The organism is Acinetobacter amyesii (assembly GCF_002018365.1).
GTDB classification, from domain to species: domain Bacteria; phylum Pseudomonadota; class Gammaproteobacteria; order Pseudomonadales; family Moraxellaceae; genus Acinetobacter; species Acinetobacter amyesii.
The window spans coordinates 115,343-230,685 of sequence record NZ_MVKX01000004.1 but is presented as its reverse complement, the minus strand read 5'-3'; the positions used below and the strand labels follow the sequence as shown (position 1 = coordinate 230,685).

At 41.4% G+C, this 115,343-nt stretch carries 93 protein-coding genes, 1 tRNA gene, 1 other RNA gene and 1 pseudogene (2 of these 96 running past the window's edge); 55 read left to right on the top strand and 41 right to left on the bottom strand.

Annotated elements, in window-relative coordinates:
* A protein-coding gene (locus tag B1202_RS07920) for a YggS family pyridoxal phosphate-dependent enzyme (protein ID WP_078190025.1) crosses the window boundary here: on the top strand, positions 1-217 show its end. Its footprint begins 473 nt before the window's first position; 217 of the gene's 690 nt are visible here — the last part of the coding sequence; its start codon lies off the left edge, out of view; the stop codon is at positions 215-217.
* 57 nt (positions 218-274) lie between these two features.
* Here B1202_RS07920 and B1202_RS07915 read toward each other — a convergent pair whose 3' ends face one another.
* The 3 genes from B1202_RS07915 to B1202_RS07905 form a co-directional block, all read right to left on the bottom strand.
* On the bottom strand, positions 275-3,871 hold the full coding sequence (locus B1202_RS07915; protein WP_078190024.1) for an AAA family ATPase: 3,597 nt from the start codon (positions 3,869-3,871) through the stop codon (positions 275-277).
* 9 nt (positions 3,872-3,880) lie between these two features.
* Positions 3,881-5,134: an exonuclease SbcCD subunit D C-terminal domain-containing protein gene (locus B1202_RS07910; protein ID WP_078190023.1), complete on the bottom strand. Its 1,254-nt coding sequence runs from the start codon at positions 5,132-5,134 to the stop codon at positions 3,881-3,883.
* A 137-nt stretch (positions 5,135-5,271) separates the two neighbouring features.
* Positions 5,272-5,649: a VOC family protein gene (locus B1202_RS07905; protein ID WP_078190022.1), complete on the bottom strand. Its 378-nt coding sequence runs from the start codon at positions 5,647-5,649 to the stop codon at positions 5,272-5,274.
* Between the two features lie 169 nt (positions 5,650-5,818).
* On the opposite strand from B1202_RS07905, the gene B1202_RS07900 reads away from it, so the two are divergent.
* The 3 genes from B1202_RS07900 (at position 5,819) to B1202_RS07890 (ending at position 8,617) form a co-directional block, all read left to right on the top strand.
* Entirely contained in the window at positions 5,819-6,763 is a 945-nt protein-coding gene (locus B1202_RS07900; protein WP_078190021.1) for a diguanylate cyclase, read from the top strand.
* Positions 6,764-7,164: 401 nt separating this feature from the next.
* Positions 7,165-7,614 (top strand): ABZJ_00895 family protein, encoded by a 450-nt coding sequence (locus B1202_RS07895; protein ID WP_078190020.1) that lies wholly within the window; start codon positions 7,165-7,167, stop codon positions 7,612-7,614.
* A gap of 67 nt (positions 7,615-7,681) precedes the next feature.
* Positions 7,682-8,617, top strand: coding sequence for a TIGR01777 family oxidoreductase (locus B1202_RS07890; protein WP_078190019.1), 936 nt, complete (start codon positions 7,682-7,684; stop codon positions 8,615-8,617).
* A gap of 21 nt (positions 8,618-8,638) precedes the next feature.
* On the opposite strand, the gene thiO is transcribed toward B1202_RS07890, so the two are convergent.
* Together thiO and hemB are read right to left on the bottom strand one after the other, a co-directional pair.
* Complete coding sequence (thiO, locus tag B1202_RS07885; protein WP_078190018.1) at positions 8,639-9,763, bottom strand: glycine oxidase ThiO; 1,125 nt, start codon at positions 9,761-9,763, stop codon at positions 8,639-8,641.
* Between the two features lie 137 nt (positions 9,764-9,900).
* Positions 9,901-10,914: a porphobilinogen synthase gene (hemB, locus tag B1202_RS07880; protein ID WP_078190017.1), complete on the bottom strand. Its 1,014-nt coding sequence runs from the start codon at positions 10,912-10,914 to the stop codon at positions 9,901-9,903.
* Between the two features lie 107 nt (positions 10,915-11,021).
* Here hemB and B1202_RS07875 point away from each other — a divergent pair, with 107 nt between their 5' ends.
* From B1202_RS07875 to B1202_RS07865, 3 genes are all read left to right on the top strand, one after another.
* Entirely contained in the window at positions 11,022-11,519 is a 498-nt protein-coding gene (locus tag B1202_RS07875; protein WP_078190016.1) for a thioesterase family protein, read from the top strand.
* 262 nt (positions 11,520-11,781) lie between these two features.
* The gene (locus B1202_RS07870; protein ID WP_078190015.1) at positions 11,782-12,933 is read left to right on the top strand and encodes an efflux RND transporter periplasmic adaptor subunit; all 1,152 of its coding nucleotides are present in this window, start codon (positions 11,782-11,784) and stop codon (positions 12,931-12,933) included.
* Positions 12,934-12,939: 6 nt separating this feature from the next.
* Positions 12,940-14,466 (top strand): DHA2 family efflux MFS transporter permease subunit, encoded by a 1,527-nt coding sequence (locus tag B1202_RS07865; protein WP_078190014.1) that lies wholly within the window; start codon positions 12,940-12,942, stop codon positions 14,464-14,466.
* A 68-nt stretch (positions 14,467-14,534) separates the two neighbouring features.
* Here B1202_RS07865 and glpK read toward each other — a convergent pair whose 3' ends face one another.
* Positions 14,535-16,019 (bottom strand): glycerol kinase GlpK, encoded by a 1,485-nt coding sequence (gene glpK / locus B1202_RS07860; protein ID WP_078190013.1) that lies wholly within the window; start codon positions 16,017-16,019, stop codon positions 14,535-14,537.
* A 128-nt stretch (positions 16,020-16,147) separates the two neighbouring features.
* Here glpK and ssrA point away from each other — a divergent pair.
* The 8 genes from ssrA (at position 16,148) to B1202_RS07820 (ending at position 23,765) form a co-directional block, all read left to right on the top strand.
* Positions 16,148-16,507, top strand: a transfer-messenger RNA (tmRNA) gene (gene ssrA, locus B1202_RS07855).
* 299 nt (positions 16,508-16,806) lie between these two features.
* On the top strand, positions 16,807-17,220 hold the full coding sequence (locus B1202_RS07850) for a RidA family protein (RefSeq protein ID WP_078190012.1): 414 nt from the start codon (positions 16,807-16,809) through the stop codon (positions 17,218-17,220).
* A 21-nt stretch (positions 17,221-17,241) separates the two neighbouring features.
* Positions 17,242-17,913, top strand: a complete 672-nt coding sequence (locus B1202_RS07845; RefSeq protein ID WP_078190011.1) for a DUF1028 domain-containing protein — start codon at positions 17,242-17,244, stop codon at positions 17,911-17,913.
* Between the two features lie 30 nt (positions 17,914-17,943).
* Positions 17,944-18,924 carry a LysR family transcriptional regulator gene (locus B1202_RS07840; RefSeq protein WP_078190010.1) on the top strand — a complete coding sequence of 327 codons (981 nt, stop codon included), beginning with the start codon at positions 17,944-17,946 and terminating at the stop codon, positions 18,922-18,924.
* Between the two features lie 3 nt (positions 18,925-18,927).
* Positions 18,928-20,064: an acetylornithine deacetylase gene (argE, locus tag B1202_RS07835; protein ID WP_078190009.1), complete on the top strand. Its 1,137-nt coding sequence runs from the start codon at positions 18,928-18,930 to the stop codon at positions 20,062-20,064.
* 257 nt (positions 20,065-20,321) lie between these two features.
* Positions 20,322-21,830: an amino acid ABC transporter permease/ATP-binding protein gene (locus B1202_RS16740; RefSeq protein WP_078190008.1), complete on the top strand. Its 1,509-nt coding sequence runs from the start codon at positions 20,322-20,324 to the stop codon at positions 21,828-21,830.
* Between the two features lie 200 nt (positions 21,831-22,030).
* Positions 22,031-22,876, top strand: a complete 846-nt coding sequence (locus B1202_RS07825; RefSeq protein ID WP_078190135.1) for a transporter substrate-binding domain-containing protein — start codon at positions 22,031-22,033, stop codon at positions 22,874-22,876.
* Positions 22,877-22,895: 19 nt separating this feature from the next.
* Complete coding sequence (locus B1202_RS07820) at positions 22,896-23,765, top strand: phytanoyl-CoA dioxygenase family protein (protein WP_078190007.1); 870 nt, start codon at positions 22,896-22,898, stop codon at positions 23,763-23,765.
* A gap of 64 nt (positions 23,766-23,829) precedes the next feature.
* Here the strand turns inward: B1202_RS07820 and B1202_RS07815 are convergent, their stop codons facing one another.
* Entirely contained in the window at positions 23,830-24,558 is a 729-nt protein-coding gene (locus tag B1202_RS07815; RefSeq protein ID WP_249668825.1) for a class II aldolase and adducin N-terminal domain-containing protein, read from the bottom strand.
* 168 nt (positions 24,559-24,726) lie between these two features.
* Between B1202_RS07815 and B1202_RS07810 the strand changes: the two genes are divergently transcribed.
* Complete coding sequence (locus B1202_RS07810; protein WP_078190006.1) at positions 24,727-25,578, top strand: ABC transporter substrate-binding protein; 852 nt, start codon at positions 24,727-24,729, stop codon at positions 25,576-25,578.
* Positions 25,579-25,707: 129 nt separating this feature from the next.
* Positions 25,708-26,880 carry a hypothetical protein gene (locus B1202_RS07805; protein WP_078190005.1) on the top strand — a complete coding sequence of 391 codons (1,173 nt, stop codon included), beginning with the start codon at positions 25,708-25,710 and terminating at the stop codon, positions 26,878-26,880.
* 363 nt (positions 26,881-27,243) lie between these two features.
* Here the strand turns inward: B1202_RS07805 and B1202_RS07800 are convergent, their stop codons facing one another.
* Positions 27,244-28,236, bottom strand: a complete 993-nt coding sequence (locus B1202_RS07800; protein ID WP_078190004.1) for a TauD/TfdA family dioxygenase — start codon at positions 28,234-28,236, stop codon at positions 27,244-27,246.
* A 102-nt stretch (positions 28,237-28,338) separates the two neighbouring features.
* Positions 28,339-29,613, bottom strand: coding sequence for a flavin-containing monooxygenase (locus B1202_RS07795; protein WP_078190003.1), 1,275 nt, complete (start codon positions 29,611-29,613; stop codon positions 28,339-28,341).
* A 300-nt stretch (positions 29,614-29,913) separates the two neighbouring features.
* Here B1202_RS07795 and B1202_RS07790 point away from each other — a divergent pair, with 300 nt between their 5' ends.
* Positions 29,914-31,029, top strand: coding sequence for an S-(hydroxymethyl)glutathione dehydrogenase/class III alcohol dehydrogenase (locus B1202_RS07790; protein WP_078190002.1), 1,116 nt, complete (start codon positions 29,914-29,916; stop codon positions 31,027-31,029).
* Between the two features lie 62 nt (positions 31,030-31,091).
* Here B1202_RS07790 and B1202_RS07785 read toward each other — a convergent pair whose 3' ends face one another.
* Both B1202_RS07785 and B1202_RS07780 read right to left on the bottom strand, forming a co-directional pair.
* A complete protein-coding gene (locus tag B1202_RS07785; protein ID WP_078190001.1) occupies positions 31,092-31,517 on the bottom strand; it encodes a GFA family protein in 426 nt (141 codons plus the stop codon).
* A 138-nt stretch (positions 31,518-31,655) separates the two neighbouring features.
* Positions 31,656-32,447, bottom strand: a complete 792-nt coding sequence (locus B1202_RS07780) for a phytanoyl-CoA dioxygenase family protein (protein WP_078190000.1) — start codon at positions 32,445-32,447, stop codon at positions 31,656-31,658.
* Positions 32,448-32,880: 433 nt separating this feature from the next.
* Between B1202_RS07780 and B1202_RS07775 the strand changes: the two genes are divergently transcribed.
* The 7 genes from B1202_RS07775 (at position 32,881) to B1202_RS07745 (ending at position 40,665) form a co-directional block, all read left to right on the top strand.
* Positions 32,881-33,813: a LysR family transcriptional regulator gene (locus B1202_RS07775; RefSeq protein ID WP_078189999.1), complete on the top strand. Its 933-nt coding sequence runs from the start codon at positions 32,881-32,883 to the stop codon at positions 33,811-33,813.
* A gap of 98 nt (positions 33,814-33,911) precedes the next feature.
* Positions 33,912-35,306, top strand: a complete 1,395-nt coding sequence (gene tcuA / locus B1202_RS07770) for an FAD-dependent tricarballylate dehydrogenase TcuA (RefSeq protein ID WP_078189998.1) — start codon at positions 33,912-33,914, stop codon at positions 35,304-35,306.
* A 3-nt stretch (positions 35,307-35,309) separates the two neighbouring features.
* Positions 35,310-36,461, top strand: coding sequence for a tricarballylate utilization 4Fe-4S protein TcuB (tcuB, locus tag B1202_RS07765; RefSeq protein ID WP_078189997.1), 1,152 nt, complete (start codon positions 35,310-35,312; stop codon positions 36,459-36,461).
* A 35-nt stretch (positions 36,462-36,496) separates the two neighbouring features.
* Positions 36,497-37,552: a Bug family tripartite tricarboxylate transporter substrate binding protein gene (locus tag B1202_RS07760; RefSeq protein WP_078189996.1), complete on the top strand. Its 1,056-nt coding sequence runs from the start codon at positions 36,497-36,499 to the stop codon at positions 37,550-37,552.
* A gap of 54 nt (positions 37,553-37,606) precedes the next feature.
* Positions 37,607-38,053 carry a tripartite tricarboxylate transporter TctB family protein gene (locus tag B1202_RS07755; protein ID WP_143221590.1) on the top strand — a complete coding sequence of 149 codons (447 nt, stop codon included), beginning with the start codon at positions 37,607-37,609 and terminating at the stop codon, positions 38,051-38,053.
* Between the two features lie 13 nt (positions 38,054-38,066).
* Entirely contained in the window at positions 38,067-39,566 is a 1,500-nt protein-coding gene (locus B1202_RS07750; protein WP_078189994.1) for a tripartite tricarboxylate transporter permease, read from the top strand.
* Positions 39,567-39,612: 46 nt separating this feature from the next.
* The gene (locus tag B1202_RS07745; protein WP_078189993.1) at positions 39,613-40,665 is read left to right on the top strand and encodes an AbrB family transcriptional regulator; all 1,053 of its coding nucleotides are present in this window, start codon (positions 39,613-39,615) and stop codon (positions 40,663-40,665) included.
* A gap of 285 nt (positions 40,666-40,950) precedes the next feature.
* Here B1202_RS07745 and B1202_RS07740 read toward each other — a convergent pair whose 3' ends face one another.
* The gene (locus B1202_RS07740; protein ID WP_078189992.1) at positions 40,951-41,145 is read right to left on the bottom strand and encodes a hypothetical protein; all 195 of its coding nucleotides are present in this window, start codon (positions 41,143-41,145) and stop codon (positions 40,951-40,953) included.
* 459 nt (positions 41,146-41,604) lie between these two features.
* Between B1202_RS07740 and sbmA the strand changes: the two genes are divergently transcribed.
* The 5 genes from sbmA (at position 41,605) to B1202_RS07715 (ending at position 50,849) form a co-directional block, all read left to right on the top strand.
* Positions 41,605-42,801: a peptide antibiotic transporter SbmA gene (sbmA, locus tag B1202_RS07735; RefSeq protein WP_078189991.1), complete on the top strand. Its 1,197-nt coding sequence runs from the start codon at positions 41,605-41,607 to the stop codon at positions 42,799-42,801.
* 501 nt (positions 42,802-43,302) lie between these two features.
* Positions 43,303-48,093, top strand: a complete 4,791-nt coding sequence (locus tag B1202_RS07730; protein WP_078189990.1) for a BapA/Bap/LapF family large adhesin — start codon at positions 43,303-43,305, stop codon at positions 48,091-48,093.
* 252 nt (positions 48,094-48,345) lie between these two features.
* Positions 48,346-49,317, top strand: coding sequence for a hypothetical protein (locus B1202_RS07725; RefSeq protein ID WP_078190133.1), 972 nt, complete (start codon positions 48,346-48,348; stop codon positions 49,315-49,317).
* Between the two features lie 92 nt (positions 49,318-49,409).
* Positions 49,410-50,255, top strand: a complete 846-nt coding sequence (locus tag B1202_RS07720) for a hypothetical protein (RefSeq protein ID WP_078189989.1) — start codon at positions 49,410-49,412, stop codon at positions 50,253-50,255.
* Positions 50,256-50,402: 147 nt separating this feature from the next.
* Positions 50,403-50,849 carry a hypothetical protein gene (locus B1202_RS07715; RefSeq protein WP_228145147.1) on the top strand — a complete coding sequence of 149 codons (447 nt, stop codon included), beginning with the start codon at positions 50,403-50,405 and terminating at the stop codon, positions 50,847-50,849.
* 92 nt (positions 50,850-50,941) lie between these two features.
* Here B1202_RS07715 and B1202_RS07710 read toward each other — a convergent pair whose 3' ends face one another.
* A complete protein-coding gene (locus B1202_RS07710) occupies positions 50,942-51,844 on the bottom strand; it encodes an NADP-dependent oxidoreductase (RefSeq protein WP_078189988.1) in 903 nt (300 codons plus the stop codon).
* Positions 51,845-52,416: 572 nt separating this feature from the next.
* Here B1202_RS07710 and B1202_RS07705 point away from each other — a divergent pair.
* A complete protein-coding gene (locus tag B1202_RS07705; protein ID WP_171262615.1) occupies positions 52,417-53,082 on the top strand; it encodes a hypothetical protein in 666 nt (221 codons plus the stop codon).
* Positions 53,083-53,112: 30 nt separating this feature from the next.
* On the opposite strand, the gene gatB is transcribed toward B1202_RS07705, so the two are convergent.
* The 3 genes from gatB to gatC are packed head-to-tail and all read right to left on the bottom strand — an operon-like array spanning position 53,113 to position 56,432.
* Complete coding sequence (gene gatB / locus B1202_RS07700) at positions 53,113-54,588, bottom strand: Asp-tRNA(Asn)/Glu-tRNA(Gln) amidotransferase subunit GatB (RefSeq protein ID WP_078189987.1); 1,476 nt, start codon at positions 54,586-54,588, stop codon at positions 53,113-53,115.
* A complete protein-coding gene (gene gatA, locus B1202_RS07695) occupies positions 54,588-56,066 on the bottom strand; it encodes an Asp-tRNA(Asn)/Glu-tRNA(Gln) amidotransferase subunit GatA (protein ID WP_078189986.1) in 1,479 nt (492 codons plus the stop codon). Before gatA ends, gatB begins: the two co-directional genes overlap by 1 nt.
* A 51-nt stretch (positions 56,067-56,117) precedes the next feature.
* Positions 56,118-56,432 (bottom strand): Asp-tRNA(Asn)/Glu-tRNA(Gln) amidotransferase subunit GatC, encoded by a 315-nt coding sequence (gatC, locus tag B1202_RS07690; RefSeq protein WP_078189985.1) that lies wholly within the window; start codon positions 56,430-56,432, stop codon positions 56,118-56,120.
* A gap of 133 nt (positions 56,433-56,565) precedes the next feature.
* On the opposite strand from gatC, the gene B1202_RS07685 reads away from it, so the two are divergent.
* The 6 genes from B1202_RS07685 (at position 56,566) to B1202_RS16445 (ending at position 61,331) form a co-directional block, all read left to right on the top strand.
* Positions 56,566-57,612 (top strand): rod shape-determining protein, encoded by a 1,047-nt coding sequence (locus tag B1202_RS07685; RefSeq protein ID WP_078190130.1) that lies wholly within the window; start codon positions 56,566-56,568, stop codon positions 57,610-57,612.
* A gap of 16 nt (positions 57,613-57,628) precedes the next feature.
* Entirely contained in the window at positions 57,629-58,486 is an 858-nt protein-coding gene (gene mreC / locus B1202_RS07680; protein WP_078189984.1) for a rod shape-determining protein MreC, read from the top strand.
* Positions 58,473-58,964: a rod shape-determining protein MreD gene (gene mreD / locus B1202_RS07675; RefSeq protein WP_078189983.1), complete on the top strand. Its 492-nt coding sequence runs from the start codon at positions 58,473-58,475 to the stop codon at positions 58,962-58,964. The genes mreC and mreD overlap by 14 nt, the downstream gene beginning before the upstream one ends.
* A complete protein-coding gene (locus B1202_RS07670) occupies positions 58,952-59,518 on the top strand; it encodes a Maf family nucleotide pyrophosphatase (RefSeq protein WP_078189982.1) in 567 nt (188 codons plus the stop codon). The genes mreD and B1202_RS07670 overlap by 13 nt, the downstream gene beginning before the upstream one ends.
* A 42-nt stretch (positions 59,519-59,560) precedes the next feature.
* Entirely contained in the window at positions 59,561-61,015 is a 1,455-nt protein-coding gene (gene rng, locus B1202_RS07665) for a ribonuclease G (protein ID WP_078189981.1), read from the top strand.
* Between the two features lie 142 nt (positions 61,016-61,157).
* On the top strand, positions 61,158-61,331 hold the full coding sequence (locus B1202_RS16445; RefSeq protein WP_168379036.1) for a PA1571 family protein: 174 nt from the start codon (positions 61,158-61,160) through the stop codon (positions 61,329-61,331).
* A 312-nt stretch (positions 61,332-61,643) separates the two neighbouring features.
* On the opposite strand, the gene B1202_RS07660 is transcribed toward B1202_RS16445, so the two are convergent.
* Together B1202_RS07660 and B1202_RS07655 are read right to left on the bottom strand one after the other, a co-directional pair.
* Positions 61,644-63,023 (bottom strand): WS/DGAT/MGAT family O-acyltransferase, encoded by a 1,380-nt coding sequence (locus B1202_RS07660; protein ID WP_078189980.1) that lies wholly within the window; start codon positions 63,021-63,023, stop codon positions 61,644-61,646.
* A 167-nt stretch (positions 63,024-63,190) separates the two neighbouring features.
* Positions 63,191-63,925: a phosphoadenylyl-sulfate reductase gene (locus tag B1202_RS07655; RefSeq protein ID WP_078189979.1), complete on the bottom strand. Its 735-nt coding sequence runs from the start codon at positions 63,923-63,925 to the stop codon at positions 63,191-63,193.
* A gap of 200 nt (positions 63,926-64,125) precedes the next feature.
* Here B1202_RS07655 and thrH point away from each other — a divergent pair, with 200 nt between their 5' ends.
* Positions 64,126-64,743, top strand: coding sequence for a bifunctional phosphoserine phosphatase/homoserine phosphotransferase ThrH (gene thrH / locus B1202_RS07650; protein ID WP_078189978.1), 618 nt, complete (start codon positions 64,126-64,128; stop codon positions 64,741-64,743).
* Positions 64,744-64,816: 73 nt separating this feature from the next.
* Here thrH and B1202_RS07645 read toward each other — a convergent pair whose 3' ends face one another.
* From B1202_RS07645 to B1202_RS07625, 5 genes are all read right to left on the bottom strand, one after another.
* Entirely contained in the window at positions 64,817-66,208 is a 1,392-nt protein-coding gene (locus B1202_RS07645) for an OmpP1/FadL family transporter (RefSeq protein WP_078189977.1), read from the bottom strand.
* 362 nt (positions 66,209-66,570) lie between these two features.
* Positions 66,571-67,743 (bottom strand): OmpP1/FadL family transporter, encoded by a 1,173-nt coding sequence (locus B1202_RS07640; protein WP_078189976.1) that lies wholly within the window; start codon positions 67,741-67,743, stop codon positions 66,571-66,573.
* A 305-nt stretch (positions 67,744-68,048) separates the two neighbouring features.
* Entirely contained in the window at positions 68,049-69,590 is a 1,542-nt protein-coding gene (locus B1202_RS07635; protein WP_078189975.1) for an outer membrane protein transport protein, read from the bottom strand.
* A 555-nt stretch (positions 69,591-70,145) separates the two neighbouring features.
* Positions 70,146-70,218: transfer RNA gene (locus B1202_RS07630), tRNA-Arg, on the bottom strand.
* A 73-nt stretch (positions 70,219-70,291) separates the two neighbouring features.
* Positions 70,292-71,680 (bottom strand): amino acid permease, encoded by a 1,389-nt coding sequence (locus tag B1202_RS07625; protein WP_078189974.1) that lies wholly within the window; start codon positions 71,678-71,680, stop codon positions 70,292-70,294.
* 330 nt (positions 71,681-72,010) lie between these two features.
* On the opposite strand from B1202_RS07625, the gene prpF reads away from it, so the two are divergent.
* The 3 genes from prpF to B1202_RS07610 all read left to right on the top strand — a co-directional run bounded on the left by prpF (position 72,011) and on the right by B1202_RS07610 (position 75,425).
* On the top strand, positions 72,011-73,201 hold the full coding sequence (gene prpF / locus B1202_RS07620) for a 2-methylaconitate cis-trans isomerase PrpF (protein WP_078189973.1): 1,191 nt from the start codon (positions 72,011-72,013) through the stop codon (positions 73,199-73,201).
* A gap of 207 nt (positions 73,202-73,408) precedes the next feature.
* The gene (locus tag B1202_RS07615) at positions 73,409-74,386 is read left to right on the top strand and encodes a GGDEF domain-containing protein (RefSeq protein WP_078189972.1); all 978 of its coding nucleotides are present in this window, start codon (positions 73,409-73,411) and stop codon (positions 74,384-74,386) included.
* A 130-nt stretch (positions 74,387-74,516) separates the two neighbouring features.
* Positions 74,517-75,425 (top strand): polyprenyl synthetase family protein, encoded by a 909-nt coding sequence (locus tag B1202_RS07610; RefSeq protein ID WP_078189971.1) that lies wholly within the window; start codon positions 74,517-74,519, stop codon positions 75,423-75,425.
* A gap of 195 nt (positions 75,426-75,620) precedes the next feature.
* On the opposite strand, the gene putP is transcribed toward B1202_RS07610, so the two are convergent.
* The 5 genes from putP to B1202_RS07585 all read right to left on the bottom strand — a co-directional run bounded on the left by putP (position 75,621) and on the right by B1202_RS07585 (position 80,393).
* A complete protein-coding gene (gene putP, locus B1202_RS07605; protein ID WP_078189970.1) occupies positions 75,621-77,111 on the bottom strand; it encodes a sodium/proline symporter PutP in 1,491 nt (496 codons plus the stop codon).
* Between the two features lie 211 nt (positions 77,112-77,322).
* Positions 77,323-78,177: an SPFH domain-containing protein gene (locus B1202_RS07600; RefSeq protein ID WP_078189969.1), complete on the bottom strand. Its 855-nt coding sequence runs from the start codon at positions 78,175-78,177 to the stop codon at positions 77,323-77,325.
* Positions 78,178-78,193: 16 nt separating this feature from the next.
* A complete protein-coding gene (locus B1202_RS07595; RefSeq protein WP_078189968.1) occupies positions 78,194-78,673 on the bottom strand; it encodes an NfeD family protein in 480 nt (159 codons plus the stop codon).
* 99 nt (positions 78,674-78,772) lie between these two features.
* Positions 78,773-79,696: a patatin-like phospholipase family protein gene (locus tag B1202_RS07590; protein ID WP_078189967.1), complete on the bottom strand. Its 924-nt coding sequence runs from the start codon at positions 79,694-79,696 to the stop codon at positions 78,773-78,775.
* Positions 79,697-79,757: 61 nt separating this feature from the next.
* Positions 79,758-80,393 carry a 1-acyl-sn-glycerol-3-phosphate acyltransferase gene (locus tag B1202_RS07585; RefSeq protein WP_078189966.1) on the bottom strand — a complete coding sequence of 212 codons (636 nt, stop codon included), beginning with the start codon at positions 80,391-80,393 and terminating at the stop codon, positions 79,758-79,760.
* Positions 80,394-80,561: 168 nt separating this feature from the next.
* Between B1202_RS07585 and B1202_RS07580 the strand changes: the two genes are divergently transcribed.
* From B1202_RS07580 to B1202_RS07560, 5 genes are all read left to right on the top strand, one after another.
* Complete coding sequence (locus B1202_RS07580; protein WP_078189965.1) at positions 80,562-81,848, top strand: MFS transporter; 1,287 nt, start codon at positions 80,562-80,564, stop codon at positions 81,846-81,848.
* 127 nt (positions 81,849-81,975) lie between these two features.
* Entirely contained in the window at positions 81,976-83,082 is a 1,107-nt protein-coding gene (locus B1202_RS07575; protein WP_078189964.1) for a porin, read from the top strand.
* 140 nt (positions 83,083-83,222) lie between these two features.
* Positions 83,223-84,893 carry a phosphoethanolamine transferase gene (locus B1202_RS07570; RefSeq protein ID WP_078189963.1) on the top strand — a complete coding sequence of 557 codons (1,671 nt, stop codon included), beginning with the start codon at positions 83,223-83,225 and terminating at the stop codon, positions 84,891-84,893.
* Between the two features lie 3 nt (positions 84,894-84,896).
* Positions 84,897-85,565, top strand: a complete 669-nt coding sequence (locus B1202_RS07565; RefSeq protein WP_078189962.1) for a response regulator transcription factor — start codon at positions 84,897-84,899, stop codon at positions 85,563-85,565.
* 19 nt (positions 85,566-85,584) lie between these two features.
* Entirely contained in the window at positions 85,585-86,904 is a 1,320-nt protein-coding gene (locus B1202_RS07560; RefSeq protein ID WP_078189961.1) for an ATP-binding protein, read from the top strand.
* Positions 86,905-86,950: 46 nt separating this feature from the next.
* On the opposite strand, the gene B1202_RS07555 is transcribed toward B1202_RS07560, so the two are convergent.
* Positions 86,951-87,658, bottom strand: a complete 708-nt coding sequence (locus tag B1202_RS07555; RefSeq protein ID WP_078189960.1) for a phosphatase PAP2 family protein — start codon at positions 87,656-87,658, stop codon at positions 86,951-86,953.
* Positions 87,659-87,830: 172 nt separating this feature from the next.
* Here B1202_RS07555 and B1202_RS07550 point away from each other — a divergent pair, with 172 nt between their 5' ends.
* Positions 87,831-88,529, top strand: coding sequence for an HAD family hydrolase (locus tag B1202_RS07550; RefSeq protein ID WP_078189959.1), 699 nt, complete (start codon positions 87,831-87,833; stop codon positions 88,527-88,529).
* Between the two features lie 76 nt (positions 88,530-88,605).
* Here B1202_RS07550 and B1202_RS07545 read toward each other — a convergent pair whose 3' ends face one another.
* The 3 genes from B1202_RS07545 to dhaK form a co-directional block, all read right to left on the bottom strand.
* Positions 88,606-89,793, bottom strand: coding sequence for an ammonium transporter (locus tag B1202_RS07545; protein WP_078189958.1), 1,188 nt, complete (start codon positions 89,791-89,793; stop codon positions 88,606-88,608).
* A 599-nt stretch (positions 89,794-90,392) separates the two neighbouring features.
* Positions 90,393-91,070, bottom strand: a complete 678-nt coding sequence (locus B1202_RS07540) for a DUF421 domain-containing protein (protein WP_078189957.1) — start codon at positions 91,068-91,070, stop codon at positions 90,393-90,395.
* Positions 91,071-91,292: 222 nt separating this feature from the next.
* Entirely contained in the window at positions 91,293-93,023 is a 1,731-nt protein-coding gene (gene dhaK / locus B1202_RS07535) for a dihydroxyacetone kinase subunit DhaK (protein ID WP_078189956.1), read from the bottom strand.
* A gap of 380 nt (positions 93,024-93,403) precedes the next feature.
* On the opposite strand from dhaK, the gene B1202_RS07530 reads away from it, so the two are divergent.
* Both B1202_RS07530 and B1202_RS07525 read left to right on the top strand, forming a co-directional pair.
* Positions 93,404-94,540, top strand: coding sequence for a GGDEF domain-containing protein (locus tag B1202_RS07530; protein WP_171262614.1), 1,137 nt, complete (start codon positions 93,404-93,406; stop codon positions 94,538-94,540).
* A gap of 158 nt (positions 94,541-94,698) precedes the next feature.
* Positions 94,699-94,887 (top strand): annotated as a pseudogene (locus B1202_RS07525) (endonuclease domain-containing protein); the annotation flags it as partial.
* 435 nt (positions 94,888-95,322) lie between these two features.
* Here the strand turns inward: B1202_RS07525 and B1202_RS07520 are convergent.
* The 3 genes from B1202_RS07520 to metH form a co-directional block, all read right to left on the bottom strand.
* Positions 95,323-95,646 carry a hypothetical protein gene (locus B1202_RS07520; RefSeq protein WP_143221588.1) on the bottom strand — a complete coding sequence of 108 codons (324 nt, stop codon included), beginning with the start codon at positions 95,644-95,646 and terminating at the stop codon, positions 95,323-95,325.
* Between the two features lie 211 nt (positions 95,647-95,857).
* A complete protein-coding gene (locus B1202_RS07515) occupies positions 95,858-96,214 on the bottom strand; it encodes a lysozyme inhibitor LprI family protein (RefSeq protein ID WP_078189953.1) in 357 nt (118 codons plus the stop codon).
* Positions 96,215-96,297: 83 nt separating this feature from the next.
* Complete coding sequence (gene metH, locus B1202_RS07510) at positions 96,298-99,990, bottom strand: methionine synthase (protein ID WP_078189952.1); 3,693 nt, start codon at positions 99,988-99,990, stop codon at positions 96,298-96,300.
* Positions 99,991-100,469: 479 nt separating this feature from the next.
* On the opposite strand from metH, the gene B1202_RS07505 reads away from it, so the two are divergent.
* Positions 100,470-102,089 carry an inorganic phosphate transporter gene (locus tag B1202_RS07505; protein WP_078189951.1) on the top strand — a complete coding sequence of 540 codons (1,620 nt, stop codon included), beginning with the start codon at positions 100,470-100,472 and terminating at the stop codon, positions 102,087-102,089.
* A gap of 164 nt (positions 102,090-102,253) precedes the next feature.
* Here the strand turns inward: B1202_RS07505 and B1202_RS07500 are convergent, their stop codons facing one another.
* From B1202_RS07500 to B1202_RS07490, 3 genes are all read right to left on the bottom strand, one after another.
* Positions 102,254-103,804 carry a hypothetical protein gene (locus B1202_RS07500; RefSeq protein ID WP_078189950.1) on the bottom strand — a complete coding sequence of 517 codons (1,551 nt, stop codon included), beginning with the start codon at positions 103,802-103,804 and terminating at the stop codon, positions 102,254-102,256.
* A 219-nt stretch (positions 103,805-104,023) separates the two neighbouring features.
* The gene (locus tag B1202_RS07495) at positions 104,024-104,203 is read right to left on the bottom strand and encodes a hypothetical protein (protein ID WP_078189949.1); all 180 of its coding nucleotides are present in this window, start codon (positions 104,201-104,203) and stop codon (positions 104,024-104,026) included.
* Positions 104,204-104,448: 245 nt separating this feature from the next.
* Positions 104,449-105,066 (bottom strand): rhomboid family intramembrane serine protease, encoded by a 618-nt coding sequence (locus B1202_RS07490; protein WP_078189948.1) that lies wholly within the window; start codon positions 105,064-105,066, stop codon positions 104,449-104,451.
* Positions 105,067-105,224: 158 nt separating this feature from the next.
* On the opposite strand from B1202_RS07490, the gene nfuA reads away from it, so the two are divergent.
* The 4 genes from nfuA (at position 105,225) to B1202_RS07470 (ending at position 111,863) form a co-directional block, all read left to right on the top strand.
* Positions 105,225-105,863: a Fe-S biogenesis protein NfuA gene (gene nfuA, locus B1202_RS07485; protein ID WP_078189947.1), complete on the top strand. Its 639-nt coding sequence runs from the start codon at positions 105,225-105,227 to the stop codon at positions 105,861-105,863.
* A 231-nt stretch (positions 105,864-106,094) separates the two neighbouring features.
* Positions 106,095-108,128, top strand: a complete 2,034-nt coding sequence (locus B1202_RS07480) for a TonB-dependent receptor plug domain-containing protein (protein WP_078189946.1) — start codon at positions 106,095-106,097, stop codon at positions 108,126-108,128.
* 79 nt (positions 108,129-108,207) lie between these two features.
* Entirely contained in the window at positions 108,208-109,491 is a 1,284-nt protein-coding gene (locus B1202_RS07475; RefSeq protein WP_078189945.1) for a class I SAM-dependent methyltransferase, read from the top strand.
* Positions 109,492-109,667: 176 nt separating this feature from the next.
* Positions 109,668-111,863: a TonB-dependent siderophore receptor gene (locus tag B1202_RS07470; protein WP_078189944.1), complete on the top strand. Its 2,196-nt coding sequence runs from the start codon at positions 109,668-109,670 to the stop codon at positions 111,861-111,863.
* 38 nt (positions 111,864-111,901) lie between these two features.
* Here B1202_RS07470 and B1202_RS07465 read toward each other — a convergent pair whose 3' ends face one another.
* Together B1202_RS07465 and B1202_RS07460 are read right to left on the bottom strand one after the other, a co-directional pair.
* On the bottom strand, positions 111,902-112,909 hold the full coding sequence (locus B1202_RS07465) for a hypothetical protein (protein WP_078189943.1): 1,008 nt from the start codon (positions 112,907-112,909) through the stop codon (positions 111,902-111,904).
* A 46-nt stretch (positions 112,910-112,955) separates the two neighbouring features.
* Positions 112,956-113,996 (bottom strand): alpha/beta fold hydrolase, encoded by a 1,041-nt coding sequence (locus B1202_RS07460; RefSeq protein ID WP_078189942.1) that lies wholly within the window; start codon positions 113,994-113,996, stop codon positions 112,956-112,958.
* A 334-nt stretch (positions 113,997-114,330) separates the two neighbouring features.
* Between B1202_RS07460 and B1202_RS07455 the strand changes: the two genes are divergently transcribed.
* The gene (locus tag B1202_RS07455) at positions 114,331-114,945 is read left to right on the top strand and encodes a carbonic anhydrase (protein WP_078189941.1); all 615 of its coding nucleotides are present in this window, start codon (positions 114,331-114,333) and stop codon (positions 114,943-114,945) included.
* An 83-nt stretch (positions 114,946-115,028) separates the two neighbouring features.
* On the opposite strand, the gene B1202_RS07450 is transcribed toward B1202_RS07455, so the two are convergent.
* Positions 115,029-115,343, bottom strand: the 3' portion of a protein-coding gene (locus B1202_RS07450) for an arylesterase (protein WP_078189940.1). Its footprint extends 315 nt past the window's final position; 315 of the gene's 630 nt are visible here — the last part of the coding sequence; its start codon lies beyond the right edge, outside the window — the gene reads right to left on this strand; its stop codon occupies positions 115,029-115,031.

Here is a 115,343-nt window from a genome sequence, read left to right as displayed (position 1 = left end):
AGGACTGATGGTGATTCCTGCTCCAAACAATCCGCAAGCGTTTGCTGATGCCAAAGCGCTCTTTGAACACGTCAAAGCACAGCATGCGAAACCTGAAGATTGGGATACCTTAAGCATGGGTATGTCGGGTGATATGGTGGATGCAATTGCTGCAGGTTCAACCATGGTTCGTGTGGGTACGGCGTTGTTTGGCGCACGCGATTATTCGCAGCAATAATAAATTTAATCCTCTCTAACCCTCCTTTTTCTAAGGAGGGAATTTTCAATGCTAGGTTTATCCCACCACTTGAATGGTACTTGCACCTGCACCGATAGGATTCACCTGAATCTGCACAGGGATTCGTTCGTGCATTTCTTGTATATGCGAAATCAATACCACTTTACGGCCTTGGTTTTGCAGCTGATCTAGTGCATTCATCACCATGTGCAGGCTTGACGCATCGAGCGTGCCAAAACCCTCATCAATGAACAGGCTTTCGATTTTTGTTGTACCTGAGGCCATGCTGGCAATGGCTAAGGATAAAGCGAGCGCAGTTAAGAAGGATTCACCGCCAGAAAGTGAAGAAACTGAGCGGGTTTCACCATCCATATCATGATCGACAATGGCAAGGCTTAAGGAGTTTTCAAGGCGCTTTAAGGTATAGCGCTGAGAAAGCATCGCCAATTGTTGGTTAGCATACTCGATTAAAATATCGAGGTTGTATTGCTGTGCTAAATCACGGAATTTCTTGCCCGTTGCATCGCCCATTAAGCTCGAAATTTTATTCCAACGGTGCTCATCAGATTGGATCTGTTGAATCTGATCGGCAAATTGCTGCTGTTTTGCGACGTTGTGCTGATGTACTTCGAGTTTGAGTTTCACCTCATCACGCTGTTCCATCACTTGGGTCATTTGTTCAACCAAGCTTTGTAAGTGTGAAAGTAGGGCTTCAAATTCGATTTCAGGCTGCAGTATTAAGTGCTGCTGTAATTGCTCATCCAATGTTTTCTTAGCCGACTGTGCATCGCTAAACGCACGTTCAGCCGTGATAATTTGCTGTTTAAGCTGAAGCTCTTGTTCATGCGAAATTTCGCTCAGTTGCTGCAACAATGTTTCATTAAAATCTATATGCAGCGCTAACCATTGTTGAATACTTTGCGCAGCTGCTTCCTGTTGATTTTGCAGCTGTAGTTGCTGTGTCTGATATTTTTGCAGCGCTACTTGTGCCGTATCAAAGGCTTGGCGTAGCTGCTCAAATTGTTGACGTACCGCATTAAACTGAGTTTGCAGCTGTTGTCGGCTTTGCTCAAACTGCAATAACCATTCATGCGGTTTTTCAACAGTCATTTGGGTCATGGCAAAAATAGCTTGAATCGCAAGATCGCTATTTTGTTTACCTTCTTCTAACAGTTTCGCAATTCGTTTTTCAGCTGCCGCAATATTCTCTTGACTGAATTTTGTATGCTGTTTCGCCTGTTCCAGCTGCTGTGTTTTTTGATTCAGTTGTGTAACTAGTTCATTGCGTTGTTTTAAGGTGTGAAGGCGCTGTTGCAATTGCTCATAAATCTGTTCAGCAGCGGTGCGAGTCGATTGCTGCCATGCGTATTTTTCAGTGTCATTCAATAAAGACAAAATAGGCTGAATATTTTGTTCAGCATGCTGTACATCGGTCAGTTGCTTTGTCGTGTGCTGAATGTAGTGAGACAAAGTCTGGCTGTTTTGCTGTGCCTGTTCATGGGTTTTTAAATCAGCTTCTGTTTGCTGTAAAGACTGTTGTGTATTTTCAAGATGATGCGTTATAGCAGTTTCAATCAAGCTCAAATCTGCACTTAAATCATAAGGGATGCTCAGTGCATGAAGTGATTGCTCAAGCTGACTTTGGACATTGCTCTGTTGCGTGTTGATTGCGGTGAGTTGCTGTGCATTGGCTTCAAAAGCAGTGGACTGCTGTGTGCATTTTTTTTGTAGTTGTTGCCAAAGATCAAAGGCTACTTTTTCCTGCGCTAGCGCTTGCTGATCCTGCTGTTCTTGCAGTTTCAACAGCTCATGGGAAAGCATATCTTGGTTATGTGTATAAGGGTGCTCGGTGCTGCCACAGACCAAACAGGCTTCACCATCAATTAGATTAGCTCTAAGCTGTTCAATATTTTCTGCATGCAGTAATCGCTGCTGCTGCAACACTGTTTGCAAACTTTCTCGAGCCGATTTTTGTGTATGAAACTCAGTTTCAGCTGTGCTGCAATGCTGCTGACTCTGTGCGAGATCAGTTTGCAGTATTTGTTGTTCTTGCGATTTTTTCTGATGTTCAAGATGAATTGCGTGGTAACGTAGCCAATGACTCTTTGTCATATCCAACTGATTGAGACGATGTAATAAGTCTTCACGCGCTGCACGCAAGCCCGTAATTTTAGAGTTAAGCGCTTGGTCTTGCCCAAATTGCTGAATGAGTTGATCAAGCAGCAGCTGTTTTTGAGCTACTTGCTGCGTAGCTTGCGCAACATCACCATATTGCTGCTCAAATTGCACATAACTTTGAATAAAGCGCTGTAACGGGCTGAGATGTGCAGACAATGCTTCATCTAAAACTTGAAAGTGTGCTGTTTGCGACAGTAGGGTATTTTGCTGCGCTAACTGTTGTTCTAACTGCTGCTGTATTTGTTGCAATTGCTGTTCGGATTGAAGCAGCGGGGCATGCTGGTCTTGAAGTTTTTTGAGTTCATCTTTGACGGCAATGAGCTGATCGCCTAGCACTCGGCGGTCGGCAATCCGCGCACGCACAGATTCAATTTGATTTTGATGATCCACTTCAAATTGGTGCTGCTGTTTTTGCTGCAGATCAATCTGTTCAAATTGCGCTTTCTCATGATTAAACTGAATTTCAATAGCGTTGAATTGCTTTTGTGCCTGAGCCAATTGTGGCTGCAGCACAGTCATTTCAGTATTTAAATTATTTCGTTGAATGATGCTCGGACGGATTGACGCGAATTTTTCCAGTTGCTCCAATTGCAGCTTCTGCGGCTTCAGTGCATCAAGTTGCTGCTGTTGAACAGCCAAATATTGCTCACGCTGCTGAATATCGGTAATCAGTTTATCTTTGTGTTGAAACCATTGTTGCTGTTTGAGCAGTTGTTGTTTTTCACTATCAAGTTTTTGGTAAGACTCAGCATGACTTTGAAATTGCGCCGTGTATGAGGCAAGATCTTCATCTGATAAAATTTCAATATGTCCTAAAACATTTTCCAGCTCTTTACGCTGATTGGCAATTTGCTTGGTTTTTTCAAAGGCCAATTGACCAATTTTCCCGAAAATACTGGAATTGGTCAGATATTCCAACAGCTCGCCACGTTCATTATCACGCGCTTTTAAAAAAGCGGTCACTTCTGACTGAGCCAGTAAAACGGCACGGGTGAACTGTTCAAAACTGAGTTGAGTAATCCGTAAAATATGGCTTTCGACGGCTTTAGTTTTATCCGCAACGACACTGCCATCCGTTAAGCATTTTAATGAGCGCTGTACGCTTTGCAATTTGCCATTGGGGTTTTCACGGGCACGTTTAATTTCCCAACGTGCAGAATAGACTTTTTGGTCTTGTGCAACAAAGCTGAGCTCGGCAAAGCCTTGGCCTGTACCACGGCGTAATACGGTTTGCGGTGAGTTGGTCGGCAGCTCTGAACCATCTACATCGATGAGTTTGCCATCACTGTCTTTTAAACGCGGCACACGGTTAAACAGCGCCAAACACATGGCATCTAAAATGGTCGATTTACCTGCACCTGTTTTACCAATAATTGCCACTAAACCTGCACTGGCTAAAGGTTCAGATTCAAAATCAATAAAATGCTCACCTGCTAAAGATGCCAAGTTTTTAATACGTATAGATAAAATTTTCATGGCAATTCCTTAAGCTTTCGCATCATCTTCAAGTGATTTTTGAGCTTCATCGACCAAACTTAAAAAATCTTTCATTACGGTGTCATCAGCACCGTAACCTTGTTTTTCCCAAAGGTTTTGGAATAATTTTTCAGGCGTAGGCGGATCAAGGTTGATTGCGGCTTGCTGCTGATTATTTTGATCTGAATTTAAATAACGGCGGCTGATACGCACCAAACGATAACGGTTCGGTGCTAAAGCCTCTTCAAATTGCTGTCGTAAATTCGGTGCAGGCGGAGTGTCAGTATGATATTCAATTTCGACATATTCACGCTGATCAATATCTTCAATTTCACCGCTTGCCAAAGCGGATAACTGAGTTAAAACCTCCGCAATGCTGCCTTTGATGCGATGCAAATGTACGCTGCGCGGAATCGCTAAGGACTCCATTTGTAAGCGTGATTCATCGCTTTGAGTCGGGTCAATGCTGATCTCAAGCACTTGATGCTTATAATTGATTTCACTAAAGGACAGGGGAATCGGTGAGCCGCTATAACGGATATGAGCCTGTCCGACTTTTTGCGGTTTATGCAAATGCCCGAGCGCAACATAGTCAATCACATCATCAAACAGTGCAGTTGAAAGCGCTTCTTCATTGCCAATAATAATCGGGCGCTCTGAATCCGACGTTTCACCGCCTTGCATGTGGGCATGTGACATTAAAATTAAGGCTTGATCTGAGGTTTTACGAGATTTGGCTTCAGCAATTAATTGTTGATGTACATAGGCAATGGCATTTTGACTATTGGTGGTTTGATCATTGAAACCGGTGATCTCGGCAGCACGTAAAAAAGGTAAAGTCAGACACCATGCCACGATATTTTTTTGTTCATCATAAATTGGTAGCAGCAGTCGGTCTAAATCGAGCTGACCTTCGCTATTTTTATGGACCACGCCAACTGCTTTGGCATGGTATTTTTCTAATAATGGTTCAACTTGCTCAATACGGTAACCTGAGTCATGGTTGCCTGCGATCATCAGGGTTTGCATGTGTGGGGCACGTTCATGCGCATCCGCTAGAAACTGATACAACTGTTTTTGCGCTCTGGAAGCGGGATTGATGACATCAAAAACATCGCCTGCAATGAGCAGGGCATGTGGCTGTTTTTGTGCTATTTGTTCAAGCAGCCAATTGAGAAACTGTTCATGTTCGTAGTCACGCGAATGGTTATAGAAAAATTGTCCTAAATGCCAATCAGAAGTATGAAAAAAACGAACAGTCATGCAAGCCCCAAAAATCAAAATATTGATTGGGCTCTAAAGTATCACAGATGGTCATGTTTTCGAGGGCGATTAATCATTCATACGTCAAACTAAGTCGTTCTCGACAGGTAGAAGCTCCCCAATCAAAAACCAAGTGTTTACTGTGCATTTGGATCGACTTGCACAAGGCCAAAGGTATTGTGGTCTGGGTCTAAGAAATAGCCTTGCCAACATTGACCGGGGATCGCAAATTTTTCCATGGCAATTTGACCACTTTGCGCCAAAATTTTCTCAGAGATTTGGTCGAAATTTTCAACTTCAAAACTACAGGTAAATGCATTGGTGCCGCAGTGCGTCGGTGGAATCTGAGCAGGGCGTTCTAACAGGCCACCATGAATGCCTTGGGTTTCAATACGGAAGTACTGAATTGGCAGCCCTTCGACTGGGGTAAATGTCCAACCGAAAACTGCAGAATAAAAGGCTACTTCACGCTTTGGATCGGAACTTTGAATTTCAAAATAGCAGAGCTGGTTCATTGTTATTACTCTTTCTTTGATGGATTGCACATTTCAAATAGCAGAGATTTGAAATTAGGCTAAAAAATACCAAGAACTAGGAATATAAAATGTCGCTCTGATCTTGTATATAGATCAATTGTTGTACAGCAGGTGTATTACCTGCATTTGGGGTAGCAGGAGATGCAACATGCCAAATAATCCTTTTGATGAAGAAAAACTTGCAAATAGTATGGTGTATAAGACTTTATTAGAGTCTACATTAGCCATTCCTTGGTGTATTGATTGGGACAGTAAAACATTCAGTTATATTGGACCGCAAATTGAAAAGTTACTCGGTTGGAAGCAAAATACTTGGCGTACAGTGCAAGACTGGGCCGAGCGTATGCATGAGGAAGATCGAGATCGTGTCGTGAATACTTGTGTCGCGCAGTCGATGGCAGGTATAGATCATGAAGCAGATTATCGTGCACTTAAAGAAGATGGTTCATTTCTTTGGATACGAGATGTTGTACATGTCGTGCGTAAACCAAACGGTGATGTAGATTGTCTTGTTGGCTTTATGTTTGATATTTCCGAACGCAAAAAACAAGAAGAACAGCTACAAAAATTGCAGCGTCAGCTCGAAGAATACTCATATAAAGATGGCTTAACCGGTATTGCCAATCGCCGTTTGTTTGATGACTTTTACCTACGGGAATGGTTGAACGCCATACGCACGCAAAAGCCGCTGAGTTTAATTCTGATCGATTTGGATTATTTTAAGCAATACAATGACTTGAATGGTCATGTGATTGGGGATACCTGTCTGCGTCAAATTGCCAAAAGTTTGGAATCTTGTTGTACACGACCTCGTGATTTAGTCGCGCGTTTTGGTGGCGAGGAATTTGCTTGGATTTTACCAGAGACCAATGAGGCAGCAGCAGCAATGATGGCCGATAGAATTATGGATGCCGTGCGTGCTGCACGATTACCGCATAAAGCCTCTGCGGTGTCAGAACTCGTCACACTTAGCATGGGGGTAAAAACCATTATTCCATCAGATCTAGATAATCGAATGGAATTTTTGGATCAGGTCGATAAAAACCTCTATGTAGCGAAAAGACAGGGGCGTAATCGCTACTGTGCTGCATAACATGGATTTGCTCTTGTGACTTATTTTAAAGTCACATCAAGTTTTCAATCAGTCGATATTTTTATCGGCTGATTTTTTTTGGGTGTAGAATATAAAAATAAAATTCGTTGCTTAATGCATGAGGCACAAAATAAAAGACCGACGATTCGAGTGATGATGAAATCGTCGGTCAAAAAATCGATTTCAAATTTAAGTGATGGCTGCTGTTCATACTTAAATTCAAAATGAAGCTTATTGCTTTTAAAAAGGTCACCGAAACATTGTGGATGCCGTCCAAATCATCGGTTGCTACAGACCTTGTACCCTATATAACGTAGCCGTTTACAGATTGGTTGACATGAAAATGAAAAAAAATGCATTTTTTTTTATACTAGGTGTCAACTTCTTCTTGGGTTAGGGTTATGGTGTCTTTAACACGTTATTTTTTCTTATTTTTTTTCATTTGTTTAATCATGACCTGTATTTGCGGTGTGATCGCTGCATTATTGCCACAGGGTGTAGGCGGTATTTTAACGGTCGTACCCTACCTGATTGCCATGATCGTGGTTTTATTTCGGTTTTTAAATAAAAATCAGAGAGCACCGACACAGGCAGAGCGTAAAAAATTTACCTTAGGTTTTAGCCTGATTTTTTGGTTATATAATTTTGCTTTTGTACTTTTGGGTATCGCAATTTTTTCAAGGAAAGATCCTGAAATTTGGCAAAATTTAATGCTCTATGTTCAACATCCTCAGTTTATGAGTTTAATGGTGATCATGTTATTGCTGATGGCTATCCCTTTGTATTTAATCACCTATTGGTTTTATGGTCCGCAAGCACAGCGGATGGCTGCTCAAAAGTTTGGCGCATAAAGCTTGATCATCTGGTGATCTTGTTCTATAGATAACAGTATTATTTCATATAGATAAGAAAAAAATGATGCATCAGCCCACAGTACTGCTGACGGGTGGCAGCGGTTTTATTGGCACACATCTCATCAAGACACTTTTAGCTGCGGATTATAAAGTGATTGGGCTCAGTCGTAAGGCTGGGCGTATTTCTAAATCGCCAAATTTAACTTGGGTACAGCAGCTCGATCAAATTCCTCATGACCGAATTGATTATGTGATTAATCTTGCAGGTGAAAGTATCGGGAAAGGGCGCTGGACAGAAACACGTAAACAGCAATTATTAGAAAGTCGGGTCAAAACCACGGAAGTACTGTATCAATACTTACGTAAACGTAAAATTTTTCCGAAATGCATTATTTCAGGTTCAGCTGTTGGCTACTATGGCATTGATATTGAAGAACAATGGACAAAGGTGTGCGATGAAAATGCTGCACCACAAGCCATTTTTATGTCAGAGCTATGCCAACGTTGGGAGCAAGTCACACGCCAATTTCCTGAACAAAATACCATCATCACACGACTAGGTGTGGTCTTGGCTGAAGGTGGTGGGATCTTACCGCAAATGTTGCGACCTATTCAGTTCAATTTGGTCAACAAAATAGGTTCCGGTCGGCAGCCATTTGTGTGGATACACATACAAGATGTGATCCGAAGTATGCTGTTTTTAATGAAACAAGCAGAGAAAAAACATGCATTGCTTGAACCCACGCCAATCGATCCGCATATTTATAATTTAGTTGCACCGGAAAAATCGACGCAGGCTCAGTTTGCGCAGATTGCAGCACGTCAATTAGCCAAAAAGCCATGGCTCAATGTGCCTGCAATTGTTTTTAAAATTTTATTGGGTGAGCAATCGCAATTAATTTTAAATGGTCAACTGGTTCAGCCGGCCGCATTATTACAGCAAGGCTTTGAGTTTAAATTTCCGACGTTAAAAGAAGCCTTACAGGATTTATTGGCTTAGTTGAATTTGACGTATTGACCATTATTCGACGCTTAACAATGCATCTTGAAATAGGCGAGTTGGACTATAGTTGTCTGCATTGAATGAAGGTGTTTCCCCAGTCATTAGTTCAGCCAATAACTGAGCTGAAGCTGGTCCCATGCATAAACCATTTCTAAAATGCCCAAAGTTTGCCCAAAGATTGTCGAAATTTGGCATCTGCCCAATATACGGAATCCCTTCAGGGGAAGATGGACGCAAGCCAGCCCAAGACTTCACAATTGGAAAGTTGGCAAGCTCTGGCACCATGTCAAAGCAAGATTCTTGAATATGCCGCAAGGTTGCATCTGTGGTCTGAGTATCAAAGCCACATTGGCGCATACTTGAGCCGCAAACAACATGACCATCTTGGCGTGGAATTAAGTACATGACTTTATTCATGCACATGGTCGGTAACCAATTCTGCGGGGTTTTAAAGAGAAGCATTTGTCCTTGTACGGGTTGTACTGGTATCTCAATGTCTAGTTGTTCACTCCATGCGGCTGACCAAGCGCCCGTGGCAATAACGAATTGATCAGCTGTATGTTGTTTGCCATCTGCGGTGGTGATGGACTGGATACGATTGTCCGAACGGTTTAATTGGCGGATCGGGCAATGTTCATAAATCTGAACTTTGGGATGCTGCTGTAAATAAGCCGTTAATGACTGCAAAAGTCGCGGATTACGGATGTTGGCTAATTGCGAAAAATAAATGCCATGTGCAAAGCGTGCTGAAATGTGAGGATTAATCTGCTCAATTTGCTCGGATTGTAAATAATCCGCCTGTTGCATAGGGTCTTGATGCAAACGGGCATAATCCAAGCCGATTTCAAAATCATCTTCATCAAAAATCAGCATGCCAGTTTCATGAATTTCAAAATCAATCCCAGTCATAGGTTTTAATTTTTCATTCCATTTTTGGTAGCTCTGCTTGCCATAACGTGCAAGCGCATTGACTTCATTGGGATAGCGCCAAGGATACATCGGGGAGAGGATGCCACCGCCAGCCCATGATGCGGCGGAACCTGTGCGTTGTTGGTCGAAAATTGTCACCGTACAACCACGTTCAACCAATTCCAATGCGGTGAGTAAACCACTAACACCCGCCCCAATAATGGCAATATTCATGTTCTTTTAACCAATGAATGTATGAGTTTGATCTAAACTTCAGCAACGCCGAAGTTTTTCGTCCATGACTGTTTTTAAAATTTTACAGATATAAAAAAGCCTTCCTGAATGTCACCATTACAGGAAGGCTTTGCGAATTATTTCATGTCTTTCAGCATGAGTGCTGCATCTTCAGCAAAGTAAGTCCAGATGCCATCTGCACCTGCGCGGCGGCAACTCATCAGCGATTCGATAATCACGCTATCAGACAACCAACCATTTTGAATGGCACCTGCCAACATGGCGTATTCGCCACTCACTTGATAGACAAAAGTTGGAACACCGAAGTTATCTTTGACCTCACGGACGATATCTAAATATGGCATACCTGGTTTTACAATCACCATGTCGGCGCCTTCTTGAATATCGAGTGCGATTTCATGTAGCGCTTCTGCACGGTTACCGATGTCCATTTGGTAATTGTATTTATTGCCACCTTTGAGGTTGCTTGAAGAACCTACCGCATCACGGAATGGACCATAGAAGCTAGACGCATATTTTGCAGAATAGGCCATGATGTTGGTATAGATATGGCCATTGGCTTCAAGCGCTTGGCGGATTGCACCGATACGACCATCCATCATGTCACTTGGTGCAACCACATCTACACCTGCTTCAGCATGGCTGAGTGCTTGCTTAATTAAGCATTCCACAGTTTCATCATTTAACACATAGCCTGTGTCATCGATAATGCCGTCTTGACCATGCGTGGTATATGGGTCGAGTGCACCATCACTGATTAAGACCATTTCAGGCAGTTCTTTTTTCAGTAATCGGATGGTGCTTTGGACTAAGCCATCTTCACGCCAAGCTGCTTCAGCCGTTAGGCTTTTATCTTCCTGTGGGGTAACGGGGAACAAAGCTAATTTTGAAACACCCAATTCGAGTAAACGTTCTGCCTTTTTTAGTAACAAGTCAGCAGATAAACGTTGTACGTTTGGCATGCTTGGAATGTCTTGAGTTTGTTGCTGGCCTGGCAACACAAATACTGGATAAATGAGATGATCAGTCGTCAGTTGAGTTTCACGCACCATGGCACGAAGCTGGTCATTTTTACGAATGCGACGCATGCGGGTGGCAGGAAAAGCTGGACGATTGAACGTATAGGTCATAACAATCTCATTGATCAGTATTAAACTTTGACTATTGTAGACGCATAATGAGGGTTTGGCGCACCCCGTATTATTTTTTTATTCAATGACAGCGATTCGAGTAGGCTATGACAGATGTAAATAAGAGTTGGACCGGTAATATTGACCTAAACTCGAAGATTGAAATCGATACTTTATTAAATAACATTGCTCAAGCATTTAACAGCTCCCCATTTTTTGTACACAATGCCATGAAAATGACGGTGATTGATGGTCAGATCGAAGCACGTGTGGATATGGCCAGTAATTTAATTGGAAATGTCGCATTCCAAATTTTACATGGTGGTGTCGCGGCAACCTTACTCGACAGTATCGGTGGTATCTCTGCAATGGCAGAGCTATATAAAAAAGCGTCTGTAGAAGATATGGCTGAAACCAGCAAAAAGGTGTCTCGCTTAGCCACTGTCGATATGCGTGTGGATTATTTGGCGCCGGGACGTGGGCAGTATTTTGTTGCACGAGCTGAAACCTTACGTTTAGGTCGTAAGGGCTGCACCATGCGTATGACCATGATCAATGATGAAGGTAAAGCGATTGCAACAGCGATTGCATCGTATGCCTATTAAGCCATTTTTAAGTTAACACATTCAAAATGATGAAAAAATAAAGTCCAGTATTGGCAGCAGGGCATGATTTTATCCTGTTGCCGACGAAAAAAAGACTGACGAGTTACATTTTCTATTCTCAGAATATGATTTTTTAGCTTTAAAATGCCGGAAAATTGAAGAAGATAGACTTTCTCACGACACCATTATCTGACAGCAAAGTCGACATGCTTTGCAAAGCTCATGATGCCATGACCAAGTCTGCTAGATTTAGGACAAATCTATGACAGATACCGTTAGTAACCTGCCAGAAACTCCATCTACAGAGCAGCCCACCGATCAGGAACTAAAAGCACGCAGAAAAAAAAGCCTTGGTATAGTGGCTATATTGATCGTGATTGCTTTGGTGATGTATTTGATTTGGTCAATATTTCTAAATCATTCCGTCAGTACCGATAATGCCTATGTCGGTGCAGAAACAGCGTCGATTACCTCAATGGTTACGGGGCAAGTGGCAGATGTTTTGGTGAGTGATACGCAGCAAGTGAAAAAAGGCGATGTGCTTGTTCGCATTGATGCTCGTGATGCTGAAATTGCCTTAGCTCAGGCACAGGCTGAATTGCTCAAGGCGAAACGCCAATACAAACAAACTGCGGCGAATAGTAGTTCTTTAAACTCGCAAATCTTTGTCAGTGATGATGCAATTCATAGTGCAAGCGCACAAGTGGCGAAGGCACAAGCCGATCTGAATAAAGCACAAGATGAATTACAACGTCGTCAACAATTGGCAGCTTCTGGTGCGATTTCTAAAGAAGAATTAAGCACAGCGCAAAGTGCTGTGAATACCGCTAAAGCCAGTTTTGATGTGGCCCAAGCAGGACTTGCTCAAGCCAAATCCAGTCAAAAAGCGGCACAAAGTAATAAAGCCGCAAATGATGCATTAATTCAAGACAGCAATGAAAACTCAACCCCAGATGTTTTAGTTGCGCAAGCACGTCTACAACAAGCTCAGTTGGACTTAGAACGTACACAAATCAAAGCACCCTTTGATGGTGTGGTGACACGTCGCAATATTCAAGTTGGGCAACGCATTGCACCGGGAACGTCATTAATGATGGTAGTTCCAGTCTCTCAGTTATATGTCGATGCTAACTTTAAAGAAAGTCAATTGGCAGGGGTGCAAGCGGGTCAAAAAGTTGAACTGACGTCTGATCTGTATGGCGATAAAGTTAAATTTAATGGCACAGTGACCGGTTTTTCTGGTGGCACAGGTTCAGCATTTGCTTTGATTCCTGCACAAAATGCCACAGGAAACTGGATTAAAGTGGTTCAGCGTTTACCTGTGAGGATACGTTTAGATCCAAAAGAGTTGGCAGAACACCCACTCCGTGTGGGGCTGTCTATGGAAGCGACGATTGACCTGAAATCGAAGTAATTGCCTATGAATCAGCAAATGCAAATGACTGACCTGAAAGGTGGTCGTCTGATTCTCGCTGCCTTGGTCTTGGCATTGGCAAACTTTATGGTTGTGCTCGACATGACCATTGCCAATGTATCAGTGCCGCATATTACCGGTAGCCTTGCAGTATCGGCATCCCAAGGGACATGGGTCATTACTTCCTATGCCGTGGCAGAAGCGATTTGTGTGCCATTAACCGGTTGGCTCGCTGGGCGCTTTGGTTCTGTACGAGTTTTTGTGATCAGCTTGTTTGGCTTTACGGTATTTTCAATACTGTGTGGTTTATCGACCAGTTTGGAAATGTTAGTGTTTTGCCGAATTGGGCAAGGCTTGTTTGGTGGCCCGATTATGCCACTGAGCCAAACGTTGTTAATGCGCATTTTTCCTCCTGAAAAGCAATCGCAAGCCATGGGGATGTGGGCAATGACCACTGTGGTTGGCCCCATTTTAGGTCCAATTTTGGGTGGTACGATCAGTGATAATTTATCTTGGCATTGGATTTTCTTTATCAATATTCCTGTCGGGATCGGTTGTGCTATCGCAGCGATGCGCTTACTAAAAACGGCTGAAACTCCAACACAGAAATTGAAAATTGACCGCGGTGGTTTGCTGCTGTTGGTGTTGTGGATCGGTGCCTTGCAATTGATGTTGGACTTAGGCCATGAACGAGATTGGTTTAATAATCCATTTATTGTAGTACTGGCACTGACGGCATTTGTTGGGCTGATTATTTTCACGATTTGGGAGCTGACTGAGCGGCATCCTGTGGTAAATATACTGCTGTTTAAGTACCGAAGTTTTACCATTTCTGTCTTGGCTTTGGCCTTTGGTTTTGGTGCCTTCTTTGGCAGTATTGTCCTGATTCCGCAGTGGTTACAAATCAACTTGGGCTATACCGCAACGTGGGCAGGTTATCTCACTGCAACGATGGGCGTCGGTAGTTTGACCATGTCGCCAATTGTTGCGAAGCTTGCAACCAAATACGATCAACGTGCTTTGGCGAGTTTTGGTTTAAGTATCTTGGGTGGTGTAACCCTTATGCGCGCCTTTTGGACAACGGATGCAGACTTTATGGCTTTGGCTTTGCCGCAAATATTACAAGGTTTTGCCGTGCCATTTTTCTTTATTCCTTTGTCCAATATGGCCTTGGCATCGGTATTGCCACAAGATATGGCATCTGCGGCAGGTCTGATGAACTTCTTAAGAACCATGGCTGGGGCGATTGGAGCGTCGATTGCAGTAACCATTTGGGATGATCACACCAAAGTCGCACGCAGTGAAATGGTCAGTAATTTACATGTTACTGAGGTACAAAACACCTTGGTGAATAATGGAATGAGTTCAGAAGCTGCTTTGGGATATATCTCCAGTTTGGTGGATAAAGAAGCCTTAACGCTTTCAGCCAATCATGTGTTTTTAGTCTTGGCGGGTGTCTTTATATTCGCTGCACTGATCATTTGGCTCTGTCCGCGACCTAAAGCAGGTGTGGGTGGCAGTCATGTACACTAAATAACATCAAGTATAAAAAACCGCTCATTCGAGCGGTTTTTTATTGCATACTGCGTGGATTAGAAAAATTAAAGGTCCGAGCGCGCCCGTTTGAGTGCAGATTGCCACTGAGCCAAATGAAATTCACGTTGATCAGCATTCATTTTTGGTTCAAAAGCACGTTCTAATTGCCATGATGCAGCAATTTCATCGAGATTTGAAAACACACCCGCTTTGAGTCCAGCCATCGCGGCAGCACCCCATGCAGTTGATTCTAAAAGTTTAGGACGCAGTACAGGCACATTTAAAATATCGGCCTGAAATTGCATCAGCATATCATTGCTACTGGCACCGCCATCGACCCGGAGTTCTTTAAGTGGACTAGACAGGTCGGACTGCATGGCGGTTAATACATCAGACACTTGAAAGGCAATGGCCTCTAGGGCGGCACGAGCTATGTGGGATTTATTGGTACCTCGTGACATTCCACAGAGGAGGGCGCGGGCATCACTGTCCCAATGCGGAGCACCTAGTCCAGTAAAGGCTGGAACCAAAACCACGCCATCGGTATGTTCCACTTGGCATGCGAGTTTTTCAACATCACTGCTTTTTTGAATAATCCCTAAACCATCTCTTAGCCATTGCACGATTGCGCCAGCCATAAACACACTGCCTTCTAGTGCATAATGGGTTTGACCTTGAGCTTGCCATGCAAGGGTTGATAGTAATTTATTGTGGCTATATTGAACTTCAGTGCCGGTGTTGAAGAGCATGAAACAGCCTGTACCATAGGTATTTTTTGCTGTTCCTGCGTCAAAGCATGATTGTCCAAATAACGCAGATTGCTGATCACCTAAAATGCCGGTAATGGGAATGTTTGCGCCAAGTAAACCTGTCGCGGTATCTGCAATATATTCATCTGAACTAATGATTTTAGGAAGGACCGACAGAGGAATATCGAATAATTCTAAGAGTTCTTCATCCCAAGCTTGTTGCTGTAAGTTCATCAGCATGGTTCGTGAGGCATTGCTAGCTTCAATCACGTGCTCTGCACCTTGTGTTAGATTCCACACCAACCAACTATCAATTGTGCCGAAAGCCAAATGACCTTGCTCAGCGAGTTCACGTAGACCTTGAATGTGTTCTAATAACCAGACCAATTTTCCAGCACTAAAATAGGGGTCGATACGTAAACCGGTCTTTTTGTGAATGAGGTCATTGAGGTTTTGTTGAGTTAGTTGCCCACACCACTCGGTTGCACGACGGTCTTGCCAAACAATTGCAGGAGCAAGTGGTTGACCTGTGCGTTTATCCCAAACCACAGTGGTCTCACGTTGATTGGTCAGTCCAATGGCTTTGATATCTTTGGCAAGGATACGAGCAGAAGCGAGCGCTTGTTGCACGACAGCAATTTGGGTACTCCAAATTTCTTGAGCATCTTGCTCCACCCAGCCCGAATGTGGGGTTTGAATATGGGTTTCACGTTGAGCTGTAGCTTGAACTTGTCCATGTTCGTTAAAAATGATCGCACGACTGGAAGTCGTTCCTTGATCGAGTGCCAATAAATAGCTCATATCTTTTTCTTTTGCGGTCTTGAAAAATAAAATATTAACGCAATTATGTAATTAAGCGCAGATCTATGTGTAATTGTTTTGAAATTGCATCGCAATTTTTTGCAGTTATGCTATGATGACGCTACTTTGGGGATGTTTCTGGCTTCGACGCTGGTGATGAAACTCATAGATGCATGTCGAGAGCGCATTTTCTCTCGTAAATCAAATTTGCATATTTTAGTCGCAAACGACGAAACTTACGCTCTAGCTGCCTAAGGGCAGCTTGTCCGCATCCCTGAATACTTGTGGTTAGGGGTCCCGACTGAAGCGAACGCACACAAGTCCGTATAAGATCAAGCCTTGGGGTCTTATACTAAATCTTAAAGGATCGCGATTTGTACCCTGTTCGTCGGGTCACAAAGAGCTAAATCAATAGACGATATCTAAGCATGTAGTATTCTCGAGCGTAGTGCTGGCGGACGCGGGTTCAACTCCCGCCATCTCCACCAAAATTCAAAAAGCCTTAAATCTTATTGATTTAAGGCTTTTTTATTGCCAGTTTATAAATTCTTTACGAGTTAAAAGACTACATCTTATATCACTGCATGTATCACATAAAAAAATAAAAATTTCATGCAGTGGTCAATTTTATAAAATAAAAATATTCAAGATTAAAAATACATCTTATATGGCTAATTAATAAAATATATCTAGTAAGGAAAACTTGAAGCACTAACACGGAAAAGGGAAATTGCCTTCACAAGTGATTGATTCATACTGAAACTGTAGTAAACAGAGGACACTTCAGATGAAACATACACGCATTAGAACTTTTAATACAAAAGCAACTTACCCAGAACAAAATTTAGATAATGACTTATGCCAAGCGGTTGTTGCACGCGGCAGCACAGTGTTCTTACGCGGTCAAATTGGACAAAACCTAGATACATCTGAAAGCGTATGCATTGGCGATGCAGCGGGCCAAGCAGAACAAGCCATGTATAACATTAAGATGCTGCTCGAAGAAGCCGGCGGTGAACTTGAAGATATTTGCAAAATCACAATCTATATTATTGATCCGCGCTACCGTGAAGATGTTTACCGTGTCGTTGGTAAATGGCTGAAAGGTGTGTTCCCAGTTTCAACAGGCATTGTCGTTTCGGCGCTTGCCCGCCCTGAATGGCTGGTTGAAATTGATGCAACTGCAGTTATTCCTGACTAAGTAAAAGGAGGAACGCAGCCTATGACATTTTCAATTATTGCCCGCTGTCATAAAACGGGGCAATTTGGAGGAGCGATCAGCTCTTCTTCTCCAGCTGTTGCATCGCGGTGCATTCAAGCCAAGGCCGGTGTGGGTGTTGCAACATCTCAGAACATTACAGATCCATACTTGGCAAATATTTTGCTAGATATGACCAAATATGATCTGGCGCCAGACGATGCGATTGCTGAATTGGTCAAAAATACCGACTTTATTGAGTATCGACAGCTGACGGTTTTAAATTTTGATGAAAAGCCTGCTGCATTTAGCGGCAAATATACATTAGGTGTTCATTCTCAGTGCGTAGGAGAGCATGCTGTTGGTGCGGGAAATCTGCTTGCAAATGAAGATGTTCCTCAGGCCATGGTTGACGCTTTTCATCAGGCATCCGGTAGTTTGGCAGAGCGTTTGCTTATAGCACTGCAAGCTGGTTTAGATGCAGGCGGCGAAGCTGGCCCAGTTCATTCAGCAGGTATTCTAGTGGTCGATAAACTGGAATGGCCTGTGATTAATCTTCGGGTTGATTGGTCTGAAACTCCAATTGAGGACTTGTATCAGCTTTGGAAAGTGTATGAACCGCAAGTTGAGGATTATGTTGCACGGGCTTTAGATCCATCCAGCTCTCCAAGCTATGGTGTACCGGGCGATGAATAATGCTTAGCCTGCGCTGAAAAGGACGCGGCATTGTTAAATCGAATTTCTTTACGTCAAATGCAATATTTTGTTGCGACAGCTGAAAGCGGCAGCATTATTATTGCATCTGAAAAAATTCACGTTTCTTCACCTTCTATTTCAGCGGCGATTGCCCACATAGAATCTGAATTGCAAGTACAGCTGTTTATTCGCCAACATGCAAAAGGCTTAATGCTGACTAGCATTGGCGAAAAAGTCATGCAGGAATGCAAATTCATTTTAAGTCAGGCGAGCAGCTTATATGCTTTGGCTGCTGACTTTTCAGGTTCTATCCGTGGGCCCTTAAAGCTCGGCTGCTTTACTGCATTTTCACCCATGATCTATGCAGAAATCATTCATGGTTTTGCCAATTTATATAAAAATGTCACTTTAGAGCTGAGTGAGGATGACCAGCAGATTTTGTTGAGCCAGCTGGCACGAAATGAGCTGGATGTCGCACTGACTTATGATTTAAATATTGATCATGACCTGATTAATTTCGAACCTTTGGCCGTGCTGCCACCGCATGTTTTGGTCAGTGAAGCACATCCTTTAGCAAAAAATGTGGCGGTGACTTTAGAAGAACTAGCAGAACTGCCGATGGTGCTTTTAGATATGCCTTTCAGTAATGATTACTTTATTTCATTGTTCCGTAAGCATAAGTTAAGCCCGTTGGTGGCGCATACTTCGCGCCATGTGGATGTTGTGCGCTCGATGGTAGCCAATAATCTGGGCTATACCATTTTAAATGTGCGCCCGAAAAATAATTATTCATTAGACGGCAAGCGACTCGTCCGCTTACGTATTGCAGGTGACAACCGTCCGATGAAAATTGGTTTGGCGACTGCAAAAAATGCAAATCTGAATACGGTGTCGCAGGCATTCATCAGCCGCTGCCGTGCATTCCTTTCTAATCAATACATACCCGGTATGGGCGATGCGCATTTCTTTGATCCGCATGTTAAGACAAAGCCTGTACTGGAAGAGGCATAAACAGTGACTGAAATAAACAGCATACAGCTGTTAGACAAATTGATTTCTTTTGATACGACATCTTATAAAAGCAATTTAGCGTTTATTTTTTATGTTCAAAAATTATTTGAGCAAAACGGTATTGTTACAGAACTGAATTTTAATGCAGAACAGAGCAAGGCTAATTTATTGGCCAGTGTTGGACCGCGTGATCAGGCAGGCATTCTTTTGTCTGGCCACTCAGATGTTGTACCGGTAGAAGGGCAGCAGTGGGATTCGCCAGCCTTTGAAGCGACACATAAAGACGGCAAAATTATTGGCCGCGGTACAGCGGATATGAAGGGCTTTTTAGCATGTGCCATTATTGCTATGTTGAAAGCATCAAAATTAGAGCTCCGTCGTCCGCTGCATTTGTGTATTTCTTATGATGAGGAAATAGGCTGTATTGGTGTACGCGGAATTTTAGATCAACTGGCTTCCACGATTATTTCCCCCATCTTATGTGTGATTGGTGAGCCGACCATGATGCAGTTGGCATTGGCGCATAAAGGCAAAACGGTATTCCGCGCCCGCTGCTGCGGTGAAGAGGGGCATTCGGCTTTAGCGCCTAATTATGTCAATGCGATCCATGTGGCTAGCCAACTGGTGACCTCTTTGCAAACCATTCAGCAGAACCTCCGTCAACAAGGGCATCAGGACGCGGGCTATGACATTCCTTACAGCACAGTGCATGTGGGTAAGATTAATGGCGGGACTGCGCTGAATATTGTGCCAAACAGCTGTGTGTTGGATTATGAAATCCGCCATTTGGCAGAGGACAGCAGCAGTCTTATTCAAGAGCAGATATTAAGTCAAATACAGGATGACTTCCGCAGTCACATTGAGGTTGAAGAAGTTAACCAATATCCAGGGCTGAAAACCTCCAAAACCATTGAGGCGGTTCAGTTTATTCAAAGTCTGCTGCCAGATGAAACTGCTATAGGCAATATTTCATTTGGTACTGAGGGCGGATTGTTCCAAGGGGCGCTGTATTGCCCTGTGGTGGTTTGTGGTCCGGGGGATATCGCGGTAGCGCATAAACCGAATGAATATGTAGATATAGATCAGCTGCAGCAGTGTGATATTTTCTTAGAAAAGCTTTATATGAGTTTAAGGGTATAATCAGCTTTGATTTATAATGCCTAAGTTATTTAAAATAAAATTTGTATTTATATTTGTTTTTAGATCATTATATAAAGGTAACTACAGTGTTTATTATAAATGCTGTACAGGTGCACATTTTAAAAAGGTCAGTTATCTGGCCTTTTTTATTGCTTAATTATTTCTGTATTAAGACCTCAATTTTTCAAAATTACTTATTCATTCAAAGTTCGCTATAACAAAGGAAATAGAACAGAATCATGCGAGTGGGGTATTGAATGGATTTTAATTGGTCTTATACATTCAGTTTGTTTTCACATAAAAACTTTTGGGCCGCAACTTGGACCGTCATTGAACTCAGCGTATTGGTTTGGGTGGTCGGCATTGTATTGGGCTTTGTACTGGCGTTGGGTAAACAATCTAGATTCAAGCCTTTGGCATGGTCGAGTGATCTTTATATTTGGTTCTTTAGAAGTTTACCGCTGTTGGTTCTGCTGGTATTTGTTTATAACCTGCCGCAAATTTTCCCAGCTTCCAGTGTACTTTTGGCGTCGCCATTTATTGCAGGCCTGATTGCTATGACTTTAAGTGAAGCGGCTTATATTGCAGAGATTCACCGTGGCGGTCTAACTGCGGTGCATAAGGGGCAAATTGAAGCAGGCAAAGCACTGGGCATGAAATACTCAGGCATTCAGCGTTTAGTGGTGATTCCACAAGCCTTTCGTGTTGCGCTTCCAGCATTGGGAAATGAATATGTTTCCATTGTAAAACTGACGTCTTTGGTTTCGGTCATTTCACTTACTGAAATTTTATTGGTCGGTCAGCGCTTATATACCCAAAACTTTTTGGTGATGGAAACTATGCTGGCTGTGGCTTTCTACTATGTGCTGATCGTGACCGTCTTTGGCTGGCTGCTCGGCTGGTTTGAACGCCGTATTGATATTACGAACCGTAAACCAGAGATGCTGGCAGATAATGATCCGCTGCTGCAGCTGCCGCAAGCGTCGGTGCGTGCGCGTAAAGAGATCAATACTGAACGCAATGGCGAATATGCACTGGAAGCGATTGATATTCATAAAGCCTATGGCGAGCATGAAGTCCTGAAAGGGATTGATTTAAAAGTTAAATGGGGGGAGGTTATTTCCGTTATTGGGCCATCGGGTTCAGGTAAGACGACATTTATTCGTACTTTAAATGGCTTAGAAAGCTTGAATAAAGGTACAGTCAATTTATTGGGTCAGCCTTTCTTAAAAGATCAGGAATTAACTGAGGAATCGCCTGCATATAAACAGCAAATTGTAAATGTCGGAATGGTGTTCCAAAGCTTCAACCTGTTTCCGCATAAAACGATTTTGGAAAATGTCATGCTTGCACCGCTGTATCACAAGCGCGGTACGGTGCTGGATAACAAAATTACGGCTTTAGCGATGCTGGAAAAAGTCGGTATGAAAATGCATGCCAATAAGTTTCCGCACCAGCTTTCAGGCGGTCAGCAGCAGCGTGTGGCGATTGCCCGTGCGCTAGCCATGCAGCCATCGATTATTCTGTTTGATGAACCGACTTCAGCATTAGATCCTGAATTGGTCAATGAAGTGCTGAAAGTGATTGAAGAATTGGCGCAAGAAGGCTTAACCATGATTATTGTGACCCATGAAATGCGCTTTGCTTTTAAAGTATCTGACCGTGTAATGTTTATGGAAAATGGTCATGTGGTATTAAATGATACACCAGAAGCATTAATGCAGTCTGATAATGAGCGGTTCCAAAAATTTATTGCCAAGGATTAACTTTTTATAAAACCTCTAAATAGTATTTCTATTTAAATTAAAGAAAGCAGTCATTATTGGCTGCTTTTTTTATATTTTAATCGCTAAATTTTAAATTCTATTTTTATAAAGCTTTGCATAAAAAAATCCAAATCGGATTCTGTATATGTTTGTTCTATATTCAAATGACAGATAAACATAAAGAGTTGGGTGGATGGGGTATGAAAAATAAATCAATGTTCATTGGGGCTATTGTTGGCGGTTTACTATTGGCTGGCTGCTCGAAACAGTCAGAACCAACTGCAGATTCGGCAGCGCCGGCAGCAGAAAAACGTTTGGTAACTGTAGGTTCAGACCTGACTTTCCCTCCATACGAGTATTTGAAAGATGGCGTGCCAAGCGGTGTCAGCGTTGAAATTATGGAAAAGATTGCTGAAGTTGACGGTAGCTATAAGGCAGACTGGGTGGATACACGCTGGGCGAATCTGATCCCTGGTTTGAAAGGCGAAAAGTACGATATTTTATTTTCATCTATGTACATCACGCCTGAGCGTCTTGAACAGATTGATATGATCCCTTACTACAAAACAGATATTTCCTTGCTGGTGCGTCATGATTCCAAGCTTGCACCTAAAGGGCCAAATGATTTGTGTGGCGCTGTAGTGGGGGTAATGAAAGGTACTGCATTCTCAACTCAGGCACATGAAATTTCAGCGAAAAACTGTGTAGCAAATGGTAAGAAAGCGCTGATGATCCGTGAGTTTGAAACATCGCCGCAAACCACGCAGGCGCTATTAGCGCATGCTGTAGAAATCCAATATGACGATGCCGCAGTCATGAAAGCGGCTGAAACCAACTTAGCTGGCAAAGTGAAGATTACATCGACAGAACAATTCTTCCCGACAGTAGGTGGTATTGGCATCCGTAAAGGCGATACCGAAACGTATAAGCTCGTTGAGGAAGGTTTGAACCGGATTAAAGCCTCAGGCGAATATGAAGAAATTTTGACTGCATATGGCTTAAAAGCACCGACTGAAGAAGACATTGCAGCAGTAATGAATAAATAAAAGTGAATAGGATGAGCAAATGTTAAATCAAAACCAAATTGAACAATTTCACCGTGACGGTTTTTTAGTTGTCGAAAATGTCGTAAATGCTGCTGAATTACAGGGTTTACGTCAGCAGTTGGAAGCATGGATTGACGAAAGCCGAGGCTTTGCTGAAGCTTATGGAGAAACCATTGATGGACGCTCGCGCTTTGATGTCGATCCTGCGGATCACAGCTCAGAACATCCTGCACTGCGCCGTGTCAGTTCACCGACCGAAATTTCAGATGCATATTTTGAAACAGCCATTCATTCTAATATGGCGCAAATGGCTGGAGAGCTCATTGGAGGCAGCGGCACTCGTTTTCATCACAGTAAAGTAAATGCCAAACTGCCGCATACAGCGACCACTGTGAAATGGCATCAAGACTTTCCATTCACGCCGCATACCAATGATGACATGATCACAGCGTTATTGATGGTGGGTGAGGTGACAGAAGATAATGGCCCGCTGCAGGTGATTCCAGGCAGCCATAAGGGCGAGTTGTATAACCACTGGCAAGATGGCCGCTTTACCGGCAAAGTGGAAGATGAAGTCGAGACGGAGCAGTGCCAAAAATTTGTGTCTTGCACAGGCCCTGCAGGCTCAGTCTGTTTCATGCATACCCGTTTGCTGCATGCATCTGGTGCAAACAATACTGAGTTGCCGCGCTATTTATTCATTACGGTATATGCAGCAGAAGATGCGGTGGCTTTGTCAGATAACCCGCTGCCAAGCGTGCACCAAGGGCAATTGGTTTATGGACAAGAAAGCGGGCAAGTACGTATGACAGCGAATCAGTTGAAAATGCCGCAAAAACCTAAAGGGGCCTCTTTCTTTGTACAGCAAGCTGGTTTAGAAATGGCTTAACAAATTTAAAACCAAAGTAAAAAAAGAGCTTCAATTGAAGCTCTTTTTTTTTGCTTTAGTTTTGTTAATCCATAAAGCTTGGATCTTCAGCTGCCAAAATTTCTTTCATTTCTTCGAAATGTGCGATGCTGAAATCTTCAATTTTTTCCCAATCCTGCGCTGTTTTTTCTGCCACAGCATCATCCAAAATATTTAAGGTTTGACTAGTGGAATAGGCATGAATCAGGATTTGACTTGAGCGCTCAAAGGTATACATATCATCAAAAGCCAGACCAATATCATGTGAGCCGATCAGTACTCCGTGGTTGCCCATCAGCAGTCGGGTATTGGTTTGCAGCAGCTGAGCAAGACGCTGACCTTCTGCAGTTTGATCTGCCATGCCTGAATAATGTGAATCATAAGAAACACGGTTAAAGTAGCGTGCGCTGTTTTGCTCAATCGGCAGCAAGGTCGGATTTTTTAGGCAGGAAAGCGCAGTTGCATAAATCGGGTGTAAATGCATGATGACCTTAATATCAGGGCGCAGCTTATGAATTTGGCCATGAATGGCCCATGCTGTTGAGTCTATTTTACCCTTCTCAAAACTGCCTGCATCATCGGCATGGACCAAGATTAAATCACTGGCCTTTACCTTAGAAAAATGTACCCATTTCGGATTAAGTAAAAAAGATTTTCCGTCCTCTGAAACAGCGGCGCTGAAGTGGTTGGCGACTGCCTCATGCATGCCTAATTTTGCACTCAAACGCAGTGCTGCTGCGAGGTCTATACGAATTTGCTGTTCTGTTTTCATCATATTGCTCTGCTTAGAATATGAGAAAAGTCTATTACTGTTTAATCAAAAGCTTGCATCGCTTTTTTTGGAGTATTGCGTAGGAATTTCAAAATTACAATCTCGAAAAATCTCACGTATAACAGTTCTAAAACGTACATAAAGTACTCAAGGAGTGTTGCAGTGAGTGTAATGTTAAAAGTGAAACCATTAGTAGCAGCGGCATGTTTGATTTGGGGTTTAACTGCCTGCAGTAAAAGTGCGGATACAGCATCATCAGCGGCATCGGCTTCCGATGCGGCAGCTGCAGGCCAGACCTATCAAATAGGCAGTGATATGACATTCCCGCCATTTGAATATATGGAAAATGACAAACCTGCTGGTTTTGACATTGATGTAGCCAATCAAATCTTTGCACATTCAAATGCTCAAGCAAATTTTATCGACAGCCGTTTTTCTAACTTGATTACGGGTTTGGAAGCGAAAAAATTTGATTTAGTGATGTCAGGTTTATACATCACCAAAGAGCGTTTAGAAAAAGTGGATATGGTTCCGTATTACATGACGACAGAGGCTTTGCTCGCATTGGCAGATTCTGAATATCAGCCGAAAACCCGTGATGATTTATGCGGTAAAACGATTTCTGCGCAAAAAGGCTCAATGTTCCCAGAGCAGCTACGCCAAATGTCTGCAGAAAGCTGTGTAGCGAAGGGTAAAGCGGCTATCACCATACGTGAATTTGATACCTCGCCTGAGTCTGTGCAGGCGCTGCTGTCTAAAGCAGTAGATGCGCATTATGACGATACCAGTGTAGCGATGAGCACTGTAGAAAAGCTGAAAGGCCGTGTTCAAATCAGTTCGACAGAGCAATTTTTCCCAGTTTTAGGCGGTATTGCGATCCGTAAGGGAGATACCGCCATGCTAGAAAAAGTCACTCAAGGTTTGGATGCCATGAAACAGTCTGGTGAATTTGACAAGCTGCTGGTTATGTACAACTTGCAAGCGCCTAGCGCTGAAGAAATTGCGAAATACATGCCGAAATAGGCATAGATCGATCCTCTAATTTCATTCTCCTATTTTCCTAACTTCGTTTAAAGCGAAGCGCTGCAGGGGCTTTTGCAAAAAAGCCCGCAGTACACACTTGACTTAACAACAGGTATAGAGATTTAAATAATGCAAAAGAAAGCTTTAAATTATTGTGTTTCATTGTTGCTGTTGGGGTGCGCGGCTACACCTGCTATGGCTGCAGATTTATCCATTGGGGATCCAAAAACTGACTTAGGGGAATTAAAACTCTCAGGGTTTTTAAGAGCGAAATACCAAGACAAAAGCTGGACGGGAAATGATCATAAGTTGACCTTCGATGCAGCGCGTATCAACTTGGACTATACCTCACCGAAAATTTTTGGCCATTTAGAGTATCGCTGCTATCAGTACAATAAGCTGTGCGATTTTTCCACATTGGTCGATGCTTATGTGGGTTATAACATTAACGACAGTCATTTGCTTCAAGCAGGTTTGCAGCCTGTGCCGTTTGGGCCGGGGCGCTTTTGGGAAAGCAACTATTATGGCGGTGTCATTACACAGATTGGCTTAGAAGACGTACATAATGTCGGGCTGAAATACCAAGGCAAGTTTGATACAGGTACGCAAGTGGAATTGGCTTACTTTACTGGAGATGGTGGCAGCTACAGCGGCCCTTATTCTGAAGATGCCAGCCGTTACACCACTAACTTCGTTAAACCCGAAGATTCTAGCCTGACCCATTTAGATGAACAGAATATGTTTATTGGCCGTGTAAAGCAGGAAATCCGAAGCCTGCCGGAACCGATGAAAGGGAACATTGGCGCATCATATTGGCAGTCGGATATTGAAAACAAAACCAATGGCCAAACGGGTGACCGTCAAGCATGGGCGGTATTTGGCGATGTCAGCTATAACAATCTGGGTTTTGGCTTAACGCTGGGTAAAAATGAAGTGGATAACAAAGATCCGCTGACGCCGAAAGCATCTTTAATGGGGTCATTTGATGATAATTTTATGGTGGCAAATGAGGGGATGTTCTATACAGCAGATGTCAGCTACAAGTTTAAGAATGTAGGCAAGCTGGATGCTGTTATGCCATATGCGATGTACAGCAGCTATGTGAAGTCTGAAGATGGCTATGATGATTCATCGCGTCATTTGGTGGGAGTTGCAACTTACTATAAAAATATGAGCTTCGTAGCTGAATATATTATGGGCAAAAATGACTTCCTGATTGGCGGCCCGAGCAGTTCGTATGCGCAAGGCGGAGATGATGAAACGCATGAACTGTTGAATCTGCAGTTCTACTATAAGTTCTAAGTTATATTCATTCGTTAAACTCACACCGTATAAAGCAATTTATACGGTGTTTTTATCTGCCTGAAATTTAGTTTTTGCAGTGCTGTTCAGGATACATGTGGAATTTACGTATCAAGTTTGGTGAATTTTGTTTCAATCGCTGAATATTGAGTTCGATGATGAATTACGAACAAGCAGAAATGAGGCAGGAGGTATTTGAAAAGCTTCATATCACGAAGTACGGGATAAGGCTGTATCTGAAAATTTGCATTAGATTTTGTTGTGCAAATTAAAAGGAGATTGGGGAGAGTATAGGTGAAGCTGTTATCACTAAAAATATGTGAAAAAAAAGAGGCGACCAACGCCTCTTTTCAGTTTTATGAATTAAGCTGCTTCGCCTAAGCCTTTCGGTATGCCGTTACGACCTGGGAAGTCTTTCGCAAGCTTGCGCGCATTTGGCATTTGCAGCCAAAGGCGTAAAAGTTTGCGGCGCTTATCAGCTTCATCATAATCTTCAAATGAAGTGCGCGAATGCATGACACAGTAGTTATTACAGAACTGAATATCGCCCGGTTCTAACATCATATCCAGCCTTAAACTTGGATCATGGCTAATTTCATCAAAAATATTCAGGGCATCCACTTGTACTTGGGACAGTGGAACGCTTCTGCGGTCATGGCCTAATTCAATATAATAGCGTAAGTAGCGGCAGGCCAATTTACCGTCAAAATAACTGAAAATCGGACTCAGTGAAGGTTCGGTTTCTCCCAAATGGTCATACCAAGCTGGGTGATAGTAATAGCCTAAGTATTCGGGATATTGTTCTAAAATACGGTTATAAACTGTAGATGAGCTGACAATGCTGCTGAGGCCGCCAGTTTTAGCTTTACGAATTGAGAGCAGGCCAACGACGTCACTTAAGTCTGCATGGTAGGGCAAATAGCTGTTGGTCTCATAAACACGAGTCATTTTTTGGTTTTTATCGCCTATGTTTTCAACATAGCCAATCAGGTCGCCGCGTGCATTTTGTGTCACGCTGTTTCCCATGTATAAACCCATCAAATAGTAAATATTGCTCATTTCAAGTTCATTGTATTTCTCTGGTTCTAAACCGCGAATCACAATGAAACCGTAGCCATTTTCCAATTCATTAGAAATATAGGCAATTTCTTTTAAAAAGACTTCATCTTCAATAATCACGTCCGATTTTACAAAATTTGGCGCAGTTAAGTTTTTTACCGCCAATACTTGCAGGCTGTGGTCAAAAATGCTTAAAACCTGAGGTGATAAGTGGTAGATCCAATCGGTTTTTTCGGCAATCTCTGCCCCGATCCATGCACACTTATCTGTAATTTTTGATTTTAAAATGGTGGTCATCATATCCTCAATTTTGAAATGGTCAGAGCAAAGCTGAACAGAGATTGAATGAAAAACGCACACATAAATGGAGAGAGATTCATGTGTGCATAAAGGTAGAAATTAGGCGGTGTTTTTGAGTAGATTTTTTTCGGTTTGGTATTCTTGGTATTTACGTTGAATATCAATATGTTCAGCGATGTATTTAGCATCATGCCAAACGCCCCAAATAAAGCTTGAACCACGCCCAGTCAAATAGGGCAAACCAAGGAAGTAGATACCGCGCTCATCTGAAATGCCTTGTTTATGTTTCGGTTTTTTTTGCTCATCAAAGGCATTGACTTGCAGCCAGTCAAAGTCATAGCTGAAGCCTGAAGCCCAAATGACGCTCGTAATGTTGGCAGCTTGCATATCCAGCTCTAAAATCGGCTGCGTTACGCATTCAGGGTTGGGCAGCAGCTGACGCGCTTGCGGTTCAGCAGGCAGGTTTAGACCATTGGCACGGACATATTCATCCGCTTGGTCATAAAAGGCATGCAGCGCTGCATCACCAGATTCAAGGTTTTGCTTTAAATCTGCCTTGAATTGAATCTTTTGGCCGTCAAACGAGTCGGTCATACCCAGTAGGGTGATGCCTTGTTTTGCTAAAGCACGGAAATCAATATTAATACCGCCATGTGCGCCGCTCACTGCTAAACCTTTAAGCGGCCCTTTATCTGTACGCATAAAGTCCCAGCCGCCAAGTACGCCTAGCCACCATACATTGTCACGGTTACGGTAGGTGCGTGGCGGACGTTCATGCTGACCGATAGATAGATAGACTTTTTTACCTGAACGGTTGATTTCGTCCGCAATCTGCACACCAGAAGAACCAGAACCAATCACTAAAACAGCACCCTCAGGCAGTTGCTGCGGGTTTTTGTATTGATCCGAATGGATTTGGTAAAACTCAGGTTTTTGCGGAGCAACGGGAGGAATCACTGCTTTTTGAAATGCGCCTGTTGCTGATACTAAGCGCTGCGTATAAATCGTGCCTTCGGAGGTTTCTACCGTAAAGCCAAGGCGCTGATCGGTTTTATAAACTTTGAATACTTCAACACCAGTATGAATCGGCAAGTCAAACTTTTCTGCATAGTTTTGGAAATAGTCTGCGACTTGGTCATGATGAATAAAGCTGTCAGGGTCTGCGTCAAATTCCATATTTGGAAAGCGGTCATGCCAGCAAGGGCCATTTGCAACTAACGAATCCCAGCGGCGTGTACGCCAAGCTTCAGCAATACGGTTTTTTTCCAAAACGACGTGAGAAATGCCTAGCGCATTTAAATGCTCACTCATCGCAACTCCTGCTTGGCCTGCACCGACTACAACCGTATCCACAGTTAAATTATTTAATTTCATATTATTCATCCTTCCTACATGCAAGCTGCTGTAAGTACGCTGTATTTAGCCCAGTGCTGAAACTTTTTTTGTTTCATACCTAGACATCTGTTTCGATGAATTGACTATAGATAGTGGAAAAGAAAAGCGAAAATCATATAAGCAAAACAAGTGCATCAAAAAAACCGAATTGCTTGCACAGCATGATTTTCATATAAAAGTCACAAGAAATTTAAGTTTGTAATTTTGATTTATTGTTCAAAAAAAGCAGTTTTAAAACATTGGTTGGGCAGTAAATCATTCAGTAAAGAAGGGTACAAAATGAAATCACGCGCAGCTGTCGCATTTGGTCCAGGCCAGCCACTGAAAATTGTAGAACTGGATGTTGCTCCGCCGCAGGCAGGAGAAGTCTTGGTTAAAATTACCCATACTGGTGTTTGCCATACGGATGCTTTTACGCTATCAGGTTCAGATCCTGAAGGTATTTTCCCTGCGGTGCTGGGGCATGAGGGTGCGGGCATTGTGGTTGAAGTCGGTGAGGGCGTGACAAGTGTAAAACCCGGTGATCACGTCATTCCATTGTATACAGCAGAATGTGGCGAGTGCTTGTTCTGTAAATCAGGTAAAACCAACTTGTGCGTGTCGGTACGTGCAACGCAGGGCAAAGGCGTAATGCCGGACGGTACAACGCGTTTTTCATATAATGGCGAACCTATTTATCATTACATGGGCTGTTCAACCTTTTCTGAATATACGGTTGTGGCCGAAGTTTCACTGGCAAAAATCAATCCTGAAGCGAATCCTGAACACGTTTGTCTGCTGGGCTGCGGGGTAACAACAGGGATTGGCGCAGTGCATAACACAGCGAAAGTGCAAGAAGGCGACACGGTTGCGGTATTCGGTTTAGGCGGTATCGGTCTGGCAGTGGTGCAAGGTGCGCGCCAAGCCAAAGCAGGCCGTATTATTGTGGTGGATACCAACCCTGAAAAGTTCAAGCTTGCAGAAGAGTTTGGCGCAACAGACTTTTTAAACCCTAAAGATTATGAACAGCCGATTCAGCAAGTGATTGTGGAAATGACAGGCTGGGGAGTTGATCATTCCTTTGAATGTATCGGTAATACCCATGTCATGCGTTCGGCGCTTGAGTCTGCACATCGTGGTTGGGGACAGTCCGTGATTATTGGTGTCGCAGGTGCAGGGCAGGAAATTTCAACACGCCCATTCCAGCTGGTGACGGGACGCACGTGGAAAGGTACAGCCTTTGGCGGGGTAAAAGGCCGCAGTCAGCTGCCGGGCATGGTAGAAGATGCGATGAAAGGAGAGATTCGGCTCGAACCATTTGTGACGCACACCATGGGCTTGGAACAAATTAACGAAGCTTTTGATTTGATGCACGAAGGAAAATCGATTCGTACCGTAATTCATTTTAGTGAATAAAGTTTCAGTCTTACCTAAAAGCCCTGAATGATTCAGGGCTTGTTTGATTGTGGATTCAACTGTCATTTAAAAAATGCATTGAGTTCACTCATTTTCGGCAAGTGATCAAAGCTTTGATCTGCTTCAGAGGGTATTTGCCATGCAGTTTTAGAACTGAGGCAAAAGTTTAAGCTGGTTGATATGGCAGGGCTTTGATCTAATAGGCCGAGTGGAATCCAGATCCAATCGGTATTGCGTAAAGTATTTGGAAGTGGAGAGCCGCAATGAGAACAAAAGCAGGAAGTAAAACCTGAAGCTTTATAAAAGCTTTGAATCTGTTCTTGGCCTTGGAGCCATTGAAAAGCGCTGCAGTGGATAAGTGATGCGGCATTTGCACCCGTACCGCTTTGTTTACGGCATAAACTGCAATGGCAATGATAAATGGTCTGGATGTCTTGCAGTACCTGAAATTGGACATCGCCGCATAAGCAGCTGCCGTTATAGCTCATGTTTTTGCTGATCTTGTTATATATGAGATTTATTTTTAAGTTTTTTACACATTTTTCGCAAGTTCATAAGTGCATAAAAAAACCAATGCTGAAAATGGGTCAGCATTGGTATCAGGAGGGACCTTTAAAAATTAATGTTCAGGCAATGAACGGAAATTCATCCTCAGGCAGGGCATCGCCTGTTTGTAATTTGCCGATCAAATGCGGATATTGTGGAGAGGTTTTTCCGCCTCGATCGACATAAACGGCATCATCGCCTAACCAGCGGAAAGAGACCGCACGGCGTGCATGCTGTTTCGAGCTATTGCCCGGTGCGCCGTGTATAGTCCGAAAGTCAAAGGCAATCGCATCACCGGGTTCAAGTTCCCAGCCGAGAATGCTGTAGTCCTCACGGTGAGCGTCAATATCTGGCAGCATCTCTTCTTTAGCGCCTTCATGTTCATAATATTCGCCATTAAAGCCCTGAGCTTTAAAGTGTTTGCCCCAGAGGTGTGAACCCGCCACAAACTCAATACTAGACTCGCGTGAAATCGGATCAAGCGGAATCCATAAGCTTAAGGTTTGCTTTGCATTTACAGGGTAATAAGGCGCGTCATGATGCCAAGGTGTCACTTTTGCTGAGCCAGTACCTTTTACCAAAACATGCTCATGAAACATACGTACCGCTTGCGCATTCATAATGTTTTTGACTATATCGGCCGCAGGGCTTTCACGAATAAATTGGTCAAAAGCCTCAATTCTCTGCCAGTTGCAGTAGTCCGCCCAAAAGCGGCCCTCTGTTTGCCCCAGCGTATAGTCACGAAACCATTGACCTGGGTGTTGTTCATTGACGGCAACGCCTTGTTCCAAGACATCAATCCACTCTTTAAAAAGACCGCGCAGAATCACTACGCCATCTCGTGCAAATATTTGCTGCTCTTCTTTGAACATGAACGGCTCCTGAGAAGTAAATACCTATATGCCTATCATCAAAACTTGGGGGAATGATGATGGAAAAAATATAAGCTTTTGCCTGAGCAGACGAAATTCATCTTTTTCAAATGAGAGATTTGTTTTTATTGAATTAGGACTATTTCAACGCGTTTAAAAATCCTCATTTTTAATGTCTTGTTTAGGTACATTAATTGCCTTTGTGGTGGCATTTTGAAATGCAGATCTTTATGAATTTATGGGTTATTCGGTTTTTATGATTACAGCGTGAAGAACTCACTTTTTTTGTGCTTGGCTCAATTTTGACGACTAAAGATAGCCAAAATAAGTGAATATTAAACTAATATAAATCCAGATTTAGCGCATATACTTGTGACCGCAACAGCATATAAGAAATAAAGTTGATATAGGAAAGAAGGGTTCGAGGACGTAAATGGAATTAAAACAACTGAAGTACTTTATCACGATTGTGGAATCTGGAAGCTTAGGCAAGGCAGCTCAAAAGCTAGAAGTCGGGACTTCTGCACTGAGCCAACAGATTGCAAAGCTTGAAGATGAACTCTGTACACGTTTGTTACAACGAAACTCAACTGGTGTGACACCTACGCCATCCGGTTTGGCTTTTTTTAAACAAGCGCAGTTATCTTTGAGACATATCCAATATGCAGTGGAGGCGGCGCATTCTTCACGATTGACAGGTCATGTGAGTGTAGGATTTTCTCCAAGCATTGCATCTGTATTGGGTATTCCCTTTATGCAGCTGATGTCACAGCGCTATCCAGATATAAAAATCCACCTTGTAGAGAGTTTATCTGGCAACCTCACCAATTTAGTAAATTCGAGACAATTAGATATCGCGATCATTTTCACACAAGATGTGGACGTCAATTGGGCTGTACAGCCACTATTAAAAGAACAGATGTTTTTGATGGCAAACAGTTGCTTACTTAAATCGTTTGGCTTTGATCAATGTATACAAGAGGGGCGAATTGATTTAGAAAAAATCAATCGATTACCTTTGGTTTTGCCGAGCCAGCGACATGGATTAAGAAAATTTTTAGATCAAAAAGTCGAAGGTTTAGATGTAAATTATGAAATCGATGGTTTGCATCTGTTGATGAATTGCGTGAGCAATTTAAATTTGGCAACCATACAGCCGGTCAGTGCCCATTTTGACTATCTAAAAACCGATATTTGTTTATTGAAAGTTGTCGAGCCTGAATTAGACCGTGTGAATTATTTGATTAGTTTATCCGAAGAAGAGCTATCACCTGCCAGTCTGGCAACCAAAGTAGCCATTAAAAGTTGTGTTAAAGAGTTGATCAACAATGGTTTATGGCCTAGTGCCGAACTATTAGACTTTTAGCCTATTTAATTTTAGTAAACACCCATTTAAACCTTGCCCATTACGGGGTCTTCACTTTTGGTCTTAAATTAAGCCAAATTCGAAAGGGAAGACATCGAATGCATGATGTAATTGTAATTGGCGGTGGGAATGCCGCTTTATGTGCAGCATTGACAGCAAGGGAGGCTGGCGCTTCAGTTTTATTGCTAGAAGCAGCACCCAAGGAATGGCGCGGTGGAAATTCACAACATACCCGTAACCTGCGTTGTATGCATGATGAACCTCAAGATGTGTTAGTTGATGCCTATCCAGAAGAAGAATATTGGCAGGACTTACTCAAAGTGACTGCAGGTAAAACCAATGAGCATTTAGCGCGTTTAGTGATTCGCACCACGGCAACTTGTCGTAATTGGATGCGTCAACATGGGGTAAATTTTCAACCACCATTATCTGGTGCCTTACATGTAGCACGGACCAATGCTTTTTTTATGGGTGGCGGTAAAGCTTTGGTGAATGCCTATTTTAGAAGTGCAAAAGATTTAGGGGTCGAAATTCGCTACAACACAAAGATCAATGAACTGATTATTGAAGATGGGACATTTATTGCGGCTATCGCTGAAGATGGCACACGTTTTGAAGGCGCTTCATGTGTATTAGCTGCAGGTGGATTTGAATCCAATCGCGAATGGTTAAAAGAAGCGTGGGGACAAAATGAAAATGGCGAATGGCCTGCAGATCATTTCATTATCCGAGGCACACGTTTTAATCAAGGCAATTTATTAAAGTTTATGATTGATCAGGGGGCAGACATTATTGGCGACCCATCTCAATCACATTGTGTCGCAGTTGATGCGCGCGCGCCGTTGTACGACGGCGGCATTTGCACCCGTATTGACTGTGTTTCATTAGGTATTGTGGTCAATGAAAATGCACAACGTTTTTATGATGAAGGCGAAGATTTCTGGCCGAAACGTTATGCCATTTGGGGGCGTTTAGTTGCAAAACAGCCAAGTCAGATTGCGTATTCAATTATTGATTCAAAATCAGTCGGGCGATTTATGCCACCTGTTTTTGAAGGTACTAAGGCAGATACGATCGAAGAGTTGGCAGAAAAATTAAATCTAGATGCTGCGACTTTAGTTCAAACCGTGAAGAACTATAACCAAGCCTGTGTGGCGGGTGAGTTTAATCACACCGTACTGGATAATTGCCATACTGAGAATTTAACGCCCGCAAAAACACATTGGGCTGTTCCTTTAAACCAACCGCCATATTATGCCTACGCTTTACGTCCAGGCATTACTTTCACCTATCTAGGCTTAAAAGTCGAAGATGATGCCGCTGTACGCTTTGAAAATGTCGCGAGTCCAAATCTATTTGTTGCAGGCGAAATGATGGCTGGCAATGTACTTGGGCAAGGCTATACAGCCGGTGTAGGTATGTCGATTGGAACGACATTTGGTCGAATTGCAGGAAAAAATGCGGCTCAAGCTGCGTTTAAACTGGGAGTTTAAAGAATGAATGCAAATGTTAAAAACTTAATTCCAGTTGTACAGCTCACGGATCATGAACAACAAGTAAAACAGGCTTTACAGATTTGTAATGCATGTCGTTATTGCGAAACATTCTGTGCGGTTTTCCCTGCAATGACCAAAAGACTTGAGTTTACTCAAGCCGATATTCATTACATGGCAAATTTATGCCACAACTGTGGCGCATGTTTACATGCCTGTCAGTATGCGCCTCCGCATGAGTTTGGCGTGAATATTCCTCAAGCCATGGCACAAGTCCGCCTAGAAACCTATCAAGAATTTGCAGTTCCTGCATCTTTTGGTGCGATTTATAAAAAGACCGGAATTCCGCTAGTTTCTGCGATGTCGGTATTTTTTGCATTACTGATGCTTTTTGGTGTTTGGCTCAATGGCACCAATATCTTTGGTCAATATCAAGGCGATTTTTATGCAATTTTTCCGCATAACTTTCTTGCCGTTTTATTTGGCTCTGTGTTTATTTTGGCTTTTGTTCTATTGGGCTTGGGAATTGCAAAATTTTGGAAACAAACCTCAAAAATTATTCCAGAGGGTGTTGCACAACCCGATATTTTACAAGCGTCAAAAAATGTCCTGACCTTAAAATATTTAGATGGTGGACATGGCAAAGGCTGTAATGAGGAAGATGATCGTTATACGCAAATCCGCCGAGTTTTCCATCACTTTACGATGTATGGATTTTTACTTTGCTTTATGGCAACCAGTGTCGCGACGATGTATCACTACTTTTTAGGCTTAGAAGCACCGTATGCCTACACCAGTTTACCGGTGATTTTAGGTACATTGGGCGGTATTGGTCTGATCATTGGACCGATCGGGCTGCTTCATCTCAATATTAAACGACATCCGATGCATGGCGATGCAAATCAAAAACCAATGGACCGTGGTTTTATCTTCCTGTTATTGCTGATCAGCATTACAGGTCTGGCGTTATTGGCATTTCGCGATAGTTCCGCAATGGCTCTCTTGCTGATTGTTCATCTTGCAACCGTTATGACTTTCTTCTTGACGATCCCTTTTGGTAAGTTTGCGCACGGCTTTTACCGAAGTGCCGCATTACTGAAATTTGCCGTCGAAGAACGTGTCGCAAAACTTAAAACGAATTCAAAAACCAAGTAAGCACCCAAACCACAACCGGACCATGGAGGTCGATGATGGCTATAGGTAAGAAAATTGAATTTTTAAATGGACTACAACGTTATAAGGATATTTTAACAATGAAGAAATTAAAATGGTTAGCCGTCGCTTGCACCAGTATTGCTGTCGTTGGCTGTGGCACAGGCAATGCCTCAAAAGATCCAGGTCATCCAAAACGTGCAGAATGTATTGCCCCTGCAAAGCCGGGTGGAGGTTTTGATATGACCTGTAAGCTGATCCAATCCGGCTTTAAAGAAACAGAAGTATTAAAAGATCCGATGCGTGTGACCTATATGCCAGGCGGCGTTGGAGCAGTTGCTTACAATAAAATTGTGAATAATGATCCAGCAAATAACAATGCGGTCATCGCATTTTCAACCGGTTCTTTACTGAATTTGGCTCAAGGTAAGTTTGGTAATTTTACCGAGAAAGATGTGAAGTGGCTTTCAGGTGTAGCTGTTGACTACGGTTTAGTGGCTGTACATAAGGATTCGCCATTTAAAACACTGGATGATTTGATGAAGTCGCTAAAAGAAAATCCAAAAGGGATCAGTTTTGGTGGCGCTGGCAGTGTGGGTGGTCAAGATTGGATGCAAACGGCGATTCTGGCTAAAAAGGCTGGGGTAAATCCTGCCAATATGAGTTTTGTGGCTCTTGAAGGCGGTGGCGAAGTATTAACAGCCTTGTTAGGTCAACATATTCAAGTGGGTGTGGGGAATGTGAGTGAAATTGGCTCGCATCTCGAAGCGGGCAATATCCGTGTTTTAGCGGTGTTTTCTGATAAACGTTTAGCGGGTAAATTTTCTAAGTTATTAACTGCGAAGGAACAAGGTTATGACTTGGAATGGCCTGTGATTCGTGGTTTCTACATGGGACCAAAGGTCAGTGATGAGGCATATGCTTGGTGGAAAAATGCCTTTGATAAAATGATGACCAATCAAAAATTTGATGCCGTTCGAGAAAATCAGGACCTGTTGCCATTTGAATTAACGGGTGAAGAAATCAGTGCTTATGTCTATAAGCAAACGGCTGAAATGCGCCAATTATCAGAAGAATATAAATTATCAAAATAACAAATACGCTGAGTTAAATGCATTTTTAACTCAGTTTTTTGTTTTCGAGGATAGATGATGAAATCTGAACGGATTCTTACGGCCATCATTGCGGTCTGTGGCTTTATCTTATTAATTTACGCATGCAATTTTGAAGCGCCGATTTCCTACGACCCTGTAGGACCGAAAGCCTTTCCAATTTTACTGATGGGCTTAATTACAGCGAGTGCCATTTATTTGACCGTGCGCCCAGCCATGATGTTCGAGCCTGTTGAACTAGGTTGGACCAAGCATTTAATCGGCAAACTGGTTTTATGCACGTTGGCATTGTCACTTTATGCGCTTTGCTTCGAATGGTTGGGATTTATCGCGGCAACGCTACTGATGACCATCGTGGTTGGGAAACTTTTTAACGGTAAAACAGTGCCAGTTGTTATTACGGGTTTGGTGCTGAGTATGAGTACCTACTATCTGTTTGACCGTGTTTTGGATGTGCCATTGCCACTAGGCTTCTTGGGTTAGGGATGACAAAGACATGGACATATTTAATTTTTTAATGACAGGTTTTGAAGTTGCTTTACAACCGCAAAACTTACTCATTGCTTTTATTGGTGCATTTATTGGAACAATTGTCGGACTGTTGCCGGGTTTGGGTCCAATCAATGGTGTTGCCATCCTATTACCTTTCGCCTATGCCTTAGGATTACCCGTTGATAGTGCCTTAATTTTATTGGCAGCTGTCTATCTCGGTTGTGAATATGGTGGACGAATTTCCGCAATTTTGCTGAATGTACCGGGCGATGCAGGTGCAATTATGACCACTTTAGATGGTTATCCTTTGGCGCAGCAAGGTAAGGCGGGTATTGCTTTATCCCTTTCATCCATTAGCTCATTTATTGGTAGTACAATTGCCTTTATCGGGATTGTTTTATTTGCACCGATTTTGGCACGATGGGCGGTTTCCTTTGGACCAGCGGAATACTTTGCCTTGATGGTTTTTGCAATTGTTTGCTTGACCGGTTTAGTCAGCACGCAACCATTTAAAACGTTAATCATGGCGCTGATCGGTCTGGCAATTTCGACCGTGGGAATGGATGCGATTACTGGTGTTTATCGTTTTACATTTGATAGTGTAGGTTTAAGTGACGGCATTGCCTTTACAACGGTGGTGATTGGTTTATTTAGTATCAGTGAAATTTTACTGTTGCTTGAACGTACCACGATGGGCAAAGTGGTATTAGAACAAGGAAAACGCTCATTATTTAATGTCAAAGAGTTTCTGAGTGCTTTAGCCACCATGATTCGTGGATCCTTGATTGGGTTTTTCTCAGGGATTTTACCGGGTGCTGGTGCCAGTGTGGCGAGTGCCATGGCGTATACCACTGAACGGAAAATGGCGGGTGACAGTAGTAAATTTGGTAAAGGTGATCTACGTGGTTTGGCCGCGCCAGAAAGTGCTAATAATGCAGCAGCATGTGGTTCTTTTGTCCCAATGTTGACTTTAGGTGTGCCGGGTTCTGGAACAACTGCGGTCATGATGGGGGCTTTGACCATGTATAACATTACCCCAGGTCCGCAATTATTTACGGAGCAGCCAGTTTTGGTTTGGGCATTGATTGCATCCTTAATGGTGGGAAATATTATCTTATTGGTATTGAACTTACCCTTAGTTGGCTTCTTTGCGCGTTTACTTTCGATTCCAAGTTATATTTTGATTCCAATTATTGCAACCGTCAGCTTTGTTGGGGTATTTGCAATTCACAGCACTGTTTTCGATCTTGTGCTTTGTATGGGGCTCGGTATTGTTGGATATATCCTTCGAAAATTTGATTTTCCATTGGCACCTCTGATTCTTGGTTTTGTACTGGGTGAATTGATGGAGTCAAATCTACGACGTGCACTCTCCATTTCTCAAGGTGAGCTCAGTATTCTGTGGAGCAGTAACATCAGTATGGGACTTTGGGTCATGTCAGCACTGTTGTTGATCTTGCCAATCGTCCGTAAATATCTATTCATTAAGAAGCAAAAAGCTTAAATGGAGAAGCAATGGTCAGCGAGTCTGACCATTGCTGTTAGATCATATGGAAATCATAAAATTAAATGCCAAAGGATTGGTATGCGCACTGATCGGTGCGTTCATCGCAAATTTACTTCATCTGCCTTTACCGTGGTTGCTCGGACCATTACTCGCGGCTTTATTTTTCGGTTGTATTGGCCAACCACTCGCGTGTGCGCCGCATTGGCGTAAAGTGGGACAAGTCATTATTGGTATGGTTTTGGGACTATATTTTACCCCAGCGCTGGTCCATGCTATTTCTGCCTATTGGATTTTTATCGTACTCGGCATCTTATGGTCATTGATTTTGGGAACACTTATCGCAGGATTGCAGTATCGTATCAATGGTTTAGATTGGGCAACAGCGTGGTTTTCTTCCGCCATCGGTAGTGCCAGTGAAATGGTGAATATCGCAGAACATCATCAGGCGCAAGTGGATAAAGTCGTTGCTGCACATAGTTTGAGAATCGTGGCACTTGTGGTGCTTGTACCAATCTTTTTAGCAGCATTATTTGATATTCATTGGGTGAGTCTAGACCCACACATCATTGATTACTTTGGAATTGTGCAAATTTTTCTTTTATTTGCTATGGCCTGCTTGATTGCGCAAATATTTCAAAAATTCAAAGTATTAAATGCGTGGGTTCTCGGACCATTAGTTATGGTGGGATTTCTTTCATTTTTCGGAGTATTGGAACTAAAATTTCCGACATGGTTTACGGCGTTTGGGCAATTATGTATAGGTTGGTCATTAGGTACAAAGTTTCCTTTTAGCTTCTTAAAAAGCCATAAAAAATTCATCGCCATCACGACCATTTTAAATTTATTGGCATTAGGATTATCCATCCTTTTTGCATTGTTCTTGATGTATATCAGTCACGCCAATGGAAAAATTTTAGTTTTAGGCTTATCTCCCGGAGGCATTGCAGAAATGTCTTTAATGGCAAAAGCCCTTGGATTAGCTGTGCCTATCGTGGTTGCGTTTCAACTATCACGGCTGATTTTTGTGATATTGACCACCAATTATTTTTATCAATTGAGCAAAAAAATGTTTTTTAAAACAACAGATAAGCCTTAAATGGTCCCCCAATTCAATCTTTGATTTAGATGAATTAAATAGAACGCTTTTTATAGCTTGGATTTGAAATACAGCGGGGGAGCGTTTGAAAAATATGCGATAAATGAAAGATAGTTTGAAAAAAAAACTTAAATGATGGCTTGAAAGTGAAGATGAGTAAGTGAGATTGATTTGATTCAGGACTGCTCTAGTCAGTCCCTTATTATTTTAATGCCGTTTTAGATCAGTAAATTTTAAATTTCATTATTATGCAAAATTCGAAGATTTAAAGATTTAACGCAAAAATTAAATTTCGCGCCAAACTTCATTCTTATCTTTTAATGAAATCATAAAGTTAAATTTGTCATCATTACTTACCAAAAGGCCTTCTGGCGTTTGCATAATCACTTTTAGAACGGTACCAGTTTCAAAAACCAAAGGACTGCAATTTTCTTTATTTAATGTAATTGGTTTGAGTAATTCAACAATTGCACTTTCCATTTTACTTCCCCAAGCATAGGTTGTTAATTGAACTTATCATATTATTGGTGAAGAAACATGTTTTGTAAATGACGTGAGCTACATCGCAGAAAATATTTTAGAGAATTCCATAACTTAAGTTTAAATAATGGTTAAATAAATTATGGGTTTTTAATCTATTGATATCAAAAATAATTTTAAAATATGACAAACTTTTTAACTGGATCTGTATGTCCTAAGATTTGTCTTTTGTTCCACAAACAATGACCAGATCATCAAAAGGGCATGATCAATAAAGAATTTAAGGTGAACTTCAGTTTTCATGCTTAAGCTAACAGAATGATGTGTCGTCTTGTATTTGATTGTTAAATTTCAGATTAAACAGCGTTAAATATTCAATCTGAACAAGAAAATTAATGAAATAAAACTTATCATCAGCAACTCAAACTAAAAACAAAGATTCAGGGAAATGTAGGACCAATGTTTAAATCTTTTTTTCCAAATCCAAAATGGTTTTTTGGATCATTCCTTATATGGTTCGTGATCAATATTGCCTTGTGGTATAGCGGTGGCAATAGTTGGGGTACGATGTTTGGTTTAGCTGCAAATTATCATCAAGCAGAGCTGCCTATTGGTATTAGCCGATTTTGGAGCCCCAAATTTTTATGGTTCTATGCTTGGTTTTTTGTAGCAACGGCGCTTTTTGCAGCCTTTTGGAAGATTAAATCAGATAATCCTTGGCAACGATGGTCTGTGTGGGGAACCGCATTTATCCTGTTTAATGTTTGGTTTAGTGTGGAATGTAATGTCGTAATCAATGCTTGGTATAACCCATTCTATGATCTGATCCAGAAGATGCTTTCTGGCGGTGGGGGCGAAGTGGCGACGCTATATTCAGAGACGCTGACTTTTCTCTATGTGGCCATGGTGTATGTCACACTGGCGGTATTGAACCTGTTTTTCGTCAGTCATTATGTTTTTCGTTGGCGTACCGCGATGAATGACTTTTATAAAGCGCATTGGAAAAAACTGAGAAACATCGAAGGTGCCTCACAGCGTATTCAAGAAGACACGATGCGTTTTGCGAGAACCACAGAAGGACTAGGGGTCAGTTTAGTTGAATCGGTGATGACCTTAATTGCATTTCTACCTGTGCTGTTAACTTTATCAACACATGTAAAGAAATTACCTGTCGTGGGGGAAATCGCCTATGCATTGGTTTGGGCGGCAGTCCTTTGGGCGGTTTTAGGGACAGTTATTTTAATGTTGGTGGGTTATAAACTACCGGGTTTGGAGTTTAATAATCAAAAAGTCGAAGCAGCATATCGTAAAGAATTAGTTTATGGTGAAGATTATGCAGATCGAGCAGACCCTCTCACATTAAAAGAATTATTTGGTAAAGTCCGATTTAATTATTTTAGATTATATTTTCACTATGCTTATTTCAACCTCGTTCGTATTTGGTATATGCAGCTTGATAATATTTATGGGTTCTTTATTTTGTTCCCAAGTATTGCTGCGGGAACAATTACACTCGGTATATTAATGCAAATTTTAAATGTCTTTGGGCGTGTGCGTGATTCTTTCCAATACCTGATTTCCTCGTGGACAACCATTATCGAATTAATATCTATTTATAAGCGTTTAAAAGAATTTGAAGAAAAAATTAATAATTGAATTTATAAATTTAAAATAGACCTGCATTAAAATGCAGGTTTTTTTTATGGTTTTATTTTATAAAAAGTATAATTAAATAAAATCAATAAATTAAAGTGTTTTTAATTTTTAATTCATAGTTTTATAAAAAATATGTAAATAAAAACAATTTTTATGTAACTTGAGTAATCATGTGTGTGTTTATTGTAACAATTGCGATGAATAATTAATAAAAATTACGTTTTGTTGAATTTTATCACAATTTATTTGCGTTTATTTACATTGAAATTGCAAACCAAATCACATTTAAAAATATACATGCGTACTTAAATACAAAATTATACCTTTGGATTGGCTTGAATCGTCTTAACAATGCGGTAAAGAAAAAAACTTTAATAATTTTTATAACTTTGTTGAACTGATATACGTCAATTTACATGCCTTTTTATTAGCTAGATAAAGCATGTGATTTAAAAAATTATTTAAAACATATATTTATAAATAAACCAGAGGGTAATTATCATGTTACAAGTCCAAGTTGTATCAAAAGAACATCATTCTGTTTTAGAAAACATACAAACGAGTAATATTTCATTAAAGGAGGCTTCTGTTGTTGTTATACATACTTCAAAAGAAAATGTTTTAAGTATGGAGAGAAGTGGAAATACTTTAATTATAAAAATGAAAGATGGACAGCAACTGATAATTGAGAATTACTTTACAGATAATGCGAATGAAAATAATGTCGTACTAGAAGAAGATGATAAATTATATCTATTAGAAACAAATCCAAATGAAGCTGGATTATTTGAAATTAACTATAATCCGATCGATGAAATTAATCCTTTACTCTATTCAGATTCAACAGTTGGTTTATGGACGTGGTTAGTCCCTTTAGTTACGGCTGGAGGCATTTTAGCTTGGGCAAATAATGATTCAGATAGTTCATCTAGTTCGGGTAACTCAAATCAAGCACTCGATGCGGCAGAAAAAGCGGTAAAAGCAGCAGAAGATGCAAATAAAGCCGCAAAGGATGCTTTGACCGATGCACAAGCAGATGGATTAATTACCCCTGAAGAAAAGGCCAAGCTTGAGCAAGCGCTTGCTGATGCCAAAGCAGCTGAGGATACCGCTCAGAAGGCTGTTGATGCTTTAAAAGACAGCGCGGATAAAGACGACCTACAAGATCGCCTCGATAACTTAACGGATATCGTGATTCCACCTGTGACCGATACAGATGGTAATGGCATTGATGATGCGGTGGATGCGCAAATTGCCGATGCAGAAGCGGCAGTGAAAGCGGCAGAAGATGCGTACCAAGCCGCAGAAGATGCATTAGCGGATGCAGAATCAAATGGCTTAATTACGCCAACGGAAAAAGCTGAACTTGAAGATGCACTCAAAGCGGCACAAGATGCCAAAGATGCAGCCCAAGACGCGGTAAATGCCTTACCATCTGCACCTGCAGCTGTTCAAGATGCCAAAGATGGCTTCCAAGATCGCCTCGATAACTTAACGGATATCACCATTCCAGCAGTCAACGATGCAAATGAAAACGGCGTAGATGACAGCACAGAAGATCCAGTGGATTTAGCCACAGAACTGGTTGACGCAGCGGAAGCAGCAGATCAAGCAGCGAAAGATGCACTTACAGACGCGAATGCAGATGGCGTGATTACGCCAGAAGAACAAGCGACCTTAGAAGATGCCTTGAAAGATGCGCAAGATGCCAAAGAACTTGCACAAAATGCGGTAGATGCGCTTGATCCGGGTACAGCCAAAGACGACTTACAAGATCGCCTCGATAACTTAACGGATATCGTGATTCCACCTGTGACCGATGCAGATGGTAATGGCATTGATGATGCGGTGGATGCCCAGATTGCCGATGCAGAAGCAGCAGTGAAAGCGGCAGAAGATGCGTACCAAGCCGCAGAAGATGCCTTAGCGGATGCTGAATCAAATGGCTTAATCACCCCAACTGAAAAAGCCGAACTTGAAGATGCACTCAAAGCGGCACAAGATGCCAAAGATGCAGCACAAGACGTGGTAGATGCCTTACCATCTGCACCTGCAGCCGTACAAGATGCCAAAGATGGCTTCCAAGAGCGTATTGATAACTTAACGGATATCACCATTCCAGCAGTCAACGATGCGAATGAAAACGGCGTAGATGACGGCACAGAAGATCCAGTGGATTTAGCCACAGAACTGGTTGATGCAGCAGAAGCAGCAGATCAAGCAGCGAAAGATGCACTTACAGACGCGAATGCAGATGGCGTGATTACGCCAGAAGAACAAGCGGCCTTAGAAGATGCCTTGAAAGATGCGCAAGATGCCAAAGAACTTGCACAAAATGCGGTAGATGCGCTTGATCCGGGTACAGCCAAAGACGACTTACAAAATCGCCTCGATAACTTAACGGATATCGTGATTCCACCTGTGACCGATGCAGATGGTAATGGCATTGATGATGCGGTGGATGCGCAAATTGCCGATGCAGAAGTGGCAGTGAAAGCGGCAGAAGATGCGTATGATGCAGCAGAAGATGCCTTAGCGGATGCAGAATCAAATGGCTTAATCACCCCAACCGAAAAAGCTGCACTTGAAGATGCACTCAAAGCGGCACAAGATGCCAAAGATGCAGCACAAGACGCGTTAGATGCCTTGCCATCTGCACCTGCAGCTGTTCAAGATGCCAAAGATGGTTTCCAAGAGCGTATTGATGCGTTGACGGATATCACCATTCCTGCGGTGAACGATCTCGATGACAATGGTATTGCAGATGCATTGGATGCTGTTGAAGACTTAGTTGCAGCAGCGGAAGCGGCATATGCAGCAGCGGATCAAGCACTTGCAGATGCAGTTGTGGATGGCGCGATCAGCCAAGCAGAAGTCGATGCATTAACGATAGCGCGTAATGAAGCTCTTGCAGACAAAGCAGCAGCGCAAGCAGCAGTAACTAATGTTATTGCAGATTACCCAACAGAAGCAGCAGGCTTCCAAACTCGTCTAGATAACTTGACAGATATCGTGATCCCTGCGGTGAACGATCTCGATGACAATGGTATTGCAGATGCATTGGATGCTGTTGAAGACTTAGTTGCAGCAGCGGAAGCGGCATATGCAGCAGCGGATCAAGCACTTGCAGATGCAGTTGTGGATGGCGCGATCAGCCAAGCAGAAGTCGATGCATTAACGATAGCGCGTAATGAAGCTCTTGCAGACAAAGCAGCAGCGCAAGCAGCAGTAACTAATGTTATTGCAGATTACCCAACAGAAGCAGCAGGCTTCCAAACTCGTCTAGATAACTTGACAGATATCGTGATCCCTGCGGTGAATGATGTAATCGCAGTTAGTGATGAAGTAGATGCAAATATTAATCTTGAGCATTTACCAATTACGACAAATTTGACTGAGTCAACAGGTATAGCTTTACTTGTTGTGGATATTTTGGGCCTTTCCCTTGAGCTAGGTCAGCCACTATCGAGTTTCGTTGTAGCTGACGGTCATACACGTGATTTAACATTTACTGCAAGTTTGGGTATTAGTTTAGGTGTAGGGCAAAATGCTTATATCATTCTGCAGCAGAAGGTTGATGGAGTATGGACTTCTGTTGGTGCAGATGATGGTAGTTATTCCTTAATTTCATTACAGTTATTGAATAATATATTAACGGCAACAGTTGATGATTTACCAGCTGGAGAATACCGAGTCAATTTAGGTACAAATGGTTCCTTTTTAGGTGCTAGCCTTCTCCCAAGAATAACTGTAAATGGTACGGATACAGATTTGGGTATCTCAAGTGATACAGCGACAGGTAACGTCCTCACTGGTGATGGAGGTGCGACAGCAGATAATGTATTAGCGGATACTGTTGTAAGTACGATCAAACTAGTTGGTGGGGTAGCGATACCTGTTGATACTGATGGTGTAAATATTCAGGGCCTATACGGAACATTAAATATTAAGGCTGATGGTACCTATACTTATACTGCAAATCCAAAAATTGAAAGTTTGGGTAAAACAGAGGTCTTCGAATATACAATTACTGATCCTTTGGATATAAATGCAGTGAATAACACTGCTACACTGACTATCAATATTGGTAGTGACGATGTGACTGGTGTTGTGGCGGCTGAAAATGACACATTCGATTTAGATGTAAATGTTGCGAAGAATGTTTTGTTCAAAGAACATGAGCAAACAGATGTTTCGACTGTAGCCTCAAGCACAGCTACACAAAGTGATTCGGGCACAATTCAATTTACTCTAGGAGATGTAAATAAAGGTACTTTAGGTTTATCTAATGCTTTAGCGACCTCGGCAGCAACCACTACTATTACCTATAGTTTGAAATTGGATGGTGTTGCAATAGCTATTTCTGGTGCACAAGGTACAAACACTTCTAATGTTTATACTGTAGTGAAAACGGCAACACTCTCTACCATTTCGGCCAGTAACTTATTCTCAATTGATTTGAGCAGTTTAGCGGCTGGAAATTATGAGTTAACTTACACTGTGACTAAAGCTGCAGGAAATATACTTGGAGCCGCTACATCAGCATCTCAGGTAACTGCAGTATTGGATGGGACATCCTATACATACAATGGAGAGCATACAGACAGTACATCACAAGTGATCATTACGGGTAATATTTATGCTGATAATGGTGTAGCTACAGATACATTGGATACAACATTTACTAAACTTCTAGTTGGAGGGGTAACTATTGGCTACAATGAATCAACTACATATGAAACAGCTAAAGGTTACTTTGAAGTTAAAGGGAATGGTGATTATACCTATACTGCAAAAGCAGCTGGTGATACGACTAATTTGTCTGCTGATGTAATTAATTACACATTGATTAGCCCAACAGGTGCAACTGATAGTGCTTCTATTACAATTAATCCAGTATTGAATAATTCTGGAGTAGTTCAATATAGTACCAGTGGTGATGATACCTTTAATACAGGTACTGGCGCCGATACTGTAATTTATGACTTGTTGTCAACTGGAACTGCTGGTGGTAATACTAGCCTGTTAGGCAATGATACATGGGCGGATTATAATTTTAATGAAGGCGACGTGTTGGATTTGCGTGGTTTATTCAGTGATACAAGTACTGCACTAACTGATGCAAATATTGGAGGCTTTATTCAAGTTGAACAATCTGGTACTGATGTAAAAGTAAGTATTGATCTAGATGGACCTACATTTGGTGTAAGTAATTACACAGGTCTTGTAATTTTGAAAAATACTGATGTTACTCTGCAAGATCTTTTAGATAGTAATCAACTTATATTCTAATTAAATAGAATTTAAGCAATCAGAAAAGAGCCTCCTCGGAGGCTCTTTTTTATTTTCTTCATAAACACCACTAGATCCAAATAAAATGTGAAACTCATCAAATTAAAATGAACAACATGTGTATACATCTCATACGTATGCGATTTTAGTGATTAAATTTATAAAAATAATAAATAAAATCAAGATTATAAAATTGTGAAAGATACTAAATTACGCTATTTTTTTAGAGGTGAATTTTTTGAGATTTTTGCTGTGAATTTAAAGGCAATTTTATGGGTGGGGAGTATTGGATTTGCATTACATGGTTGTACAACCATGCAGAGTTTAAACCCAAATTCATTTAATCATTATGCATCACCACAAGAAGTGATCAATCAAAAAGGGCTAAATAGCGCAAATGGAAAGGCGAAAGAATACGTCTATGATTGGGGACCACAAAAGAAAAATGTTGAAGCAGAATCGCTGATACCCAAGCAAAATATGAGCAGTTACTGCCAAGCCAAAAATGGCAAATTTATTCAACTGAATAAAAGCAATTTGAACCAAGTCAAAAATGCATGGAGTCGTAAATTATTAGCGACCTATAGCAGTATAAAACAGGGCACAGGTGTATTTCAGTGTAGTCAGGCAGATGGACAACGTTGGATGGTTGCTATTGAACCCGTTTCAGAGCGTAAATCGAATGACCGTTCTGAAACCCGCTTAGTCAGTTTGTATACAGCAATCATTGGACCTGATGAACGTCGCAAAAACTATAATAAACAAGAAGAAACTGTAGCTAAAAAAGCCACACCAAGCAAAGCAAAAGCAACGACAACAAAAAGCAATGCGAAAGATGAAGTAAAAAAAGAAGTAGAGACTAAAAAAGAAACCAAAGCCAAAGAGCCTGAAAATAAACCAGCGGTGAAGCCAGTTGCTGAAACATCACAGCAGATACAAATGCGCCTATATGTGAATGCACGACGCGACCTGAATGCCGGAAAAAACCAAGTCACCGCTTGTAATAATGCACAGCGCGCTTATAGCTATGGCAAATTAAATGGTGCAAATGCCAATAGAGCCTATGCTGAATCAGGCATGCTCGTTGCAAAATGCTTAACGTCAGTGCCTGCATATAGCAAAAGTTATCCAAACGCCAATGCAAGAGCAAAAGGCATCCTACAAAACTTAGCGACCAACTATAACCACGCAGGGGCAAAAAATATGTTGAATCGTATGAAATAAACTTCAACAGGATAAAAGCCATTTGGGGAAATAGGCTTTTATCCTGATTCAATCATGTACTCAGACAAAGTTATAAAATAATAAGGAAAACCATGAGTTTAGTAAAAGAAACTTATTTTAATGCGCCATTATTTGACCGAGAATTGGCAGAAATTACAGTCAATATCGAGCAAACACCCTTCTTTTTCAATGATCGTGGGCATCCAACATATTTAGCATCACTTGGGGCAGGGATTCATTTAATTACCGAGTCGGCCACCAATGCGAAAATGACGATGGGAAATCCCTACGTGGTTCCTTCCGAAATTTCGACGATAACTACCGATTGGGGCGAGCAAACTGAGCTTGATTTTGAAGGGCAACACTTCGAGTTTATGCCATTGGTGGCAACCAAAGAAACCACAGCAGCTTTTGGTATCACCTTAGTCCATGCAGGTGAAGCGATTCAGATTCATTCAAATCAAAAACTACTGTCAGAGATTCATTATGAATACGGCATGATGGCAGGTCATTGTTTTGCCTACCTGGATGGTGGGAAGCCTGATTGTAGTGGAAAAACCCTATTTCCTTTTGTGGCTACAGATTTAGAACATCATGACTTTCCGCATATTTTTAGCGCGACCGATCAGGATCAATTGCCTCTGGTCATCTCAGTAGGACGTTATTTTCCAAATCTAGGCAAGATTTACTTGGCAGATTTATGGGTCAATCCGGGAGATGCTTTATACATTCCAGCGAAACCCAAATATTCGAATCCAGAGTTTATTGACCTACATAATAATCGTAATGCAGCACTTGCCTGCTGGCGAGGGGATAGTAATAAATCGACATTGACGACGCATAGTTTGCTCGATACCCATGGGCATTTTTACTGGTATTGGAATAGAAGGCCAACGATTCATCCTCTCATCTATGCAGCTACTAGCAAAAATGAATAGTTGAGTTACATAGACCAAACAGCAAATACAGCACTTCATGATACAAAGGTGACTCAAGTTTTGGGAGTTTGGTCTATGGGTTACGGTTTTTCTAAAAAATTACATCTACGTTTTTCACGACCAGCAGGTTTGGCTTTATTGACGCTCATGATGCTCGGGACGACTCAGGTGAGTTTGGCGAGTCCGACGGTGGATCAGCTTAGTCAATGTTTAGTGAAATCGACCACTGCGGCAGATAAAACGGCGGTGCTACAATGGACCTTTTCTGCATTGGCAGCGCATCCAGATTTAAAACAGTACAGTAATGTCAGTGATGCGCAAAAAACGCAACTTGATAAAAATCTGGCTCAAGTGATGCAGCGAATCTTGGTTGAGCAATGTTCTACGCAAACGCAGGCCGTAATTAATGCCGACGGTCTACAGGCTGTAGGCGAAAGTTTTCAAGAGCTTGGTAGTATCACGGGGGATGAAATATTAAAGACGCCTGAAATTAAACAACAATTACAAGGCGTACTGCGTTATGTCGATTTGAATAAATTGGTGATCAAATTTTTAACCCCAGAAATTTGGAATAAACTGGGGATTACTCGATAAGATTTTTAAATTTGCAATACATATTTTTAAGTTAAATAACGATGTAAATGAGCGCTGTTTAGCGCTTATTTACTTTTTGGATCAGCTAATTATTATTCAAAAATCAGCACACTTTTACCTTTGGTATGACCTTCTAAAATATCACCATAGGCTTGCTGCGCATCTTTAAATGCATATTCACGGCTGACTGTCCACGTAAAACGGCCGTCAGCAATGCCATCAACGACATGCTGTAGGTTTTTTGGGTTACGTTTAACCCATACTGGCTGAATTTTATTGGAAGATAATTTTCTGCCGGCAATACTTCCCATAAATCCACCAACTTTGACCACAGCAAGAGAGGTTTGAGTGGCTTCTTCCGAGCCAATCATATCGATTGAAACATCAAAAGGCGTTGGATGCACGGCTTTAAGACGTTCAACTAAACCGTCACCATAAGTGACAGGTGTAGCCCCTAATTTGCGAATATAGTCTTGATTGGTAGCCGATGCCGTTGCGACAACCTCAATGCCTTTTTCTACTGCAAGCTGTACGACAATCGAACCGACACCGCCTGAGCCGCCATGTACCAGTAAAGATTGAGCAGGGCCCATTTCATCCAAAACGGTCATGGCTGTTTGTGCTGCGCCTGCAATTGTTCCCGCAATAGACCAATCAATATTTTTCGGCTTACGGATCAAATTTGTTAAAGGCACATCAATCACGGTGGCATGGGTAAATGCACCGCCTGAACCCAGCACTTCATTGCCTACAGCCCATTCATTTTGAGAGCCGTCTACTTCTGCAATGATGCCTGCATATTCTGTACCAAAGGTTTGCGGCAGGGACGCATGCTTAAATTCGCCTGTCATGCGGCGGGCATCAATCGGGTTGATCCCAGAGGCTTTGACGTGAATACGCGCCATGCCAGAAGCTAATGGTGGAAGTTCGTACTGTGCAAATTCGAGGACTTCGGGTTTGCCGTATTGATGTGCTGCTAAGATGGTTGATTTCATTTTCTTGTGCCTATTTCATTCAGTTTTTTAAATCATGGTTGAATTATAGGCAGGCGGTGTGTATAGATTACAGACCGAAATTTGCATTAGATTTTTCTATAAATAGAACAGTTGAACTGACCTCTCCCTAACCCTCTCCTAGAAGGAGAGGGAACTACGCGTATCAAATTGATCACATGTCAAAGTCTCCCTTTTAAAAGGGAGATTTAGAGGGATTTTTAAAACTGACCTCTCCCTTGCGAAGCAGTGTTTCTCATCTCCTAAAAGGAGAAGGAACATCCATTACTAAATCCATAATGGTATTTAATTAGCAATGAAAGCTCCTTCTCCCAATGGGAGAAGGCGGGGGATGAGGGTAGAAGTCACGCATGAAAAAAGACTTCGAAAGTTGGATATATCCTAAGTCTTCGAATTTAGCGATTGAGGATACTTTTTTTGATGGTCTTGTTGTTTTAGATTTGAAGTTCTTGGGTAATTGTATCCTTAATTATTAGAAATAAAGTTCAATCTTTTAATTATTAAATCATTATTTTGTGTTGTAATATTAATCGAAATTAACATATAGCTTATTGATGATGAAAGATTTTATAAAAAAACATAAAACACTAAGTTGGGTGTTAGGGATATTAGGTACTTTAATTATCGGTGGTTTAGGAAGTGGTGTATGGGAAATCATATTAAAACCATTCTTTAGCTTTATGGGTAATGGAATTATAAGTTTCTTAATTAATACATCTTCTAGTTTTAGTAATGAAATTTATCAAAATATATCAATTAGAGGTTTAGATAGATTCCAAGCAAAAATATACAGTTTATTTATATTGTTAGTCGGTGCTATTTCAATATGTTCTTTTTCATTTACTTTTATTATTACTAGAAATAAATTTAAGGAGCTAAATAATCTGAATGAAGAAAGCATTGATCAAGATTATACTCCTTGGTTTTTACAGAATAAAAGAAACTATAATATCTTTTTCATATTTTTCTTTTTGATTTCTTTTTTACCTTTCTGTACATATAGTTATAGTAGTATGAAGACAGAATTTATTTCTAAGAAAGTGATATATTTTGAATACTTAATAAAAGTAAATGGAGATGCTTTAAGTGAACAAGAACTAAAAAAAATAGAGTCTAATTTTGCGCAGATTACTAAATCAAAAGACTACGATGATTTAATCAATCAATTAGAAAATATTGCTATGAAAAATAATAAGCTTATAAACAAAAACCCGCTCTGAAGCGGGTTTTTTATTCCAAAACTAATCAGATCAACCAATCAATTTCTTCATCAACTCATTCACTTGCGCAGGGTTCGCTTTGCCTTTTGCTGCTTTCATCACTTGACCAACAAGACCGTTGAAAGCTTTATCTTTACCAGATTTATACTCTTCAACCATCTTCTCGTTAGCTGCAAGTACGTCTTTAATAATCGCTTCAATTGCGCCTGTATCAGTTTCCTGTTTCAAGCCTTTTTCCGCAATAATCTCGTCTGCAGTTTTGCCTTCTTCCCACATAAAGCCGAACACTTGCTTCGCGATCTTACCGTTAATTGTGTTGTCCACAATACGCGCAATCATGCCGCCAAGTTTCTCTGCTGTTACAGGAGAATCAGTAAGTTCTAGGCTCGCTTTGTTTAAAGCACCAGAGAATTCACCCATCACCCAGTTTGCAGCCACTTTACCTTGCGCAGCACCGCCAGCAGCTTTCACCACGTCTTCATAAAACTCTGACATTTCACGAGTAAGCGTAAGCACGTGAGCATCGTACTCAGTCACGCCAAAGTCAGCTACAAAACGCGCACGACGTGCAGCAGGCAACTCAGGAAGGGCAGCACGTGCCGCTTCAATTTGCGCATCTGCAATGATCACAGGCAACAAGTCAGGATCTGGGAAGTAGCGGTAATCGTTCGCTTCTTCTTTCGAACGCATTGAACGCGTTTCCATCTTCACAGGGTCGAACAAACGCGTTTCTTGGTCGATGGTGCCATCCCAATCCAAGATTTCCATTTGGCGTTCAATTTCTACATTGATCGCTTGTTCAATGAAACGGAATGAGTTGAGGTTTTTAAGCTCGCAACGTGTACCAAACGGTTGACCCGGACGGCGCAAAGACACGTTACAGTCCGCACGGAATGAACCTTCAGCCATGTTTCCGTCAGAAATGCCTAACCAACGCACAAGTGTGTGAATTGCTTTAATGTAGGCAACAGCTTCTTCAACTGAACGCATATCGGGTTCAGATACGATTTCAAGTAAAGGCGTACCTGCACGGTTTAAATCGATACCAGATTGACCTTCAAATTGGTCATGGATCGATTTACCAGCATCTTCCTCAAGGTGCGCACGAGTTACGCCAATGCGTTTTACTGTGCCATCTTCAAGTTGGATGTCGATATGACCCAAGCCCACAATCGGGTTATCCATTTGGCTGATTTGGTAGCCTTTTGGAGAGTCAGGGTAGAAGTAGTTTTTACGTGCAAATACAGAAGCTTGGTCGATGTAAGCATCAATACCCAAACCAAAGCGAATTGCAAGATCAACCACTTCTTTGTTCAATACTGGCAATACGCCCGGCATTGCCAAATCTACAAGGCTCGCTTGAGTATTTGGGTCTTGACCAAATGTGGTAGATGAACCTGAGAAAATTTTGGTATTGGTCGCAAGCTGAGTGTGAATCTCGATACCAATAACGACTTCCCAACCATCAATGAGGTTAGATTTTGGTTTCGCAGCGTTCTTAGCCATTATGCATTCTCCTCAGCAATTGCAGCGCGTTGTGTATGCCAATCCGTTGCTTGTTGGTACTGATGCACCACAGACAACAATTGAGATTCTGACCAGTAGTTACCAATCAGCTGTAAGCCAACAGGTAGGTTGTCTTTGTCAAAACCAACAGGCGCGTTAATCGCAGGTAAGCCTGCCAAATTCACTGCAATCGTGTAGATGTCGCCTAAGTACATTTCTACAGGAGATAAGTTTGCTCCAATCTTATATGCAGTCGTTGGTGCAGCAGGAGCCGCAATCACGTCTACAGATTCAAATGCTTTTAAGAAATCTTGCTGGATTAAACGACGTACTTTTTGTGCTTTCACATAATAAGCATCGTAGTAACCCGCAGAAAGCGCGTATGTACCAATCAGGATACGTTGCTGAACTTCTTTACCAAAGCCTTCAGAACGTGAACGTTTGTACAAGTCCATCAAATCCACAGGGTTTTCTGCACGGTAGCCATAACGTACGCCGTCGAAACGAGATAAGTTAGACGATGCTTCAGCAGGTGCGATCAAGTAATACGTTGGTACGTAGCTTTCAGTCATGTTCAGGTCAATCTCAACCAAGATTGCGCCCATTTCTTCTAACTTTTTCAGTGATTCTTCAACGCGTGCTTTTACGTCTGCATCTAAACCAGCAACATTAAAGTACTGCTTAGGAATACCAATGCGTAAACCTTTTACTGAAGTGCCGTTGAGGTTCGCCACGTAGTTATCGACGTCTTTTTCAACAGAAGTTGAGTCTTTCGCATCATGACCTGCCATCACGTTCATTAGGTAAGCACAGTCTTCAGCCGAACGTGCCATCGGGCCGCCTTGGTCTAAAGATGATGCATATGCAATCATACCGAAACGTGAAACACGACCGTAAGTCGGTTTAAGGCCAGTCAAACCACAGAAAGACGCAGGTTGACGGATTGAACCACCTGTATCTGTACCTGTTGCGAAAGGCGCAAGATCAGCCGCTACCGCCGCAGCAGAACCGCCTGAAGAACCACCTGGAACGTGTCCCAAGTTCCAAGGGTTAGCCGTTGCACCATAAAATGAATTTTCAGAGGTCGAACCCATGGCGAATTCGTCCATGTTCACTTTACCTAAAGTGACAAGGCCCGCAGCTTTACCTTTCGCTACAACGGTCGCGTCGTAAGGAGAGATAAAATTGTCCAGCATTTTAGAACCAGCAGTGGTTTTAATGCCTTGGGTACAGAAAATATCTTTATGTGCAATTGGTACACCGGTCAACGCAGTTGCATTGCCTGCTTTAATTGCAGCATCAGCCGCATCTGCTTGCGCAAGTGCTTGTTCAGCTGTCACGGTCACGTATGACTTGACTTGAGCATCGATTTTTTCAATGCGTTTTAAATAGTGTTCAGTCAATTCGCGTGAAGAAAATTTAGCGCCAGCCAAACCTTCAGACAATTCACGAATTGATAAGCGATGTAAATCTGTCATGAGAAATATTTCTTTACGTTTAATTTGAAAAAATGTTGATCTGAATAAAAATTATTCAATCACACGCGGAACAAGGTACAAGCCATCCTGTACTGCAGGAGCAACTGCTTGATATGCTTCGCGATGATTGGTCTCAGATACCACGTCTTCACGTAAGGGCTGTGGATTGTCGAATGGACTTTTTAGTGGTTCAACACCGTCAGTATCGATGCCTTTCAGGGTTTCCATCATGCCTAAAATTTTATTTAAACTTTGAGCATAGTCAGCAGATTGCGCTTCATCTAGCGACAATCGAGCCAGATGGGCAATCGCTGAAACTGTTTGTGCATTTAGATCTGCAGAATGCTGTGCATCCGATGTAGACATAACATTACCTAATCAGTATTAAAAAAATTCAAAATATCGTGGCTTATAATAAGCGATTGACTTGTTCAAATCATCACATTTAGTTAAAGTTGCCACCTTGCGTCCATATAAAAGTTTAACTGAGAACGTCCCCGTGATTCTAAAACGACTAATTGGCTTGTTTTCGCCGGATCTTGCCATTGATTTAGGCACTGCAAATACACTTATTTATGCGCCAGGACGAGGCATTATATTAAATGAACCGACGGTGGTGGCAATTCGCCACAGTGGTTCACAAAAAATCGTTGCCGCAGTAGGTCTTGACGCGAAACAAATGCTAGGTCGTACACCTGCAAATATTTCTGCAATTCGCCCAATGAAAGATGGTGTGATTGCTGACTTTGAAGTCACTGAAACGATGTTGAATCAATTCATTGGCAAAGTGCACGAAAAACGTTTGTTCCCACCTGCACCGCGTGTCGTGGTGTGTGTGCCATGTAAATCGACGTTGGTGGAACGCCGTGCAATCCGTGAAGCTGTATACAATGCAGGTGCACGTGAAGTTCGCTTAATTGAAGAGCCGATGGCTGCTGCAATTGGTGCAGGTATGCCTGTTGAGCAAGCTTGTGGTTCGATGGTTGTCGATGTTGGTGGTGGTACAACTGAAATCGCGATCATTTCACTTCAAGGTTGTGTCTATGCAGACTCACTACGTATCGGTGGTGATGTATTTGATGAGCAAATTATTAACTACGTGCGTAAAGCACATGGTTGTGTGATTGGTGAAACCACTGCAGAAAACATCAAAAAAGAAGTTGGTATGGCGGTTCCAGAAGAAGGTGCAAAACCTTTGGAAATCGAAGTCCGTGGTCGTAACTTGGCTGAAGGTGTACCTCGTGCGATTACCGTAACTTCTGATGAAGTGACTCAAGCGATTTCTGATCCACTACAAAACATTGTGGCTGCGGTTAAATCTGCACTAGAGCAAACGCCACCTGAGTTGTCTTCAGACATCGCAGAACGCGGTATTGTGTTGACTGGTGGTGGTGCATTACTTCGCAATCTTGATAAGCTTCTTGCAAAAGAAACAGGTCTTCCTGTAGTGGTTGCAGAAGATCCACTATCATGTGTTACACGTGGTGGCGGTAAGGTTCTCGAATTCTTCGATAACCCAAATCATGACATGTTATTTGTAGGCTAAGAAAAGGACTCGGCGGGTGCAAACGCAACTGTTTTCAAGACAACCGCCATCTTTTCGCTCTTTTATCATTGCGGTGATTACATGCTTGGTGGTGCTTTTCTTTGATTGGCGCATGCCGCATGTAATTCAACCGGCCAGAGACGTCTTGTATGCGGCATATAATCCAATTTATGCCCTTGCAAGCTATCCAGTGTTATCGCGAGAATGGCTGAATCAACAAACCAAGTCTGAAGCTCAATTACGTCGTGAAAATACCGCGATGCAAGCAGAGTTAATTCAGGCTCAAGTCCGTTTACAGAAACTTTCTGAACTTTCTGCTGAAAATACTCGACTGCGTGGACTGCTCGATACGCCACTCATTATTGATGGTCGTATGGAGATTGCCGAAGTCATTGGTACCGATGCTGATCCCTTACGTCATATTATTGTAATTAACCGTGGAGCCAGCAGTCAGCTTAAAGTGGGACAAACTGTACTCGATGACAAGGGCATTATGGGGCAAATTATCAATGTTTACCCGCATAGTAGTCGTGTCATGTTGCTCTCAGACAAAGAGCACTCTTTATCCGTGCGGATGGAGCATACCGGTATGCGCGCAATCGTTACGGGTACAGGTGACTTAGGTCGACTTAAAATGGAATATGTTCCAACCAGTGCCAATATCAAAGTAGGTGAAAAAGTCTATAGCTCAGGGCTAGGGGCACATTTTCCAGCGGGTTATTTGGTGGGGACAGTGTCGAAAGTCAGTCGTCACAATAGCGGTGAATTTGCCCAAATTGATATCAATCCTGCTGCCCAATTGGCAGGTGGTCATCATGTGGTTGTGCTATTTTCCGATTCTTTAGCGATGGAGCAACCGCATGTCACTCGCTAAGCTTAGTCGTCATACAGAGCGCGACCCATTATTTCCAATTATCTTTTCCATCATTTTGGCATCCGTGCTGATGGTGTATCCGCTTTCTTATGACCTATCGGGTTGGCGCCCATTATTCATGATGATGATCATGCTATTTTGGGTCCTCTGTCAGCCGACATGGTGCGGTGTTTGGTTTGCATTTGCCACAGGTCTCTTTACGGACTTATTGACTGATGCGCCATTTGGCATGAACGCACTGAGTTTTGTGGTTATTGCATTTGTGACACGCTTTTTAACGCGTGAACGTCGGATCCTCACATTTGGTAATTTATGGATTATTGCTGCAATGGCAATTTTCGCGCATTTACTGTTTGTGTGGATTGTTCAAGTGATGGGTGGGGCACAGTTTTCATTTGCTCGTCATTGGCAGCCAATTATTACTAGCTTACTCATTTGGCCAATCATGTATTACTTCTTGAGAAAATGGCGCATATAATTTTAGCTTCGAGTTCTCCTCGACGACGCGAACTATTGCAACAATTGGGACTGGAGTTTGACATTTTCAGTCCAGATATTGATGAGTCCGTGTTAGTAGGAGAACCTGTAGCGGATTATGTAGAGCGTTTAGCACGTGCCAAAGCTTGCGCAGTACAACAACAATTCCCTGATGCTATCGTTATTGCCGCCGATACCAGTTTAGGCGTAGATGAGCACATTTTAGGAAAACCAGCGTCGAAAGCACATGCTTTTTCTATGTGGGAAATGATCTCTGGACGAAAACATGATGTGTTTTCAGGTGTTTGTGTCAGTACAAAAGATCAAATATACAGTATAGTAGTGCGTACACAGGTTGAATTTCAAACGCTGAGTTTAGCTGACATGGAAAGCTATTGGGCAACAGGTGAACCAATCGGCAAGGCGGGAGCCTACGCCATTCAAGGAATTGCTGCGCGCTATATTCCTTGTATTGAAGGGAGCTACAGCAATGTCGTTGGGCTACCTTTGCATGAAACCGTACAGTTATTACAGACAGTTAAGGCATTAAATTAACTGCTGCAACACAAGAATTTTTATAATGTTTTGAGTTTTGATATGTCTGACGAGTTGTTGATTAACGTCACACCGATGGAATGTCGTGTGGCGTTGATTCAAAACGGTACGGTCAATGAATTATTTGTTGAACGTACCGTGAAGCGTGGGTTAGTGGGCAATATTTATAAAGGGAAAGTTGTTCGCGTGCTTCCGGGTATGCAGGCTGCTTTTATTGATATTGGATTGTCGAGAACGGCTTTTTTACATATCAATGATATGGTCTGGCAGCGCAATCAACCGACCCCGAATGTTTTTGAGCTGTTACAACCGGGGCAAGTACTCACCGTACAAGTCATGAAAGATATGTTGGGTACTAAAGGTGCTCGACTATCGACTGATCTTTCTATTCCTTCCCGTTACCTCGTTTTAATGCCATATGGCAGCCATACCGGTGTTTCACAGCGTATTGAGTCTGAAGAAGAGCGTGATCGCTTGCGTAGCATGATTGAACGCATTCAAAAGGAACACAATTTACCGGGTTCAGTCATTGTTCGTACTGCTGCTGAAGGTATTCCTGAATGTGAAATTGCACAGGACATGGCCTATTTAGCAAAACTGTGGGAATACATACAACGTAAACAACGCAGTATTGTTGTGCCATCTTTGATTTTTGAAGAGCTACCTTTACCGCAACGCGTCATCCGTGATTTGGCCAATGAAGATACGTCTAAAATTCAGGTCGATTCACGCGAAGTGCATGGCAAATTGCAAGAGTTTGTCCAAGAATTTGTACCGAGTATGCAAAATCGCTTACTGCATTATCCGGGTGAGCGTCCAATTTTTGACTTGTATAATGTCGAAGAGGATATTCAGAAAGCCTTACAGACACGTGTAGCACTTAAGTCTGGCGGCTACCTGATGATCGATCAAACTGAAGCGATGACCACGATTGATGTCAATACTGGCTCCTATGTTGGTGGCCGTTCACTTGAAGACACTGTGTTTAAAACCAATATGGAAGCCACACAGGTCATTGCACGTCAGCTTCGACTACGTAACTTGGGTGGGATTATCATTATTGACTTCATTGATATGCAAGAAGCACATCATCGTGAAGAAGTGATGAGCCAGTTTGAGAAAATGCTTGAGCGCGATCATGCTAAAACCAAGATCACTCAAGTGTCTGAGCTGGGTTTGGTGGAAATGACTCGGAAACGCACCCGTGAATCTTTAGAGCATCTCCTTTGTGATTCTTGCCCGACTTGTCAGGGCCGTGGTTATGTGAAAACGGCTGAAACAGTTTGCTATGAAATTTTCCGTGAAATCTTGAGATATGCACGTGCTTATGAGTCACAAAGTGGTTTTACCGTGGTGGCACATCCGTCGGTGATTGACCGATTGTTAACAGCTGAAGCACCTGCGGTAGCTGATTTAGAGCACTTTATTAGCCGTGTGATCAAGTTCCAAGTGGAAAATTTATATACGCAAGAGCAATACGATATCATTCTGAGCTGAAATTGTAACAGAATATCGTTAAACACTTGTTACAACTGAGATTTTACTTTTGAACTGTTATTTTGAATACTAGACACATCAAATAGCCAAAGCCATTTTCCTGCATTGGACTTGAAAATGGCTTAGCAAAAAGAGGTGTACTATGGGTGTTAGTAAAACAGTAATGAAAAGTGGTCTTAAAACTGTTGTTGAAGCAAAAGCGATCCATTCAGGTTATATCGTGGATGAGCGTGGTAATGAGGTTCAAATTACAGCGTCTATGATTCGTTCTGCTTGTCATCAGTTACTTAAACAGTGCCGAGCTATCAAAGCTTAAATATTGAAATATAAATAATGTAATCCAGAGGGTTAAAGCACTCACGCACGATTCTAAAAATTTTTAATGCGCTAAAATTTTATAAATAATGGAAAATAAACTTAATTATCTGTTCGTATCTACAAGTCATAATTAAACAATAACAACGGATTTGTTCACCTAAATTTTAGCTTATACACGTAAATTGCTCCAAAAAATCACTCAAAGTTCAAAAATTAAAAACCCGTCTAGATTGTTTAATTTAGACGGGTTTTTAATTTTTTGGGTGGTTCAATCTGCTGATGAACTGATACTAAGTTGTGAAGCAGGCGGTTAGCTAACCGCCTGAAACTTTGGGGAATCTTGGTTCACAATAGCTTCAAATCGTTGAATTTCTTCTTCCAAATGCGTTAGTAAATTTTGCATTTTTGGCAGCGCATTACGACATGCTGTTAAACCCACTTCAAGCTTATCTAAATAGCTGGTCATGGTGATATTAAGCGCTTGACCATCCAAAACAATGGACGCTGGGTAGAGCGCTTCTAAACGTGCACCATTCCAATATAACGGCTCTTGTGGGCCGGGAACATTCGAAATGACCAAGTTGAAGGCCTGACGTTTTGGCATGAAGCCTGATGCAATATTTAAACCTGCTGCACTGTAGACAAAAGCACTGTAGTTTAAAATTTGATTCGAGTTCATCCGCTTAAAGCGCTCTTTAGCATTGAGCACACTACGACGCACAATCTTCAAGCGCTCTAGCGGATCTTCTTTATGGGTTCCAAGGTTCGCCAAAATCATGGTAATACGGTTAGACATATCTGAATCATCGGTACGAACTGATGCAGGCACCATGGCAATCAATGGCTTTTTAGGTAAAGCATTTTGTGTAATTAAATACTCACGTAATGCGCCTGAACAAATTGCGAGCACAATATCGTTAATTGTTACGCCCAGTGACTTGGCAATATGTGACAAACGTGAAAATTCAAAAGACTGAGCAGCGAAACGACGAGAAGAACTAACCCGTTGGTTTAATATTGAACTCGGCGCTTGGAAACTAGATACATAATCTGGGTTACGCCCCATATCTTTCATCACTGTTTGTGACAGTTCGTACAAAACTCGTGGAGTTGAGTCAAGTTGTCCCTTAATGGTCGATAACAGGCCTTTCATACGACTGGCTTTCGGCTGCTTCAGGCGTTTTGCACGAGGGCCTTCTACACACCATGGCGGCACAATGCTTTTAGCATCTGGGTCATGCGAAAGTGATTTTTCAACTAAACGCATACCAGCAATGCCATCGACCATCGCGTGGTGAATTTTGAAGTACATGGCAAAACGATTGCCTTCAATACCTTCAATAATGTGGCAGGTCCAAAGCGGTTTTGCACGGTCAATCAGCGCACTGTGTTCTTGAGAAATATAAGTCAAAAGTTCACGGATACGACCGGGATGCGGCAATGCGATATGGCGGAAGTGATGATCTAAATCAAACTCTTCGTCTTCATCCCAAAAGAAGCCGTTGAGTTTATTGTTAAAAGGAGGAATAGGAATGGATTTTGAATTACGAATATCTGCGACTAAATCTTGAATAAAAGTATCTGGTGCATTGTCAGGGATCTGAAATAAAAATAGACCACCTACATGCATCGGTTGTTGCCGTTTCTCTAAATTTAAGAATATGAAATCAATAGGATGTAATGGACGCATAGCGTTGATTGCCTCACTGCAATTTCTACAGCTGCTCATGTATGAGTAGCATTGTTAGAATTATTAAATTGTCATTTGCAGTATAGCGTTTTTACGTTGAAATGATACGGAATTATGTGTATCGATGCGTTGAAAAAAACCACTGCTATGCAGTGGTTTTGTGATCTTTATTTTTTCATGTTGCCTGCGTGTAAGCCGCATTCTTTATGGGTTGCATCTTCCCACCACCAGCGACCTTCTCGTTCATGTTGATTTGGTAAAACAGGACGAGTGCATGGCTCACAGCCAATCGAGATAAAGCCACGTTCGTGTAGTGGATTATATGGAATTTCCATTAGACGGATATAGTTCCATACATCAGCGCTAGACCAGTTTGCCAAAGGATTGTATTTAATCAATTGCTTGCCCGGACCTGAAAAACCTGGGTCAGCTTGTACCACAGGAATTTCATTACGTGTGCCTGGGCTTTGGTCTTTACGTTGACCTGTGATCCAACCATCTAAAGTGGCTAGTTTTTTACGTAAAGGTTGTACTTTGCGGATACCACAGCATTCTTTATGTTCATCTTGATAGAAGCTAAAAAAGCCCTTTTCTGTTACCAGTTTTTGTACGGCATCACTTTCTGGGAAACAGATTTCAATATCAATTTTATAATGCTTACGGACAGTATCTAAAAATTGGTACGTTTCAGGATGTAAGCGACCGGTATCTAAACTAAATACACGAAATGGAATCCCTAAGTTCGATGCAAGATCAATCAGTACAACATCTTCTGCACCAGAAAAGGAAATCGCAACTTCACCTTGCTGGCTAAGCGCAAGTTTCATAATCTCAGAAGGTGATTTATCTGCATAATCAGATGCAAGTGCATCGACAAGGTCAATAGTAGGGATGGTAGTCATGAATGTCCTGGCTATAGGCTTGGAACGTTAAAACCTATATTAATTTATTTCAGAACTATTTTAATGGAAATGCTAAAACACACTTATCACTAAAAAATAGATACTTATGAAAAAAATAGATTTAAAAAAGAACAATGCATTTTTTTATTCTTCCGCTATGATATTGAAAAAATTTTTTCACATAACAGAGGGTAGAGTGCATGGAAGTCGTTTGTTTAGATCTAGAAGGGGTTTTAGTACCTGAAATTTGGATTAATTTTGCGAAAAAAACAGGCATTAAAGAACTTGAAGCAACGACTCGTGACATTCCAGATTACGATGTGTTGATGACTCAACGTTTAAATATCCTAAAACAACATGGCTTAGGTTTAAACGATATTCAAGACGTAATTGCAGATATGGGGCCATTTGAAGGTGCAAAAGAGTTTGTAGAGTGGGTGCGTACTCATTTTCAATTGATTATTCTTTCAGATACTTTCTATGAGTTTGCACATCCATTAATGCAGCAACTTGGTTGGCCAACGATTTTCTGCCACAAATTAGAAACTGATGAAAATGGTATGATCTCAGCTTATAAGCTTCGTCAACCTGATCAAAAGCGTAAAGCTGTTCAAGCATTGCATGGGTTAAACTTCCGTGTGATTGCAGCAGGTGATTCTTATAACGATACGACGATGCTTGGTGAAGCTGATGCGGGTTTCTTATTTGATGCGCCTGACAATGTGATTGCTGAATTTCCACAGTTCCCACCAATTCATGGCTATGCCGCACTGAAAGAAGCGATTCGTAATGCTTCTGTTCGTGATATTCCAGCTTAATTCTGAATAGTAAGTTATAGAAAAGGGCGCTTATAGCGCCCTTTCTTGTTTAATCGAAAGTTTTTAAAGCAACTTAGAAACGGTAACCGATTTTTAAGCTGTAACCGATTGCATCGTTGTCTTTAAAGTTAGCAACATTTGCAGCTGTTTCATTACCAGGGACAGAGTGTGAACCAGATTGTGCAGTCGCATCACCCAACCAGAAGTATTTAACACCAGCTTGAATAAACGATTGAGGTGTTGGACTAAATTGTCCACCTAAGCCAGCGCTCCAGTAACCTTCTGTTGGGCCTAAAGTTGACACTGGGTTACCTGCACCAGAGTCCCAACCGACCATGACTGTACCAGCCCATTGATCATTAAATTTACGGCCAACGCCTGCATTTACAGACCATTGATCCTTAGAATAGTCGACTAAGTTAAAACCATCTGTGTAGCCAACGATACCGTTAGAACCAGCAACTAAAGAACCTAAAATATCTGCTTTAATGCCAAACTCATGAGGTTTAATTGCAAATTTAGACCAATCTACCCAACGTACATTTGCGAAGGCAACAGTGTTTTCCATGATGCCAGATTGCAAATCTAAATTTACCGATTGTGGCGTGGTAACTTTTGTTTTACCTTCTGGAAGTGAATTAGATGCAACTAATGCATTTCTTACTGCAATTACAGCATCTCGTTGCTCTTTCGGTAATTTGGCACCCAATGGACCAAGCATAATGTTTAAGATTGGTGCACTTAAACCAGTGAAGTTATCAATTGATTGGAATGACTCAGTTGCATTTACTTCATGTTCGATCTCAGATCGATATGTTAAGGATGCCTTTAAGGCAATTTCAGGAATTTGATATGCAAAACCCGCTAGCCATCCAAGATCACCTTCTTCTTTGATATTTGCATCATATCCAGACATCATGCTGTAAGCTTCACCACGCAGACTTACTTTACCTTCAACAGTTTGGTATACCGGTCCTGCGTAAAAATTCCAATTCTCATTAGGTTGAAAACCAAATAAAAGAGAAAGGTTTTGTGTTTTTACATCCACTTCAGTTTGACCAGTAACTTCAGTGGCCTTACTGTTAAATTGAGCGACTGTTTTGTGGTCTAGTGCACCTAGGACAGAATCAGTAGATTTTGCTGAAAAGACGCTATTTGAATTATATTTAGCCTCTGCACCAAAAGGCTGATCATAAATTAAACCAAATGAGAAATGCTCATTCAGTTGAATTTTTAATGCAGCAGCTGGGAAATAATAGTCCTCAGCCATATCACCTGTAGCTTGGCCTTTAATATCTACACCTGAGACGTTTGGATCTAAAACTGAAATCCCTGCTTCAAAATAATTACCCGGTTGTAAAAATGCAGAAATTGACTGCCCAGAGCGATCCATTGCTGCTGCAAAAGCACCTGTCATTGGTACGCTGGCAAATAAAATGGCACTTGTTAATGCTTTTAAGTTCATTTTTCTACTTTCCTAGTATAAAAAACGCTTCAATGCGTTAATAAAATTTAAAGATATGTAATTTTTTTTAATCATACCTTGCACCAAAAAATAGCATAATTTAAAAAAGAGTAAAGACTCTAAATTTGAACTATAGGTAAAAAAAAGCTGTTGATTTTACATAATTAGAATAAATACTTTAATATTTTTTAGATAAACTATTGTTATTGAATATATAAAATAAATATCCATTAAACTATTGATATAAAATTAATTGTTCGAAAAATAAGCATAATAAATAAATCTTGAAATATATTATGTGAAATATGTCGCATATAAGAATAAAAAAAGCCCCATATAGGGGCTTTTAGGTTTTTTAATTCTTAGAAGCGATAGCCAATTTTCATGCCATAACCTAGCGCAGTATTGTCTTTGAATTCGCCAACAACTGTACCGCCAGTTTGCGCTTTCGCATCTCCTAACCAGAAGTATTTCACACCAGCTTGAATGAAATAGTTCTCAGCAGGGCTGTATTGACCGCCTAAACCAACACTCCAGTAGCCTTCAGTTGGGCCAAGTGTTGTTACAGGGTTACCTGCACCAGAGTCATAACCTACAGCTGCTGTACCCGCCCATTTATCATTGAATTTACGAGAAATACCTGTAGTGATTGAGTACTGATCGTCAGAATAATCAATTAAATTATTGCCGCCTGAACGTTGGAATAATGCTTGCGGTGTTACTGCAAATTGATCCCAATGAACCCAACGAAGGTTAGCAAAAGCTAAAGTGTTCGCAGCAATACCCGTTTGTAGATCGACGTTTACAGATTGTGGTGTAATTGCATCAACACGAGCGTTAGCTAAACCGATCGTAGTACCTGTAGGTAGAGTAACACCAGGAGCAACAGTCATAGGAGATGAAAGCGTATAAGTTTCTTCACCAGTTGCTTTGTGCTTGATTTCTGAACGATACGTTACAGAAGCTTTTAAAGCAATTTCTGGAATAGAGTAGGCGAAACCTGCTAACCAACCATATGCTTCTTCTTCAGCAACCTTGATGTTATAACCAGAAAGGCCTTGGTAAGCTAAACCACGTAGTTTGATATCTGCTTCTACAGTTTGCCATACTGGACCTGCATAAAAATTCCAGTTCTCTGTTGGTTGGTAACCAATTAACGCTGTTAGGTTTTGTGTATCAACTTCAACACTTGTACCTGTGCCGTTTGAACCGAAGAAAAGAGAATTGCTGTCGTATGCTGCATCTGCACCATACGGTTGATCATAGATCAAACCTAAAGAAATCTTATCAGTTGCTTGTACTTTAATTGCTGCTGAAGGGAAGTAGTAGTCTTCACCCATGTCATCAACTTTATTTTTCAGTAAATCTTGACCTTCTACTTTAGGGTCTAAAATAGAAATACCAGCTTCTGCGTAGTTACCAGGTTGTAAGAATGCTGAAATAGACTGACCTGAACGATCTAGACCCGCTGCAAATAATGATGCTGTTGGTAAAGCGGTAAGTAAAATTGCGTAGCTAAGGTGATTTAAGCGCATACTTTTCCCTGTTTGTAACTTTTGATGTTATTTCAATGTGTGGAAAGTAACATAAATAGAAAAACAGTAAATAAGAGTTGCTACTCTAAAATTGAACTAGGGAAGTTAAAAAATGAGCATGACTAGAGTATTTATTCTAGTGATTGATAATTATCTTTATGATTTTTAAATGAAAAATTAGAGTAAAAAGCTTAGTTTTTGATAAATGTTTTAGTAAATTTAAATGTTTATTGTTTGATCAAACAAGATAGGGAAAGAATAAAAAGTTAGGGCCATAGCGAACTATGGCCCGAATCATATTTAAATTAGAAGCGGTAACCGATTTTTAAACCGTATGCCCAAGCATCGTTATCTTCAAATTCACCAACAATACGGCTATCTTCACCAAATTGAGCAGCTGTTTGAGATTTTGCATCACCGAGCATGAAGTATTTCACGCCACCAGCAATGAAGTAATTCGGTGCAGGACTAAATTGTAAACCTAAGCCGACATTCCAGTAACCTTCAGTAGGGCCAAGTGTTGATACAGGGTTACCAGCGCCTGAGTCCCAACCTACAGATACGTTACCAGCCCATTGTTCGCTAAGTTTGCGACCAACACCAACTGTTGCAGAAATTTGGTCTTCAGAATATTCAACTAAGTTAAAGCCGTTTGGACGGTTAACTGCTGGTAATTGTCCAACTGCTTCAGACATTAAACCGAATTGGTATGGACGAATTGCGAAATTTGACCATTCAACCCAACGCACGTTTGCAAATGCAACGGTGTCAGCCATGATACCAGATTGAAAATCAAGGTTTACAGACTGAGGTGTAGTAATCGTTGAAGTGCCCTTAGCTCCAACTACATCTGCAGGGTTTTGACCAAGTAGCGTTAACGCGCCAGCAGTTGGAATTGTTTCGCGAATTGTCGTTTCATGGTCAATTTCAGAACGATATGTTAAAGACGCTTTAAGTGCAATTTCTGGAATTTGGTAAGCAACACCTGCCAACCAACCAAGATCACCAGTTTCTTTAATGTTTGAGTCATAGCCATTAAAAATGCTATAACCTTGACCACGTAGGCTTACGCTACCTTTAACTGTTTGATAAACAGGACCAGCATAGATGTTCCAATTTGGCGTAGGTTGGAAGCCAAAAACAAAAGCTAAGTTCTGAGTGTCTACAGAAACTTTTGTATTTCCTTGGCCTAGAGCAACACCTGCATTATCTAAACGTTGTTGTAATTGCTGTTGACCTTGAGTAAATGCCCCAGCTTCAACTTGTGGACGTACTGCAGCAGCAGCTGTATCAACATTACCACCTGCTTGAGTGATAATACCTGTCACTGTTGCTTGTAAAGTAGCATTATAAGCTGGGTTTGTTGGAGACATACCTTGTTGTGCAAGCAAGCCTTGCGCTGCTAAACCTACAATTTGTGTACTTGTAAGTTGATTTAAAGTTTGAGTAACTTCATTTCGAACCATGCTGTCTAATAGTGGTTGAGGTAATACCGTGTCAGAAGCTTGTGAAACAAAAGCATTATTACCTTTATATTCAGCAGCGGCACCAAATGGTTGGTCATATAGAAGACCGAATGAAAATTTATCAGTTAATTGTAGTTTTAATGCGGCTGAAGGGAAGTAATAATCATCAGCCATGTCTTCAATATTACGACGTGTAGCTGTTTCACCAGCTTCTTTACCAGAAACTGTAGGATCTAGAACTGAAATACCTGCTTCAAAATAATTTCCTGGTTGTAAGAATGCAGACATAGATTGGCCTGAACGGTCCATTGCTGCAGCAAAAGCACCTGTCATTGGAACTGAAGCAAGAATCATGGCTGTAGCTAAAGTTTTTAATTTCATTCTTCGTCATTCCTTGAGATACGAATTTGATTTTTATGGTTAATGCATATATTCGTTATGGAAAACTTTTTAATACTCTTGGGCTTAATTGTTACTCCATGTGACAAAAATAGCACAATTAAAATAAGAGTAAATGCTCTAGATTAAAAAATATGATTGAAAAACGAACTATTTAGAGTAAATGTACTAATTAATACATATAACGTTTTGATTATTATTTAATATTTTTAGTTACTGCATTATTTTCTTAACCCAGAAAAATTTGAAAATATTTTGATATGAGCAGTCATAAATTGAATTTTTGGCTTTATCGACCATGCCGTGTGTCGTTTTTTGCATTGACAAATAGATGGTTAGTGAATTTTAAAATGCTATTTAATTGTTCTTAAAAACAATCTATCAAGCGTAATATCAGTAAAAACAAAGATTAAGTTAAAAAAGTTCATCGATGAATTTTGAATTTGTAATGTAAATTTAGATTTAAGAATTCTTAATTTAGTTTTATTGATCAATGAGAGTTGAAAAAATCAGAGAGGTGAGGTGTCCAAAAAATTGTGCGCTCTGCGGGACTCGAACCCACGTCGGTCGCTTAGGAGGCAACTGCTCTATCCAGTTAAGCTAAGAGCGCAAGACGGAGGCTAATGTACTCCTATTTTAGCTAAAAAAAAAGTTATTGCCGAAACAATAACTTTTTAAATTACTTAGTCTTTATGAACTTCATTGGGGTCAATGTCGCTCAAATCTTTTGGATTAAGATAGTTAAACATTAATAACATGACTGTAATCCAAACAGGGATCATCAGCACAGATTCCATAAAGCCCTGAGTCCACATAATAAAGAGAACTAAAGCAATAAAGATCAGAACAATGTAGTTGCTGACTGGTGCCCAAAGTGCAGGATATGAGGTTGTAAAATTCAAAATACGTTTTGCACGACGGAACTGTAAGTGAGTCATGGTAATCATCGCCCAGTTCAGGACAAGCGCACCAACAACCACATACATTAAGTGACCAAGCGCATCTTCAGGTACGAAGTAGTTTAGGAGTACACAACCGAAAATTAGTACTGCAGAAAGTAATACCGCTGGAATTGGCACGCCACTTTTGTTGGTTTTTGCGAAAACTTTTGGTGCATTACCTTGCTTCGCCAAGCTGTAAAGCATACGGCTATTGGCATACATACCGCTGTTATAAACAGACAGAGCTGCAGTTAAAATAATGAAGTTCAGTAAATGTGCAGCCCAATCAATACCCAGTTGGCTAAAGATCATCACAAATGGACTTTTGTCTAAACCACCTAGTTCAAGCTGATTCCATGGCACAAGTGACAATAGAATAGTTAAAGAACCCACGTAGAAAATCAAAATACGGAAAACAACTTGGTTAATCGCTTTAGGAATAGTTTCTTTTGGATTTTCAGCTTCCGCTGCCGCCATACCAATCAGTTCAATACCACCGAAGGCGAACATCAAGAAAGCCAGCATGAAGAATAAGCCTTCAAAACCATTTGGGAAGAAACCGCCCTGACTCCATAAGTTGGTAAATGATGCTGTTGAGTTGGCATCTGCAGTAAGTAGCAAATACAAACCAAATACGATCATCGAAATAACTGCAGTGACTTTAATAATCGACAGCCAAAACTCAGATTCACCATAAAACTTCACATTACCTAAGTTTACTAAAGTAATGATCACGAAGAAGAACAGTACAGATGCCCACGCTGGAATATGAGGCCACCAGTAGTTGATGTATTTCGCAACAGCAGTGAGTTCTGTCATTGCCACTAAAATATAGAGAATCCAGTAGTTCCAACCTGTTAAGAAACCTGGAAATTTCCCCCAATATTTATATGCAAAATGGCTAAATGAACCTGCTACAGGTTCATGGACGATCATTTCACCCAACTGACGCATAATTAGAAAGGCGATCAGACCGCCAATGGCGTAGCCGAGAATAATGGATGGTCCAGCAGATTGAATCACATGCGCTGAGCCCAAGAATAAGCCTGTACCAATTGCACCACCCATGGCGATCAATTGAATATGACGATTCTTTAAGCCACGCTTGAGTTCGGAGGAATTGGTAGTCAAGTTACTCTTCCCGAGAATGGTTTAATTTTGGTAATTGTAATGTATAGAGAATGAATAGCCTAGTAGCTCAAAATTTATGAAAAATATTTATAGGTTTGATAACCTATTTTTTGTTTTAAATGCTGAATTAAAAATTTATGAATCAATAGATTAATTTTATTTTAATTGAAATTCTGATACTTGGCTTTATATGGAAAAGGTATCGAATGTAGTTTTTTTATACTTAAGTCATGTGATTGTTAAAACTTCAATTAAACATTGTATGATGCAAAAGCGCAGAAAAGAACGCTCTGCCAAAACACAATGATAAAGATTAAGGATTCAATAAAAATGAGTTTTGCTCCCCAAATTAAGATTGCAGCGACTTATATGCGTGGTGGTACAAGTAAAGGTGTGTTTTTCAAGCTAGATGATTTGCCGCTTGCAGCACAACAAGCGGGAAAAGTTCGCGACCAACTTTTATTGCGTGTGATTGGCAGTCCAGATCCTTATGGCAAACAAATTGATGGGATGGGGGGGGCGACTTCAAGTACCAGTAAAACCGTGATTTTGGCAAAAAGTTCACAGCCTGAGCATGATGTAGACTATCTATTTGGACAAGTGTCGATAGATAAAGCATTTGTCGACTGGAGTGGTAACTGCGGAAACTTAACAGCCGCTGTTGGTGCATTTGCCATTTCTAATGGTTTGGTTGAGGCATCACGTATTCCTGAAAATGGTTTGTGTACAGTTCGCATTTGGCAAGCCAATATTCAAAAAACCATTATTGCGCATGTACCTATTACTGATGGTGCAGTACAAGAAACCGGTGATTTTGAACTAGATGGTGTGACCTTCCCAGCAGCCGAAGTTCAAATTGAATTTTTAGACCCCGCAGATGATGGTGAAGATGGCGGCGCTATGTTCCCTACAGGGAATTTGGTCGATACCTTAACCGTACCCGATGAAGGCAGTTTCCCTGCAACATTTATTAATGCAGGTATTCCAACGATCTTCTTAAATGCAGAAGATATTGGTTATATCGGCACTGAACTGCAAGATGCGATCAATGGTGATGCCAAGGCATTGGCCCGTTTTGAAAAAATTCGTGCTTATGGCGCACAACAAATGGGTTTGATTTCAGATATTGCTGAAGCAGAACAGCGTCAACATACCCCAAAGATTGCATTTGTTTCAAAGCCGAAAGCCTATATATCTTCGAGTTCTAAACAAATTTCAGAACAAGATACGGACTTATTGGTTCGTGCCTTATCGATGGGGAAACTGCATCATGCCATGATGGGCACAGCGGCAGTTGCCATTGGTACAGCTGCGGCGATACCGGGGACGCTTGTGAACTTAGCCGCGGGTGGTGGGGAGCGAGAAGCTGTGCGTTTTGGACATCCATCTGGGACGCTACGTGTAGGTGCGCAAGCAATTTATGAAAATGGTCAGTGGGTCGTTAAAAAAGCCGTGATGAGCCGAAGTGCGCGTGTCTTAATGGAAGGCTGGGTGCGCATACCTGCGGATAGTTTGGATTAAGCATTTAACATCTCATTTGAAATCAGCCTCTGCTTTGCAGGGGCTTTTTTTTGCCTTTATCTTTTATATGAATAAGCAAATCATGAATTGGTATATATTTTTATATAATATGAACTGCATTTAATATTAGAAAGTTTCTGTGATTTATGTCAGATTAATTTTGTTAGCATTTTGCGTAGCTTTACCCTGAAAAAAAGTAGCGAAACCATGCTTAAAAAAGACTTAATAAAATCGGACCTACCTACTGAACAATTGGCTGTATTAGAAGCGTTGCCAATGCCTGCTGCGTTATTTTCTGCGACAGCTGAGCTGATATGCGCCAATCAAATATTTAAACATCGATTTCAGTCAGACTTACAAGATATCGTATTAAATCACGTGTCTGTGATGCAGCAAAAGACCAAAGCCACAAGTTCTGAGTTTGATTTACGCTGTTTAGAGAACGATAGCATTGAACCCTTTATGTATAGTGAAAATGAACGGCATTATTGGTTCACGCTCAAACCAAAGTTTCAACAAAGTGGCGATTTGGAACATGTGCTGTTGTGCTGTGCGGACATTACAAATTTAAAGCAATTCGAATTATCGCTGTTGAAACATAACCAACAACTCGAACAACAAGTTTATTTTGATTATCTGACAGGGATAAAAAATCGACGAGGTTTTGATTTAGACCTTTCTCAGTGGCAAAAAAGCTTCGCGGTTGAACAAGCCGATGAAATTTGTTTGATGATGCTCGATTTAGACAATTTTAAGCAAATCAATGATATCTACGGTCATGCGTTTGGCGATGAAGTTTTAAGAAAAAGTGCGCAGCTTTTAAGGATGCAAATTAGTCAACACGCAGATGCACAAATATATCGCATGGGTGGGGAAGAGTTTGCAATGATTTTGCCACGCACGGCTATATCGACTGCATGTTCGATTGCACAACAATGTTGTGAGCAAATCTATACTTCTTCGATGAGTTATACGGATAAAGCTCTACAACTGAGTATCTCATGCGGAGTGGCCTTGTGGGATGGTACGGAGTCATTTTTTGAAACATTGGCACGTGCCGATCAGGCTTTATATCAAGCCAAGAAAGGCTCGAAAAATTGTACCTGTTTTAATGATGGACAAAATGTGGCGCTATTTGAGGAAACGACATTTAAAAAACCATCAGACTGTGGGAAAAACACATAGATTTAGGCCGTAACATAGAGAAAGATTTGAGAAAGCAGTATGATGCAACAGGTCAAAATTGACAGAAAACATTGGCAGTCGATTTGCTAATGAACGAAGCAGTTAAATATTTAAAGTATTTGAGGTGAATGTGTCTTCTTTAACAGACGTTTCCACACATGCCCTGACAGAAGCGCAGCAGCGTATTCAGCAGGATTTACTGACAGCGCTTGATGCATTTTCAATTCCAGAACCATTAAAAGGGGCGGTGTATCATGCTGTGATGTTGGGTGGAAAACGCGTTCGACCGGCACTTTGTTATGCAACAGCAGCGTTAAAACCCAATACCAATTTTGCAGCCGTACGCCGTGCTGCGGTGGCGATTGAATTTATTCATTGCTATTCATTGGCACACGATGATTTGCCGTGTATGGACAATGATTTACTTCGTCGCGGTCAACCAACCTGTCATGTGGCTTTTGGTGAAGATACGGCCTTACTTGCTGGCGATATTTTACAATCGATGGCATTTGAAGTTTTAGGCAGCCGTTTATTTGATCAAGGCCCAGCCGTTGAAGCGCCGATCATCTTGAAGCAAATGCAAATTTTAGCGACTGCAACTTCAAAAATGGTCAATGGACAAGTCCTAGACTTACAAGCGGAAGGCAAGCATGTCAGTCAGGATGAACTAGAAAATATTCATCGAAATAAAACCGGTGCTTTAATTTCTGCCGCAATCATGATGGCTGCAGTGACGATATTTAATGGCACAGATCAAGCCATTCCTAAACTCCGCGAATTTGGTCTCGCGATTGGTTTAGCCTTTCAGGTGCAAGATGATATTTTAGATATTATTGCTGATACTGAGGCATTGGGTAAAACAGCGGGTAAAGATCAACAAGTGGATAAATCCACATACCCTGCGTTGATGGGTCTCGATCAAGCGCAAGCTTATGCAGAAGAATTACATGCACAAGCGCTTCAAGCTTTGGATTATTTTGCAGAAGACGCGGCAGAATTACTCAAGATCACGCAGTTTTTATTAAAACGTCAAAGTTAATATGACGCAGTAAAGACATTAGCCCACCCATGTAACATGTTGTGGGCTTTTTTATATCAAGTACATTTGGAACAGAAGTCAATAAACCTCTAAGTAATATCTAAATGGATGACATGATAAAAAACAAAAAAGGACGCTAGGCGTCCTTTTTTGCAGATATTAAAACTTAGAGCTTAAATTTAAGTGCTATTGGTCTTAAATACTTTCTTTATAGATACGATCTGCTTCTTCAAATTTTTCAGTAACTTCAGCAGATGGTGCTTTGCCCATTAAGCTTACAATGATGATTGCAAGTAGTGAGCAGATGAAGCCCGGAATAATTTCATAAACGCCTGTATCGCCCCAGAGGTTTTTCCATAGAATGACCATGACTGCACCAACCACCATACCGGCTAAAGCACCGTTCAATGTCATACGTTTCCAGAACAATGACATGATAATCAGTGGGCCAAATGCAGCACCGAAGCCTGCCCATGCATATGCTACGAGACCAAGGACTTTAGAGTCTGGATTACCCGCCATATAGATCGCAAGAAGCGCAATCATTAACACCATGAAACGGCCGACCCAAACCAATTCTTTTTGTGAAGCATTTTTGCGTAAGAATGATTTATAAAAGTCTTCAGTTAATGTACTTGAGCAGACTAAAAGCTGACAGCTGAGGGTACTCATGATCGCAGCTAAAATCGCAGCCAGTACAATACCTGCAACCCATGGGTTAAATAGAATTTTAGTCAATTCCATAAAGACCGTTTCAGGGTTTGCTGTAACGACACCTGCCAGTTCTGGATGCTGTTGGAAATAAGCAATACCGAAGAAGCCTGCTGCAACTGCGCCACCGAGGCAGAGTGTCATCCATGTCATACCAATACGGCGTGCATTGGGAATCGATTTAACCGAATCTGCTGCCATGAAACGCACTAAGATATGCGGTTGACCGAAATAGCCTAACCCCCATGCCAACAAAGACATAATCGCGACAAAACTTAAATCAGCAAATACATCCATGGCTTGAGGGCGTGCTGCTTCTAGTGCCAGAGTGAACTGGGTTAAATCAGAGAACGATAACATAACCACGATAGGGGTAAGCAGCAAGGCAAAAATCATAAAGCCCGCTTGAATGGTATCGGTCCAACTCACAGCAAGGAAGCCACCAATAAACACATAGCTCACTGTTGCGATGGCACTGATCCAAAGCGCAGTGCTATACGACATACCAAACATACTTTCAAATAATCGAGCGCCAGCAACCATGCCTGAAGCACAGTAAATAGCGAAGAAAATCAAAATAATCACCGCTGACACGATACGTAAGATTTTCTTTTGATCGTTAAAACGATTTGAGAAATAGTCAGGTAGGGTCAAGGCATTATTTTGAACTTCGGTATGTACACGGAGACGACCTGCCACAAGTAGCCAGTTGAGCCAAGCACCGATGATCAGACCAATTGCAATCCACATTTCAGATAAACCTGAAAGATAAATCGCACCCGGAAGACCCATGAGCAACCAACCACTCATATCCGATGCACCTGCAGAAAGGGCAGTGACAAAGCTCCCTAGTCGGCGGCCACCTAAAATGTAGTCAGAAAAGTTACTGGTCGCACGGTATGCAAGTAAACCGATCACGACCATGGCGACAATATAAAAGAGAAAGGTAATTAGGGTGGGATTCAGGGAGCTCATACGGTATCCGCTTTGGCGTTGGACAATTGCGTTTAATTAGGGGACTCGATGGGATTTGCCTAAGCCAAGTAGGTGAAATCGAACGATAAGTCCTAAAACGTCAAAAAAATAACGTGAAATTTAAACATAAATTCACAAACTTTGCCTTCTTTTTTGTTTTGGGCATAAAAATGGGCCGTATGTCACGACCCATTTTAATTAATGCAAAGATTTAGTTATTACGTCCCATCACACCACGAATCGTATTCAGTACATCCGCAGGTAATACCACAGTTTTGGCATTATTAGATTTAGCCATATCTTGCATGGCTTTGACGTATTGTTCACCCAGTAAGTATGCAACTGGAATTTCTTTATCGCCGACAGCTGAACTCACCATTTCAATTGCACGTTGAGAAGACTCTGCCAGTACCACTTGAGCTTCTGCATCACGACGAGAGGCTTCCAAACGACCATCCGCTTCTAAAATAGCCGCTTGTTTTTCACCGTCTGCCTTGGTCACTGTCGCACGACGTTGACGTTCCGCTGCTGCTTGCTCTTCCATTGCCGCTTGCATGGTATGAGAAGGTTTAATGTCTTGAATTTCTACAGTTTTAAGCGTAATACCCCAGTCAGAGATATCGTCAGAAATTGCGGCTTTAAGTTTAGCCTTAATATGATCACGCGATGAAAGTGCATCATCGAGGTCCATTTCACCGACAATTGAACGTAAAGAGGTTTGAACTAAGTTTTGAATTGCCCATGTGTAGTTTTCAATACCGTAAACTGCTTTTTCAGGTGTGGTTAAATTGATATAAGCCACAGCATTCATCAGCAGTACCGCGTTGTCACGTGTGATCACTTCCTGAGAGGGAATATCTAACACGATATCTTTGGTTGTGACTTTATAAGCCACTTCATCGACATAGGGAATCACAAAGTTCAGTCCCGGATTGAGCGTGGTATGGTATTTACCTAAACGCTGAACAATCCATTTATAACCTTGGGGAACAATACGAACACCTTTAAAAATGGTGACGGCTACAAAAACTAAGAGCGCTAAAAAAACAATAGAAACACCAGACATGTCATTTCTCACTTATTTATGGATTGTCAGTGGGGTGGTTGCTGCTGTGCAGTTGGACGACTAAATCATTGCCTAAAATATCGGTCACGCGAACACGATCACCGACTTGAAGTGCATCTTGGGTACGGCAATGCCATTCGTCTGAACCTAAAACAGGCATTGGGAAGCGAACTTTAACGCTGCCATGATTGAGTTGGGTTTGAATCACCATACCCACTTGGCCAATCGTCGCTTCACGCGACAGACCTGCTTTGGTTTTATCAATGGATAAAGGCTTAATAAATTTGAACCACAAAAATGTGCAAAGCACGGCAAAAATAATCCAAACCACAATTTGGACATTAAAGTCCATTGATGGAAAGATCCAATATAAGATCCCAACCAAAATTGCGGAAACGCCAAACCATAGCGCAGCAAAAGACGGCAAAATTAGTTCAAAAAGCATCAAAGCGACGCCCAATACAAACCAGTGCCAAGGTTCTAAAATAAATTCCATACATCTACTCTTATATAAGGGTGAATTGATATAGATGAACCAGTATCTATATCAATGTAGCAGATGTATAACTCAATGAATATAAAAAAAATCGTTGAATTATATTTTCGCTTTTGGTGCTGGTTTAAAGGCCGCGGGAGACTGTTTAAAGTTATCGATTGCCTTAATAATGCTATTCACTTTAAGCTGTGCGGCTTTTTCACCTTCTAAAATCGTCGCATTGCTCGACTTTAAATCGAGTGTCCCAATATGTCCTACTTTAGGTTGAATCACGAAATTGGCATTTTTCAGTTCTTCATTAATACTTTGTTGTCCCATGATGTTAATGGTTTGATCGAGTAAACCAAACATGCTTACGGCTTTGCTACCGTCAGGACGCGCAGAGATATCAACTGCAATTACAATATCTGCACCCATATCACGTGCGGTTTTCACCGGAATCGGGCTGACTAAGCCACCATCGACATATTTCACCCCTGCAATGGTCGCAGGTACAAATACATTTGGAATACTGCACGATGCACGTACCGCTTGGCCTGCATTGCCGCGGTTAAATTCAGTTTTGCTGCCATTATCCAAACGGGTGGCTACAGCAGCAAAGCGTTTTGGAAACTGTTCAATTGATTTATTGCCGACGTTTTTATTGACAAAGTCTTGCAGTTTTTGCCCTTGAATAATACCTTGGCTATTTAAGGTTAAGTCACGAATATCAGACTCTTTAAAGTTCAGAGCCAATTGCTGCATTTGATAAGGCGTTTTACCGCTGGCATATAAGCTGCCGACAAAACTACCCGCACTGGTCCCAGTCACAATCTTAGGTTTAATACCGTGCGATTCAAGCACTTTAAGCACACCAATATGTGCAAAACCTTTGGCACCGCCACCACCGAGCGCAATCGCGATCACCGGTTCACGTGCTTTGGCAGGTGTAGGTGTCGTAGTCGCAGGCGTTTTGGTTGCAGAATCACAGCCAGTGAGTGCCAATACAAATAGGCTAGGAATCAGGTAATGCAAAAGTTTCATGGGTGAAATCTGATGGTTAAATATACAAAGTGCACATCACATCAAAAAAAGAGCCATTTGACTAGGGCTTTTTCCAGTGCTTTTGTAACGGCAAGGCCAACCATTCGGGATTTTTCGGGGAAAATTTTCCGTCATAAATCTTCAAAATTTTTTCGAGATCAGTTTCAAAATCTCCACTCGGTTCAAAAACACCCAAGCAATGAATGGTTTTCTTTGCATAATCAAAGCTAAACATCACAATAGGTATCTGTGCTTCATAGGCAATATAGTAAAAGCCACTCCTGATTTTATCGGCTTTTTTTCGTGTTCCCTCAGGTGCCATTCCAATCCAAATTTGATCTGTCGCTTGAACAATCTCAGCAATTTCACGTGTCAGTCCATGTGGATTTTCACGCTGTACAGGGATCACGCCGACCCAATCCAAAAGTGGTTTTAAGGGAGTATCAAAAAGGGTGTTTTTACCAAAAATGGTTATTTTTATCCCGATCCCAAGCAAGGCGAGAAAACCATGCCATGCATCTATATTAGAAGTATGCGGAGAAATGATCGCTACAGCTTTGGCAAGGTTGGGAAATTCGCCGTCAAATTTCCATCCTTGTGCCAAAAAAAGTTTTTTAAATATTGCGCGGCTCAGAGTGGAACCACGTGATGGGACTTGATCGGGCAATACCGGAAATAATAGAGTCTTTTGATTCATTGCATATTCTTATATAGGTGAAATCCATTTTCGATGTGATGCACATTTAAAAGTACGGCATCAGCATTGACCTTATCTTAGGTCGATGATTTTTTTAGATCATTGGCAAAATAGCCGTATTTTGACTACTCTAAATGTAACTTCAGCGCATTCAATATTTAGGAACTTATGATCCAGCTTCGTCAGCTCTATCTTTTACTGTTTTCCTTATATTGGGCGCAAGGGTTACCTGTCGGTTTTATGACACATGCTTTACCGGTGATTTTAAGAGCGCAAGGTGTGTCTTTGGCACATATTGGTGGCTTTGGATTACTCATGCTGCCATGGTCGATCAAAGTTTTTTGGGCACCGTGGATTGATCGACATGGTTCAAGGTCCAAAGGGCACTATCGGAGTTGGATTATTCCAATGCAGTTGTTGTCCGTGGTGGTCTTGGTCTTCTTGTCTTTTTTGCCGATCCAAAGTTTGAATGAACCGATGTATTTGCTGCTGTTTTTTGTGGCTTTACTCAGTATGAATTTGGTCGGTGCAACTCAAGATGTCGCAACCGATGGCTTGGCTGTCAATATTTTAAAAACCGACCAACAGCACTGGGGCAATACCTTTCAGGTGATTGGTTCCAGACTCGGTTTTATCGTCGGTGGTGGCGCTGTACTTTGGGCTTTAGATTGGTTGGATTGGCAAGCCACCTTTCTGTTTCTAGCGGCATTGGTGTTCATCAATACCATTCCTATTTTTATGTATCGAGAACCTTTAAAGCCACCACTCAACATAAAATCTAGTCCAGAGGATGATAACTACCATAAGCATACTTCAGGCTTGTTCTACGCCATTCGCCAGTATCTGACTTATTTTACTCAAACTAAAACTCTCACACTGTGGCTGATGATCTTATTGAGTTTTAAGCTTGCAGATGGTCTAGCAGGTCCTTTACTTAAGCCGCTGATGGTCGATTTAGGATTGAGTTTTAGTCAAATTGGTCTATATGTCACCATGCTGGGTGCGGTGGCTGCTTTAATTGGGGCAGGGCTTGCAGGTCTTAGTTTGAAGTATATTTCTCGGGCACAGGCCTTGGTTTTCTATTCAGTATTGAAAATATTCAGCTTATTAGCCTATGCATGGTTGGCTTTGCAGTTCGAGGCTAAACGGCAGGTTCATGAATGGCAGATCTATGGGATTAATGCTGCCGAAGACATGATTTCAGCCATGCTGCTCGTGATCATGCTGACTTTGGTGATGCAATATAGTCGTAAAGCATTTGCAGCAACGGACTTTACATTTCAGGTTGCCATTATGGCGACGGTGAGTGGGGGGCTGTATAGCATCAGTGGCATAGTGGCCGATCAGCTGGGTTATAGCACTTATTTATTTTGGATCACAGGTTTGGCTGCATTGAGCTTAGTCCCGATTCTATTTTGGGGAAAAGCATCAAAAAATGACCAAAATCACTTCTAAATCATAATTTTGGTTGTTTTTTATCAGCTAAAGCACTAAAAGAGCAATGCAAATATTATTTTAATAATTTTGTAATATGTTTCGCGTGTGTAATATCTGTTACAAAATAATTTAAGGAAAATTTTTGATGAAAACTAAGTTAGCAGCGGCTATCGCATTGAGCCTTTTGGCTGGGTCAACCTTTGCAGCACCAACATTCTACGGTGAAATTGATGCGTCTGTTGATTATTTACCTGAAGATAATAAAACGGGTGTTTCAGACAAAGATGTCGTTGATATCAGTTCAAACAGTTCTTTCTTGGGTTTAAAGGGCGATGAAAAACTGACTGACCGTTTAAGCGCAGTTTATGCAATTGAATGGGCATTTAACTCAGACGGCGAAGGCGATGACTGGTCTAAGCGTAACCGCTTCGTTGGTTTGAAAGATGCGAAACTTGGTACATTGAAAGTCGGTGCACACGATACACCATTAAAACAATTGTCTAGTCCGGTTGATACATTCAATAACTACGTGGGTAACCGTGCTGATGTTACAGGCATCATGACGGGTGAAAATCGTGTAGATAACGTTGTTGTTTATGAATCACCAGCATTTAAAATTGCTGAAGGTGCAATTAAAGTTAATGCATTGCTTGCTACAGGTGAATCTTCAGGAATTAAGAGCGACAATGGTGTAGTAAAAACCGCGGGTCGTGGTCTTGGCGATGCTTGGTCGGCGTCTGTTGTTTATGACAGCCCCGTTGTTGTCGCAGGTTTAGCCTATGACAAAGCCATTCCATCGAACTTTGGTGGTGTAGGGATCTTAAATGCTGAAATTCCTGAAGTTGCGGGTACAAAAGCATTTGCTGCTGCAAATACTGTTCGTGCGATTGGTCGTGTAAATCTTGAGGGTGGTTTGGCACTCAAAGCACTGTATCAAACATCAGAGGTTGAGGCTGCTAAAGGTAATGATGTTGCAGCAGCAAATATTGATGATGCTCAAGGTTGGCTAGTCGGTGCAGAATACAATCTACCATCTGCAAAAGCGTGGACAGTAAAAGCACAATATAGTCAAAATACCACGACCTATAAAGTGGGTGATGATTATGAAGCTCAGCAGTTAATTGCAGGTGCAGATTATGCATTTAGCAAACAAGTGAAAGCTTATGGTTATGCAGGTTACTTAGCACTTGAACAAGGTTCTAATGAAAGCGAACAACCTGTTCTAGGTACAGGTCTAGAATTTAAATTCTAAGACCTTGATTTAAGTTGTTCAAAAGGCGATGTTTTACATCGCCTTTTTTGATTTTTCTTACTTGGTTTTGATCAGTTTTAAGTGATTTTTAAGTTTGAATTTTTAGATTAGGGCATCAAAGATCAATAATTGATGCCAATATGCTTCAGGTCATAGCGAAAATACAGCAAAAAATTCCAAGACTTAGTTTAAGTCAATTTAACCTCGTGCTTGCCTTATGGCTTGGGGTGGTTTTGAACCTCGCGTTTTATCAGCAAATCCAGCAGCTCACACCTTATACGGGATTGAAGGCTGGACTATTCTTAGCGGCAACCGTACTGGTGGTGGTGGCACTTTATAATGTGCTGATGCAATTCCTGCAATGGCGATGGAATTCAAAACTTTTGGCGAGTGTTTTGCTGATCATTGGTGGCTTGAGTGCCTATTTTGTCAATAGTTTAGGTGTGACCATTACATCTGACCAAGTACAAAACATGATGCAAACAGATGTAAAGGAAGTGCAGGATTTAATCTCGCCACAATTTTTTATCTGGGTCTTTGGACTGGTTATTTTGCCACTGCTTTTGATCTGGCTTTTGCCACTACATAAAGAGGCCCTAAGCACAGTTGTTGCCAAAAAAGGTCTACATATTGTGCTGTCGCTCATCCTCATGAGTGCTTTACTGTTTGTTTATTTTGTCGATTATGCTGCGATCTTTCGTGAGCATCGTGACTTAAAAGGCATGCTCTCACCACAAAACAGTATCGCTTCGACCTTTTCCTATTATCACAAAAAAGCACCGAAACAGAATTTGCCATTGCTGAGCTATGGTGAAGATGCACATATGGTTGAAAACGTAAGCGCCAATAGCTTGCCAAAATTGATGGTCTTAGTGGTTGGTGAAACTGCGCGCGCGGAAAGTTTTTCACTCAATGGCTATGCTAAAAATACCAATCCTGAACTCAGTCAGCAAAATATTATCAATTTTAGCCAAGTCAGTTCATGTGGCACCGCAACCGCTGTGTCTGTTCCTTGTATGTTCTCGGGCATGCCGAGAACTGAATATGACGAACAGCTTGCAAGTCATCGCGAAGGTTTACTCGATATTGCACAGCGTGCAGGCTACAAGGTGACGTGGTTAGATAATAATTCAGGCTGTAAGGGCACATGCACACGTGTTGAAAAATATGAATTTCCAGAAGCGCTGAAGAAAAAGTCGTGTGATGCCGATGGCGAATGTCATGATGAAATCTTGGTGGATGGTTTGAAGGCATATTTGGCTTCTATTCCGAAAGCAGATCCAACTCCCCGTTTAATTGTATTACACCAAATGGGCAGTCATGGCCCTGCTTATTTCAAACGAAGTACCGCAGCGTTTCAAAAATTTAAGCCAACCTGTAATAGCAATGCCATACAGGGATGTAGCTCGACAGAATTAATAAATAGTTATGACAACAGTATTGTCTATACCGACCATGTACTGAGTGAATTGATTAACACCTTAAAAGTGACTGACAATTATCAAACAGGACTGTGGTATTTGTCCGATCATGGCGAGTCGACAGGTGAGCATGGTTTGTATTTACACGGTTCTCCATACGCAATTGCACCGTCACAGCAAACCCATGTGCCGATGTTGATGTGGTATTCACCGGCGTGGCAAAAAAATAATTCAGCGCAATATACTTGTTTAATGGCACAAAAAAGCCAAAAATTAAGTCAGGATAATCTATTTCCATCGCTATTGAGTTTGCTTGATGTGCAGACTCAGGTGATTGATGAAAAAAACAATATGTTGCAACAATGTACTTCAGTACAGCGCAGGACTTAAGCCATGCACAAAATACTTATTATTGAAGATGATTTCATGATTGCCGAATCGACAAAAACCTTGTTGAACTATCAACAGTTTGAAGTCGAGTGGGTGAATAATGGTATCGATGGCTTAAAGCTTATTATGCAAGGGGGAATTGATATCGTCTTGCTGGATCTGGGTTTGCCGATGATGGATGGTATGCAAGTCCTGAAACAAATTCGTCAAATGCAGCCTAAATTGCCTGTATTAATCATATCGGCACGAGATCAATTACAAAATCGTGTAGATGGATTAAACCATGGGGCAGATGACTATCTGATTAAGCCTTATGAGTTTGATGAATTACTTGCACGGATTCATGCGCTCCTTCGACGCACAGGGCTGAGTTCAGTCGAAGCACCACAGAAAATCTTAAAACATGGGGAATTGATTTTAGATATCGAACAGCATCTTGCACGCTATAAGGGTCAATATGTCGATTTATCTAACCGTGAATGGGCCATATTGATTCCATTAGTGACGCATCCGAATAAGATTTTTTCAAAAGCCAATTTAGAAGATAAGCTTTATGATTTTGATAGTGATATCAGCAGTAATACTATTGAAGTGTATGTGCATCATCTTAGAACAAAATTAGACAAAGATTTTATTCGCACCATTCGTGGTTTAGGTTATCGACTCGGTTAAGGCAAAGGAATTATCGACCATGCAGCAGCCTTACTCTCTGAAAAAGAGACTAATTATTTATGTGTCTGTTTTCAGTATGCTTTTGGGCTGTCTTTTGGTGTTTTCAGCTTATCGAATTGCGCTTGAAGAAATTAATGAAATTTTAGATGCGCAAATGCAAAATTTGGCGGAACGTGTTGCAGAGCATGATCCGCAGCCTATTCGTAGCGAATTTGATCAACATAAGCGTTATCACGAAGAAGATTTATTTGTTGATGTGTGGACCTATCAGTCCAATGCACATCAAACCCATCAATTAAAATTATTGGTCGCGCCTCAGCCCAAAGCCGGTTTTTATACCCACAGTACCCAACAGGATGAGTGGCATACCTATATTTTGCCACTCGCAGATAGGCAAATTCAGGTCAGTCAGCAAGAGTCGGTTCGGCAGCATCTTGCAGCAGAATTGGCCAGTAGCATGTTTATTCCCTATTTGGTTTTTATACCGTTTGCATTAATCGCTTTGGGATGGTTGATTCAACGCAGTTTAAACCCACTGGAAAAATTTAAAAAAGAACTGGCAAAACGTGATGCCTTTGAACTTTCTCCAATCTCTCAAATGCCGTATCCAGAGGAGATTGCACCAACTATTATTGAAATGAACCAGTTGTTTGAACGAATTTCGTTGTCGCAGCAGGAACAGCGCCAGTTTATTGCCGACGCAGCGCATGAGTTACGGACCCCGATTACCGCGCTGAATTTGCAAATGCAGATTTTGCTACAAAAATTTCCGCAAGATGACGCTCTACAAAATTTGAGTAAAGGTTTAATTCGTATTCAGCATTTGGTCAGTCAATTGTTGAGTTTGGCAAAACAAGATGCCTCGGTCTTTGAACTTGAGCGCAAACAACATTTTGATCTCAAGCAAGTCGCAACCAATTGTGTGGAGCAACTGGTGCATTTGGCCATGCAAAAAGATGTTGACCTTGGTATGGAGCAACAACAGAGCATAGCCTTATATAGTCTTGAGCCAACCGTACATTCAATCATTTTTAATTTGATTGATAACGCCATCAAATATACGCCTGCACAGGGCATGATTAATGTCTCCGTCTTTGAACATGCGGGGCAGGCGGTTGTACAGGTTGAAGATAGCGGGCCTGGCATCGACCCAGCTTTTTATGAGCAAATTCGAAAACGCTTTTATCGAATTTATAATCATGAAGAAATTGGAAGTGGTTTAGGGCTAGCGATCGTGGATAAAGCCGCAAAACATATCGGTGCGGAATTGGAGTTTTCTAAAAGTGAAACATTGGGCGGTCTGAAAGTGAGTTTACAGATCCCATTGAGTGAATCATGAGTGACTCAATCATTTTCGGATCAAGTTCAATTTAGATACTTAAAGATTAAATCCATGTAAATGCTTTGCTCTTTTGCTGCGTAGTCGATGCCGTGAAATGGCGAGAAAACAGCACATACAGGACACAATTAAATGCCCAAATGATCCATGCTGTCCAAAGGTTATGACTCAGAAAATGTGCACCCCGCATCATTTGCGCCCAGCCAAAAGCAAAGCCTAAAATCAGCCCAGCAGATAAAAAGAAGTAGGCACGGGCAGGTTGATGTATTCGATAAACAAAATATCCCGTAATTAAGGCAAAACCAGTCGCAGCATGACCACCGGGAAAACAGTGTCCTTGGCGTGCAGAAAAATCCCAAGAAAAGCCGTGGGCTGTGGCGACGGTCATATTCCAAGGGCAGGCATGTGCAGATTGTGATTTGAGCAACCCAATGATTGCCGTGCTGAGTAGAGCAACCACGATAAAATAGCCAAATTCAAACTTGCGAACTTTCAGATGCGGATATTTAAAACTGCATATCCATGCTGCGAAATAGAGAACATAAACGCCTATGACGATATTCTTGATATAGCGATGGTTCAGCACCGCAAGTGCCCAATCATTACGATGAGGAAAACCACCATGTAGGTCGACCCAAGGCTGAATAAAAGTTTGGTCGAGCGAACCACCGACGGGGAAAAAATAAAGTAGGCTAACCAAACTGAGTGTGAGCAGAAGGGCTTGTCGCAATAAAAAGGTACGGTTCGAGAACATAAGTCGCGTGATGTATTGAAATTATTTTGTTTGAATGCTGCTATTTGAAACCACGAAACTTAAATCAGACTTAATCGGCTATTTGAACTGTATCGATATCGATAGCGAAGAAGGTGCATAAAGCAGAACGGGCATTGTGTTAAAGTTTTTGAAAACTCAGTAATGAAGATTTATGAGCATACGTGCAGTCCTTTTTGATTTAGATAATACTTTGACTCATCGAGATCACAGCGTTCAGGCCTATACGCAGTATTTAGCCGAGTCTTATCAGTCGACGCTGGCGGAGGTAGACCTTGTACAGATTAAACGTATTATTAACCGTATAGATAATGGGGGATATCCAAAAAAAGAACTCCTTACACATCCGAGTATTGGGGCATCTGTCGCTTATGCTCTACAAACGGAGCTGGATTGGATACATCAACCTGATTTTGATGAGCTGACACAATTTTGGTTTCAGCACTTTGGTCAGTTTGCCGTGGCGATGCCTGGGGCATTGAGCTTGCTGCAGCAACTAAAACAACAGCAGTATAAATTGGCGGTGGTGTCAAATGGTGGACATGCCACACGCCTGAATATTTTAAATGGACTGGGTTTTGCGTCGTATTTTGATCAGATCATCAGCTCGGAAAGTGCCGGGATCAGTAAGCCCAAAGTTGAAATATTTCAGCACAGTTGTCGTGAGTTGGGCGTGACGGAAACCGAGTGTTTATTTATTGGTGATCATCCTGTCAATGATATTTATGGTGCGAGCCAAGCAGGGATGTCTGCCGTATTGCTTGAAGGCTTTCATGCTTTAAGTGCTGAACAACAGCACAGCATTCCGAATAAAATTCAGCATTTGGATCAGGTCTTAAATTTTCTGAAATAAGTTGATTTAAACTCAAGCTGTGAGCGAATTTCAGGGCTAAAAAAAGCGGCATAAATGCCGCTTTAGATTGTGTTATTTAGAACATGTTTTCTTCAGAGTTTGCTGAAATACGGTGAATACTTAAGTCTGCACCACGGAATTCTTCTTCTTGATCTAGGCGAATACCCATTGTGACTTTGAGTAGACCATAAACGATGAAACCACCAGCCAATGCAATCAAGATTGCGAGTAGCGTGCCGATACATTGAGAGATCATTGAAATACCGCCTAAACCGCCCAACCATTTTTGTCCAAAAATGCCCACCGCAATACCACCGAAAGCACCACAGACACCGTGTAGTGGCCATACGCCAAGTACATCATCGACTTTGAGTTTGTTTTGAGTGTAAGTGAATAGTTTGACAAAGATCAGACCTGCGATAGCGCCGATAATTAACGCACCGACAGGATGGACTACATCTGAACCAGCACAGATCGCTACCAAACCTGCTAAGGGACCATTATGTAAGAAACCGGGGTCATTTTTGCCCATAAAGTTTGCTGCAAGCGTACCGCCCACCATTGCCATGAGAGAGTTAATCGCAACCAGTCCTGAAATGGCATCCAAACGTTGCGCACTCATCACGTTAAAGCCGAACCAACCGACGATTAAAATCCAAGAGCCCAAGGCAAGGAATGGAATACTTGAAGGCGGGTGCGCACTGATACGACCGTCTTTTTTATAGCGTCCATGACGTGCGCCAAGTAAAAGTACTGCAGCTAAAGCAATCCAACCGCCCATGGCATGTACCACGACCGAACCTGCAAAGTCATGAAAGGCTGCGCCAAATGTGCGTTCTAACCATGCTTGTAGCCCAAAATTACCATTCCACGCCATGCCTTCAAAAAATGGATAGACCAAAGCGACCAATAATAATGTGGCAATCGCTTGAGTCCGCATTTTTGCACGTTCAGCAATACCACCTGAAATAATCGCTGGAATGGCTGCGGCAAAAGTCAGCAGGAAGAAACAACGCATTAAGTTGTAGCCGTGATCGGCTGCTAAAGTGTCCCCAATATGGAAAAAGTGCTGACCATAAGAGATGTAATAACCCACAAAAAAGTATGCAATTGCGGAAATAGAAAAGTCAGTCAAAATTTTACTCAGCGCATTGACCTGATTTTTATGTCGTACTGTACCTAATTCTAAAAATGCAAAGCCAGCATGCATGGCAAGAACCAAGACTGCACCAAGAAGGAGAAAGAGGAGATCTATATTTTGCATAAGGTGTTCCAGTTTAGTGCGCTAGTTCACGAAAAGAAGTTCAGTATATCGAGCGGAATAATTTCGAAAAGAGGAGTGAGAGAGGGAAATTTTGATTAAAAAAACTAAAAAATGTAGAAGACTCGATATAAAGCAAAGACTTGCATGAGTGTGATAATAATGCACTAAAATGGTGCAATGATGTTTTGCAATGAGAAAATTAAATGAATGATTATTAAGTGAAAAACTATGTTTTTTGAATTTGTTTAACAAATGAATAATAAATAGCGCCATTTCTGAGTTAATTCAGGGCAATCCATTATTTTGTATTTTTATCTGATTGATAGATGTTAGTGCGAGAATGAAACTTAAAATTGACGAATGATACATTTTGGGAGTCTGTCTGAGCATCTTGTGGTCATTAAAAGTTGAAAGCTTGATGTCTTGCCTGAACTGAAATGATGCACAGATATTAACCCATGAAATCTCTGCTGCTGCACTTTTAGATGGCGAAATAAACATGCAAGGGTGGGTTTGAGGTGATGGTCGTTGGGTCTGACTGTATTTGATGACGTGTTTAATTGAAGAGGCACAGAATTTTAAGTTTAAGCCTTGAATGCTTAAGCTAAACGCTGTGTATTAATCGCTTCAGCCCAGTCACAACATCCACAGCGCGGGCAGGCATCCTGAGCACCGTGAATGTACATGGTTTTGCCACAATGTGTACAGGCATACAAATGATGCATTTTGATATCGCGAACCGCTTTATAGGGTTTCGGAAATAGCGGCAGTCCATAACGTACCTGCTCTGGTGGATAAAACAAAATACTAAATTTGCCATCACTTTCTAATAAGCCAACTCGAACTTGTCCAAGATGCTCCACATTTTGCTGACGCATTTCAGAGAAGAATTCATCATGTGACATTTTACCTTGTTTAATCTTTTCTAAAACCAACTCACCATCTTCCACAATGTAGAGGGCTTTGCCTTCAATTAAATCTTCAAAGGGTTGGTATTTCATCATTAGCCAAGTGATTACGCGGTATAAACCAATCACCACCGTCATCACAATGAGCGCTTGCAAGAGGGGGAGCTCCTCCTCAAACATCGGGTCGCCTGCAATAGAACCCAAAGCAAGGAGTATCGCGACTTCAAAGATGGATAACTGACGCACGCCGCGTTTGCCTGTTAGGCGTAAGAATACGATGATTAAAACGAACATAATGACGCTACGCAAAATCACTTCGGCAGCAAAAGTCCATGTGGTGTCATGGATGAATATTTGGGTGAAATCCATGTCTCATCCTTTTTTATCGTTATATGTTTTAGCTTAGCAAAGCGCTAGGCGATAAAGCAGCTCAATTGTGTTAATTTTTAAGCATTATTTGAAAATGGATTTCATGCTAAAGGTATTGTATGCATGAGATATTTGATGAAAAAAAGTGCTTTTAAATAGTCATAAAAAAGCACCGACGAATCGATGCTTTTGATGTGTTATGGCAATTTTTAAAACGTTTAGTTATTTAATATGTTCTGCAATATCCGTAAAGATTACGCCTAAACCATGTGCGCCTGCATCTGGATAGCCAAGACTGCGGTCGCCCACAGTTCCCGCACGTCCCATACGCGCCACGATTTCTTTGGTCTTTTCAGCACCTTGAACAGCCGCTTTTGCACCAAGGACAAAGTTTTCTTTAAACGATTTATCGGTATGGGCAGACCAAGAATCTGCGCATGGCACTAAAGCATCAATCAGGGTTTTATCACCTACCACTGCGCCACGTCCAAATGAACGTTCACCTGTAGTTTGAATGCCTTTGACCGCTGCTTGCAGCATCTCTGCGAAATCAGCGACAGTTAAAACTGATTTGCCTTGAATTGATTTCGCTGCTGCACGGAATGCTGAACCCCAGATTGGACCTGATGCACCGCCACAGTGTTCCATAATGATCATTGAGCAGTTCAGCATGAATTCATCCATCTGCTGCGCTTGAATCAGACTTTGCCATTCACGTTTTAATTGCTTAAAGCCTTTCGCCACGCTCATACCGAAGTCGCCGTCACCTGCATGTGCGTCTAGTTCACAGAATGGCACTTCATTTCTAATGATGCAGGCAGACATGACATCGACCACATAGCGCATGTTTTCGATGGTGAATTGCTCATTGCTGATCACCGCATGTTCAGGCTGAGTTTCAACTTGTGTGTTTACCACTGCTTCGGTTGCAGCATCTCTAGTTGCGAAAGTTAAAGGCTGTGCTGCTGAACCATCCATTTTAAATGCAGGAGTGTTGGCTACTGCATCGAGGTAAGTTTTCAATTCATCATCGACAGCAAGTAATGAAACTGATGCACCATTCATGTCGATACTGGTCATATAGTTACCGACAAATGTGCGGTAAATTTTGATGCCTTTACGTGCAAGGTGTTCGCATACGTCATGGTTAAAGACATACAACTCTTGCAGTGGAGTGCTACCAAAGCCATTGATCAAAACCGCAACTTCTTTCATGTCTGGGCGGTCGAGGAATAAATCATCTACGATGCGCTGTGCCATTTTTTTAGAAGGCAAGATTTTTTCACGACGGATGCCGGGTTCACCGTGAATGCCGACGCCATATTCCATTTCGTCATCAGCCAATGTGAAGGTTGGCGTGCCTTTGGCAGGAACGGTACAAGAGCTATAAGCAAAACCAAGGCTAATGACGTTGTCCGCAGCTTTTTGAGCAATCGCTTTTACGTCTGCAAGTTCTAATCCTTTTGATGCCGCTGCACCTGCAATCTTATGTACAAATACTGTGCCTGCAACACCGCGACGACCGACTGTATATAGGCTGTCTTTAACCGCTATGTCATCTGCCACTTTGACATAGTCAATTTTGATGCCGTCTTCAGTTGCAAGGGCTGCACCATTCTGGAAATTCATCATATCGCCAGAATAATTTTTGATAATCATCAGCACGCCTTTGTCAGTCGCAACTTGCTGTAAGGCTTTATAGACCTGAATTTGTGAAGGAGATGCAAACACATCACCACATACGGCAGCGTCTAACATGCCTGTACCGACAAAACCTGCATGGGCAGGTTCGTGACCGCTACCACCGCCACTGATCAATGCCACGTTGTTGTGTTTTTCTTTACGTGAAATGATTTTGTGTGACTCGTTAAATGCGAGTTCAGGATGTGCAAGAACGAAACCTTTGCACATTTCAATTACGATGTTTTCTGCACCGTTCATGAGTTTTTTCATGGATGTACCAATCTGTATTTATAGGGGAGAATGTAAAAAGTTTATTATTATCGAAAAACATAATGTTTGCTGACATAAAAGTGTAAAAAAGCAATTTTTTGATTAAAGGTTGAGTTTTTATATTGAATGGCTTTCTAAAAATGAAGATTACTCATTTTAGATAGGAAAAAATTGCAACGTTAAAAGGGGCTTAAATAATTTGTTAAAAAGAGGCCTAAAGTTTTGCAGATCAACATTGCTAATGGTGCTATAAAGAAAAAGAATCCTTAACTCTGAATAAAAGGATGTCAGTTGTGAAAACTATTTAATTTTTTGATTTATAAATATATATGGGAAAAATGCTAAGAATAAAAAATAAAATAAGTGAAAATTTTAAGTCTTTGAAATTTCATTTATTTGAGACAGACGATGTATTCATTTACTGGCCAGATTTTAATAAGGGCATACTTTTACTTGTATTTGCACTGCTGATCTTGCTTGGGCATTTGGGTTGGTATGTTGTGAATTACGAGTCTGCAAACCAAATTTGGTTTAGTCAGAGCTATCATGATGAGCGTATTTTTACCACGTGGTGCCAGATATTTTTAACCGCCTTTGTACTTTTGCTTGCTTTAGCATTTAAGGGAAATGCGAAGTTTCGTCATTTTATGGGGTGGTTTATTCCGCTATTTTTTGGGCTACTGCTGCTGTATTCAGCCAAAAGTGTTGGCCTTTATAGCCCTGCATCTATGGGCGGAATATTGAATATTTTGCTGATTGGTTTTGTATTTTATAAACCCAAAGTTATTTATAGCATTATGGTGATTGTGACTTTGGTTTTTGGGGCGATGTGTTATTTCACTGCCATTGGTACATTGGCTTATGCACCTTTATTTAGTGATCGGCTGAATCAAAGTGATTTGTACAGCAATAGTTTTTGGCTTAAAAGTATGCTGATCCTTTACTCACCGATATTAATTACTTCGGCATTATTTTTTGAAATATTGCTGCGTCAGTGGCGTAATCGAGATCAGAAAATTGAAATTTTGAGCCGAATTGATGGTTTAACGGGAGTGTACAACCGTCGTTATTTATCTGAATTTCTGAATAAAAGACATCAAAAGAATTTCCAAAAATATTCGATGATTCTTTTGGATTTAGATCATTTTAAAAAAATTAATGATAGTTATGGACATGAAGCGGGTGACTTAGTATTGCGCCAAGTTGCCCATGTGCTCAGACATGCAGTTCGTGAGCAAGATAAGGTTGGTCGTTTTGGTGGAGAAGAGTTTTCTCTAGTTCTAGCCGATCAGGACTTGGCAAAGGCTTTAGAAATTGCGGAACGCTGTCGTCAGGCTATTGAAGCATTGGAGATTACTCTGCCAGATCAAAGTGTTTTGAAAGTAACTGCGAGTTTTGGTATTGCGACTGCACAAGACGGTATGAGCATGGATGAAGTGACGCGTTTGGCGGATCAGGCTCTATATAAATCGAAAGAAAATGGGCGGAATCAGGTGCAGTTTGCTGTATTAGCATGATTGATTTATTTCTCCCTAACTCTCATTTGCACTTCATCTTAAAGCAGTGCTTAAGACTCGCTCAGGAGAGGGAACATCCATTTGTAAACTAATAATGAAATTAGATTTGTAATGATAGCTCCCTCTCCCTATGGGAGAGGGTTGGGGTGAGGGTTATAAATTTGGTCATAGAGTGCGATGGTAGTCAGCACTATACAGATGAAGGGTTAGAAGCGGATCGGGTGAGGGATGAAGCTTTGGCTCATCTTGGGTTAAAGGTGCTGAGATTTGATAATGGGCTGGTGATGAATGAGATTGATGGAGTAGTGGAAGCGATTTATCATTGCTGTGATAAAGAATCCCCCTAAATCCCCCTTTTTCAAAGGGGACTTTCGCGAAGCAATTGAATTACGTGACAGTCCCTCCCTTTTTAAAGGGAGGCTAGGAGGGATTAAGATATTAAAAAAAGTAGAATATCAATGGAACTTTCTTAAATGTTTAAAACAGACTTTATTTGATTGACCTCTCCCTAACCCTCACTTGCGCTTCATTTTAAAGCAGTGCTTTAAAATTTGCTCAGGAGAGGGAATATCCATTATTAAATTTATGCGGATATCTAATTCGTACTGAAAGCTCCCTCTCCCTATGGAATGAGATGAATTGCTTCGAGGGGCTAAAGATATTAAACAGTGTCCAATATTTGTTGACCACTACAGAGTGGTATTTCAGCAATGTTTGAAATTACCTATAAAGGATTCCCAATACATCTCATTTTAGGGAGATTCTTAGTCTTTATGACATGTCTATTGTTTTCTAGGTGTGATTATTTTTTTGTTGAAATGGATATCAGTCAAAATATAATAACCAAATCTATCTGAATAATTTTCTGCGTAGGTTAAACAAACTGATTGAGGTGGATTTTCCAAATATTCAAAATGGTTTCCAGTCATAGAAATTTGATCTGATTCAGGGAAACTAAGATTTTTATCATCTAACATTTTGAAATGAAAAATAATTTGTTGCCATGAATTGCGATGACTTCCTCGCAGAATTGTTGAATGACCTGTATATGTGCCGCATATTTTGACTTTATGTTTTGATTGCATGGCATCATTAATTTTTTGCATGCGAAAATGATCAATAATAAGTGAGCCGATGTGTGCAAAGCATGACATAAAAATGATAATCCAGATTAGTGAATGTGTGTATTTCCATACAAAAATGGATCCGACTAAACAAACAATACCAAAGCTTATTTCCATTATCATTTCGAGCTACCAACTATTCACAAAATTAAAAAAGTTCATTTATTTTTAAAGGCTAAAGGTAGGGGGGTGTCTATTTTTCTATCTGATTTAATTGTTTGATTCTCTGATCAATAAGATCGGCATTACATGATAGATTGATTAGCTTAGATCCCGCACCTTGTACACTACTAGATAGATAAGATACGAGTTCATCACAATGACTATTTTTATATAACAACCAATTCTTTTGAGAGGTTTCTAAAATTTTCTGACCTTCACCATCCATAGTGTTATAGAGCTTTTGATAAGTTTGGTTGAGCTTGGTTTTATTAGATTTTAATTCTTTTTCATAACAGGCAATTTCATCATAAACATTACTTGTCTTACACTCTGCAAAAGCAAAAGATGAAATAAAAGGTAAAACTAAAAGTAAGAATATTTTTTTCATTTTATAAAATTCGTTTATGTGTTTTTAAGATTTTTGATTATAAATAAAAAATCCCCTCATTCGAGGGGATTTTTTCAAACTAATTATTGAACCGAATCATCCAAATTAGGCGCTAACCAACGCTTCGCTTCATCCAACGTCCAGCCCTTACGCTTCGCATAATCCTCAAGCTGATCGCCTGCGATTTTACCCACGTTAAAGTATTGGCTTTCAGGGTTAGCATAATAGAAACCGCTGACAGATGAAGGTGGCCACATTGCAAAGCTCGTCGTCAACTGTGTACCAATCTTGTCAGTAGAACCTAACCAGTCAAACAGTGGCGCTTTTTCAGAATGCTCAGGGCACGCAGGGTAGCCCGGTGCCGGACGGATGCCGACATACTTCTCTTTAATCAATTCTTCATTGCTTAACGTTTCAGATGCTTGGTTGCCCCAGAACTCTTTACGAATGCGCTCATGCAAATGTTCCGCAAAAGCTTCCGCAAAACGGTCACCTAAAGATTGCGCAAGAATTGCAGAGTAGTCATCGCCTTTGGCTTTGTACTCATTTGCCATTTCTTCTGCACCAAAGATAGATACAGTGAAACCGCCCAAGTAGTCATCAACATTCGCTTCGGCAGGCGCAATAAAGTCCGCCAATGACAAGTTTGGTTTACCCGTTACTTTGTCAGACTGCTGACGGATATGCTCAAAAGTATGGGTTACTGTTTTCGCAGTTTCATCAAACACTTGAACCGTGTCCGCACCGGAACGGGCAGCAGGATAAATACCAAAGACCGCACGTGCATCAAAACGTTTGTTGTCAATAATATCTTTCAGCATGGTCTGCGCTTGTTCATACAAGTCAGTTGCTGCTTCACCTACTACTTCATCAGTCAGAATTGCAGGGAATTTACCCGCCAAGCTCCAAGAAATAAAGAACGGTGTCCAGTCGAAGTATTCAACCAAAGTTTCCAATGAGTAATTGGTCAGTGTTTGCGTACCAATAAAGTTTGGCTTCACAGGCGCATTGGCTGCAAAGTCAATTTTCAAACCATTTTCAACAGATTCAGCATACGTCAGCTTAGCGGCTTTCGGCTGTTTGTTGGCAATACGTTCACGCACTTTTTCATATTCAGCACGAGTTTCTGCAACAAACTTAGGTTTCATTTCTTTAGAAAGAAGTGTCGTTGCTACACCTACCGCACGTGAAGCATCGGCTACATAAATCACAGCATCATTAGAATATTGCGGGTCAATTTTCACCGCAGTATGCGCTTTAGAAGTGGTTGCACCGCCAATCATCAGCGGAACATTAAAGCCTTTACGCTGCATTTCTTTAGCAACAAAGACCATTTCATCCAAAGACGGAGTAATCAGACCAGACAGGCCGATGATGTCAATTTTCTCATCAATGGCAGTTTGCAGAATTTTCTCGCAAGGCACCATTACGCCAAGGTCGATAATGTCATAGCCGTTACAGCCCAGCACTACACCAACGATATTTTTACCGATGTCATGCACGTCGCCCTTCACAGTCGCCATCAGGACTTTACCCTTAGACTGACCGCCAGATTTTTCAGCTTCAATGAACGGATTCAACCAAGCCACAGCTTGCTTCATCACACGTGCAGATTTCACCACTTGTGGCAGGAACATTTTGCCCGAACCAAACAAGTCACCCACCACGTTCATGCCGTCCATCAGCGGACCTTCAATCACATCTAAAGGGCGAGCTGATTTTAAGCGCGCTTCTTCAGTATCTTCATCAATGAACGTTGTGATGCCTTTCACCAAAGCATGCTCAAGACGTTTTTCAACTGGAAGTTCACGCCATTCTAAGTTTTCAACTTGTTTTTGCGCAGCGCCCTGACCGCGGTATTTCTCAGCAACTTCAAGCAGCTTTTCAGTTGCGTCATGCTGACTTTCACCTTGGTTTTGGTTCAAGATCACATCTTCAACCGCAGCTTTCAGTTCAGCGTCAATATCATCATAAATCGCCATTTGACCAGCGTTGACGATACCCATGGTCATGCCTTGCTTAATGGCATGGTACAAGAACACTGAGTGAATCGCTTCACGGACTGGTTCGTTACCGCGGAATGAGAACGATACGTTAGACACACCGCCTGAAATCATCGCGTGTGGTAAGTTTTGTTTAATCCAGCCTGTCGCTTCAATAAAGTCAACAGCATAGTTATTGTGTTCTTCAATCCCTGTAGCCACTGCAAACACGTTCGGGTCAAAAATGATGTCTTCAGCAGGGAAGCCCACTTCATTGACCAATACATCATAAGAACGTTTACAGATTTCTTTTTTACGTGCAGCAGTGTCGGCCTGACCATTTTCATCAAAGGCCATCACGATCACGGCAGCGCCATACTGACGGCACAAACGCGCTTTATGCACAAACTCGTCATAGCCTTCTTTGAGGGAGATCGAGTTAACAACCGCTTTACCTTGTACGCATTTCAAACCTGCTTCAATGATGTCCCATTTTGATGAGTCAATCATGATTGGCACACGTGAAATTTCAGGTTCAGATGCGACTAGATTCAGGAAGTGCACCATTGCGCCTTCTGAATCCAACATGCCTTCATCCATGTTGATGTCGATAATCTGTGCGCCAGCTTCAACTTGCTGCTGTGCAACATCTAAAGCTTCGGCAAAATTTTCTTCACGGATTAAACGCAGGAACTTTTTAGAACCTGTCACGTTGGTACGTTCACCGACATTCACAAACAGCGAATCTTCTGTAATGTTGAACGGCTCTAAACCGCTTAGACGGCAAGCGGGTTTGGTTTCAGGAACTTGGCGCGGCGCAATGTCTTTTACGGCATTGGCAATGGCACGGATATGATCCGGCGTTGTACCGCAGCAACCGCCCGTGATGTTAATCAGGCCGCTTTCTGCAAATTCTTTAATAAAAGCTGCAGTTTGTTCAGGGGTTTCATCATAACCGCCGAAAGCATTTGGCAAGCCTGCATTTGGATGCGCCGAAACAAAAGTATCTGCGACGTCTGAAATAGTTTTTACATGCGGACGCATGGCATCTGCACCAAGGGCACAGTTAAAGCCAATCGACAATAAGTCGCCATGACGCACAGAGTTCCAGAACGCTTCAGCGGTTTGACCTGTCAATGTACGGCCAGAGGCATCGGTAATCGTGCCTGAAATCATCAATGGTAATTCATAGCCAAGCTGATTAAACACTTCTTTGACTGCAAAAATGGCAGCTTTACAGTTCAGTGTGTCGAATACTGTTTCAATCAGCAGAATGTCCGCACCGCCTTCAATCAGGGCATGCGCAGCTTGAATATAGTTTTCTTTTAACTCATCAAAAGTGATGTTACGAAATGCTGGGTCATTTACATTTGGCGAGATCGAGCAAGTGCGTGAAGTCGGCCCAAGCACACCTGCAACAAAACGCGGTTTGTCTGGTGTTGAATATTTTTCACAAGCGGCTTTGGCAATACGCGCTGCTTCACGGTTGATCTCTGATACCAAATCTTCCATGTGGTAGTCAGACATTGAAACTTTTGTGCCGTTAAAGCTGTTGGTTTCAATAATGTCTGCGCCAGCATCGAGGTAGGCTTCATGAATGCCTTGAATGATTTGCGGCTGCGTCAACACCAATAGGTCATTATTGCCTTTGAGGTCAGATGCCCAATCTGCAAAACGCTCACCACGGTAGTCAGCTTCTTCGAGTTTATGACGCTGAATCATGGTGCCCATTGCACCGTCGATAATCAGAATCCGTTGAGCGAGCAGCTCTTTTAGGGTGGCAAGCGTGGACATAAATAACCCCAATCCGATGGAATATAAAATCGGCAAATATATTAACAGAATTCATTGCAGTTTTATTGATATTCAATCATCTTCACAGCGCGCAATTATTAGCTTGTTGAATTAATGAGCAATATTGCAACTTGTTAATTTCATATACCAATTTCATATAAATGTATGGAAAGCTTCATGAATTTGTCATATTGCTCAGGCAAGCTTGAAAAACAACCAGTAGGGCTATGCAATATGACAAAAAAAGATGACAGATGAAATATAAGTTGAAACATTGGGTTTCAAAGAAATTAAAGTTTAAATATGAAGCTTAAACAACTGATTTACTTTATGAAAGTAGAGCGTAGAAGTCGGTTTTTAACGCTTAAAAAAAACAAATAAAGCATGAAAAATTGCTTTATATGACACCGCTTTGTCATATAATTGTCATAATTAAATTGAACAATATGGGGATTTTAAAATCCTCTATTCCTGCCTGCATGAATTCTAAACAAACTCCCGTAGATTCAGCGCACACGTCGACTACTCAAAAGTCTACGAATGTTCATGTGCCTACACCGAAATTCTTTATGCCGGTATTTTTAACGGTGATTATTTCAACGTTGATTTATATTGGTTTTCAGGTGACTGCCGATTTAGCGCATGTTCCACCTTTAAGTCTTTATTCAATGATTTTATTGGGCACAGCCTTATTCATCGCACTTGGCTTTGAATTTGTAAATGGTTTCCATGACACTGCAAATGCAGTAGCAACAGTGATTTATACCAACGCCTTGTCAGCACCGGTTGCGGTAATGTGGGCGGGTTTCTGTAACTTCCTAGGCGTAATGGTTGCCAGTGGTGCAGTCGCTTACGGCATTATTGCCTTATTACCTGTTGAATTGATTATGAATGTCGGTTCAGGTGCAGGTTTTGCCATGGTTTTCGCTATGCTGATCGCAGCGATTTTGTGGAATTTAGGGACTTGGTTCTTGGGCATCCCAGCGTCTAGTTCGCATACTTTGATTGGTTCTATTCTTGGCGTTGGCATCATGAACTACCTGTTAAATGCAGGCGGTGGTGCGAGCGGTGTAGATATGGAGCAGGTGCTTAAAGTCGGTAAGGCGTTATTGTTCTCGCCACTGATTGGTTTTGCATTTGCAGCTCTCGTTTTCTTGTTGGTGAAGCGTATTTTCCGCAAACAGCTTGAATTGTTTCAGCCACCAGAAGGCAATAAGCCACCACCACCACTGATTCGTGCAATTTTGATCTTTACCTGTACAGGTGTTAGTTTTGCGCACGGTTCAAACGATGGTCAAAAAGGTATGGGTCTGATCATGCTGATTTTGATCGGATGTGTGCCATTGGCTTATTCATTGAATAAGAACTTAGATAATCAACATATTCAATCTTTCCATCAGTTATCTGCTCAAACTGCGACTGCGATCTACGCAGAGCATAATGATATCCCTGATGCTCAAGCACGCGATGTACTCACCAAATACATTCAAACCAAAGAAGTCAGCCCAGAAGTTGTGCCAGCTTTGGCAAGTTTGACGGATCATTTAGGTGAGCGTGTTGCACAGTATGGCGACTTAAAAGATATTCCTGAACAAGAAGTATCTTCGATTCGTAATGATATGTACCTCAGTACCACTGCTTTTAAACGTCTAGATAAAGCTGAACAACTACCAGCAATGGCAGAAGCTGAACAAAAGACTGTGAAAGAATATCGTAGTCACTTAGATTCGTTCTTACAGTACATTCCAACATGGGTAAAAGTCGCTGTTGCATTGGCACTGGGTCTTGGCACCATGGTGGGCTGGAAACGTATTGTCGTGACTGTCGGTGAGCGTATTGGTAAAAACCACATGACTTATGGTCAGGGTATGTCTGCCGAGCTAGTTGCTATGTCAACGATTGCTGCTGCAGATGGTTTTGGTATGCCAGTATCGACTACACACGTACTTAACTCTGCGGTTGCAGGTACCATGGTCGCGAATAAATCGGGTCTGAACTTTGCAACAGTGAAAACCATTCTATCGGCTTGGGTCTTCACTTTACCTGCAACGATCTGTCTATCAGGTTGCTTATACTGGTTATTCTTGAAAGTGTTCTAAGCAACTCAAATTCCAGATATAAAAAACGCTGCTTCGGCAGCGTTTTTTTATATCTTTATCTCAGACATCACCGATTTGAATGGGGGTGACTGAGCTGAATTGGAACAGTCAAAGTAGCAAGTTGAAGCGTTGAAAAGTTCGGTAATGATTTAACCCAATGGCAATTACGCTTTCTTGAACAGCCCCAATACTTTTTTCACGGGCAGTTTTTCTTCAGCAAAACCATACAGCGCTGCAAAAGGTAAGGCGGTACGCGCCAAATAAGCCACACGCCATAAGCCACCATGGTTGGCACCATGCATCATGAGTTCTAAAGGATGATCCAGCGCTGTTTCAGGGTTAGCAACCGATTGTGGATTTCTCAAGTCGTGAATCCATAAAGCCGCCATGAGTGCATTGGTGGTTTCAGGTTGAAAGGATTCCACATCAAATAAACTCGCACCATTAAATGCGGCTTTTAATAATGGATTCTTCGTCACTGAGCGAGTCGTGGTGGATGGCGCAATATTGATACTAACCCGCTGACCATTTTGACGTGCGACAGTTGCACGCCATTGTTGGATACGTTTTGCGAGTGCGTAGTTTGGGCCTTGTTCCACCACCAAACAGTCAGCGATACCATAGGATTTTCCATTGTCCGCTGTGGTGGTTTGCTCATTATTTTGCTTAAAGAAATGCTGACCTGTGACTTTGGCAATACTTTGTGTCAACAGCTTTTGTGCAGACGCACGGTTTTGGAATTTGGCTTGCGCTGCCGTAACAATTTCTTCTGGAACGGCATAGACATCGGTCGGAGTACACATAAACATCAAGCTGGTGTCGGCTTTTTGTTGACTGACATAGGTCATGATGCTGTCCATTGCCATTGCAACACGAACATGCTTTTCACCATCTAAATAGGCAATTGCAGCCAGATCAAGTTGATGTTCACTTTGTGCAAGCCACTGTGCAATTTCAGGAATGTGTGTCAGTAAATTGGCGCCCAATTTGTGTTTTAGTTCTTGAATGGGCGTGTCTTCATGCACAGCGTCCAGACTCGGTGCATATAAAGTGGCATTACCGGCCTGAACTGTGCTTAAGATTCGATCCCAAACACGTTCATTATTGAGGTCGATTGCCACAATATTGGCTTTCCATTTTGCTAACCACGTCAGTGGGCCAGCTTCGGAAGCAGCACCAAAAAGCACCATAGTCCGATCTGACAAATCGAACCATTCTGGGTGGGCAATGGCTTCACGTAATGCGTCGGCATGACTTGCTTCAATAATGCCAGCATCTTGCCATTTTTGAATCTGAGCCAGTAAAGCCTCACCTTGCAGCTTTTGGCCATGATAGGGCACATACCACTCAGGCGCTGCGTCACTTTCACCTTTTAATTTCACGGTATGCAGCGGATGTGCAGTTAAAGCCACGGCATCTTTGAGCGTATGCTTTTCTTGATCACGATAAAACTCAAAGACGTGATGCGCTTTATTTAAACCTTGCTCAGCAATGTTGATCGCAGCTTCAGATGATTGAATCCCTTGTTCAACCAAGGCTTTAAAATATTCAGGATATTTTTTACGCCAGTTTTTTTCTTGTTTTGCACGTACAGAAGACTGATGGTCAACTGCAGCTAAGGCTTCAGCGATAATTTCACGACCGGTTTTAGATGTACTCGGCTTTTGGTTTGAAGCCGAAATGGGAAATTGAAGACCTTCAGTTGAACTCGACATGCAAAATATCTCAGCTAATTTTGTCATTAATATACAGATGTATACATTATCTATGCCAAATTAAAAAATAGGGTGGCATAAAGTGCCAGATTTATATGATTTGTCATGTGCTTTTGTGAACTTTCGTAGAATATACAGCGTCAATTTTTATAGTCGGAATTGAAAAAGCCTTCGGTTTGAAGGCTTAAAAGAAGAGGGTATGAAATCAGCAACGGCAAATTAACAACGGCCTTTTTTAGCCTGTCCGGGCGGGCAAAAGTCGCCATGTCGATCTGGATAATTATAAGGATAGTGATTACGATCTGGGTCGACCACGATACTGCCTTCACGAGTGTGAACGGCACAAGCACTCAACACGCAGGTCAGCAGCAAACTTGAGAACAACAGGACTATTTTCATTGGAAATTTCCCTTTTTTATTCTGTGTTATTTCAGTTTAAATCAGGGCAAGGGTGGATAGCGTTTCAATCTGCTGTGAAATTGTATAGCTCGATATTTAAAGTGCAGTGTTGTAGATGTGGGAAATTGGCTAAAGAAAAAATTAAAGGACATTTCGGTTTAACGAAGCACAATAAAAAAGCCTAAACTGAAACGGTTTAGGCTGTCATTTTCAGGTTAAATCCAGCTGATTTTTAGACTTATCCTTTAGAAAGTAACGTTTAATAACTGACTTAAGAAATGTGGAATGAGCTTCGGTTCAAGAATAATCGTCATGATTACACCATACGCTGCGCCCCAAAGGTGTGCGCTGTGGTTAATGTTGCTGTTGCCACGTTTACCTGACCAGATACTGTAAGCCACATATAGCACGGCAAAAATAATCGCCGGAACAGGAATAAAGAATACAAAAATCAGTTTCCACGGTTCAAACAAGATATATGCAAAGAGCACTGCAGACACCGCCCCAGAAGCGCCTAAACTTGCCCAATGGGTATCATGCTTATGTTTTAAATAACTCGGAATAATCGCCGCGATCAAACCGCCCAAGTAAAACAGCACAAAGCCCATGTCGAAGAAATATTGGCGATAAAAACTTTCAATCACGCTACCAAAGAAAAACAAGGTAATCATGTTGAACAATAGGTGCGCGCCATCTGCATGAATAAAGCCATGGCTAATAAATCGGTCATACTCGCCACGACTGAGGGCTGGCGGCCAAAATAACAAACGATTCATCACTTTCTGATTAGAAAATGCAATCAGTGAAATCACCACCGTAATTAGGATAATGGTCACGGTGTGGTTAAAGGGTAGACCCAACATATATGACTATTCTACTTGTTAAAATTTATGCTCAATAATGCCATTAAAACGGCTTAAAGCGTGAACTTTCAGAATAATTCCGACAATTTTAGTTGATTTTTTTCTAATGCCCCGCATCTTAAGTTAAAATAGCGACTTCAGCTTGAGGAAATATTGTAATGTCGACTGAGAACAACAGCACAGCAGTTGCTGAAGAAATTCCAAACCTATTGATCACACCAAATGCCCAAGAGTATTTGAAAGATCTTTTGGATAAACAAAATACACCGGGCATTGGTGTACGTGTTTTTGTGGAAAATCCGGGTACGCCACGTGCTGAATGTTGTATGGCTTACAGTGCACCAGAAGAAGTTGTGCCTACAGACTATAAACAAGACTATCCAGATTTCCCTGCATTTATTGACACACCGTCTATTCCATATCTTTTGGATGCGGTGATTGACTATAATAAAGACCGTTTTGGTGGTCAGTTAACTTTCCGTGCGCCAAACTCAAAAGTGCCACGTGTGGGTCCAGATGCCTCTGTAGAAGAGCGTATCACTTATGTTCTACAGTCAGAAATTAACCCTGGCCTTGCAGGTCATGGTGGTAACTGTGCATTGGTAGAAGTGGTTGAAGATGCAGAGCATGGTTTAACTGCAGTGCTTAAATTCGGTGGTGGTTGCCAAGGTTGTTCTTCAATCGATTTAACCTTGAAACAAGGTGTTGAAACAACATTGAAGCAGCATGTACCTGAATTAATGCGCGTTGTTGACCAAACGGATCACAGTAATACTGAAGGTGCTTATTTCAAATAAGTTCAGTATTGTTATAAAAAGCCGCAATGTTGCGGCTTTTTATTTTCTGAATCCAATTAAACGAAGATTTTTAAATGATTTCTGAAGTTTTTACAGTGAGATGATAAGCTATATCATAAATATTAATGAGAATGATTATTAAAATTAGTTGCAATATTGTTCGTGATAGTTACAATGTGCAACACATTATTCTAGATTTCTCCATAACTTAGCCACTTTGGGAACAACCAAATGACCAAGCATCTCCTCCGTTCAACACTTACACTTTCAGTTCTTAGCGCAATGGTAAGCCTCAGCCATGCAAATGAAGCAGCAGAAACAGCCGATGAATCTGCAGTTAAAATGGAAACTATTGTTGTTTCAGCAAGTGGTTCACAAGTAAATGTAAAAGATGCGCCGGCTTCAATTAGTGTTGTGACGAAAGAGGATATTCAACGCCAACCTTTCAACAGTTTGGCAGATGTATTGAGTGATTTACCGGGTGTTACCGGTGGTTATTCGAATGCAGGTGCGGGTTCAAAAATTACTTTCCGCGGTATGCCTGATAAATACACCTTAATTTTGGTTGATGGTAAACGTATTGGTAACCAGTCATTATTGGGTCACCGTCCAGATAAAGTTGATCAGGATTTAAACTGGATTACACCGGACATGATTGAACGAATTGAAGTGATTCGTGGTTCGATGTCTACGCTTTATGGTTCTGAAGCAGTGGGTGGGGTAATTAATATTATTACCAAAAAAATCCCGAATAAATTAACTGGTAGTGCAACGGTTAACTATAGCAAACCTGATTCAAGCTCTCGTGGTGAAACAGAACAATACGGTGCGACCGTTTCAGGTCCAATCAACGATCATTTTGGTTTCCGCCTCGGGGTCAACCGTACTGACCGTGCGGCAGATAGTGATGCAGATGGTGGTACATCGGGTTCAGTTGCAGATACGGTAAATGGTCGTTTGACGTGGATGCTTTCAGATGCACAAACCTTAAACCTAGATGCATCTTGGGGGAATGATAAGTCTGAGACTATCGAAACTGCGGGTGAACAGTTTGGTTATGAAATGGAGCGTTATGGTTTTGGCATTGGTCATGAAGGACATTTCGCGAATGGTCTAAATACCAATATTGACCTTTACTATAATGAAATTCAAAACAACGACCAAAGTTTTGTGGACGACGAAAAAGTTGAAACCAAAGCCACAGAAACGGTACTGGATTTAAAAGCGACTCAAGAGCGTCAAGTCTTTGGTAAACGTAACGACTTAACCGTTGGCGCGCAGTACAAATATGAACAAGTGTCGAACTCATCGAATATTGGTAACTTGGGCTTAGATGTCGATGGCAATGAATTGGTGAATAATGACCTTGAGCCAGATACTTATTCATGGTCGGTTTTTGCTGAAGATCAGATCCATTTACAAGACAACCTGATTTTAACTTTGGGTGGTCGTTTAGATAACTACGAAACATTTGACCTGAATTTTTCACCGCGTGGATACTTGGTTTATCATCCGACAGAAGCTTGGACGGTAAAGGGTGGTGTATCACGTAGCTTCCGTGCGCCAAACTTACGTGAAAGATCAGGTACTTCTAGTACAGGTTCAATGGGGATGGGCTGTTCTTCTCTGATTTCTATTGGCTATCCGGGTGGTGGTTGCCAAATGCTCGGTAATCCAGACTTAGAGCCAGAAACCAGTACTAACTATGAAATTGGTTTTGGTTATGCTGAAGATGGTTATGGTTTAGATGTGACTTATTTCTTAAGTGATATTCAAGATTTAATTCAAAACCGTCAATTGGGTATTGCACCAAACGGCACATGGTACACCACACAGCGTAATGTAGAAGAAGCACGTACCAGCGGTATCGAGATGACCTTCAAGCTTCCATTTACCACTACAGTAAGTTTCAATGGTAATGCGACATACATGTTGGAATCGAAGAACAAAGTCACAGGTGAATCATTATTAGAAACTCCTGAAATTACCTTAAATGGTACCTTGCTTTGGGATGTGACCGATAAGTTGAATTTACATGCGAAAGTTCAATATTTAGGTCGTCAAAATATTGAAATTGGTGATGATACGCCAACCTTTGCAAAACCTTATACAACAGGGGATGTCGGTTTTAACTACGTGGTGAATGATCACTTTACTTTCCGTGGCGGTGTACAAAACGTTGCTGGCGTGAAAGTAGATACAGGCAGTGATTATGGTACAAGTAATCCAGCCGTTTATTATGCTGGGTTTACAACTCGCTTTTAATTAATGTGATTTAATCCGAACAAACAGCTCATTTTAAATGGGCTGTTTTGCTATTTATAAAAAGTGAATTAGGAACACTATGAGCATTTTGAACGAAGGTTATGTTGTGGATGTCCCATATCCGACTTTTGTGCATCGACAAGCCATGCCAGTTTGGTTAAGTAGTCTTGCCCAACTTAAAGGTAATCAAGCCCCAGATCTTCAAAAGCCATATCGTTACTTAGAACTCGGCTGCGCCATGGGCATTCATTTAAATTTAACTGCTGCCGCGAATCCAATGGGACATTTCGTTGGAGTTGATTTTAATGCACAGCAACTCTTGGTTGCCAAAGAGGGGATTCAAAGCACAAATATTCAAAATCTTGAATTTATTCATGCGAGTTTTGAGCAGCTTGAACAACAAGATTTAGAGCCTTTCGATTTTATCGTGACGCATGGCGTATGGTCTTGGATTTCGGATGAAAATCAAAAAACGTTATTGAGGATTATTGATAAATTTTTGAAGCCCAATGGACTAGTTTATTGTAGTTATATGAGCTATCCGGGCGCTGCGGAATTGAGTTCAGTACAAAAACTCATGTCTGAAATGTCAAAGAACTTAAAAGGCAATTCGGCAGAGAAAGCGGTTCAAAGTTTGTCTTTTGTCCAAAAGCTAGGACAGCAACAAGTCGGGATATTTACTCAAATTCCGAGTTTGAATCAAACTTTGGCAAATTTAGCGCAAGACAAACCGAACTATATTGCACATGACTTTTTATCTGAACATTGGCAGCCGCAGCATTCGGCTGACATGATTCGTGCATTTGGCAAACAGCACTTATCCTTTATCACGGGTGCCAATATTGCAGAACATATAGATGCCGTGAGTTTGAAACCCGAAGTTCAAAAACTCATACAATCCCTTCCTCTAGTGACGCTACAAGAAACGGCACGTGATATTGCATTAAATAGTCTGCAACGGCAGGATATTTATATTAAAAATCGAAAAAAACTCAGTGCAACCGAATTTGAAAAGGCGTTATCACAAATCAAATTTGGTGTCATGCCACACGCACCTGTGCATAAAAGTTTGAGCAATAATCCAAAAATAGGGCGAGTACACGATATTCTTCCGATTTGTGAGTACATTTTAAAACTGTTAGAAAAACAGGATTTGAGTCTGCTCGAAATGGCCCAAAGCCTTAAGTTAAATATTCAACCCTTGCAACTACGCGATATCTTATTAATTTTGGTCTGGGCAGGCTATATCCATCCTCTCAATCCAGAAACTCAGGCACGTTTTGAACAACCGATGAATGCTTGGATGCAGCAGCAACAATTGGCTTGGAGATGCATCGCTAAATATGGGACAGCCGTTGAATAATTCATTGATGTTGTCCATACGCTAAATCTTTAAAGGTTGAGTCAGCAGGAGAGGTCATTTTTAGCAACTAAATGAGAATGATTATTAGAATTACTTGCAATATTATTTCTTGTGTTTACAATGTGCAACACAATATTCAAGATTTCTCCATAAATACGTTCATTTGGAAGCACTCAATGACCAAACAACTATTAAAATCAACGCTTACACTTTCAATACTCTGTGCATTGGTAAGTTTGTCGCATGCAGAAAATGTGCAAACTGAAGCAACAGACGAATCCGTAACGAAGATGGAAACCATTGTTGTTACCGCAGCAGAACAGGTTAAACAATCATTAGGTGCTTCAAAAATTACGGCAGAAGATTTAGAAAAAATGCCGGTTGTGAATGATATTTCAGAGTATGTGCGCCGTATGCCGGGTGTGAATTTGACTGGTAACAGCGCCACCGGGCAACGTGGTAATAACCGTCAGATTGATATCCGTGGCATGGGGCCTGAAAACACGTTGATCCTAATTGATGGCAAGCCTGTAAATTCGAGAAACTCAGTACGTTATGGCTGGCGCGGTGAGCGTGATACTCGTGGCGATTCGAACTGGGTACCTGCAGATGCTATTGAGTCGATTGAAGTGCTGCGTGGTCCAGCAGCAGCGCGTTATGGTTCAGGTGCGATGGGTGGTGTGGTCAATATTAAAACCAAGAAAGTGACCAATGAAGTGCATGGCTCTGTGGAAGTTTTTACCAATCAGCCTGAAGACGCTAAAGAGGGTGCAAGTCACCGTGAAAGCTTTAACTTAAGCGGGCCAATTCTCAAAGATGTCCTTTCATATCGTTTATACGGTAGTTATAACAAAACCGATTCAGATGCTGCGGATATTAATGCCTTAATGGACAATGGCGCGCGTATGGCGGGTCGAGAAGGCGTTGAAAATAAAGATATCGCAGGGCGCTTGGCTTGGCAGTTGAATGATCAACAAGTCTTGATGTTTGACGCAAGTGTTGGCCGTCAAGGCAACCGTTTTGCAGGCGACAGTCAAAACAGTGTATTTGATCCAGCCGATCCAAACAAAGCGCCTATTCTATCTGCTTTAATCGGTGAAGAAACCAATACCATTTATCGTGATAGTTTTGCATTAACCCATGAAGGCACATGGGGTTGGGGTGATAGTAAACTCATTGCGCAATATGACAAAACCAAAAATAAGCGCCTACCTGAAGGGACTGGTGGTAGTACAGAAGGGCAGATTAATAATCTTGAAAATAAACAAACGTCACATCTAGAAACCATTCGTTTTAATGCAGAAGCCAATCTGCCGTTCCAATGGTATGTTCCACAAGTATTAACTTTAGGCGCTGAATGGGTCGAAGATGACTTTACCGATACGGTTAATACACAAGCTGGCGCAGGCGGTTTTGGTGATGTGCTGACTTCAGGTGACCGTTCACACATGGATTCACGGATTGCGTCAGCTTATATTGAAAACAATATGAACTTGGGCCAAAACACCGATGTTGTTTTGGCACTGCGCTATGATAATCATAGTAAATCGGGTGATAGCTGGAGTCCAAGTCTCAATATTACGCAAAAGCTTGGCGACTATTGGACACTAAAAGGTGGTGTGGCTAAGGCGTATAAAGCACCCAATATGTACCAAAATGCGGAAGGTTATCTGTTAAGTACTCGTGGTAATGGCTGTCCAATTGGGCTGAGCCAATGTCTATTACAAGGTAATGGTGATCTCAAACCTGAAACTTCAGTGAATAAAGAATTAGGTGTACAGTTCGAAAAAGACATCGTGAATGCAAGCTTTGCATGGTTCCGTAATGATTATAAAAATAAGATCGTTGCAGGGGATACACGTCTAGAAGAACTAGAAGTAAATGGAACAACATATAATGTACTGCGTTGGATGAATACGCCAGAAGCCTTGGTGGAAGGTGTTGAAGGAAGTATTTCTTTGGATTGGGGGGATATCACGTGGACCAATAACGTCACCTATATGATCAACTCTGAAGATAAACGTACTGGCAATCCACTGTCAGTGATTCCAAATTACACCATAAACTCTATTTTGAACTACAACATCACGGATCGATTAGACAGTAACTTTGTCTATACCCAATATGGACGTCAAAAACCACGTCAATATGCAGAAACCAGTCTTGAAAGCAAAGATGGCTTGGCGATGGATAGCGTGAAAAGTTATGGCATTGCAGGCATTAACTTTGGTTATAAATTTAATGCGGATTTGAGTGCTCGTATCGGTGTGAATAACCTATTTGATGAGCAAAAACTGCGTGATAAAACCGTCAACCAAACATATAACGAGCCGGGTCGTGCTTACTATGCAAGTTTGAAATACCAATTCTAAGTATTTCCAAAAGAAAAGCCGCTTAACGCGGCTTTTTTTTATGCTTGGATATTTAAAATTTTCAGTACTTCACTTGAGTAGTAAAACTGTTCTAAATACAGACGGGAACGCTCACGTATATATCCTGACTCAATCATTTGTTGAACGATAGGATTGAGTAAGTTTTGAAGTTCATGCTGAATCAGTGCTTCATCAATATTTAAATCACGCAGCAATAAATCAAAAGGGCGTTCTGCATTGCGCACGTACCAAGCGTATACGCCATCATGCACTTGCTGTTTCATATACTCAGACTGTCGCATAAAGTCCCAAATTTCATGACCCATCGCAACCGTTAGCGGCAAGTCCTGAACTTCAACATAGTTCTTTAATACCGAAACTGGCAGCGCTTTAATTTTATGCCACAAATTGGCTTGAAAATGGTATAGCTTATGATCATCAAAGTGCTGATTTAACACGGTTTCACTCATTTGACTGAGCTTTAAAATATTCTTTTGCAAGTATTTGCTGACAGCATTATCTAAATTGGTATCTGTGACATTTTCCAGTACCGATTTCCCCATTTTCATAAATCGTGAAACACCGGGTACCGATTTTGCAATCACTGAGTTGTCTAAATAATCTTGTATCGCATGTTGAATCAACTGACTGATCATGGCTGAAAATGCAGGATTGTTGACCATGGTATGAATTAAACGCTGACGATGTCCCTGTTTACTCGCTACATACTGTGCAATTTTATCGATGGTCAATACTGGGATAATTTCGGCAATTGTGGTGCTGTCATTTGCAGGGTGAATCAGTGCAAATTTGATATGTTCAGCAATTTGCTCAATCAGAAATTGACTTGCAGCGGTATTTAATATTTGCTTTTGCAACAAGGCATTGATTTGATCAAAACTCCAAATCTGCTGCAAAGATTGTTTACGAAACCATTGATAAAAATGGGTGAATTCAGTGGCTACGGTATCATTGTGTGAAAAGCTCTGATCTAAAAAGTTCAGTTGAGCGTCAATCAACTGCTCAATCATCGGGTTTTTCTGCATACTTTCCCTGAAGTCCCAGTGATGGGGATCTAAAAATGGCGAATGCTCAGTTTAACTGAATCAGTTTATCTACCAAAGGGTTTTTAAACTTTTGACTTTTCGCGAGGAAAGGCAAGTAATGGTCTGCAACTTGTTGTTCAGCTTCTAAGATTGGCATATGACCGACGTTATTTAAAATCACTGGGGTTTCTGCACGTTTCAGTAAAGACTTGAGTTCGCCAGCCACTTCAACATTAAAGATTTTATCTTGTTTGCCCCAAAGGATCAGGGTTGGGGCTTCCACCGTTCGTGTTAATCGAGCAAAAGTTTCAGGGGTGTAGATTCGATTGAGCGTGACGACTTGATCGATCATTTTACTGGTGAAGGGCGCACGCGCAATTAAGATATTCTCCTGCGCTTCTTTAAGCTGTGTTGGAACATTGGGCGGATTTTGCATGAGTTTATGCATGACATCATCTAAATCCCCCGGTTTTGAAACGATTAAATTTTTAAGTTTATACGGGTCTCGGGTATAACTGGTATTGGCTTGTTTATAAATGCCCGCGCTGTTGAGTAAAAATAAGCTTTGGGTGTCAAAAGGATATTGAGAGGCATATACCGTGGCAATGGAACCACCCAATGAGTGACCTGCGACATTCAGTTTATCTTCAATATCTATTTTAAGGACAAACTGGCGTAGTTGTTCCGTGACATTCGGCACTGAGACATCAAAATCGACCGGCACATGGGTATCGCCATTGGCCGGAAGGTCGGGGATGATCACGTGATAGTTCGGTGTTAAATAATGCGCAACACGATTCCAATTATCACGTGTGCCGCCTAAACCATGAATCAGCAAGATAGTGGGTTTAGAGCGTTGACCACCTTCGCTATAACTCCAATTCACATTGCCGACTTGAACGCTATGTGTGACTAAACCTGCCGCTTTACGTTCTTGGCTCAAATAGTTTTGCACGATAGAGGGTACAGCCAGGTTTTTGCTGATGGGAGACGGATTTGCAGCCAAAGTATGGTTGGCAGTAAACGTCATACAGCAAATCGTTGCTAGCTTGAAAAAGCCAAAAACGCGTGAATGATGTCCTTTCATTGACGTTTACCCCAGTTAAATCGAATCGATATATTTTTTAGATCATTTATATGACTATTATCAGAATGGGCTGAAATAGCGAAAGCGTATATTTATGAAATATATTGTAAATTAAAAATGACCTTTGTCATCCATTGCTTTTTTGACGTGGTTAAACTTGCGTTTTAATAATGTGAACCATTACAGAAAAAATAATTTTTTTTGATGAATGTGGAGTAGCATTTTCTATCAAGTTGCATCGTCGTAGAAAAAATTCACAGCAATTGTTTTTGCAAGTGACAATCGATTCGACTGGGATTAAAATATTGCAACTTCGGATATGGGTAATTAGAACATGCTAGCAGCAGCAGAAGCTTTAGATCGTTTAAAGAAAGGGAATCAACGTTTTGTAAACGGTGAAACGAATCACCCGAAGCTTTTGACGCATCAACAACGTGCTGAAATGGCCGAAAGCCAAGAACCTTTTGCGATTATTTTAGGATGTTCAGACTCACGTGTTCCTGCTGAAATGGTATTTGACCAAGGCTTAGGCGATTTATTCGTGATTCGTGTTGCAGGTAATATTGTGGCACCGTCTCAAGTCGGTAGCGTGGAATTTGCAGCAGAAAGCTTTGGATGTCCTGTGGTTATTGTATTGGGTCATACACACTGTGGTGCGATTCATTCTACGATTGAAGCTTTAACTAACCCTGCGACACCACCATCAGCAAACTTGATGTCGATTGTGAACCGCGTTCGTCCATCTGTAGAAATACTTATGCAAACTGAATTGAAAGATGACCTCGAAAAACTTTCAATGCATGCAGTACGTTCAAATGTTTTTGCATCAGTGAATCAACTTCGTCATGGTTCAGCAGTCCTCGAAAACTTAATTGCGCAAGGCAAATTAAAAGTTGTGGGCGCTGAGTATTCACTCGAAACGGGTGAAGTAAGCTTCTACGATTTCTAAGCAAACTACAGTAAATACAAGATATTAAAAAAGGCGCTCAGATGAAGCGCCTTTTTTTATGAACCGATTTTCACCAACTAAATTTATAAGCTTGCTTTGATCAATGGATAAGCATTGTTCAGCAAAATTGGTTGCGCTTTGGCATTCGGGTGAATCTGATCTTGTTGCATCAAGTTTTTATGCCCAGCCACCCCTTGCATAAAGAAAGGCAATAATTTGACTTTGTACTGTTGGCTCAACACTTGATAGTTATTTTCAAAAGCTTGGCTATATGCCTTGCCATAATTCGGTGGAATTTTCATTCCAAATAAAATGACTTTCGATTTGGCCTGTTGGCTTTTTTGAATTAATTGCGCTAAATTTTTTTGAATTTGTGCAGGGGGCTGTCCGCGTAAACC

Excerpts from the sequence above, each read along its gene's own strand:
- B1202_RS07915 (WP_078190024.1), bottom strand. The coding sequence starts at position 3,871 with ATGAAAATTTTATCTATACGTATTAAAAACTTGGCATCTTTAGCAGGT.
- B1202_RS07910 (WP_078190023.1), bottom strand. The coding sequence starts at position 5,134 with ATGACTGTTCGTTTTTTTCATACTTCTGATTGGCATTTAGGACAATTT.
- B1202_RS07905 (WP_078190022.1), bottom strand. The coding sequence starts at position 5,649 with ATGAACCAGCTCTGCTATTTTGAAATTCAAAGTTCCGATCCAAAGCGT.
- B1202_RS07900 (WP_078190021.1), top strand. The coding sequence starts at position 5,819 with ATGCCAAATAATCCTTTTGATGAAGAAAAACTTGCAAATAGTATGGTG.
- B1202_RS07895 (WP_078190020.1), top strand. The coding sequence starts at position 7,165 with ATGGTGTCTTTAACACGTTATTTTTTCTTATTTTTTTTCATTTGTTTA.
- B1202_RS07890 (WP_078190019.1), top strand. The coding sequence starts at position 7,682 with ATGCATCAGCCCACAGTACTGCTGACGGGTGGCAGCGGTTTTATTGGC.
- thiO (WP_078190018.1), bottom strand. The coding sequence starts at position 9,763 with ATGAATATTGCCATTATTGGGGCGGGTGTTAGTGGTTTACTCACCGCA.
- hemB (WP_078190017.1), bottom strand. The coding sequence starts at position 10,914 with ATGACCTATACGTTCAATCGTCCAGCTTTTCCTGCCACCCGCATGCGT.
- B1202_RS07875 (WP_078190016.1), top strand. The coding sequence starts at position 11,022 with ATGACAGATGTAAATAAGAGTTGGACCGGTAATATTGACCTAAACTCG.
- B1202_RS07870 (WP_078190015.1), top strand. The coding sequence starts at position 11,782 with ATGACAGATACCGTTAGTAACCTGCCAGAAACTCCATCTACAGAGCAG.
- B1202_RS07865 (WP_078190014.1), top strand. The coding sequence starts at position 12,940 with ATGAATCAGCAAATGCAAATGACTGACCTGAAAGGTGGTCGTCTGATT.
- glpK (WP_078190013.1), bottom strand. The coding sequence starts at position 16,019 with ATGAGCTATTTATTGGCACTCGATCAAGGAACGACTTCCAGTCGTGCG.
- B1202_RS07850 (WP_078190012.1), top strand. The coding sequence starts at position 16,807 with ATGAAACATACACGCATTAGAACTTTTAATACAAAAGCAACTTACCCA.
- B1202_RS07845 (WP_078190011.1), top strand. The coding sequence starts at position 17,242 with ATGACATTTTCAATTATTGCCCGCTGTCATAAAACGGGGCAATTTGGA.
- B1202_RS16740 (WP_078190008.1), top strand. The coding sequence starts at position 20,322 with ATGGATTTTAATTGGTCTTATACATTCAGTTTGTTTTCACATAAAAAC.
- B1202_RS07825 (WP_078190135.1), top strand. The coding sequence starts at position 22,031 with ATGAAAAATAAATCAATGTTCATTGGGGCTATTGTTGGCGGTTTACTA.
- B1202_RS07820 (WP_078190007.1), top strand. The coding sequence starts at position 22,896 with ATGTTAAATCAAAACCAAATTGAACAATTTCACCGTGACGGTTTTTTA.
- B1202_RS07815 (WP_249668825.1), bottom strand. The coding sequence starts at position 24,558 with ATGATGAAAACAGAACAGCAAATTCGTATAGACCTCGCAGCAGCACTG.
- B1202_RS07810 (WP_078190006.1), top strand. The coding sequence starts at position 24,727 with ATGTTAAAAGTGAAACCATTAGTAGCAGCGGCATGTTTGATTTGGGGT.
- B1202_RS07805 (WP_078190005.1), top strand. The coding sequence starts at position 25,708 with ATGCAAAAGAAAGCTTTAAATTATTGTGTTTCATTGTTGCTGTTGGGG.
- B1202_RS07800 (WP_078190004.1), bottom strand. The coding sequence starts at position 28,236 with ATGACCACCATTTTAAAATCAAAAATTACAGATAAGTGTGCATGGATC.
- B1202_RS07795 (WP_078190003.1), bottom strand. The coding sequence starts at position 29,613 with ATGAAATTAAATAATTTAACTGTGGATACGGTTGTAGTCGGTGCAGGC.
- B1202_RS07790 (WP_078190002.1), top strand. The coding sequence starts at position 29,914 with ATGAAATCACGCGCAGCTGTCGCATTTGGTCCAGGCCAGCCACTGAAA.
- B1202_RS07785 (WP_078190001.1), bottom strand. The coding sequence starts at position 31,517 with ATGAGCTATAACGGCAGCTGCTTATGCGGCGATGTCCAATTTCAGGTA.
- B1202_RS07780 (WP_078190000.1), bottom strand. The coding sequence starts at position 32,447 with ATGTTCAAAGAAGAGCAGCAAATATTTGCACGAGATGGCGTAGTGATT.
- B1202_RS07775 (WP_078189999.1), top strand. The coding sequence starts at position 32,881 with ATGGAATTAAAACAACTGAAGTACTTTATCACGATTGTGGAATCTGGA.
- tcuA (WP_078189998.1), top strand. The coding sequence starts at position 33,912 with ATGCATGATGTAATTGTAATTGGCGGTGGGAATGCCGCTTTATGTGCA.
- tcuB (WP_078189997.1), top strand. The coding sequence starts at position 35,310 with ATGAATGCAAATGTTAAAAACTTAATTCCAGTTGTACAGCTCACGGAT.
- B1202_RS07760 (WP_078189996.1), top strand. The coding sequence starts at position 36,497 with ATGGCTATAGGTAAGAAAATTGAATTTTTAAATGGACTACAACGTTAT.
- B1202_RS07755 (WP_143221590.1), top strand. The coding sequence starts at position 37,607 with ATGATGAAATCTGAACGGATTCTTACGGCCATCATTGCGGTCTGTGGC.
- B1202_RS07750 (WP_078189994.1), top strand. The coding sequence starts at position 38,067 with ATGGACATATTTAATTTTTTAATGACAGGTTTTGAAGTTGCTTTACAA.
- B1202_RS07745 (WP_078189993.1), top strand. The coding sequence starts at position 39,613 with ATGGAAATCATAAAATTAAATGCCAAAGGATTGGTATGCGCACTGATC.
- B1202_RS07740 (WP_078189992.1), bottom strand. The coding sequence starts at position 41,145 with ATGGAAAGTGCAATTGTTGAATTACTCAAACCAATTACATTAAATAAA.
- sbmA (WP_078189991.1), top strand. The coding sequence starts at position 41,605 with ATGTTTAAATCTTTTTTTCCAAATCCAAAATGGTTTTTTGGATCATTC.
- B1202_RS07730 (WP_078189990.1), top strand. The coding sequence starts at position 43,303 with ATGTTACAAGTCCAAGTTGTATCAAAAGAACATCATTCTGTTTTAGAA.
- B1202_RS07720 (WP_078189989.1), top strand. The coding sequence starts at position 49,410 with ATGAGTTTAGTAAAAGAAACTTATTTTAATGCGCCATTATTTGACCGA.
- B1202_RS07715 (WP_228145147.1), top strand. The coding sequence starts at position 50,403 with ATGATGCTCGGGACGACTCAGGTGAGTTTGGCGAGTCCGACGGTGGAT.
- B1202_RS07710 (WP_078189988.1), bottom strand. The coding sequence starts at position 51,844 with ATGAAATCAACCATCTTAGCAGCACATCAATACGGCAAACCCGAAGTC.
- B1202_RS07705 (WP_171262615.1), top strand. The coding sequence starts at position 52,417 with ATGATGAAAGATTTTATAAAAAAACATAAAACACTAAGTTGGGTGTTA.
- gatB (WP_078189987.1), bottom strand. The coding sequence starts at position 54,588 with ATGGCTAAGAACGCTGCGAAACCAAAATCTAACCTCATTGATGGTTGG.
- gatA (WP_078189986.1), bottom strand. The coding sequence starts at position 56,066 with ATGACAGATTTACATCGCTTATCAATTCGTGAATTGTCTGAAGGTTTG.
- gatC (WP_078189985.1), bottom strand. The coding sequence starts at position 56,432 with ATGTCTACATCGGATGCACAGCATTCTGCAGATCTAAATGCACAAACA.
- mreD (WP_078189983.1), top strand. The coding sequence starts at position 58,473 with ATGTCACTCGCTAAGCTTAGTCGTCATACAGAGCGCGACCCATTATTT.
- B1202_RS07670 (WP_078189982.1), top strand. The coding sequence starts at position 58,952 with ATGGCGCATATAATTTTAGCTTCGAGTTCTCCTCGACGACGCGAACTA.
- rng (WP_078189981.1), top strand. The coding sequence starts at position 59,561 with ATGTCTGACGAGTTGTTGATTAACGTCACACCGATGGAATGTCGTGTG.
- B1202_RS16445 (WP_168379036.1), top strand. The coding sequence starts at position 61,158 with ATGGGTGTTAGTAAAACAGTAATGAAAAGTGGTCTTAAAACTGTTGTT.
- B1202_RS07660 (WP_078189980.1), bottom strand. The coding sequence starts at position 63,023 with ATGCGTCCATTACATCCTATTGATTTCATATTCTTAAATTTAGAGAAA.
- B1202_RS07655 (WP_078189979.1), bottom strand. The coding sequence starts at position 63,925 with ATGACTACCATCCCTACTATTGACCTTGTCGATGCACTTGCATCTGAT.
- thrH (WP_078189978.1), top strand. The coding sequence starts at position 64,126 with ATGGAAGTCGTTTGTTTAGATCTAGAAGGGGTTTTAGTACCTGAAATT.
- B1202_RS07645 (WP_078189977.1), bottom strand. The coding sequence starts at position 66,208 with ATGAACTTAAAAGCATTAACAAGTGCCATTTTATTTGCCAGCGTACCA.
- B1202_RS07640 (WP_078189976.1), bottom strand. The coding sequence starts at position 67,743 with ATGCGCTTAAATCACCTTAGCTACGCAATTTTACTTACCGCTTTACCA.
- B1202_RS07635 (WP_078189975.1), bottom strand. The coding sequence starts at position 69,590 with ATGAAATTAAAAACTTTAGCTACAGCCATGATTCTTGCTTCAGTTCCA.
- prpF (WP_078189973.1), top strand. The coding sequence starts at position 72,011 with ATGAGTTTTGCTCCCCAAATTAAGATTGCAGCGACTTATATGCGTGGT.
- B1202_RS07615 (WP_078189972.1), top strand. The coding sequence starts at position 73,409 with ATGCTTAAAAAAGACTTAATAAAATCGGACCTACCTACTGAACAATTG.
- putP (WP_078189970.1), bottom strand. The coding sequence starts at position 77,111 with ATGAGCTCCCTGAATCCCACCCTAATTACCTTTCTCTTTTATATTGTC.
- B1202_RS07600 (WP_078189969.1), bottom strand. The coding sequence starts at position 78,177 with ATGTCTGGTGTTTCTATTGTTTTTTTAGCGCTCTTAGTTTTTGTAGCC.
- B1202_RS07595 (WP_078189968.1), bottom strand. The coding sequence starts at position 78,673 with ATGGAATTTATTTTAGAACCTTGGCACTGGTTTGTATTGGGCGTCGCT.
- B1202_RS07590 (WP_078189967.1), bottom strand. The coding sequence starts at position 79,696 with ATGAAACTTTTGCATTACCTGATTCCTAGCCTATTTGTATTGGCACTC.
- B1202_RS07585 (WP_078189966.1), bottom strand. The coding sequence starts at position 80,393 with ATGAATCAAAAGACTCTATTATTTCCGGTATTGCCCGATCAAGTCCCA.
- B1202_RS07580 (WP_078189965.1), top strand. The coding sequence starts at position 80,562 with ATGATCCAGCTTCGTCAGCTCTATCTTTTACTGTTTTCCTTATATTGG.
- B1202_RS07575 (WP_078189964.1), top strand. The coding sequence starts at position 81,976 with ATGAAAACTAAGTTAGCAGCGGCTATCGCATTGAGCCTTTTGGCTGGG.
- B1202_RS07570 (WP_078189963.1), top strand. The coding sequence starts at position 83,223 with ATGCTTCAGGTCATAGCGAAAATACAGCAAAAAATTCCAAGACTTAGT.
- B1202_RS07565 (WP_078189962.1), top strand. The coding sequence starts at position 84,897 with ATGCACAAAATACTTATTATTGAAGATGATTTCATGATTGCCGAATCG.
- B1202_RS07560 (WP_078189961.1), top strand. The coding sequence starts at position 85,585 with ATGCAGCAGCCTTACTCTCTGAAAAAGAGACTAATTATTTATGTGTCT.
- B1202_RS07555 (WP_078189960.1), bottom strand. The coding sequence starts at position 87,658 with ATGTTCTCGAACCGTACCTTTTTATTGCGACAAGCCCTTCTGCTCACA.
- B1202_RS07550 (WP_078189959.1), top strand. The coding sequence starts at position 87,831 with ATGAGCATACGTGCAGTCCTTTTTGATTTAGATAATACTTTGACTCAT.
- B1202_RS07545 (WP_078189958.1), bottom strand. The coding sequence starts at position 89,793 with ATGCAAAATATAGATCTCCTCTTTCTCCTTCTTGGTGCAGTCTTGGTT.
- B1202_RS07540 (WP_078189957.1), bottom strand. The coding sequence starts at position 91,070 with ATGGATTTCACCCAAATATTCATCCATGACACCACATGGACTTTTGCT.
- dhaK (WP_078189956.1), bottom strand. The coding sequence starts at position 93,023 with ATGAAAAAACTCATGAACGGTGCAGAAAACATCGTAATTGAAATGTGC.
- B1202_RS07520 (WP_143221588.1), bottom strand. The coding sequence starts at position 95,646 with ATGCAAAAAATTAATGATGCCATGCAATCAAAACATAAAGTCAAAATA.
- B1202_RS07515 (WP_078189953.1), bottom strand. The coding sequence starts at position 96,214 with ATGAAAAAAATATTCTTACTTTTAGTTTTACCTTTTATTTCATCTTTT.
- metH (WP_078189952.1), bottom strand. The coding sequence starts at position 99,990 with ATGTCCACGCTTGCCACCCTAAAAGAGCTGCTCGCTCAACGGATTCTG.
- B1202_RS07505 (WP_078189951.1), top strand. The coding sequence starts at position 100,470 with ATGAATTCTAAACAAACTCCCGTAGATTCAGCGCACACGTCGACTACT.
- B1202_RS07500 (WP_078189950.1), bottom strand. The coding sequence starts at position 103,804 with ATGTCGAGTTCAACTGAAGGTCTTCAATTTCCCATTTCGGCTTCAAAC.
- B1202_RS07495 (WP_078189949.1), bottom strand. The coding sequence starts at position 104,203 with ATGAAAATAGTCCTGTTGTTCTCAAGTTTGCTGCTGACCTGCGTGTTG.
- B1202_RS07490 (WP_078189948.1), bottom strand. The coding sequence starts at position 105,066 with ATGTTGGGTCTACCCTTTAACCACACCGTGACCATTATCCTAATTACG.
- nfuA (WP_078189947.1), top strand. The coding sequence starts at position 105,225 with ATGTCGACTGAGAACAACAGCACAGCAGTTGCTGAAGAAATTCCAAAC.
- B1202_RS07480 (WP_078189946.1), top strand. The coding sequence starts at position 106,095 with ATGACCAAGCATCTCCTCCGTTCAACACTTACACTTTCAGTTCTTAGC.
- B1202_RS07475 (WP_078189945.1), top strand. The coding sequence starts at position 108,208 with ATGAGCATTTTGAACGAAGGTTATGTTGTGGATGTCCCATATCCGACT.
- B1202_RS07470 (WP_078189944.1), top strand. The coding sequence starts at position 109,668 with ATGACCAAACAACTATTAAAATCAACGCTTACACTTTCAATACTCTGT.
- B1202_RS07465 (WP_078189943.1), bottom strand. The coding sequence starts at position 112,909 with ATGCAGAAAAACCCGATGATTGAGCAGTTGATTGACGCTCAACTGAAC.
- B1202_RS07460 (WP_078189942.1), bottom strand. The coding sequence starts at position 113,996 with ATGAAAGGACATCATTCACGCGTTTTTGGCTTTTTCAAGCTAGCAACG.
- B1202_RS07455 (WP_078189941.1), top strand. The coding sequence starts at position 114,331 with ATGCTAGCAGCAGCAGAAGCTTTAGATCGTTTAAAGAAAGGGAATCAA.